The organism is Paenibacillus psychroresistens (assembly GCF_009728935.1).
Classification (GTDB): Bacteria; Bacillota; Bacilli; order Paenibacillales; family NBRC-103111; genus Paenibacillus_AC; species Paenibacillus_AC psychroresistens.
In genome coordinates this window covers 6,964,629-7,079,971 of sequence record NZ_CP034235.1, presented here as the reverse complement: position 1 = coordinate 7,079,971, position 115,343 = coordinate 6,964,629, and the positions used below count along the sequence as shown (strand labels likewise).

The following is a 115,343-nucleotide window of genomic DNA, read 5'->3' as shown; positions in this document are numbered from 1 at the left end:
TTGTGAATGTACCAATCATTTATGGTGACTATTTCTTTGCGGAAGCTATTACGAAGCTGCGTGGACGTACGGAGTTGTTCTGGTAATCAAAGGAAAATGTTTGAGCGCCAACAAAATTAATCTATGAATTTTGAAGGGGGAAGAATTCGATGAAACCGAATGTAAGTGCATTGGGAAACTGGTTGGCATCATGGTTACAAGAAGATGGGGCTATTCACGGCTTTCATAATCATTCGGTATGGGGCTCCAACCCATACCGGTGGGCTGATTTCACAAGTGGACACAGCACTTGGGCCAGTCCGTTAATGGCTGCTTTCTGCCGAATTGCTGCTGAACAAGGGGATCCAAGGCTTAAAGACCAAGTGCTGCAAATGATTCAGTTTCAAACGTCTCGGTTCCAAGAAGACGGGCAATACAAGCACATTGGTTTTCAGGTTGGTGAGATGTTAAATCAGGGATTAATACATAATATGATGCCAAACGTCGCTTTGGGGCTTACGGCGATAAACGGGCGTTCGTGGTTACCGGCTGAAGCGTTGGAAAGCATTCGAAAGGCAATGTTGCGCAATTTAAACGCTTGTGATGTGATTTATCCTTTCAAAGAAACGAGGAATATTAGCAATCAGGAGTACTGTCGTTTGTGGGGAAAGCTGCTATTTCAAGCGGCATTTCCAGATTCACCTTGGTCCGGCGACATCCAAAACAATTTGAACTTTATGATCGAGCATTATCATATCAGCGGAATTCCCGATCAAGATTGTGAAGCGACTTACCGATATTTGGGGGATGCAACGATTATTGAGCCTGCGGAATATTATGGGTTGATGATAGCCCCTTTGGTATTGGCTTACGAAATGTTTGGAGATCCCAAATACTTGCAGCATGCCGGTGCACTATGTCGTCATGTTGTTCGCTGTGCTTGGAACGATCATAGGGGGCAGAAACGATTTCATCGCATGTGGTTGCTCGCGGGGGCCGAGTGGAGAAAGATGAACGGTCCTATGCTTATCGCAGGAATGGGGATGTCGCTCTACGGCATTGAGTGCTATTTAGCACATTCAGAGGACGAGGAAATGGCTCGGTTTCTAGAAGAATGTGATGAGACCTATGCTTTTTATCAAACACCAAGAGGTTATTTCGCTTCAGCAACCGGCTGGCAGAATGAAGCGGATGTTGCCCCAAGCTCAGCTTGGCACACACATGATTTGTACTACTTATTACATCGTCATGGACTGGATGAGAACATGGCTGAAGGCCTTGAAAAGCCCAATCGTCGGATGTCCGTTCTGCTAGGTGATCAATGCATGTGGGTAGAGGATGACGAACATTGGGCAATTAATGATTATTATTGGCAAGATGTCTATAAGCTGATTGGCCGTAAGGATGAGGTTACTTTTGGACGCGATACTGGATGGGTGGGCGGAGAACGTAAGCTGCCAGAGCATTTTTTGTTTCCGACCCAGCCTGTATTCGTCAAAACGGATGAAGGCATTTATTTAAAAGCCGACTCTATCGTTGCTAGTAATATGGATGTTAGCAGTATCGCAACTGTGCCTTATCTGGGTTTGTGGGAATGAACCCAAGTGCAGATAAGTGGTTATAAATTCCGATTGCGATACAGCAAATAGATGAAGAAAGGTGCGCCGACTCCGGCGGTAAACACCCCGACCGGGATATCGTAAGGCAAGAAAGCCGTTCGCGCTACCGTGTCAGCGAGGATGACGATTAATCCGCCGATCAGAGCCGAAACAGGTAGAACACCGCCGAATGAAGGCCCTATGAGTTTCCGGGTCATATGAGGTGCGATAAGTCCGACGAACGAAATCGCCCCGCCAACGGATACGGCAGCTCCGGCCAAAGCAACACTGATCATGAGCAATGTGAACCGTTGTCGCTGGACGGCGCTTCCTGCGCCAGCTGCGATTTCGTCGCCGAGCTGAAGCACGTTCACGTTTCTGGCGAAGATGAAAGCGATTGGAATAAACACCGCTACCCAGGGTACAAGCATCCATACGATGCTCCAATCGGTGCCGTACACGGTGCCGGTAAGCCATACATAAGCTTGCGACGATGTATAAATCGGATTAGTAACAAGCATCACCTTGGTTAAAGATGCTAGCAGGAAGTTCATTCCGATCCCGATTAGCACGAGACGGATGGCTGTCACACCATTCTTCCAGGCAAGCATATAAATGACGATCGAAGTGATGCCAGCACCTACTATCGCGGCGACCGGCAGCCATACGATGCTTACCGTTCCTGATAAATAGCTGATGAAGGCGACCGCCGCGACGGAAGCGCCACTCGTGATGCCAATGATGTCCGGTGAAGCAAGCGGGTTGCGGATAATGCCCTGCAAGATGGCTCCGGCTACCGCGAGTGCGGCGCCAACGAGAAATGCAGCTATTATTCTCGGAAGGCGGATCGTCTGAACCACTAGCTTATGCTCTTCCGTACCACTCCCGAACATCGCCCTAATGACATCAAACGGATGAATCCGCATATCCCCGAGCCCAGCGCTCAGCAGAAATGCCGCAACACTGGCGATGATAAGCAAACATGTAATCATTAATGATTTCTTATGGAGCAAAAAAGAGATAGGGACTTTATCGAATCGAATTTGTGTGAGATTCTTCACTTATTAACGATCCCCTTTCTGGCGATCGCAATGAATGCCGGGATGCCGATGATCGCAGTCATGACGCCGACCGGAAGCTCAGATGGCCAAATGACAAAACGAGCAGCAACATCGGCTGCGAGAACGATAATGGCACCGATAATTGCGCTGTATGGAATGATCCAACGATAGTCATTGCCAGCAAACTGACGGGCGATTGTAGGTACGACCAATCCAATAAAACCTACAGGTCCTGCAACTGCAACAGAACTGCCAGCGAGTACGATAATAATTAGTCCGACAGCAAGCTTTACTAGCAGCGTCCGTTGCCCGAGCCCTTGCGCCGTATCTTCGCCTATCGTCAGTACATTCATATGCCTCGCGATCACAAACGCAGATAGCCAACCAGCCCCCATGATAGGCAATACGAATTTCAGCATCTCGAGCGATCTGCCCGCGACGGAACCGGTTAGCCAGAACATGACCTCCTCCAAGCCTTGCTCGTCCAGTACGAGCATCCCTTGCGTGAACGAAGAGAACAAGGCACTTATCGCGGCACCCGCTAGTATGATCTTCACTGGTGTCAAGCCGTCTCGCCCAAGGGATCCCAGCAAATAAACCGCAATCGCAGCGATTCCTGCACCAAAGAAAGAAACGCCTGTAAGAATCGGTAGTGAAGTTACAGACAGGGTAGTGACGAAGAGCACAACCATGAATGATGCGCCGAAGTTGATGCCGAGTATGTTGGGATCAGCAAGCGGGTTTCTCGTTAGCCCCTGGATCAACGATCCAGCAATGGCTAAGCTCGCTCCAATAACTGCTGCTGTTAACGCTCTCGGGAATCGCGATGTTTGCACGATAATGTGAGCGGTTGAAGTGCTGTCGTATTGTGTGAATGAATAGTAAACATCAGACCACTTGATAGAGGTGAAGCCGTAAGCCATACTGGCAAATATGCATGCAAGCATAACGATAATTCCAATAATAAGACCGACAGCCTTAGACAGGCTTCCGGTAAACAACCTTTCCATGATCGACGCTCCAGTCTCGTGACACATAAAAGAATGAGCCTGATAATACGGCCCATTCTAATATATCGCAATGTATACGAATTTTATAGATCGAAGTAGAAGTACAGGTCGTCAAGCACCATTTTTGCGGCTGTTGCCCCGCCGGATAAGTTCCATGTGATGTCGTTCACCTTATAATATTTACCGTTTTTGACGGCTTTGAGATTGGTCCATAGCGGACTCTTCTGCCATTCCTCTTGAGTCTTGAACTCGTCTCCACCTTGGTTGCTGGATGTAATGTCGAAGATGACATCGCCTTCAGCAAGCGGAATCTGCTCCTGTGAATCAAGATCGATGAAAACTTTTCCGGGAACTTGCTGTGCTGCCGGTCGGCTCAGACCAAGCTCAGCAAGAATGGAACCTGCGAAGCCAGTAATATAGATACGGGCTGAATTGTCGTCGAAGAAACGAACAAGCGATACTTCAGTATTGGCACGGCTGCCTATTTTGGCTTTAAAGTCAGCTACCCGTGTATTCCAATCGTTCATGAATGTTGTGGCTGTAGCTTCTTTATTGAATGCTTGCGCAGCTAAGTCCATATTCTGTTTCCATTCAAATAATTGTCCTACGAAGACAGTAGGGGCGATTGCGGAAAGCTGACTGTAAATTTTCTCGTGACGAGTTTTCGCTCCGATAATCAGATCCGGTTTCAAGGCAACGATCGCTTCGATGTTCGGCTGGAGCTCACTGCCAAGACTTTTAACACCGGCCATGTCCGCTCGAAGATAGTGATACCAAGGTGTTTGCACCCATGATTCTACAGCACCTACGGGTTTGACGCCTAAAGTCAACGTAATGTCGACCATGCCATTAACAAGGACAACGATGCGTTTCGGAACAGATGTGAGCGTCGTTACTCCCATGGCGTCGGTGATTGTGCGTTTTGTTTCAATACTGGCTGTTTTCGTGCTGTTGTTCCAGTTGACCCACAGGCCGAATGTTTCGCCTAGGAAGCGGAGTGGAACGAGAGTGCTGCCGTTTATCGCGACAACTTTGGTACCGAGAGTTACGGATTTACCATCTATAGTCGCTTGGTCGCTGCCCAGAGTCAATACTACATTCGTATTGCCCCTCTTCACAGTAACCTCTTTCGTTGTCGGTTCGTAGCTAACGGTGGCGTCAATTTTGGATGCTAACGCTTTGTAAGGAATCATCGTGAAGCCGTTGATTATTTGCGGTTGGACATCAAAACTGAGTTCTTGACCGTCTAGTACAACTTTGACAGGTGTTTCGGCTGCGATAGAAGCTATCGGAACGGAAACGACGGCTAGCAGGATAGATAGGGATAAGGCAATCGTGCGTATTTTTGACTTTAGCATGGGGAAATAAATCCACCTTTCAATTCTCTATTACAATAATGATTATCATTATCATTAAGAATGAATATAAAACGATTCTCTTACAGTTGTCAAGAATAATTTTCCAAAAAACCCTGCAAGTCCTTCATTAGCCGATTTTATCGGCCAGCTGGCGGAATGCTTGATATAGCTCGTAATCTAGCTGCAGCATCACCTTAGGGTCAATTATTTCACCGGATTGCAACTCGTTTAATAGAACTATTTTATCTTGCAGAAAGTCGACCATGTCCGGGTAGGAAGCTGCTACGTCAGCCTTCATCCCTTCCCAATTCTGCACGATTTGCAAGGAAACGCTTTTCATCTTCGTCGAATCGTTGGTTTCCGCAAGCTGCTTTAAGTCTTTAATAAGCGCTCGGATCTGTTCGATGGACTTTTTTAATTGATCGGCTTCCGGGGCTTTCTGAGTGGCTTGTTTCGTGCTTTTGTCCATAATCGAGCTTGTTACAGCTTTGCCTATGGATTCGTTACTCTTCTTAGCAGCCTGTATGGTTTGGGACTTGGTCGGTTTGATGGTTGGCGCACTCGTCTTCTCTGGTAATTTTTCCTCTATTTCCTTAATTTCCTCGATTTGTTGAGTTGGCGCTATACTCGCTGAATCAGCTTGAATATCCGTTTGCGGCTTTTCCGTTTGTAAGGGAGATTCATTTGGTATTTCACTTGGTTTAATCGTTTGTTCCTCTATCTTTGTATATCTAGTTGAAGACGGAGATGAGCTGCAGCCCGCCATTAGGCACAGTGCTACTGCGAATGCGATGATGAATAATCTTTTCATTGGGAGTCCTCCTCTATTTTTACTGCAAAAATACTTCTAAACGTGCTAGGCTATTCTATAGGAAAAGGAAATTATTATCAATCATTATTTTGATAATAAGAATCAGTCTCATTGACAATGTAGCTAAATTTAATTTAAAATGGCAATTAAAGGGGATGTTCGGTGTGAACGCATTGGAAACTCGTGACTTATCAATCGGCTACGGAAATCAATTTGTATTTCAAGATTTGCATCTGTCTATAGAGAAAGGCAAAGTCACAGCTTTTATCGGAAGCAACGGCTGTGGCAAATCGACGCTTCTGCGTACGATGGCGCGGTTACTTAAGCCACAGAAGGGTAACGTATTGCTAGAGGGACATAGTATTGCCTCGCTGCCTACTAAGGAAGTGGCGAAACGGATGGCGCTGCTGCCGCAAGGACCTACTGCACCAGAAGGATTGACTGTCCTTCAGCTTGTCAAACAAGGAAGGTATCCTTATCAAAGCTGGTTACAGCAATGGTCTAAAGAAGACGAACGCAATGTGCGTCAAGCCTTGGAGACGACAGGATTGACTGAGCTGTCGGAGCGGACAGTGGATTCGCTGTCTGGCGGGCAACGGCAGCGTGCATGGATTGCGATGGTATTGGCGCAAGGTACAGATATCGTACTGCTGGATGAACCTACAACTTATCTGGACCTGGCACACCAAATCGAGGCGCTCGATCTGTTATATTCCCTTAATGTAAGTGAGGGGCGCACGATTGTTATGGTCCTTCATGACATTAATCTCGCTTGTCGCTATGCACATCGTATTGTGGCTATCAAAGACCAAAAGGTTTATGCAGAAGGATCACCAGAGGAAGTTGTGACTGCTGATTTGATCGAAGCTGTTTTCAATATGAAATCGAATGTGATTAAGGATCCACTATACGGAACTCCGCTTTGTGTACCGCATGGCAAGGGAAGAATTATAACGTAAATAGGAAAAACGAGGGCATTTATGTTTAAACCACAAGAAATGGATCAATTAGTTAAAGATTATCGATTGACGCTAGAACCATCTCTAGAGCGAAGGTTCTCTATTTCTGCGATTGATTTATTGGACAAAGACAAGTGCCTGGATTATTTGGACAAGGTATCAAGCATATTCGAAGCATCAACAGAAGCTGCTACCGCATCGTTGTTTGCCAAAAGATACAGCTTTTTGACCATTGCTTCCAGCTTGTATGCGATGAGTTCGTTTAGCAAGGGGATGGATTATTCGATTGGGAATTGCCATATCGAATCCATTTATAAAGGCCAGGCTTGGCTACCGAAGGTACGTTTGAGCAATATGCAAGTCTCTCAGCCCGATGAAGGCAATCGGAATGAATGGCGAGATCAAGTCATTCGCAGTATCTTTGCCGAGAACATTGACAAGGCATGGCGATCCATTTCCAAGTCAGCCCATATATCAAAGGCTATTTTATGGGAAAATACGGCCATCTATGTGTATTGGCTGTATGAGAACACATTTAGAGAGGGAGCTAGCGACGATCAATTATTGCGTATTCAAAATGATTTTGAGTATCTAATTAATGATGCACCGGCTCATCTTTTTGGAGAAAAAACCAATCCGCTAGCCAAATTTAATACCCCAAAACAAGTAACCCTCGCCTCAGCTGAGCCAATCCGTATTCGTAAAACATGCTGCTATTACTACCAGGCATCAGATGAGCCTGAAGATTATTGCCCAACCTGCCCCAAAATAAAACATGAACCGGTTTCCATAGGATAGCTCATATGGATTTTAAAAAGCACTTTGTTTCCACTGGAAACGAAGTGCTTTTTTTCGATACACAATTATACAAAAATGAAAGTGTTTGACAGGATGCATCGCAATTTATTATGATATAACTCGTAATGATACTGAAAATCATTATCAATTAGACGGAAAGTGCAGATTATCCTGCTGTCGTCGGGAGGGGTGTTGTGAATTAGCATATGGTTAAAAATACGCATAATAAACTAATTCTAAACAAAGCGAGGGAAATGGGGATTGTTTGCAAACCGTTAATTCCAGGGTGTGAAGATTTTATAGAGCTATCGTATCAGGGTAAGAACATTATTATCAATAAGACAAGAACCCACAAAATGTCCTTAATGGCGGGTTTATTAGCCAAGAATAAAGATGCTTCCAATCTGCTGCTAAGAAGACGCGGATTGCCTGTGCCGGATTATATCGTGGTGTCCGAAACGAACGAAGAGGCGAAGCTTTTTTTAAAAGCATATGGGTTAGTGATTGTGAAGCCTTTGGATACAAGCCGCAGTCTTGGAGTTACCTTGGGCATCCGAAAAGAAGACGAATTAGTCCATGCCATTAAGACAGCGTGCCTTTATAGTGAAAAAGTAATGATTCAAAAATATGTCGAAGGCACTGACTATCGCGTGCTGGTAATAGCTGGAAAGGTAATAGGTGTCTTGGAATATCGACCGGCATTTATCGAAGGAGACGGACGCTCAACGATTGAGCAGCTGATTCACGAGCTGAATGTGGATCAATTGAGACGCAATAGCGTAGGAGAAACCGGATCATTCCAAACAATAAAGCTTGAGTCGCAGCATTTGCTCATGCACCTTAAGGGGCAAGGTAAAGCTGTTGCAGATATTCTGGAGCAAGGGAATCGGCTGGAGCTGTTCTCAACTGGTAATATTCTGGCGGACGAGATAAGTGAAATCGTGATGGATCAATCTGCCCTTATTTGTCGATTCAACGCGAATATTGCGATTGAAGCGGCAAACGCATTGAACATTGATGTTGCCGGTATCGATATACGTTGTAAAGATATAACTCTTCCGCTCGATGAGGCAAATGGGGCGATCCTTGAAGTAAACGCTTTGCCGGATATGATCGATCCGCACCTTTTCTTTCAAGGGTCTTCTCCTGATGTGTTCGAGATTTATTTGCAATACTTATTCGAAGAATAAAAAAGGAGTGTTCCACTATGATTTCCATAGAGACCGGGAATGAATATTTACAGCTGCAGAATGACTTGGAGTCCAATGCTAAATCTTATCCGGTTCGTTTCCCCCTTGTTATCCAGAAAGCAAAAGGCATGATCATAACGGATACAGAAGGAAAGCAGTATTATGATTGCCTGGCAGGTGCAGGTACATTAGCTCTCGGCCACAATCATGATGTCATCATTGCAGCAATAAGGGATGTTCTGGATAAGCAAATCCCGTTACATACATTGGACTTAGCAACACCACTAAAAATAGCTTTCATCCAGGAAATTTTCTCTATTTTACCTAAAGAGTTAAGAGGCCATGCCAAAATACAGTTTTGTGGACCGACTGGGGCGGATGGTGTGGAAGCAGCGATCAAGCTCGTTAAGAACGCAACCAAAGGCAAATCTATTCTGGCCTTTCATGGCGGCTACCACGGCTCGACGCAAGCAACAATGTCCATGAGCGGCAACCTGAGCAAGAAACAGCATCTGCAAAGCTTGCTGCCGGATGTTCACTTTTTGCCATTCCCCTATGAATATCGTTGCCCATTCGGTATAGGTGGAGGGATGACTGCCCAGATCAGTATTCAGTATATAGAGAATTTATTGGATGATTGTGAGAGCGGTATTGCGGCTCCTTGCGGTGTGATTATTGAAACTGTTCAAGGCGAAGGGGGAGCGATTCCGGCTGATATTGAATGGCTGCGAGAATTACGGCGCATCACGGCTGAGCGAGGAATTCCCTTAATTATAGACGAGGTCCAAACAGGCATCGGCAGAACTGGCAAAATGTTTTCCTTCGAGCATGCCGGGATCATTCCGGATGTGATTATTTGTTCGAAAGCGATTGGGGGCAGCTTGCCTATGTCGGTTATGATTTATAAAGAAGAATTGGATCTATGGAAACCAGGCGCACATACAGGTACATTCCGCGGTAATCAGCTGGGCATGGCGACAGGGCTTGCGACATTGAAATTTATTAAGGAAAACAATGTGCTGGATAATGTCAAAGAACGTTCTGATCAATTATTTGAAGTGCTTAATCGCTTGAAGGAGAAACACGAAGAGATCGGTGATGTTCGCGGAAGAGGCTTGATGATTGGAGTCGAAATTGTAGATCCGCAAGGCAACAAAGACCGCCTTGAGCATTATCCACCAAATGGAGAATTGGCAACGAAAATTCAGGATAGGTGCTTTCAGAACGGTCTCATTATCGAAGTCGGAGGGCGCCGCTCGGCCGTACTGCGTTTCTTGCCGCCATTGACGATTACAGCAGATGAAACAACGAAAGTTTTAGCTATTTTTGAGCAATCTGTTGTTGAAGCTATTGAAGCATTGCGATATAAATGGTAATCGTATCCGGCCTTAAGAAGCATTCTGTTTTACTTGCCGTCCTTCTCGGCGCATTTTCACTGGTTTTGACGAATAGCGCTTTTAATATTTTGCTGCCGAGCTTCGTTGAAATGTATGGGATACCCACTGCATTTAGCAGCTGGATTATCATCCTGTATATTCTGGCGATGACGATTACAATGCCGCTGACTTCGCTTGTGGTCGATCGTTTAGGCAGGAAAAAAACCTATATTGCTGGCATTGGTTTATATGGCTTGTTTTCAATATTAGGCGGCTTGTTCAGCCAGTATATCGAAATCGTGTTATTGGTGCGGGTGATGCATGGTATCGCGGCTGGATTGATGATTCCTTTGTCATTGGTGCTGCTGTTCGATTATTACGGCAAAGAAGTGCGGGGAAGAGTGGTTGGCGCATGGGGAATTCTGTTGATGATCGCTCCAGCTATCGGCCCAACACTCGGAGGCGCGATTATTCAGTTCGGAGAGCTGAAATATCTATTTTGGATCAATGTTCCTTTTGCACTTTTTTCATTCCTGTTATGCTGTACGCAAATTAAACAATACCCGCCGGTCCGCAGAAAAACTCTGCATCTGCAAGGAATTACTTTGATGGTTCTAGGCATTGCATCGCTAAGTTTGGGGATACAAATGTTCTCAAATCCAACTGTTCCCAGCTGGATACCTTATGTACTCCTTATATTGGGGGCAGCAACACTAGTTAGCTTTATTCGTAAAGAGAATGTCAAGGAAGAACCTTTAATTCGGTACAGCTTATTGAAGCGCAATCCCGTGTATACAGTAGCGCTGCTGATTTCTGCGATCCAGGATGCCGTGATGTTTGGCGTGATTTTCGTACTTCCGTTAATCTTTCAAGAGGTGCTTCATTTATCGCCTTCAATGACCGGTGCCATGTTTATTCCAACAGCTCTATTTACGAGTTTATTCGTTTGGGTTGGCGGCAGCTTGGTTGATTCAGGCAAGTCTCTGAAATTTATCGCTTATGGCATTGGGTGCATAGCGGTTTCGGTATTGGCATTTGCATTTGTCCCACAAGGAGTTTCATTCATTGTTCTGCTCCTTCTTATGTCATTGAGAGGAATCGGCAATGGTTTGTCCGATATGACGGTGACAGCAATTGGGCTAAATTCGTTGCAGGAAGAAGATTTACATGAGGGGTCGGCGTTATCGAATACGATACAACGGCTGACCTCGTCATTCGCCATCATGTTATTAGGCTTGTATTATGACGTTCGCTGGCAAATGGTCGTGCAATCGGGAGAGCTCGCCGAGCATGCGAAATGGACGATACTAAAAGAAGAATGCATCATTCTAGGAGTTTTAATGATACTTACCTTGCCGCTTGTGTCACTTCTAAACAGGAAGAGAGAGGATATCGTTGTTGCAAACGGAAAAAACACAGTGGCTTAAGAGTCAGTCGCAAGCCAATAGGCATACATGCAAGACCTTATTAAATTGTTATATCAGAGAGTTTTGTTGTGAGAATACTACTTTTTTTGCAACGAACCTTCAAGAAATGACTTATGTGTTTTACTTCCCGGCGAGTGAAGTCTCCCTCTCTGGCAAGCTTTCCTACTATTCAGCTATTAGTGAGCATGAATACGAATATTTTTCCGTAAATCACGGACAGGGGTTGGACTACGCTGATTTAGTAGAATGGATCGTGAAAGAAATCCGACAGCAGCATTCGTTCATTACGGATGAGAAGGCGAGCAATTTTTCCAATAAAATGGCTAACAGCTTTCGAAATATGGCCTTATTCTTAGAGAATTCGATCCATGAGCCGATTCGGGATTATCTGTCATCCGAACAATCCTTGCTATATGGGCATCCTTTGCATCCATTTCCTAAAAACACACTAGGTTTTTCCGAGGATGACGTGCGGAAGTTTTGTCCGGAGCTTCATGTTTCTTTTCAGCTTTGCTATTTGGCTGTAAGGAAGGATGTCTTTCGAGAAGAATGGGTATTGGGACAGAAACGAATGGAGCTGCACGAAAGTGTCTTAAACCATGCGCAACGCAAACTGCAAGAAAAAAGGGATGGATATGAAATTTTGCCGATTCACCCTTGGCAATATGAGCATGTTCAAACCATTAACGCCGTGAAGGACTATATTCAGGCGGGGAAAATCATTTTCCTTGGAAGCTGCGGTCCGTTGTCCTATCCGACATCTTCGGTACGAACTGTGTTTATTCCAGCAATGAGCTGCAACCTGAAGCTGTCGTTAAATATTCAGATCACCAATATGATGAGAAACAACAACAGGGAACAAATGCGAAGAACCCTGGATGCGGCCAATTACCTGTTGAAAAGCAATTGTTTCGACAAAGATCGGTCTACTCGAATTGCCTATGAAAAAGGCGTCTGCACCTGTCACTTTGAGAATGATGAATGGACGAAATTGTTTGCAGTCGCTTATCGTCCAATTGAGTTCGATGAAACCTCGACCTATGTACTGTCTAGTCTGGTTGAGGCTCCCATGCAAGGGGCATTGCCTCGCTTATTTTCGTTGATGGATTATCGCCAAATCGATCCATGGTTCCAGCAATATTTGGCGATATCCCTGCTGCCGATCGTCCGCATAGCGGAAGAGAAAGGGATTCATTTTGAAGCGCATTTGCAGAACACTTTATTAACCATTCAGAACGGCATGCCCCATACTTTTATTATTAGGGATTTGGAAGGCGTTAGTGTGAATAGGGAAAAGGTTGAAGCGAATTTGGATACAACGGGAGCTCTTTTCTATTCCAAGGAAGAAGCCTGGGCGCGCACGACATACTATTTTGTGGTGAATCATTTAGGCTCATTGATACATGCCATGGCTAGTGGAGTAGGAGTAGAAGAAGAACACTTTTGGAGAATTGTGCGCGAAGCTCTTGAGCAAGAATATGAAGAAAGCAGGAACGAATATGTCCTGCATTTACTAACGGCAAACGTTTTTTATGCAAAAAAGAATCTGATGAGCTGCCTTGCAGGGAATAGCGAGAAGCCATCTTATGTTCAGGTGGACAATATCATGAAGCGTATTGGGAGTGAAGCAAATGAAACAAGTAAGCTATCTAGATAAAGAACAGCGGACTGCCTTTGATGAGGTAACAGAGAGAATCATACGGCAGACGATGGAATCCCTTCTATTCGAAGAAATCATTAGCATTGTCCCAAATGAAAAAGAGTGGTCATTCACTGGGAAAACGGTAGATGGGAACATAGTTGAGTATTCATGCGAAGCCGCTGAAAAATGGTCTTTCGGCAGAGTGAAAATCGTCAAAAACTCGATCAAACGAAAAGCTGAGCCATGTACCAGCTTATATGTCTTCCTTGAAGAAGTGATTCAGAACCAATTGGCAGGGGCGCACACGACTTCTTTTATTCATGAATTGCTGGAAACCTTAGCGAAGGATACCCAGTCCAAGGAATTCCAGCCAGCCCGGATTCCAGATCAAGATCAGCATTATGAAGCCTTGGAAAGTCATATGGTCGACGGTCATCCGTATCATCCCAGCTACAAATCAAGACTCGGATTTTCGTTGAAAGACAACTATGCTTACGGTCCTGAGTTTAACCAGGAGGTTTCTTTACAGTGGATCGCGGTAAGTGAGATGTGGGCAGATGTTTCACTTTCTGATGAGGAATCATTGGATGAAATTTATAAGCAGCATCTAACGGAAGAAGATAGACTCAAATTCAATCTTGTAATAAAGGAGAAGGGCAGCAACGATAAAAAGTATGTATTCTTTCCCGTGCATCCTTGGCAATGGGAGCATCCCATGCAATCTATCTTCGTTCAGCATCTGCGGGATAAAGATATTTTGCATCTAGGCACATCGAGTAGTCCATATAGAGCACAACAGTCGATCCGAACATTGGCTCATCGGGGTAATGCGGCTGCCGCCTATATTAAGCTGGCGCTGAGTATAACGAATACTTCAACGAGTCGTATTCTCGCACATCACACCACGCAGAATGCACCACGGATAAGCGACTGGCTGAGCAAAATTATTCAGAACGACAGGCTGTTGCAGCAGGAAAGGGTTCATATTTTAAAAGAAGTCATGGGTATGTCCTTCCGATACGATCAGCTGTCCCCGATTCAGTATCGTTCAGCCTATGGAATGCTTGGGGCAATTTACAGGGAAAATGTGTCGACCTATCTGGATGAACAGGAGGAAGCATGGCCATTAAATGCACTGCTGCTTACTCAGAAAAATGGAGTGCCGTTTATTCAAGCGGCGATTGAGCAGTATGGGGTGGATAAATGGAGCGATGCGCTGATTAGGACGGTGACGCTTCCGATCATCCACTTGTTGTACGCTCATGGGATCGCGCTGGAATCTCACGCGCAAAATATCATTTTGGTTGTGGAGAATCATTTTCCGAAAAGCATCATTCTTAAAGATTTGCATGACAGTGTTCGCTATGTGCCTGACAAGCTTTTGCAGCCGGATTGGGCGCCTAAGTTAAACCCAGAGCCAGAAACACACCGGAAATTTAACCGATATTCCTTTATTCAGGCGGAAGCGGTATCGGAGGTTAGGGACTATACCTATGACGCATTCTTTTTCATTTGTATGACTGACATTTGTTTGACGTTTGAAAAATTTGGTTTGAGCGAAGCCGATTTCTGGCGCAAATGTACCGCAACAATTTTGAGTTATCAGCAGGATCATCCGGAATTTAAAGACAGGTTTGAAATGTTTGATCTATTTGGGGAGGATGCTTTAATTGAAGAAATGACGAAGCGGCGAATCTACGGAGATAGCGAATTGTACTTCCGCAAAGTGAAAAACCCTTTGCTGCGGGCAAGGGATGCCTTGGCATGAGAATAAATAAACTAAAGCGAAAAATAAACAATAATGAGCCTGTATTTGGTCTGTTTGTATCTATACCGCATCCGATTATGATTGAGCTGATTGGCTATGCCGAATATGATTTTGTCATTATTGATTATGAGCATGCAGCGACGAATATGGAAACGATTGAAAATATGATTCGCGCTGCAGAGCTATTAGACATTACGCCGCTTGTGCGAATATCGAAGGTGGATCGGATTGAGATCTTGAAAGTGTTGGATTGCGGCGCCCAAGGTATTGTAATTCCTAATGTGGAGTGTAGAGATCAAGTAGAAGAAGCCGTACTTCACACTTATTATCATCCAATCGGCATGAGGAGCTTAAATAGCGGCCGAGCGGGCGCTTATGCGAAATATTCACTAACCGATTATATCGCGGAAGTGAATGAGGAGCTGATGATCATCCCGATGATCGAAAGCGTAGAAGGTGTAAATCAGAGTGAGGCGATCTTGTCTGAGCCGTACGTCAGTTTTGTTCTGGAAGGAGCGGCAGACCTTTCGCAATCGCTTGCTGTACCTTGGGATACCGACCATCCCGAGGTACAAAGGAATTTAGAGCTATTATATGAAATGTCTCAGCGGTGCAAGGTGCCATATGCTGTCGTATCAAGAAGCTTGGAAAGCCATAGCAGGTGGGCGGAAAAGGGAGTGAATATTTTTGTGCTGGGGGATGATCGCAATACTGCATTCCGGGCTTATCGCCAAAAAAGGGATGACTATCTAAGCGTTATGGAGGGGAAATAATGAATAGCCATAGCCAAATCAAGCAATGGATTCACTGGTGGCATAATCAAAGCGAAAAACCAATATGTGCTTATGTGTATGATTTAGAGGGCATTAGAAGCCACGTCAAAAATATGCTTAGCACCATGCCTAAACAAACTAGCTTGTTTTATGCGATTAAAGCCAATCCAGACAAGAAAATTATTGAAGCACTATTGCCATTAGTGAAAGGATTTGAAGTGGCATCGATTGGTGAATTGTTGCTAGTCAGAAAAATTTCTGAAAGCGTGCCGATTTTATTCGGCGGACCAGGAAAGAAAGATGATGAGCTTGAGATGGCCATTAGAACAAACGTTGCTTATATTCATGTAGAAAGCCTGCTCGAGCTGCGGAAAATCATTCTTTTAGCCAAATCATGGAGTCGGCATATTCGAATATTGCTGCGGATTAATTTAAGAACAAACACATTGCCGCAAACTAAAATTTCGATGGGCGGCAAACCAAGCCAATTTGGGTTGGATGAAGCTTTTATTGAAGAGGCAATCGCGATTCTAAGAGAGTCTGATAATCAATACGTTCATTTCAGCGGGTTTCACTTCCATTCCTTATCCAACAATCTGCAGGCGGAGCTGCATGTGGAGATGATTCAGTTTTACTTGCAGAAGGTGGAGAAATGGAAACGGTCGTACGGGATAGATGTTCAGGTTGTTAATGCAGGCGGAGGTTTTGGCGTTTCTTATGATGATAAGCCGGGGTTTGATTGGCAGCTTTTTACCTCTTTGCTGGCTGAGAGTGAAGGATTGCGGGCTTTGGGAGAAACTCAGCTTTTCTTTGAGCCAGGAAGATTTATTGTCGCTGATTATGGTTTTTACGTTGCGGAAGTCGTCGATATCAAACAGTCGCAAGACGAGTTTTTTGCTGTATTAAGAGGAGGTACGCATCATAATCGGTTACCGGCATCCTGGGAGCATAATCATCCATTCTGCGTTGTGCCTACAACAAGGTGGCCATATCCTTTTCAACGCACAGAAATAAACAATGCCAAGGTCACGATTGTCGGAGAGCTGTGCACACCCAAAGATCGGCTTCATACAGATGCTGAATTGGAACAATTACGAGTGGGAGATGTTCTGCTATTCGAGAAATCAGGCGCCTATTGCTGGACCATTTCCCATCATGACTTTTTAGGTCACCCGCATCCCAAATTTTATTATATAACGGAGGGAAATTAGGATGATCCGATCGATAACGCAAATCCGGAACAGAACTGCCGAACAGCGGGTAAGAAAGGATTTAATGGATGCATGGATTGCCGAACAATTTTTCGTTTTCGACACTCAAACAACAATGAAGCTTTCAGATGTGCCTGAGCTTGCGCAGCAGCTTTATCCTGAATATGAACGAGCTTTGATTTATGTAGGTAAGATATGCTTTCTCATCGAGGATAGCTATCGGCAGGGCTATCAATGGATGACTGATTCGCCTATATATCTGAAAGTAAATGATAGCTGGAACGAAATTCAGTCCCCGATCGAGCTCAGTCAAGTCGTATTGCGTGAGGCATTATCTGAAGAAGCATATGCGCACCCAGGCGTGACAGATTTTCTGGACGGGTTGGCTATAACCATTCAGCAATTAGGCTTAAGTTTGGAGCGGGCATCGTATCCCAGCTCCTTCACTCCACTATCCGCATACGACTGGCATGTGAAGGGTGAAATGATATCATCCTTGCGTGACAGGCCTTTTCATCCGCTGTCCAAGGCCAAGATCGGTTTTACACCGCAGGACTATCAGAATTATATGGCCGAGTTTGGCAAAGAGACAAAGCTGCATTGGGTGGCAATAGCTAAGACAATGGTTGTAATAGGATGTCCGGAAGATGAAATGGAAGCTCTTGATGTGTTGAATGTTCAGCAAAAGAAGATCATTAACAATGAATTGACACAGAAGGCGATATCGAAACAACAATACACGATTATTCCTGTGCATCCATGGCAGCTGGCGCATAAAATTTTGCCAGATTTCCAAAAAGAATTAGCGGACAAAACTATTATCATTTTGGATTCGCAAGCAGGAGATTTCCTGGCGACTTCTTCGATGCGTTCTTTCACATTACCTTATGCATCAACCTATATGCTAAAGCTGCCGATTAGCGTGAAATCTTTAGGGGCTGCGCGATATTTGCCAGTCGTGAAATTGCTAAACGGGCTTGTTGGGGAGAAAATGTTTCGGCAGGCCGTAGCTTGCGATGAAACCCTTGCCCATAAAGTTTTCTTATGTGAAGAGAAGCATTGGTGGGGATATATGCCAACGGATATGGGGCTTTTTGATGACCATCCTCGACATTTGGCTGCACAGGTTAGAGTTTACCCGCAAGAAATTTTACAGGATGGTTATAAAATCATCCCAATGGCATCTTTAGGGGTGGCGTTGAATGAACATCATTTTCTAACGGAGATTCTTGGGGGAAACCTGTCCACAGAAGATGTAATCGACTTTTATACCGAAGCTGCCGCTATGTTCTATGATATTACGCTGAGATTGTTTAAAGTCGGGATTGTACCCGAAATACACGGTCAAAATTGCTGTCTGGTTTTGAAGAAAAACAAGGTCAGCGGTATGTTGTTTAGAGATCATGATTCCGTGCGCTTGCACCAGCCTTATTTAGATAAGCATCAGATTCAGGACCCTGGCTATCATATAAGGCCTGGTTATTCGAACAGTCTATATAACGAAACGCTGGAAAAATTAGTTTTCTATATTCAATCTTTGGGCACGCAAGTTAATTTGGCTTCAATCATGGAGGCATTATCAGAGTCTTATCATATTCCGGAGAAGCATTTTTGGGAGATTACAGAGGCGAAGCTAAGAGAAGCTTTACATAATATCGATATTCCCGAAGCTGATAAAAATGTATTGCGCCATGCGCTGTTCGAAAACGAAGCCTGGCCGGTGAAGTTAATTATCCGACCATTGCTGGAAGCAGATGGAGTGCCGGGAGCTATGCCTTCCGGAAAAGGAGTGGGGCACAACCCCTTCTATTCTAAGACACCTAAAGCTGAATAACAGTGATTTCAAGCAGGAGCCTTTAACAAAAAAGACGATTATCCATTCTAGAACCTGAATGGGCAATCGTCTTTTTGTGACCAGCTTTCATTCCATAACAATTGAATCAGAAAGATGCTAGAATAGAGCAGGTAGACTGTAAAGGAGTGAGTAATGTGGAAAATAATCAAAACTGGGCAGGTAACTACAAGTACAGCGCATTGGAGCTTCATGTCCCGGAAAGCGTTGGACAAGTGCAAGAATTAGTGGCACGCAGCAGTCGAATAAAGGTGCTTGGCACGCGCCACTCGTTTAATGGAATTGCAGATTCTACCGGAAGCCTTCTTTCGCTTCAGAAACTTAACCGAGTGATAGTATTAGATCAAACGAACAACAAGGTAACGGTCGAAGCTGGGATTCGGTATGGGGAGCTGTGCCAATATCTTCATAGCAACGGCTATGCACTGCACAATTTGGCGTCATTGCCGCATATTACCATAGCAGGTGCATGCGCAACAGCAACACATGGTTCCGGTAATCGGAACGGCAATTTGGCTACAGCGGTTCATTCCATGGAGGTTATAAAAGCAGATGGAGAAACGGTCGCGTTCTCCCGTGAACAAGAAAGTGGGGTAATCGACGGAGCAATCGTTGGACTTGGGGGATTGGGTGTAGTTACGAAAATCACGTTGGATGTGATCCCGACATTTCAGATGAGTCAGTACGTCTACGATAATTTATCTCTTTTGCAGCTTAAAGATCACTTTGAAGAAATTTTCTCCAGTGCTTACAGTGTCAGTCTATTCACGGACTGGAAGAAGGCTTCGTTCAATCAAGTTTGGCTAAAGCAGAAAATAACAGCACAAGCCTCAGCTCAGCTTGGGCCAGAGTTTTTCGGAGCGACACGGGCAAGCACGAATCGGCACCCCATTCCAGGACACGGATCAGAGAATTGCAGCGAACAGCTGGGCATAGCGGGACCGTGGTATGAACGGATGCCGCACTTTCGCATGGATTTCACCCCAAGTGCTGGAAATGAGCTGCAAAGTGAGTATTTTGTGCCTCGTCAAGATGCCTATCATGCATTGTGTGCGCTTGACCAGATACGGGAGCACATCTCGCCACTCCTCCTTGTTTCCGAGGTTCGCACGATTGCAGAAGATAATCTTTGGATGAGTCCTTGCTATAAGCAAGATTCGGTTGCGTTTCATTTTACCTGGAAAGCTGATTGGGATGCGGTCCAACTAGTGCTGCCGATTATCGAAAAGGTGCTTGAGCCATTCCATGTTCGTCCTCACTGGGCCAAGCTGTTTACTATGCCCTCTGCCAAACTGCAATCGCTCTATGAGAAACTGCCTGACTTTCAAGGGTTACTTCGTCAATTTGATCCTAAAGGAAAGTTCAGCAATGCCTTTTTGGAAGAATATATTATGAAGAAGAACATCACATGAGTGAGATTGCTAAAACGCCACAACCACCTTATTATGCCGTGATTTTTACATCTGAACGAACAGATGGGGATAACCGATATGCAGAAATGGCAGACGAAATGGTAAAGCTTGCATCGATTCAACCAGGATTTCTCGGTGTAGAAAGTGCTAGAGAAGGATTAGGTATTACTGTATCTTACTGGGAGTCTCTAGAAGCCATACAAAAATGGAAACAAAATGAACGACATTTGGCCGCACAAAGCCAAGGTATTTCGGAATGGTATCTCACCTATAAAACAAGAGTTTGTAAGGTCGAAAGAGATTATGGATTTGAAAAAGTCTAACCAAGTCTAGTAGAGGACAGGGAGGGAACCATGCTCCACTGTTCTTTTTCATTTATTAGCTTAATGGATAGAGTATTCATTCGCTGTTCAGCTAATTGAATTAACTGTTCTTCTAGGTTACTCCGTTCTTCAGCAGTAATTTCGTGATCCATATAATACTCGTAAATCAACATATATTCGTCTACAAATTCACTATCCTGCATAAATAAACACTTCCTTCCGAGACACTTCTCTATATTAATTAACTTGGACAAATTCTCGTAAATATATACAGATAAAAGGAAGTTTAGCGAAATCTTAATGAATTCGTTATCTTTTCTTAGTAGAAATTTAAAGCCTTTACTCTATGATAGGAAGACTACAAAATCTTCTGGAGGTACATAGAATGAAGAAAACAACGATAACCCTATTAACTCTATTAATAGTAGGGTCTATGCTTGCAGCATGTACGAATAAACCCGCGGCGAATACTACAGAGCATATATTACGGATTGCATCGGGTTATGGGATGGATGAAGAGTATTTCCGTGAGCAATATACAGAGCTTTTTGAGCTTGCTAATGAGAATATTAAAGTTGAAATCATTCCTACTATGGATTATAGCAATACCGGACGTTATAGCAACGGGACTTCGAATGATCCCAATGAGCCGCTGCCCAAAACCTCACTTGAAATCATGATGGACCTGATGGAGGGACCTAATCCACCGGATGTTGTTATTCTGGGAGCAGAGCAAATGAAAACAGTCATGGGCAAAAATTTACTGGCTCCACTAGATGCACAGATAAAAAGCAGTAAGTTTGATACTACGGATATTGTGCCAGTCGTCATGGATAGCTTGAAAAGCTTTAGTGAGGATGGTCAGCTATATGCCCTCTCACCTAATTTCGACTCACCGGCTTTAATCTACAATAAGCAAATGTTTATCGATGCTGGAGTAACAGATTTACCCCGCGATAAAATGACATGGGACGAGGTTTTTGCACTTGCTAAACGGCTAACTCACGATGAAGGAGTGAATCATAAATACGGCTTCTCCTTCTCCTCCCAAGCAAAAGGCGGTATGTTCTATAGCATGAAGACGTATACGGACGCATTTCCCTTGCAGATGTATGATGATTTAGGTGAGAAAATGACGGTAGATACGCCGGAATGGGAGAGTGTGCTTACTAAATTGAACCAGCTGCAAAAAGATAAAATTATCCCATCCGGCGAAGATTTGAAATCAATAAAAGAAGGTAATGTATCAAGTGATGGTGGAGGAGACAATCAGGAAGGACCCTTTTCTTATGATGATTTTATGTCGGGGCGAGTGGCTATGGCAATCGTGAATTATGGGCTATTGGCTCAGCTGAATAATGCTAATAAGAGTGCGGATACTATCAAAGGCTATACGAAAATTGAATGGGATGTAGTGACAGCGCCGAGCTTTCCAGATGCACCAGGTGTAGTCGCCAATATTGGGCTTAGCAATTTAATGGCCATTAATGCTAAATCAACAAATTTTGACGATGCCTGGAAGTATCTTGAGTTCATCAATGGCGAGAAATGGGCGCAGCTGAAATCCCATAGTACTTATCAAATGGTTTCGCTTAAGAAGTACATTCAACCACAGGATGGTATAGAGTTTAACATTAAAGCTTTCTATGAGAACATTAAACAAGCGCCAGTAGCAGATTATAATAAGCTGTATCGGGATAAACAAAATATTTGGACGATCGATCAAATTGGGCAGAATGTCTTAAGTGAAGTAATTACAGATAAGAAAACAGTTAAAGAAGCCTTGACGGAATGGCAAACTAAGGGAGATCTGGTGCTGCAGAAAATCAAAGAGAATCCCAATGCACCGATAGATCCATCCTTGTATCAGTCTAGCGGCACTAATAGTGGAGCACCAAAAGCTAATTATGGGGGATAGAGTGCAGATTGAATTAAATGCAATGGCTAAAATCTTAGAATTAGAAATCTACCTGCAAATATCCATTTAGATTGAACAAAATTAACGATTTGAAGAGAGGTACCTGCAAAAATCCATTTAGATTTTCCAGAAACTCTTGAAATAAGAGTTTTTGAGCTCTTTTTTAAAATCTGCCTGTAGATTTGCAGTTAGATTGTCTCAAAACCACGTTTTTATTAAATGAAAATGTATATTTGTTGTTTCATCTCAAAAAACTCCAATCTTTTGTAAGGAATTTCGGCAACCTCAAAATCTATCTTAGAGAGGCTCTTAGTAAATGAGACGGGTCAACCATATTCTTTGTGAAAAGAAATTAATAAAAGGGATTCACACATTGGAAGTTCCAATAGGTGAATCCCTTTATGAAGGTCATTTTATACTGTGAATATGAGTTTGTTAATGTGAAGCTGCATATTCTTCCATCTCAGCTGCCGGATCAAATTGTTCCTTGCTCATGGCTATTGCTGCCACAAGTGCGATCACAGACGGGATAATAGCCCAAGCGAAGGTTTGGACGAGTGACGAGGAGAGTGCCGCTGTAATCTTATCCAGAACATCAGTGGGAATTAAGTCCCGAGTTTCCGGAGTTAAGATTTTACGCGGATCGCTTAGATCCACACCATCCGGCACTGCAGCACCGCCGCCGAACACGGATCCTAATTTATTCATAAACACATGGCTTTGAATAATCCCGAAAACCGTAATACCAAGCGTCATTCCTAGTGACCGCATGAAGTTAAGCGTCGAGCTTGCGGAGCCGCGTTGTCTTGCGGTGAAGCCATGAATTGCTGCATTGCTTAACACAGAGAAAGAAGCGCCGATTCCAAGACCTACAAGAATCATGAAAATCGTAACCATGAATCGCGTGGAATCAGGTGTTAATGTAGTGAGTAGGGCAATTCCGACAACAAGCAACGCCAATGTTGGAATCATAATGGAGCGATACTTAAACTTAGCAAGCATGGAACCGCCACCTGCAGCAGTAACGACGGTTCCGAGCATCATCGGAAGCAGAACCAGCCCAGAATTTGTTGCAGATCCGCCAAGTACGCCTTGCATGAAAATTGGAATGTAGATGGAGGCTGTAATAAACGCTGCTCCACTAAAAATCGCCATGGCATTACTAGTTGCATAGAGGCGATTTTTGAACATGCCAAAGGTGATGATCGGTTCTTGTGCACGCAGTTCGATAAATATAAAACCAATGACAAGTACCGCAAAAGCTGTGAACAACCCTATAATCATACTGGAGTCCCAAGCATATTGCTTACCGCCAAGCTCGAGTGCGAACATCAGGCAAACGATGGATGCTACTAGCGTGAATGCGCCAAGGTAGTCGATTTTTTGCTTGGAATGCTCGACAGACTCTTTGTAAAAGAAAGCAATCATCACGAATGCAATAAGACCTAGCGGTAAGTTTATGTAGAAAATCCAAGACCAATGGATATAATCCGTCAGATAAGCCCCAAGAAGCGGGCCAAATATACTCGATATACCAAATACGGCACCGAATAACCCACCCATTTTGCCTCGTTTATCCGCAGGAACCACATCAAACATAATTGTGAATGCGATCGGCATTAAAGCACCGCCGCCAATACCTTGAATCGCACGATAAATACTCAGCTCTACGATGGAGTCTGCTGTACCACATAAGGCAGAACCGCCCATGAATACAATAATTCCGAAAATAAAGAAACGCTTGCGACCATACATATCAGATAATTTACCGAAAATCGGCATACCAGCCATCTCTGCTACCAAATAAGCGGAAGTCACCCATACTAATTTGTCAAAGCCGCCTAGATCACCAACAATCGTACCGATTGCGGTTGCTACGATAGTATTATCCATCGATGCCATAAGAATAGCCAGCAGCAAACCTGCAAGTATAATACCCATTTTATTACCCTTAACCATCTAATCTTGCTCCCTTCAAATTTCTTCTGCTTCTATAACAATACCAACTAAGCCCGCTTTAATCAAAGCTCTTTTAAACAAAATCCTTTGTTGCTTACCCCTTTGCAATTTAGCACTAATTCCGCTAAGATAAACTTAATTAATTGCACGTTAATCTAGTATCTTATTTATAAAAGTATCTAGATTTTAAAGATAACTATATTCTAAAAGGAGGGGTGTCTTTTGTCAAGCGATCGGCACGTTCAACCAAGAGATTTACAGGAACAATTCACTTTACGCATGCGAGGCCTGGGAGCCCGAACCGTCCTATACCAGCAAAATGTCGCTGCTTCTCTAGGGTTATACAATAATGATTTTTTATCTATAGATATCCTGCACGAAAAAGGCCCCATCACCGCCGGTGAGCTGTCCAAACTAACGGGGCTTGCTACAGGCAGCGTTACCACATTAATTGATCGGCTTGAAAAAAACGGTTTTGTTCGCAGGCAGAACGACCCGAACGATCGTCGAAAAGTGATTATTGTCCCATTGTATGAGAATAAAGAGGAGGTTAGCCGTACATACCTTCCGCTTCATTCAGCGATGGTTAAGCTGGCTTCCTCATATACAGTTGAAGAGCTTGAGCTCATTACGCAATTTCTTGGCAAAGCAAGCACGGTACTTGAAGATCAGATTCAACAACTCAGTTCGACGGCACGCAATTAACCTTATCCAGTAGATCTTTAATTAATCCGATCGATTCAAGAAATGATATAACCTATAATTAATTCATAACTGAATTCAGGTTTTATTAAAAAGGAGTTTATTTTCATGAACGATCATTTAGAACAATTTGCTCCTTCGACACAATGGATTTGGGCAAGCCCTGGAGAATTAGGCGCTTGGTGGATGTTCCGGAAAGCATTCTCCGTTGCGAAAGTGCAAAAAGCTGAATTAAATATGACGGCCAATTTTTATTATATTGTGTATATCAATGGTTCAATTGTGGCGAGGGGGCCGTAGCGCTCTTATCGTTTTGCCAAACTGTATGACGTTATTGATATCACACATTTGCTGCTGGCGAATCAGGAAAATGTAATTGCTGTCCTCACCGCAGAAATGAGAGAAAGCAATACTCCAGCTGAACCTGCTCCAAGCCAAGGCTTACTTCTACTAAAGGGTATACCGTTACAACAGGTATATTTCGCGCGATCGGGCAATACAGCACCAACTGGGAGGATATATTCTCCTTGGTTGTCATGGCCTCATTTCGGTATTGCTAATGTTCTTATTTATGCAAAAGTTCTTTATTGCTGGCTTGACTGAAGGATCGATTAAAGGTTAATAAATTAATAGGACGAGGTGAAGCAGTGGAAGATTTACGTGGGAAAATAGCGATAGTAACGGGCTCTACGAGTGGGATTGGAAGGGCAGCAGCTGTTGACCTCGCTCGAAATGGAGTAAAGGTGATTGTACATGGAATGAACGAAGAACGTGGCAAACAGGTTGTTGATGAGATTAGCTTATTTGGTGGCAGTGCGGTTTTCGTTAGACAGAATCTAGCACTTCCGGAAGCTCCAAGCGAGCTTGTTAAACAAGCCATTAGTCACTGGGGTGCACTCGATATACTAGTAAATAACGCGGCACTAATCTGCAATAAACCTTTGGAAGAAGTTCAGCATGAGGATTGGGATTCGCTATTTGCTGTAAATGTCAAAGCGCCTTTTTTCCTAACGCAGGCAGCACTGCCTTGGTTAAAACAAAGCGGAGATGGCGTTGTCATTAACGTCAGTTCGATTAACAGACTTGTAAATTCACCTAATAATCTGGTTTATGATGCCATGAAAGCTGCACTTAACCATATGACCCGAGGGCTGTCTCTAGATTTGCGCAAAGCAAATATCCGTGTAAATGCCATCATGCCAGGAGGTACAGCTACCCCAATGTTAAATGAATGGTTGAAAAAGGTAGACTATTCATCAGAAGAAATTGAACAAATTTATCGGCATGCACCTTACCTGGCAACTCCCGATCAGATATCCAAAGTGATTGTTTTTCTAGCAAGCAAACAATCAGATTGGATCAATGGCGCAGAGATACCGGTTGATGGAGGCTATTACATTGGAGAATAAAGAAAAGCCTATTCAAGTAAAGGCAACCGAGCAATTGACACCCCCTCAGTGGGCGTTGCAGCAGCAGCAATTGTTTCAAACGTTGAACAAAGCGGCAGAGGAATTCATTGCACGTTACACACATGCAGACGGCACCTTGATTTGGCGAAGTGATTGGCCTGGTATGGACGGCTCAGATGATCCCTATGAAGGTTTTATGAATTTGGCACTCTTGTATGTTTTAGGGGGAAGTACCGAATTACATGAGAAGTCACGCAAAATATGGGAAGGCATAACATGGCAATGGACAGAATATGGCCAAATCCATCGCGAGTTTGATGCTTACTATGATTGGATGCATCATGGTGAGGGTTATCTTTATTTGTATTTTCTCGGATTAGCAGGTCCTGCGACACCTAAAGATCGCCAGCGTGCTGTGCGTTTTGCCAATATGTATACAGGCGATGATCCGGAAGCTCCTAACTATGATAAGGAACGTTTGCTCATTCGCTCCCCTTTAACGGGCAGCTTAGGTCCGAGATTTGAGGTAACCGAGGAAGATTGGAGCACGCATCGCGGTATTTTAGATGATTACTTGGCTCCATATGAAGATATCCCAGGAGTTGATTTTGCCAGCCGAAAGTGCCCATGGTCGGATGATGAAACCTATAAACAACTGATACAGATGATGAATGAGCGAATGAACCGTGGAGATGTTCCGCTAAATTTGAATTCTACGAGCCTGCTAGCGCATGCTTTTCTGCATACAGGAGAAGAACGGTTTCGAGACCAGATCGTCGATTACTTAGGTGCTTGGGAAGAGCGAACGCGGCAAAATGGCGGTATTATCCCCGACAATATTGGCTTATCCGGTGAGATTGGCGAATATAATGATGGCAAATGGTGGGGCGGGTATTATGGCTGGCGTTGGCCACATGGTTTTATAACGATTATCGAGCCTTTGACGAATGCCTGTATAAATGCGGTCTTGCTTACCGGGGATATGGGGAAATTGCAGCTGGCGCGAGAGCAGTTGGATCGGAATTGGGAGCTGCGTACATTACAAGAGGGTAGATGGGTTGTTCCTTACAAACATTTCGATAGCGGATGGGGAGATTTCCGTGAAGCAACACCACAATATCCCGTTTATCTGTGGATGATTTCCATGGCAGCAGAAGATCTTGAACGAGTTGAACGGATTCCGAAGAATCATGATTGGAACGAAGTTATCGTACCAACCATGTCTGGGACCGACAAGAAAACCGGACGGAATACAAAGCATTACATTGGCAATACACAGCCCTGGTATCAATACATTCGTGGACTGAATCCGGATTATCCGCAACAGATCTTAGCAGCGAATTATCAGCTAATAGCTAGCCAACTGGTTAAAATGCGTTCAGCTGATGGCGACCCGCATAACTGGTCGCAGAAGTACAATGAAGGTGACTATTCCAGCATCCATGCATGGCAGGAAATGTGCCCACTCTATTTTGAAGGACTTGCCCAGCTGACCTTAGGGGCGCCGATGCACATTTCACATGGCGGGCTGCAGCATGGACGTGTTAGGTATTATGATGTTGAAGCGAAACGTCCTGGATTACCTGCAGGCATTTCCGCTTTGGTGGAAAAGCTGACTGCGGATTCTGTTACGCTTCATCTGGTCAATACGAGCTTATTCGACGATCGGTTGTTGATAGTTCAAGCAGGAATGTTCGGGGAGCATCGGTTTCTGCAGGTTGAGCTCATTAATCAACAAGGCAATATAACGGATACAGTAACCGTGAATGGAAGATGGCTTCAGGTCTCTATTCCAGCTGGGACAGGTATAACTTTGCATGCATCAATGGAACGATATGTGCATTCACCTACTTATGATATGCCTTGGGAGACGAGTGATAAGCCTTTGTTGATTAGTGGACGTGTAAAAGCTAATTAAAAGCAATGCATCCGAAGTACTTCAAAAAGGTCGCATTGCTTATGGCTAGACATCACCATCACACTCATTAAAACAATAAGCTCTAACCTTCCTAATAGGAGGTTAGAGCTTATTGTTTAATCAATTAGAGATTATACATTCTACAGCCCCAATGAATTTACGCTTGAAGCTTCGCAAGCAGCTCCTCAAAACGGTCCATGAGCTCAATCGCACCTTCTGCCATACCTGATTGAATAACCCCATCACGAATCTCTATAGAGGGAAACAAGGATACTTCTGTCAGCTTCGTCTTGCCTCCAGGTTCCTCTTCGAATGTTACCGTTACAAGCCCAACTGCAGGCAAGCCTTCGAATTCATACGTATTAACAATCCGCTCGGGGGAAGCGATTTCGTGATAAACCCCATTGAACGCGTACTCATTCCCGTTGCTGTCGTGCGAAACGTATCTCCAGACACCGCCTTTTCTTACTTCCATTTTGTCCACTGATGTTGTGTGGCTACGAGGTCCCCACCATTCAGAGATAGAATCAGGGTTAGTGAAAGCTTTGAATACAAGCTCGCGTGCCGCGTCGAAGCTTCGAGTTATGACGATTTCTTGTTTTCCCGGTTCAGCAATAATGGTCGTTTTTGTCATTATAATTTCTCCTTTTAGTTATTATTAATTACTTGTCGTCTTGATTCTGATCCATTGCTTTTAGTTTGTTCAGGTAAGCGTCAAACCGCTCAAATTGTTCTTCTTTTACGCTGATAAAGGTCTTTAGCCAGCTGTCTAACTCGGTGAACTGCTCCGTTCGCAGCATGTAGATCCGCCGATTGGCAATAGCCTGAACCTGGACAAGCCCTGCATCTGTCAGAACACGGAGATGCTTAGAGGATTGCGGCAGTCTGAGTCCAAGCTGCTGGGCGATCTCCCCCACAGTATGTGCACCAGCATCACGCAACAGTTCAATGATATTCACCCGATTAGGTTCAGCAAGAGCGCTCAGGGTTGCTGTGTTCATGGCTTAATCTCCCTTCGAATGGATGTTTACAATATACCATATAAGGAATGTTCATGTAAATGAAATTTCATGTAGAGGAAACTTCGTTCCGCCATTCAACAGCATTCTATCTTTCCCGGCATAAACATCAATTGAAGGTAGGTAAATCAGCAGGAATTTCAGAAAAAAACACTAATAAATGGTAGGATCTGCTTATATTAAGCCGATACGAAGATTAATATACTTATATTTAATTCGAAGAAATGTTATGGAGGGATGAATGTGAAGTTGTTCAAAAGGATAAGCTTGGGTTTTATAGTGTTCTGTTTATCTATTGTCGTGTTTTTACCTTTGTCCCCAGCTCATGCAGATGTAAGTCTTACAGGCTTCTTTATTGAAAGCGGCGAGAAACCTTATTTGGCAGCGGGGCAAACGATCTCTTTCAGCTTTGGGGATGATCGGGCAATCGGAACTTCACTTGATTATGCACGTGTTTTCTATTCGATTGACAATGGATTGAATTGGATTCCCGTTCTTGAGCTTCACAAGGAGGAATATCAGGGCTTCGGAGAATACGGAACCTTCAAGCTTCCGATTGATGCTGCAGTTACGTCGGCTCGGCTGCGTTTGAGCACCAGCTTTACCCCTTTTATTGGAGGTGTAAGTTATCCCAAGGTAGATGTAGGACCGTTTAAGATTATGCAGCCCGGTGGTGCAAGCGATGCAGTCGCCACAGCTAATGCCGACGGATCGGTTACCTTAACGTGGAACGATAACTCCAATATGGAGTCTTATTATCAAATTAATCGGACTGGAGGCACTGGAGGTGATAAAACCTTCTATGTCAAAAATACAATGGATCACATTGGACCTCTCACCTACGAAGATAAAGGGACGAATAATCAGGAAACTAATCTCTATTTCTATACCTTATTTCCAGTGATTGATCAGTTTGCATTGCAGGAAGATATCAAGCCGGAAGCCCAAACCGCGATTGTGCTGATCAAGGCCCGGCCTGGCATTCTGATAATCAAAGATATTATTAAGAAATCCGATGTCATAGACAGCATTGCAACTAAACTGCCTAAAAACTACGTTAAAGTCGATAAAGGCACAATTTTAAAGACAATGCCCGATATAATCGACTCGGATAAAATTTCTGCTGAGATCAAACTTCCAGGATTGCCTGGCAGTGGGGATGGTGATGGAAAGAAACCTGTCGATCCAGCTGGAAGTAAACCAGATGATACGAAGAGTGGAAGCGGGACAATGAGTGGAACAACTGCACTAACAGATGAGAAACTGGAGGAGCTTGTGAAGGGCTCTAGTGGCTGGGCGAAGGCGGAACTGAAACAGGCCATTACACTGAACCTCTATATAGATGCAGTTATCGGAAACTACCAGCAGCCCATTACACGGGAGCATTTTGCGGGGCTTGCGGTAAAGCTTTATGAATTATTAAGCGGAATTATAGCAGAGGAGATTTCACCAAATCCGTTTACAGATACGACGAGCTCAGATGTATTAAAAGCGAATAAGGCAGGTATTGTGACCGGTATATCTGCGGGTATCTTTGCTCCCAATGCAACAATTACCCGGCAGGAAATTGCCGTGATGCTAATGCGCACAGTAAAGGCGGCAAAGCCAATGCTGGTGCTCGATACGAGCAAAAAATTTGAAGCAGCAGATGAAGCAAAAATAGCCTCTTGGGCAGTCGAGGCCGTAAATTGGGCTTTAAATTCTAATATCATGAGTGGTATAGGTGAGAATCGAATCGACCCAACAGGCAATACCACGCGAGAGCAGGCTATAGTGCTGGTGAAACGTGCCTATGTGAAGCTGTTGCAATAGACTAAGTAGATCTAGATCTTTATCCCACCCAAGCTGGCTCCGCTGACGAATAATCGCTCGATCTTCTTCTCCACGGTTGGATCTGGGATTAATGGCGGGGCTTGATGAGGCTTGATGCGTGCATCAATAATCAGATTATCACAGGCCCAATGCTTATGCGCATAGTAGCTATTCACACCATAGATATCATTGGCAGGGTTGCTGCGTGTAAAGGTAGCCCAGAAGAAATTCGGAATTGTTGCACTCATGAATGAGCTGTCATCACACAAAATAATCATTGGACAGGCTGTAAGCACCCCTTTGGTATGAATAGCTTCAGATAAACCTTGTAATTCCTCTTGAGCTTCCGTGTAACTTGTAAATGCAGCTCCTTGGATTGCTACTACTCCGGGCATAACCAAGCGAGCATTTTCGAATCCGCGCAGCTCATTCAAACCCTCAGGTACTTCCGTGCATAATTCTCTTAATACATCTCCATAAGCAGCAAAAACGACTTTACTGCCTTGATTTAAACCAGTACCTGAATAGTCAAGGGTATCTATGGTTGTATTCGTCTGAAAATGAATGTCTCGCTGCAAATCAATCCGCGCTAGAATATAGGTTAGAAAACCCACTTCATCATGCGTATCTAAAGGCTGTTTGTCTTCGGCTGTGATGAATAAATATTTCGCTAGGCTCAGCTGTCCCGTACCCAATATGCGATTGGCAATTGTGAGTATTTCGGTTGGTTGTTTGACTGGTTGATAGGGGGTATAGCGCTCACTGCCGATTGCAAATAGCAAGGGATGCACACCTGCAGCATCTACAGCGTGGACTTCCTTAACACCAGGAATTTCCTTCTTAAGCGAATCGCCTGTCAGCTCATGGATAAGCTCGCCGAAGGAGGTATCCTCCTGCGGTGGACGGCCAACAACGGTAAATGGCCAAATTGCATTAGGCTTGGCATAGACTTTATGTACCTTCATTACAGGGAATGGATGGGTCAAGCTATAATAGCCCAAATGATCGCCAAATGGACCCTCAGGCTTAGTTTCGCCAGGATGAATTTCTCCCGTTATCACAAAATCAGCATCATTGCTGATACAGAAGCCATCCATATAGCTATGCCGGAAACGACGTCCGCCAAGTAAGCCGGCGAAGGTAAGCTCACTCATTCCTTCAGGTAAAGGCATTACGGCTGACAAAGTATGTGCAGGAGGTCCGCCGACAAAACAACTGACTTTTAGCGGCTTGCCTTGTTTGATCGCTTTGTCCTGATGGACTCCAATACCGCGGTGAATCTGATAATGCAAGCCAATCTCTTGATTCATTTCATAGTCATTACCGCTTAGCTGAATACGGTACATGCCCAGATTCGAATTCATAATTCCTGGTTTTTCGGGATCCTCCGAATACACCTGAGGCAACGTAATAAAAGCACCACCGTCCATTGGCCAATGCTGGATGAGTGGCAGATCGGCAATGCTGATTTCCTGTGCTGCAGCGGGTAGACTTCCGGATTTTTTCATTGGCAGGGCTTTCCAAGCCGCGAGTCCAGTACTGATATGTTTAAAGGGATTTTTCAAGGCTTTTGTCGGATCATTACGTAATGCCATTACGTTCTGCACGGCATCCAAGGTAGAACGAAAAATAAACTTGCTGCGCTCTAAGGTGCCGAAGAGATTAGATACCGCACGGAATTTTGAGCCCTTTACGTTTTCGAATAATAAGGCAGGTCCGCCGGCAGCATAAACCTTCATATGAATGGCCGCCATTTCCAGATAAGGATCAACTTCCTCATTAATCCGGATCAAGTGGCCATGCTTCTCTAAATCAATGATGCAATCTTCTAAATGGCGATACATATCGGCTTACTCCAATCTCTATGTGTGTTCCTGGATTTATATTGTCGTTCTAGTAGACATTTTACCATTCCTGTTGGGCATTTACTATCCGCAGAATTGGGAAGATTCCTCTAAGACAACGCTATTTACAAGGGGACACTGCTGAAGAGACAGTGCAGCATTATAGGTGATAGGCTATCTGGCATTTCTTCTTTCCCCGACAAGCCACTTAAATCGATTGTGATCGATGTAATCACTGTGTGTTGATTTAAAACCGTTATCCTGCCACATCTGGAATAAGTAAATAATTAAAGCTACGCTAATCATGAGCGCATAGGTAGGTAGAGGAGCTAGTGTAGTTTGCGAGGAAGCCAAGCCTAGCTTCTGTTGGACAGGATACCATAGGAACATGTAACCCCCATCTAGAAGGAGATTGACGAGTATGTATAACCAAAAGCGCTTGTATGTGTATCTAAAAATCCAAAGCGTTGCAATGAAATAAGCGCTATATATCCACGGTACAGGGATCACATTATCCCAACCAAATAAACCGGGCTCCCTCCACCATTTATAGTAATAGGCTGCTTGATACAATAACGTATTTATGACCGTGACAAACAAGCCGACGGACATGAACCTTCGTAAATTTTCACTTCCAATGAAGAACAACGATAACCAAGGCAGTATTAAGAGAGACCATTGGATAATTTCTTTCATGAGAATCCTCCTTTTTAATTATACTTCTTAGTATTTACCTGAAGAGTAAAGTTATACAAGCTACGATACAGCCATGCCTATTATCGGAACAATCGACCTCGAACGATGCATTTCCAGAGCCGGAATGTGGCGGGTTTAGCTTGACTACGGAAATTTATTTCATGAAGTCTTTTTGGGCAATGTCGTGTAGGGGTAGGAAGAAACAGGCTACTATATAAGTGGTCCTATTGGCAGCAGGGTTTATTTCCTACTTCTATCTAGGGGGTTTGGGATGGAGTATAATGAACTAGGGCTTTCTTGACTTAGATGGTGTGCAAGTGGAACAGATACCTCCAGCAATAGAGGGTAAGCACTTAATAGAATTCTTGGCTATGGAGAAAAAGGCGGTGGGTTTGTGATGGATGCGGTAGCAGTCGGCGAGCTTTTAATTGATTTTGTGCCAAATGGCATATCGGATAACGGTAATGTGCTATTCGAACGAAACCCAGGCGGAGCACCTGCGAATGTGCTTGCTATGCTGGCAAAGCTAGGTTTGCATACAGCTTTTATCGGTAAGATAGGTAACGACCCGTTTGGTCGTTTTCTGGAGGAAACTTTGCAGCTAAGTAAGATTAATACAAGTGGCTTGGTTTTTGATAATGATGTGAATACTACCCTCGCATTTGTACACTTACAAGAAAATGGGGAACGTTCATTTAGCTTTTATCGCAAACCAGGAGCAGATCTGATGCTGACTGTTGAGGAGATTAATGTTCAGCTTATCGAGAGTGCAAGACTGTTTCATTTTGGCTCGGTTTCTATGACAGGTGAGCCTGCTAGATCAGCAACTCTATATGCGGCTAAGCATGCCAAGCAGCAAGGGAAGCTGGTTTCCTACGATCCCAATTTAAGAGAATCATTATGGAGTTCGTTAGAAGAAGCTAAAGAAATTATGCTGCAAGGCTTAGTCTATACAGATATTCTCAAAGTTTCGCAAGAGGAATTGCAATTTCTGACAGGGGAAGCCGATCTGGGAATAGCTTCTGGATGGATCGCTGAAACCTATGGAATAGAGCTGATATTTGTGACCCAAGGAAGCGAGGGTTGCTACTACCGTTTTCATCAACAAGTGGGACATGTGCCTGCATTTCAGGTTAATGCGGTGGATACAACTGGGGCTGGTGACGCTTTTTTTGGATCGATTTTATACAGAATATTAGCAGCCTCAACTGAAACTTCCCTATGGACTGTTGCTGAAATTGAAGCTGCGATCCGCTTTTCCAATGCGGCAGGTGCCCTAACAACCTTGAAAAAAGGTGCGATACCGGCACTTCCTATACTGGAGAACATTGTGGAAAAGCTTAGCGAAGTGGTTTTGTAGTCACGAGGAATAAATTAATACGTATGAAAGCTGCCGGTACCTCCATTGGGGTTGCCGGTTTTTTTATGCTATCATTAAAGAGGTAAATGTTTACATTTAATTCGATTTACGGACACTTTATTAAACCAAAAAACTGGAAGAAGTATGGTAAAATAGTGAGATAGTTTTCATCCGAGACTCTGGATTCAGCGTCGGAGAATTAAATACTTTTATGCACAGGGTGGGAAATATGACAAAATATAAAGTATTGATCGTGGATGATTCAAATGTACTTAGAAAAATGATTAAAGATATTTTTCAATTTATTATTTGATAATGCGAAGGATCGAATATATGTTGAAGATTTCTTATTAAGATGCAAGCTAGTATTGCGGAATAAAATGAACCTGAGCTTTGAGAGAACCATACAATCCAATGAACAAACGAATCGTTTGATTATGGAATCCTTCTCGCAATTTCTGAAAATGGAAGAGGACTTGGCGATTGTGTTTGAAGAGCTGCAGAAAACGATTCGCCAGCATAATAGCATGATCTTAAAATACAAAAAAGTCGATGATCAGTTTATTTACACTTTTTGTGAAGGGATACTGCTGCAAAGATACTGGATTGAAACTACGGATATTCCGGGTAAGAGTCTAGATGAATTATTTCCTGAAGAGCTAGCTAACTATATGCTTCCTTATTATGAACACGCTTGGAAACTTCCTGGACTAATTAGCTTTGAGATGAAATGGCGCGGTATTCAGCTGTTAACACTTCTAAGGCCTATTTTTCGTGACGGGCAGATTACAGGGGTCATTTCGGTAAGCTTTGATAACACTTTACAAGTGAATATGAAAGAAAAAATGAGCTACTTGACTGATTATGATCACCTCACAAGACTGCCAAATCGTACTTTTCTTAATAAACGCCTACAGGAATTTATAGAGCAAAAAAGTCCAGCTCAGTTTGCCGTTTTTGCAATGAATATCGATCATTTTAGACAAATTAATGATACCTTAGGTCATGATATTGGCGATCGCTTACTTCAGGTAGTGGCCAGAAGGCTCAAAACCTGCGTTAAGGATGAACAATATTTTGTATCGCGGATTGGCGGTAACGAATTTATTTGTTTAATCCCCAAAATCAACGACATGGAAATGAATTCCTCAGTCGAACAAATCATTAATTCCATTAAGCAGCCTATCCGCATGTCGGGGCAGGACCTTTTTATTAAAGTAAGCGTTGGGATAAGTGAATATCCAGAAAGCGGCAATGATTCGGAGAAGCTCTTTAAATATGCGGATACAGCTATGTTTGCAGCAAAGGTAAATGGCAGGAATCAATTTAAGTATTGGGATGCCCAATTAAATGATCAGTTTCATAGACGAATACTGATTGAGAAGCATCTTAAAAAAGCGATTGAGAACAACGAGTTTACACTGTATTACCAGCCGCAAATTAATCAATTAACCTCGAAAATTATCGGCTTAGAAAGCTTGATTCGTTGGGAGAATCCTGAGCTTGGTTTTGTGATGCCAGGTGAGTTTATCCCAATCGCAGAGGAATCAGACTTAATTATCGATATCGGGAATTGGGTGTTAAGAGAGGCTTGCCACTTCAACAAGCAGCTCCAATTAGATGGGGTACCGCCTCTAAGAATAGCGGTAAACCTCTCGACTAAACAATTCCTTGATCCAGCTTTGAAGGATAATATTAAAATGATTCTGGAAGAGTCGCAGCTGGATCCACAATATTTGGAGCTTGAAATTACGGAGAGTATGACAATCGAGGTTGAGATTTCGATTCGAACCTTAAGAAGCCTAAAAAAGCTTGGGCTTTCCATCGCCATGGATGATTTTGGGACGGGATATAGTTCTTTAAGTAATCTCAAGGAGTTTCCGATAGATATCTTGAAAATTGATCAATCTTTTGTTAATGGCATGACGTCTAGCCTAGTAAATTCCTCGATTGTTAAGACCATTATTGCGATGTCGAAAAGCCTGGATTTGGATGTTATTGCCGAAGGTGTCGAAGATAAAGAGACATTGAAGATGCTAAATGAATATGGCTGCAGCATTGTGCAAGGATATTATTTCAGTAGACCTATTGCAGCCAACAAGGTAAGAGAGGCCTATTACGAAATTATGTCCAAGCATTTCAGTGAGGGGTTACAAGGATGAAAATTGGAATTGATGCGGGCGGCACTTTAATCAAAGTCGCATATACGAATGGGGATTTACCTGAATTCATTAAGTTTCCAATTTCCCGGCTGCAATATGTAGCCTCTTGGATTAGTGAGTTTAGTAACGCTAAGATTTGTATTACCGGCGGTAAAGCTGCTTTATTAAAAACTTATATGAATCAAAAAGCTGTAGATATTGTTGAATTCGAGGCAACTTCATCTGGGGTAAGTTATCTGCTTGCAAGGAACGATATTCCAGTGAAAGCATTTATTCTAACTAATGTTGGCACCGGCACTTCCATTCACTATATCAATAAAGGTGAGCATCAGCGGGTTGGTGGAACTGGGGTTGGAGGCGGAACTATTATGGGGCTGTCTAAGCTGCTTACGGGAATTACAGATTATGAAACTATTGTGACAACAGCATCTAAGGGCGCGCGCGATCGTATCGATTTAAAAGTAAGTCATATTTATGAAGGATCGGAACCTCCAATTCCAGGAGATTTAACAGCTAGTAACTTTGGGAATATTGCCATATTGGCATCTGAAGGTCAATTGACCAAGGAAGAGCTCCTGGCTTCTGTTGTTGGTCTAGTGGGTGAAACGGTGGCAACTGTCAGTGTTCTTGCTGCTGGTCAAAGTGGACTAACCTCCATTGTTTTTGTGGGTTCCTCTTTCATTGGGAATGATCTTCTTAAGGAAGTCGTGCAAAGATATACAGTGCTTAGAGGAGCGTTACCTATGTTTATTGAAAATGGAGAGTATAGTGGAGCAATTGGATGTTTATTGTATCTAGGTTAGAAATGAAATTGAGATGCATGGCTTTCCGTGGACAGGACCTAGATGTGCTATAATAAAGAACGGATGTTCTTAAGATAGGGGTCTTGATCGCCATGCTTGAACCAATCGCCATTGCAGTATCTGTAAGGAGCCTTGTTGAGTATGTATTTAGGAGTGGAAGCTTGGATTCTGGCTTTCGCACAATGAGTACGCTTGCAGAAGGTACGAAGGCTCATCAGAAGGTTCAGAAGCAATATGGAGAGCTGGATCAGAAAGAAGTAAGCTTAAAAGCGGAGATTTCTCATGGGGATCTCTTATTTGTCATTGATGGAAGATGCGATGGGCTGCTAATCGATGAGAACAGTGGAGTTACGATTGATGAGATCAAGTCTACTGCGAGGGATGTTGAGCGGATAACGGAGGACATGCATCCCGTTCACTGGGCGCAAGCCAAATTGTATGCCTATATGTATGCTATAGAAAATGGAAATCAGCGGATAAAAGTTCAATTAACCTATGTACAAGTGGATACGGAACACCAGAAGAAATTCGAGCAAGAATTAAGATTAGCTGAGCTCGTTATTTTTGTTGCGGAGCTTGTTGAGAGCTATGCGCCTTATGCCAGAATGGTGCAACACAATAAGCGTTTGCGGGATGAAAGCATCCGTGAATTGGCATTTCCCTTTCCTGCTTTTCGAGAAGGACAGAGGAAGCTTGCAGGCTCGGTTTTCAAAGCCATAGATGAGGGGCGAAAGCTATTCGCGAAAGCACCCACTGGGATTGGTAAAACTGTATCGACGCTGTATCCTGCTATTAAAGCGATCGGGGCTGGAAAAGCTCAGCATCTTTTCTATCTTACAGCGAGAACTATTACGAGAACTGCAGCGGAGGAAGCTTTAGCGCTTATGAAAGCCCAAGGACTGCAGATGAGCTCGGTAACCATAACCGCCAAGGATAAAATATGCTTTCAAGAGAACGTCGATTGCCGCAAGGAGGCATGTGTTTATGCCGATGGTTACTATGACCGCGTTAATGCTGCGATTCTGGATCTGATGTCCAACGAAACCTTAATTACTCGCCCCTTAATTGAACAATATGCTCGTAAACATACAGTTTGCCCTTTTGAATTTTCCCTGGATATGGCCTATTCAGCGGATGCTGTGATCTGTGATTATAATTATGTATTTGATCCGAGAATCTCCTTGAAACGTCTATTTGGGGAGCGTAAGCAGCAAACGGTTTTGTTGGTAGATGAAGCACATAATCTTGTCGATCGGGCTAGGGAAATGTTCTCTGCAGAGCTAGTGAAGAAGGACTTTTTAGAGCTGGAGCGGGAAATGAAGGGGGTTCATCCAGAAGTCCAACTAGCAGCTAAGGTGCTCAATAAATGGTTTATCCAATTCAGAAAAGAGTCTACCGAGCAATCCGTTGTCACTAAGGATAAACCTACAGCACTTATTGAGCTTGTTGATGCTTTCATTGTCCAAGCAGAAAAAGTGCTTGCTGGAGGCGGAACTAACGAGGGCAGCCCCAGACTACTGGAAGTGTATTTCTCTGCGCTAGGCTTCCAAAGAATTGGTAAGCTATATGATGGGAATTACATTAACTATGCGGAAATTGCGCGTAATGAGGTTCAGCTTAAGCTATTCTGCTTGAATCCTTCTGACTTACTCCGACAGATTGGTAAAAGCTACAGAGCACATGTTTATTTCTCGGCAACACTTTCACCTCTAGGTTATTACATGGACATATTAGGTGCGGAACAAGAGGATTATTCGATTACATTGCCAACCCCATTCGCCAAAGAACAGTGGGAGGTTTCCATTGTACCAATCTCTACGAAGTATATAGATCGAGAGCATACAAAAGCTCCGTTAGTTAATTTGCTTCAGGCACATGTGATGGAGAAGCTGGCTAATTATCTGATCTTCTTCCCGTCTTATGAATATATGAATAGTGTTTATGAAGCTTTTATGATTGATCTAGATCATGATCGAGTTCACACTTTACTGCAAAGATCAGAGATGCCAGAAGAGGAGAGGGAGAGCTTTCTCGCGGCTTTCAGTCAGAGCAATGATCATGCTTTGGTTGGGTTTGCGGTCTTAGGCGGTATTTTCTCGGAGAGCATTGATTTGGTTGGAGATCGGCTGCAGGGTGTTGTCGTTGTTGGTGTTGGCATGCCGCAGATTAGCTTGGAGCGTAATCTTATTAAAGCTTATTATGATAGGGAACAACGTAGTGGCTTTGATTATGCCTATGTGTACCCTGGGATCAATAAAGTGCTGCAAGCCGGAGGAAGACTCATCCGTTCGGAGCATGATCGGGGAACACTTTTGTTAGTTGATGATCGGTATAAGGAGTCACGATATCGCAAGCTGCTTCCCGCGGAATGGCTGGATTAAATGATGGTGTTCGTTAACTTCTCTGATATAATAATAGGGAATATTTAACTTTAATAGGTTGAATTATCACTGTAATCTACGAGGAACGATTCCAACATTAGGAGAGGTTTCAATGGATCATGCTAGGAAGACAGCAATCATAACAGGCGCCAGTCGAGGCATTGGCAGAGGGATAGCTTTTGCTTTAGCGGAGAAGGGTTACGATTTATTCATTACGCATTTGGATGAAGAGGAAGAAGCGAATGAAGTCTCAAGGCAGTTATTAGCTGATTATGGAACACAGTGCAAGGTCTTAAAGGTTGATTTATCACAAGTCGATGCGCCAGAATTGGTTATAAATACAGCGATTGAGGCTTTTGGAAGTGTACATGTGCTTGTGAATAATGCGGGAATAAGTCGCTTTAAAAGCATCACTATACATGAGGCTGCCGCTATGGACTATATTTATCAATTAAATTTTCGCGCACCTATGCTTACTACTAAATTTATCGCAAACCATATGATTTCTAAAGGGATTCATGGCTCTATCGTAAACATAACTTCATCCCGAGCAGAAAGAGCCTATCCCTTAGATGCTGTTTATGGAGGCATGAAGGCAGGTCTTCTACGAGCAACTCAATCTAATGCAATTGAATTGGCTCCTTATGGAATCAGGGTAAATTCAATCGGACCTGGGGCTATACAGGTTAGAGCTGAGTATCAGGAGTCCTATGATATACTGGGTCCACAAATTCCACTTGGTCGTGTTGGAAAGCCAAGTGATATTGGACAAACGACAGCATGGCTTGTATCAGATGAAGCTTCCTATATCACCGGGATTAATCTTAGAGTAGATGGTGGGTTGATTCTGCCTGGAATGCCTGAAAATATTGGTAAAGGTTTATAAAATAGCTTCAAAAAATACGCAAGAGGAGATGAGTAACCATGTTGAACGTAACCATTCGTGATGTGAAAACGATATTAACGGCTCCAGGTGGGATTAATCTTGTTGTAGTAAAAATTGAAACTTCAGAGCCAGGTCTTTACGGACTCGGTTGTGCGACATTCACACAACGACATCTTGCTGTTAAGTCTGCCATTGATGATTATATTAAACCTTTCTTAATTGGTAAGGATCCAGCTCGAATAGAAGATTTATGGCAGAGTGCGATGGTGAGTGGATACTGGAGAAATGGACCTATTATGAACAATGCCATTTCAGGTATGGAAATGGCACTTTGGGATATTAAGGGTAAAATGGCTGGAATGCCGGTTTATCAGCTGTTAGGCGGGAAATGTCGAGAAGGCGTTTCTGTATACCGTCATGCGGATGGTCGAGATGTGCAGGAGGTTGAAGATAACGTTCGCAAGTTTATGGATGAGGGCTATCGGTATATCCGTTGTCAAATGGGTCTATATGGTGGAAGACATGAGATCATGCATAAACCAGAAGGTGCCCTTCCTGGCGCATATTTCGATCCTGCTGCATATGCACGAAGTATTCCCAAGTTATTTAACCATCTTCGTTCTACATTAGGTTCAGAGATTGAGTTGATCCATGATGTTCATGAACGGCTTCAGCCTATTGAAGCTTTGCGCCTTGCGAAAGCATTAGAGCCTTATGATATGTTTTTCTTAGAGGATGCGCTTGCTCCCGAGCATATAGACTGGTTCAGAGTTATTCGCAACCAAACCAGTGTGCCTTTGGCAATGGGAGAGCTATTCGTCCACCCGCAAGAATGGCTGCCTTTAATTTCGGAGCGATTAATTGATTTTATACGTGTCCATATTAGTGCAATTGGAGGCATAACTCCAGCGAAGAAGCTGGCTGTCCTCTGTGAAGCTTTTGGAGTGCGAACCGCTTGGCATGGACCTGGTGATGTATCTCCTGTAGGACATGCGGCTAATTTACATCTTGATATAAGCAGCATTAATCTGGGTGTTCAGGAATGGTATGCATTTACTGATGCTGAGCGAGAGGTATTTCCTGGTTGTCCGGAGGTTAGACAAGGCTATGCCTACATCTTGGATAAACCTGGCTTAGGAATTGAGATTGATGAAGTGAAGGCAGCCCAATACCCTCCTCGTACGAATCTCCCGACTTGGACGTTGGCTAGAAAACCAGATGGAACAGCTTCAAGACCCTGAATTAGTAAAGAGCTAAGCCATCCATCCAAGGGTGGCTTTATATCTATATTCACCCATGGTATAGTTGGGTAGGTGCTCACTCATAAATAAAAGTGACATTAGAACTTAATTATAGTACATATTGTGAGGGATAAATAAATGGAATTACGTGAAAGAATAATTGAAGCAGCCAAACAAGTCATCCGAATCAATGGGCTTTCGAAAACGACAACTAAGGAAATTGCGAGAATTGCTGGTTGTTCTGAAGGCTCTATATATAACCACTTTGAAAGTAAAGAGGATCTTTTTCTCCAAGTAATGATGGGGCATTTGCCCGCGTTCCTGTCCGTATTAATGAAACTACCAAGCCGTAAAGGAAGCGGAACAGTGAAAGGAAATCTGGAAGACGTGGTGCGTGCTGCGCTTGACTTTTTTGATGTTTCCATTGCCATGACAGCATCAATGTTTACTGAACCTGATTTCTTAGAACGTCATCGCCAAGGCTTCCAACAACGTAACCAAGGTCCTCATCGTGCCAACGAGATCGTAGCGGTTTACTTGCTTGCAGAGCAGGGGCTTGGTCGAGTGAGCTCTGGAATAAACCCACGTTCAGCCGCTGATTTGCTGCTTGGAGCTTGCTTTCAGCATTCCTTTCACCTGCAATTCTTAGGTGAAGTTGAGCCTGTTGAAGTAAGGCAGGAGTTTATTGGAAATGTGCTGCAGACACTTATTCAAGGATTATTACCTGCCTAAACGGGCAGGTACATTGACAACATTATAATATCTTACTATAATAATGAGTGAGTGCACACTCAATATATACTGTAGAAATAATTGAAATAATCAATCAGCTACCTGAATTATGAGTGAGTGCGCACTCATGTATTTTTTGAAAGCAAATCTAACCAAGAGGTGAAGAAGATGAATTTAATTACAGGTTCAAAAAGCACTCGAAAGGCAATGATAGTCTTAAAGTGGATGGCATGGGTTTTTGCTGCTGGCATTATATTGCAGGTGTTTCTGGCTGGTCTTGCCTTGTTTGTAGATACTGACAACTGGGCGGCTCATGCCAGCTTTCCGCGATATTTTGCATTTCTGCCGATATTTATGATCCTATTGTCATTCATCATGCGGCTGCCGCTTACCTATCGTGTACAAAGCATTCGTTTATTCATTATGGTAGCAGCCACATTTGCCACTGCTATTCTATCTTCAAAAATTGGGTATTTGTCAGCTCTTCACCCAGTCATTGCCGTTGCACTATTTATGAGTGCGATGTCCCTTGCGAGAAATGCCAATCTGTTGCTTAAGCAAGAGAAGGTATAATTTAAAAAGGTAATTTTGGAATGAATGCTCTAATTGCTTGACACATTACTTATGCGATAGTAAAGTGGGAATTAATGAGGTGTGAATAATGAGTAAACGTGAGGATATTATGATTGCTACGCTCGATCTGATTGATGAAGAAGGCTTGCAATCGGTCACCTTTTCGAAGATTCTAAAGAAAGCTAATGTGGGTTCAGGTACAATATTTAACTATTTCAGCAGCAAGGAAGAATTGGTCAACGAGGTTTATAAAGAAGCGCGAGTACATATGGGACATTGCCTGCTGGCTGGGTACAATTCAGAGTTAAGCTTATATGAGCGGTTTAAATGTCTTCAGCTGAACAGACTACAGTTTGGAATTGCCTTCCCCAAGGAATTTTTGTTTATTGATAGCTATTCGTATTCTCCCTACATTTCACCTGAAATTCGCAATTTGGACGATGCTGGTTCAACTCTAGAAGTTTTAAATGTCATTATCGAAGGGCAGAAGCATGGGATAATCAAAGAAATGGACTCCCACTTGTGCCATCAGCTTATTCACGGTATTATTTCCTCTATTCTCAAAGGTTATTTCGTCCGAAAATACCCATTATCTGATCTTCAGGTGCAACAAACATTAGAGGCATCTTGGAAAGCGATTCTGGTATAGTCCATAAATATCATAGCCCTTGAGATCAGCTTCATTCGATCTCAAGGGCTATTACATTAGCTGTTAATTAATTTCATCGTAAAGTTCAGCGATGCTGCTATCCAATGCTTTGGCTTCATAATCTGTGGAGCGGCTGAGCTTCTCCCAACGTTCTGTTTCAGCAAGTTTTGCTTGATCAACTGCAAGAGCAATCGTTACTGCATCACTGCCTAGCAATAGTCTTAACGGGGGATTCTCCTCGTTCACTACAGCGTTGATTGCAAGTGCTGCTTTGGCTGGATCGCCATTTTCCTTGCCAGTCGTATCACGGATATGCTTCAGTAATTGGCCTACCGTAGCTTTATATTCCTCGCGTGGCTCGACATGGCTCATTGATGATCCCGCCCAGTCCGTACGAAATCCTCCTGGTTCAATTATTGTTACCTTCAAGCCTAACGGTTTCACTTCTTTTGCTAGAACTTCAGAGAATCCCTCAACAGCCCATTTAGCTGTCTGGTATGCGGCCAATCCTGGTGCACCTGTACGCCCGCCAATGGATGAAAACTGCAAGATATGCCCGAAGCCTTGCTCCCGCATAATAGGTATAGCTGCTTTAGTGACATTAATGACGCCCCATAGGTTGGTCTCTATCTGAGCCCGGAAGTCTTCGAAGTGCGTTTCCTCAATGGATGAAATGTTACCATATCCAGCATTGTTAACTAGAATATCAAGCCGTCCGAATGATTCAACGGCAGAGTTAATGGCGGAGATTGCTTGCTCAGGGTCGGTTACATCAAGTTTAACAGCGCGAACTTGATCGCCATATTGTTGAACTAAATCGGCAAGCTGTTCGGGCATGCGTGCGGTGGCAATTAGTTGATCCCCATTTGCCAAAACGGCTTCTGCGAGACTGCGACCGAAGCCGCGTGAACTGCCAGTGATAAGCCATACTTTTGCCATTCTAATTCATCTTCCTTTCGTTTTTGGATCTTTGGAATGTTTGTTCCAACCTAAATATATAGCATCCCACATCCAGTGTCAACTGGTATTTGGAATATATGTTCCAACGCGATTAGCAAAAAAGCACGGCTCAAGGCCCTGCTTTTTGCTGAATTATAAGCGTACTAGGCAATTTACTGTTCCTGAATGTTTAATGGTAGAGGTTCTAAAGCCTGATCTTGTATGGCGGGTTCTGTTAAATTGTGTAAAGGTTTAGTTGACCCATTTGAGGAAATCTTCAACTCATTTTCAAGCAATCGAATTTTCTTTTGCAGCTGATATTGGCGAACGATCCCGAATATACCCACAATAATCCCACCTAATAGAGTTGATCCTACGATGACAAGTATCAAAGGAATATTAGTCGTGCTGAACAAAAAATTAACTTGTACGGAATCTACATTGATGACAGCAAAAACCGCGGTAACAAGGGCAAATACCAGAGCTAAGATTAGCAACCATTGTGTTTTCATAATTCCAACTCCCTTCTATAATCATGCATCGGCCAACTAGCTTCTATTTAACTTACATACCGCATTAAAGTATAATTGAAACATTATCATATCCAGTATATGTAAAGTGCATGCTTTCAATACTTACTAAAGAATTAGAGGGGAGAAGTAACTGTGGCTAACGGAAAAACACCTATTTTTAGAGCAGCAAAAGGGTATCGAATAGCAAGTCGTGGAAATAAACAATGGATTTTGGTCCGAGGAGAAGACATTCTTAGAATATTCGAGGGCCGATCGCTTGAAAATGATCAAAGGAAATCTAAAATCACACACTTATTTATGGGATCAGATGCTGGAGATTAATTTCCCGGCTACTTTAACCCGTTTTACAATACCGATGTATTATTGCGCTGGAAGATATGATTACAATACACCATCTGAATTAGTGGCAAAATATTATGAAGTCATAGAAGCACCGAGGAAGCAGTTATTCTGGTTTGAGGAATCGGCTCATGGAATAAATTTTGAGGAACCAATGAAGTTCTTAACTATATGTTTAGCGATTCAGGCTGAATGTGAAATGGCAGGGCGTGACGATAGCCAAAAGCTGAATAGTCATAGCGAACGAATTAAGGAATATTAGGAATTCCTGATTTTAAACGGTCAAACTCATAAATAGCTTCCAAGGTAAAGGGGCTATTGGCATCCGGTCTCTTGAATACTCCCATATAGCCGACCTCGCGAAAAATAACATATTGCCTGTCATTTAATTGATTAGGCCGATTGGCTGACCAATAGAAATGCAATTCATAGGGAGCTTTGGACCATAACCAGTCTATATCCGGTATAGAAATGTTTCTATGAGCTAGAGCCCAAATGCGAAATAAAATCTTAGGGTCCTCAATACTCGTTTGAGTGGTAGGGCTCTTTTCTTTGATCAATTCAGCTGCTTTTTTATTGAGAGCATTGATCTCTGAGTTGTCATTAAAATGGTAAATGGCATTCACGTTATTAAATTCGGCAGAATATTTAGCATCCAGTTGGTACTGTTTGACTTCATTTAACCCAAAATTCGGCATATAGAAGTTAGTAATCACGCAAATCAAACCAAAGATAAGCGCTTTAGCCAGATAGAATCTTCTTTTTTTATTCATATAGATCAGTCCGATGATAAAACCTGCAGGAATCAGCAGCCCAAATAAATTCACATAAAAATTGCATAGCATAAAAAGGAGAAAGATTTGAAGCCACTCATTAAAATCAAGGGTTTTCCACTGGTCCCAATAAGAGAATAATAAAAGCATAAAAAAGCTAACCCAAATAATCCATCCCATAAATCCTCCGTCAAAATTACCAATTTTAAACAAGTATAGCACAAGTATTGGGAATAGTCGGTTGATAGGGGCAATTATTAAGGCACTTCAATTATAAAAGGAATTGTATATAGCTGATCATGCTGTTGAAATTGTGCCCAAATTTTATATATCCCTTTTGTCGGGAAGTTCGTTTGAAACTTGGCGGTAGGACCTGAACCACTGTTATCCGTAGGGTGAAAATGCAAGAATTGTTTAGTGTCCGCACGAATCGCGACAACATGTCCAATTGCTCCTAGGTATGGCTGTAAATGGGTGATTGGTTTTTTAGTTTTGGCGTCATTAATTGTAAAGGTCATCGCTAAATCCATGCCAGCCATTAAATGATCGAAGCTTAAACTAACTTCAATGTCATCGACAATTCGGAATAATTGCTTATCTGGCACAAGTACTATAGGCCTTGCTGAAGTATCAGCAACGGTTACCCAATGGGCTTGGACGATTTCAGGTATTCCTGTAGGCATGTAATCTGCATAAAGCTTATATTCGCCGTCAGCTGGAAATTGGGTAGTAATCTCAAACAAACCAGCACCTTTGTATTCGGGATGAATGTGGTTGAAATAAGCTAAATCCTTGCTGACTACGATAAGGTGCAGCAGTTTTTCATGAAGCCGATCGAAGGAGACGATCGGCTGGCTGCGTTTATTTTGAATAAGAATTTTAATCGTGGCATCTTGGTTCGCTAGAAGGCTTTTGGATGAAGCTTGAACAGAAAAATGGGCTATAGCATTATCGGTATCGTGGTTGTGTGCTGTGTTCATCGGCATACTCATCATCATGGTGGAATCACTCTTCATCGGCTGCATCGCAGAGTTAGAGCTGCAAGCCGTTAATAATGTAGTACATAGCACAAGTATGATACATAGGAACGCTCTGCTCATCGCTCGGCCTCAAGCGGAGGAACGACGAGAATGCTCATCCCTAAGGAGCATAAACCACAGAGGAAAATGGTTCCCCCCCATAACTCAGGAGGCCAGTCCATCGCATAATAGATACGTTCATTGATAAAATACAAGCTCCAAACGATGATAGGATTAAAGAATGCGAATAGCCGGATTAAGAGCAGGCTTGAGTTGGTTTTATGAATGCCTCGCAGCATGAAATCTCCATGAATTCCGGCAATAATCGCTATTAGTATGGAAGCAGTAGAACGACCTGAGAAGCCGAATGGGACAGCCATGAGGATTGTCGCGAATACGAATAAAAAAGTAACGGAGCCCAAAGGAAGCTTCCAACGTTTCAATAAGAGGAATACGGGTACAACGAGCAGCTGAGTAGTAATGAGGAAATCAACGAAGGCGCGCTCCTGCGCATCCTGCTCTTCGAGCATGAATATATTCAAATTGAATCCCCAAGCATACATTAGGAAGAATGAAATGATCGCCATGACCAACGCAATGGAGAGCAAGGTGGGTAAAAACTCAATGAATTTGGGAGATGGGTTCTTTTTGGTCATCCAAGCCGTTCGAAAAGGACTGGAAATAATCAGCAGAGCACCTGAGAATAGCATTAAGTGGGTTGGGCTTAATAATGCTTCGATTCCAATTTCAATCCCAAACACAATATGCCAAATCATATCGCAAATGCCGCCAACTAAGAAAATAAAAACCCCAATAACTCCTAGCCCATAACCTAGTGGTATGGCCTGAACCCAGCTGCTGGATGGCAGCTTTATTTTATTGCGATAAGTTATCCAGAATATCCAAACAGCAGAAGCGAGAAATCCAGAGTAAAGCACGGCATGCCACGGGGTGAAGAAGGTTTCGACATTCCCGTGATTGTGTGCAAACCCATCGATGAATATCCCGATAATAAGCCAGCTTCCCATAAACATAGTGATTAAATGATTCTTCCAGCTCAATGCCTTCACATCCCTGCTCATTTTAGATTATTGGCCACTAACAGCAAATCTTCCTTAGTTACATTTAAAGAGGGAGAGGAGACGGTAATTTGGATGGTTGTTCCATGCTGCTGCTCCGTCCATTGAATATCTTGCGTAGTGCCGGTTTCACTTAAATAATTATGTTTATTGACGAAGTAATAGCCTTCTATGTCGGCAACCTGAACCTTATCTGCAGAATTGAGCTTACGTTCTACTTTAACGGATAAAGGGAGAATTAAATACATAATATCGATTTGATCCTGGTTGCTGTTGCTGTAAGTTAAAGATGGCATATCCATATTAGTTATATTCTTATCATTATCTTCTGATTCTGCTTTTTGCCAGGCCATGTTTGATTTTGCAGCTACGGCTTTGTTCTTAAGCATTGTGTAATATTTATTAGAATTGGCTGGGTTTATGTTGCCCATGGAATATTCCAAAGCTCCACTTTTAAATGTGTAGCCGTTAGGCAATCTCGTCGGAGTTTTAAACTCTACGAAATTCTCTTTGGTCAGCTCTTTCCACATCTTAAGATCTGTATATGGTTTTGGAGCATTAACACGAGCTAAACCGAGACCCTGATCCATGCCTTTGAGTTTGATTTTATCCAACTCGGCCAAATATATGAAGGCGGCTTCATCTGGAGATAGCTGATTCCGAACCTCGTTAATGGCATTATGGACTTCTTTGATTTGTAATTGTGTAAGCTCAAGTGGCTTCGAACTATTCCCTTGCTTGGATTGAAGTGAGTTAACCCCATAAGCAATCCCAGCTAATACAAACAAACAGAGAGCAATAATGACTATACGTTTAAACATGGATATCGGCCTCCCCGACCTCTATATAATAGTTGTACCTTTAAAAGCATGACAAAAAAAGGTGTGAAAGCAACCTAGTTTTCATTAACTTTTAATGGACTATACGATAAAGCGGGAGTTGTATTTAACAGGAAAGAGGAGGCAGGCAAGCTTAAGAATGGGAATGAAGGAGCGAATGTGTTGGATAAACTTAAATTGTAGAGGAATGGAAAGGAGGAATACGAATATAAAGCTGGGGATCGCAGGGAAAAAGGATTGGCTGGTTTTTCTTCAAGCTGGGTTATTTCAGTAGTGATTTTCTGATCTTCTAGTACGGATGTTTGGTTCATGTGGTCCACTAAATGCAAGGGGGTTTGAATTGGAATTAAACAGAACAAGATGAAGACGATAAATACGAATAATAAGCTTAGTATTTTTCTCATCTTAACGCCTCCTCTCTTAAATACTTGCCTAAGTTTACCACATCATGAAATGGTTGACTATGAAAATTCTTACAATCTTTTAGTCTAGTTTATGATCACATGTAGTTACCTAAAAGTAACTAGCTTTAATAATAGATATTATGTTATAAAATTTTCACTACTTTTAATTTGGTATTAACTATGCCTATAATAGTATGGGCGAACAAAGCTGAGAATCATAAATTAGGAGGATGAACCAAGATGAAATATCGTAAACTAGGGAATTCTGGATTAAAAGTAAGTGAAATTAGCTTAGGCAGCTGGCTGACATACGGTGGTTATGTTGAACGTGAGAATGCGGTCAATTCAATTCATAAAGCATATGAGTTAGGGATTAATTTTTTTGATACGGCAAATGTGTATGAGCGTGGTGAAGCGGAAAAGGTCGTTGGTGAGGTATTGAAAGGTTATCCGCGTGAGTCTTATGTATTAGCTACCAAGGTATTTGGTGCCATGGGTGATGGGCCGAATGATAAGGGGCTATCTCGCAAGCACATTACGGAGCAGCTTCATGCAAGCTTAAAGCGGCTTGGCACCGATTATGTAGATGTATATTATTGCCATCGTTATGATACGGAGACTCCATTAGAAGAAACCTTGCGAGCGCTGGATGATCTCGTGACTCAAGGTAAAGTGTTATATGTTGGCGTAAGTGAATGGACAGCAACGCAAATGGCGCAAGCATTAGCCGTAGCGGATAAATATCTGCTGGATCGAATCATTGTGAATCAACCGATTTATAACCTGTTCAATCGTTATATTGAAAAAGAGGTTATTCCATTAGGTGAGCAGCAGGGAATTGGCCAGGTTGTATTCTCACCTTTGGCGCAGGGTTTGTTAACGGGTAAATATAAATCGATTAATGATATTCCTCAAGATAGTAGAGCAGCAAAGCTGGATAATTTCCGGACTAACGGCCTCACTGAAGAGAAAATTGCCAAGGTACAGCAGCTTGAGATTGTTGCCAATGAGTTAGATGTTTCAATCGGACATTTAGCGCTTGCTTGGATTCTCCGTCAATCCAATGTTTCTAGCGCCTTGGTAGGTGCAAGCCGTCCGGATCAAGTGGCCGACAATGTGAAGGCTTTGGATATTACTTTATCTGCTGAGACTTTAGAACGTATTGAAGCGATAGTTAAATAAGTTATAAACGGAGAGTGTTGATCATAGAAAAGCGCCTTTATGGTAATACAGGAATGAATGTTAGTGTGTTAGGCTTTGGTGGTGCAGAAATTGGCTTTTCGGCTGCAACGGTTGAGAATGTAGACAAGCTATTAGGGAGTGCTTTGGATGCAGGATTAAACGTTATTGATACCGCCGAATGCTATAAAATCAGTGAAGAATTGATTGGTAAAACGGTATCACATCGCCGAGATGACTATTATTTATTCACCAAGTGTGGTCATGCATCAGGCTTTGAGCATGCAGATTGGGATCCGGAGCTGCTGGAGCTAAGCATAAACCGCAGCTTAGAGCGTTTGCAAACGGATTATGTAGATGTCATTCATTTGCATAGCTGCTCGGAGGAAATATTGCGACGCGGAGAAGTTATTGAAGTATTGCAGCGTGCGAAGCAACAAGGGAAAACCCGGTTTATTGGTTATAGCGGGGATCATAAGGCTGCTTTATATGCCGTTCAGTCCGGGTTATTCGATTCTTTGGAGACCTCGATCAATATTGCAGATCAAGAGGCGATTGAACTAACAATTCCTGAAGCGCTTCGAAGAAATATGGGAGTAGTGGTTAAGCGCCCGATTGCAAATGCAGCTTGGAGATCCGGCCAAAAGCCAACAGATTCCTACCAGCATACTTACTGGGATCGCTTGCAGCAGTTGAAATATGAATTCTTAGAGGCAGAGCAGCTGAATGAGTCGGTGGGAACTGCGCTTCGTTTTACACTGTCCATCCCAGGCGTGCATACGGCCATAGTCGGTACAGCAAATCCAGACCGTTGGCTGGAAAATGCCAAGCTGGCTAATCAAGGCAAGCTGCCGCAAGCAGCTTTTGATGCTATTCGTAAGAAATGGTTAGAAGTAGCTAAAGCAGATTGGGTCGGACAAGGTTAAAAAAATTCTAATTTAAGCAAATAACTAAACAGTTTAATAGCGAAACAGCCAAATGACTAACAGTCTTTGGCTTTTTTTTTCATTCACTGAGCTGAAAACCAAATGTTAGAAAAATATTAGAAGTTCTAATATAGAACAATACACTTTGATTATAATAAGTATTTCCTATTGTAAAATAATAGCAATAACCCTATACTAATTTGAAATTGCTAAAAATGGATTATTTAGTAGGGGGAAGGACCGTCACATGCTGCTGGCTTATTGGTATATTGCAAAAATGCGTATATTGACTACGCTTGCCTATCGGTTCGAGGTTTTTGCTGCGGTGGGCAGTCAATTGATTTTAATGCTTGCCGCCGTATTTTTATGGAAATCGGCCTATTCTGGAGATGCTCCGTCGACTTCAGTGGAATTGGACCAAATTGTCACGTATTCCGTTCTTTCTATTCTGCTGGGCTCGGTATTCATTTGTAATGTGCAGGACACGATTTATAGCAAAATAAGAGAGGGTCAAATTGTCGTAGATTTTTATCGACCTATCACATTGCTGGGATGTTATCTCGCTGATGATCTTGGCACGATGATGAGCTCGGTCGTCAATAAAGTGCTGCCGCTTTTTCTGCTGGCTTCGATCTTTTTTGAAATGCCTCTGCCCGTTTCATTTACTAGCTTTCTATTGTTTGTACCTTGCTGCGTGTTAAGCTATGCGATCCTTTGGTTGCTTAGTGCGATTGTTGGATTAATAGCCTTTTGGGTGATCGAGCTTGGCAATATGGGTATGGTCAAAGATAGTATCGTGCGGATCTTATCGGGAAGCATCGTACCACTTTGGTTTTTTCCGAGCAGTGTTCAGACGATTTCTAAGTTTCTGCCTTTTCAATATACCTATCAAACACCGCTTGCCATTTATATTGGTGAAATCAGCCCAATAGATGCCATGAAGGCGATGGGCATTCAATTCGTATGGATTGCTCTACTCTATATACTGCTCTATGTTGTCTGGAACAAAGCAAAGAAAAAAACGCTCATTCAGGGGGGATAACAATTGGTTTCAACAGTACGGCACTATTATTCCGTTGCGGCCTGCTTTGCTAGATTAGCTGTACAACGGCAGTTGGAATACCCGATGTTTCTCGTGAGCTGGCTATTGATGATTCCGATCCAATATTTTTCTGGCGCGTGGATGTTGAAAATCATCATTGAACGATTCCATTCTTTGAATGGATGGGAATTTCCTCAGCTTGCTTTCATCTATGGGTTAGGATTACTCAGTCATGGTCTTATGGTTGTCTTTTTTATCAATACGTGGCATATCGATAATATGGTGATTCAAGGTACCTTCGATAGGCTGCTGCTGCGGCCAATGAACGTTTTTTTTCAATTGGTTGCCAGCTATATAAACTTTATCGGACTGATTGACCTGATACCGGGTACGATCATTTTTATCTATGCGAGTCATCTGGTTGGTCTGGATTGGACTTTTCTCAATATCCTTAAACTAATTCTAATTATCATCGGCGGTATGTTCATTCGCGCAGCTTTATTCATCTGTTTAGGCTCTGTTTCCTTTTGGACCAAACGCAGTGCTTCTTTAGTTGGCTTCACACTTACCTTGCTTGAGCGAACAACGATGTATCCCTTGAACATTTATCCATTAGCTTTGCAGATGATCTTCACGTTCCTTATACCCATTGGTTTCATTAGCTTCTATCCAGCCAGCGAATTTTTGGGACAAGCAAGTGGGTTTCACATTCCTCTTAGCATGGCTTTATGGACACCGTTAGTTGGAATCATCTGTTTTATGGTTTCACAATTTATTTTTAGAATTGGAATGAAAAAATACGAGAGCGCTGGATCGTGAGGGAAAACCAATGGCTGTAATTGAAGTAGTGGATTTAGTCAAAGAATATGTGATTACGAAGAAGGAAAAAGGGTTGCGCGGCTCACTCAAGGGTTTATTTTTCCCTGAAAAGACAACGATTTGCGGTGTAGACAGCATTAGCTTCTCCATAGAACGAGGGGAGATAGTTGGGTATATTGGACCAAATGGCGCTGGGAAAAGCACAACGATTAAGATGCTTACAGGAATCCTCCATCCTACATCAGGGTCTATTCGGGTTTGCGGTATTTCTCCACAAGAGGATCGCAAGGCTGTAGTTAAAAAGCTAGGTGTTGTCTTTGGGCAGCGAACGCAATTATATTGGGATTTACGCTTAGGCGAATCATTTGAGCTGTTAAGAAGAATTTATCAAATCGAGCAAACGGCATATGAAGAAACCCTGCGTGTGCTAAGTGAAGTTCTGCAATTGAGTGACTTTATTGACACGCCAGTACGCCAGCTTTCGCTCGGTCAAAGGATGCGCGGGGATTTAGCCGCAGCGATGCTTCATTCTCCGGATATCCTATTTCTCGATGAGCCTACAATTGGATTGGATACAGAAGCTAAGCATGCCATTCGGAATTTCATCATCGATATCAACCGGAGCCGTGGTGTAACGGTGATTCTCACAACGCATGATCTCGATGATGTCGAGCAGCTTTGCAGCCGTCTTATTGTGGTAAACCATGGTAAAATTGTTGAGGATGGTCCTATTCAATCGATTATTGGAAAATTGACACCCAAACGTCTACTAGTAATCGAACTACAGCACCACTCTGATGATTTAACTCATCCATCTGCAGAAATCGTCAAACAAGAGGGACTCACCATATGGTATCAATTTGAGAAAACGAAAATTACAGCGTCAGAGCTCATTTCCGACTTATCAAGAAAGCTGGCCATTCAAGATTTAAGCGTTAAGGAGCCTGATATTGAGGATGCCATCCGTGAGGTATATAAGACGACAGCTAAGGTTTGACCGTCTCAAGCTCGGAAAGGGATTTACTTTGTGCCAACAAAAAACAGCGGAAGTCTAGGATTGTATTCTCACAATCCTTAGCTGATGCTGTTTTTTTACTATGAGGCATATAATAAATCCGCAGGAATAAAGTGTAATATGAAATTGAATCCGAGAGGAGTGAAAACGATGACTTCTTTCATATATCCGTATATCGGTTGGAAGCAGCAAAGCACCAATGTCCCTGTCGTCTTTCCGCCGCAGCTTCGTAAATGGAGGCTCAATCGTTACCTGATAATGGTCTGAAAGGACAAGCCTGAAGGACGTTAAAGTTGCCAACGATACCGCTCAAACTTTCGTGAGCATACGAGAAGTGGCTTCCTAGAACAGAATCATCATAGTGGCTTATTAGTATGTTTCTAAAAATTAATAAGCCTAATATTTGTGCTAAAAATAGAGCTAGCACCGAAAAATACTAGTTACGCACAATATTTATGCGTATTCTCGGGAATTTCTTGAAATATCAAGGTTGTTCCTCGAAATTAGCATCATTATTGTGCTTAACACCTAAAATGCCGGTTGAGTAGACTCTATACGCATAATTTTTGTGCTTACAGATAAATTTGTATGGTTGTGGAAAACGCCAGCATGAAAACACTAAAATAGTTACTTTTCATCCACGAGATAACTTTCCCAATAGTCTGTGGCTGCCAAATGGCAGCCTTTTTCTCAACTCTGTGGAGTGACAGAAAATAAGAAATATTAAACGAGAAAATTTCTCTTTTTATATAGGGATCTCGCCTTTATTGTTGAACCGTACGATTAAATGGGCGTGAGGAGGAGATAAGCTTAATTGAAATCAATCATTCAACTACTGCATTTTGGCTATCATCAGATGATGAGCTGCCTATTTCCTGTTGCGATCTTTGGAACTTTAGCTCTCTCTAACGTAATAGCGGTACCTTTCATTCATCGTTATGATGCCATTTTACTTATATTGCTTGGAGTGCAAGTCTTCATGTACCTTAGTGGACTAGAGACACGTGATGAAATCAAAGTAATCTGTATCTTTCACTTTATTGGATTGCTGTTGGAGTTATATAAGGTACGGATGGGATCATGGTCATATCCTGAGCCTGGATATACGAAGTTGCTCGGTGTCCCGCTCTATAGCGGATTTATGTATGCAAGTGTAGCAAGCTTTATGTGTCAGGTGTGGCGGAGATTGCGGATGGATATGACAGGCTGGCCTGGGCTTAGGCCTTCGGTGCTGCTAGGAGGAGCAATCTATTTCAATTTTTTCACACATCATTTTATTCCCGATTTTCGTTGGTTGTTGACTGCACTTGTGTTTATTATCTTCTGGAAAACACGGATCATTTATCGGGTACGGACTATAACTTATCGAATGCCCTTAACTCTCGCTTTTTTCATTGTAGGTTTTTTCATCTGGTTAGCAGAAAATATAGCCACATTTTTTGATGCATGGAAATACCCTGATCAGCACGAAACCTGGCAACTGGTTAGTTCCAGCAAGATCAGCTCATGGTTCCTTCTAATAATCATTAGTGTTATCATCGTTGCCCAACTTAAGAATGTTAAAGCTACTCGAGCAAGGAACGGTCCAAGATCCTGGTAAGATTGCAGATACGATAGTGGAATTATTTGTTGTTGAGCAAATACTCTAAGTATGGAATAATAATGCATTATAAGGCAGAAGAAATAGTATTAAGACTATGAAAGACAAGACAGGCTTTGATTCGAATGCATTTTCAAAAGATAATAAAATTATAATTAGTTATAAAGATACAAGTGAAAAATAGGGATACTGATGTGGGGGCTGCGACATGTTGAAACTATTCGAGTATAACTGGCAAGTTCGCAAAGATTGGTTTGACTGGTGCGATACGGTAAGCGAGGAAGAGTTGCTGAAAAAACGGACTGGTGGTATAGGATACATCCTTCCCACGCTATATCATATTGTGTCAGTCGAATATGGCTGGATATGCGGTGGAATACAAGAAAAAGCGATTGAAATCCCTCCGTTCGAGGAAGTAGCCAGCTTGCAGCAAATAAAAGATTTTTCCGCCCGTTGCCATGTGGAACTCGCTCCATTTGTCTATGATTGGAATGACAGCCTGGAAGACCGAATTATGATTGATATCACGGATGAAGGGGAACGGGAAGCCCATAAATACGGCGAAGTGATACGGCATGTGATCGTTCACGAGATCCACCATGTCGGTCAATTGTCTATATGGTCACGAGAAATCGGAAAGAAGCCGATTACTGCAAATTTGATTGGCAGAGGGTTATTCGATATATAACGTTTATATATCCTATTCACAGCTTACTTTTCAAGATAATTATGTGTACATAGGAAGGGTCTCCGTTTTACCTTCTCACCGTGGAAAAGGAATTGGGAAAATGATGGTAAGGTACATTGAAAGTCTTGCAAAGGATAATGGTCTAAGTGAGGCTAGATTAGAAGTTCGGTTTTCTGTACCGAGTAATGCAGTATTTTATAGGGAGACGATAAAAGGATATGGAAGGTTCGAATCAATGGGATGCAGAATGGGAAGTATCCGAAGAATTGGCTCAAAAATTAATAAGTAGTCAGTTTCCGCAGTTAGCAACAAAAGGCGTAAAAAAACTAGGATATGGCTGGGATAACACTGTTTTTCTTGTCGGGACCGAATATGTATTTCGCTTTCCAAGAAGAGAAATTGCAATTAATCCTTTAAGGATGGAAGGAAAGATACTACCTGAGCTTAAAGATTATTTATCCATTGCTTATTCGATACCGCTATTTTTTGGGGAAGGGGATTTTAATTATCCTGCACCCTTCCTAGGCTACAACTATTTACCTGGAGAGTTTCCAATCGGATTATCTGACAAGCAACGTGCGTTATCAGCAACAACGCTGGCGCAATTTTTAAAAAGCTTACACGCATTCCCTTTGCAAATTGCCCAAGAAATTGGAGTTCAACTTGACCATAGGAATCTGACTGATATTGCAATGCGTAAGGAAAAGCTGCAACAATTCATTTCCAACCTTGCCCTTCATCTTAGTGAAGATGAGTATCATGCTATATCGAATTATTTGGAACAGCTCAGAACGGAAAGAGTGAAACAAAAGCACGTATTCCTTCATGGTGACCTTCATTTTAAAAATATGCTGGTAGACGAGAATGGAAGAGTTTCAGGGATTATCGACTGGGGAGATATCAATATAGGACATCCTGCTTGTGATTTGAATATTGTGTATAGCTTTTTACCTCCAGAAACGCGTTCTGACTTTTTCAAAGAATATGGGGACGTAGATGAAGAAACGAAGATATTAGCTCGATTCATTGCAATATTTATTCCCGTATTGATAATGATGCAGGCAATTGATGATAAAGATGAAAAGGTGGTTAATGAAGCAAAAGTGAACATAAAACGTGCGCTCGCAGATTAATGATCATCTATAGCCATTACAAACGGGGCATCGCGAATGCCTCCTTTTACTGTTCTCGGAGAAAAATTAACATTTGGAGGAATTAGAATGAACGAGCAGCTAGGGTTTAAAGCAACAGATCGCCTTGTAATTATCAACGCGGATGACTTTGGCATGTCTACCTCATCCAATAAAGCCATAATAAATATGCATTTAAACGCTGCTATTACATCCTCCTCCGTTATGATGCCATGTAGTGCTGCAATCGAAGCAGTAAGCTTCTGCAAAGACAATGACCAAGCTCATGTGGGCATTCACTTAACGCTTACGTGCTCTGAGAATTATCGCTATAAACCAGTATTCCAGCATCACTCTTTAGATAGCTTAATTATGGAAGATGGCTGTTTCCCTAAGGATTTAGTAACACTTGAAACAAGCGCGGACAGTAGCGATATCGAATTAGAGCTGAATGCCCAGATAGAGTTAGCCTATTCTTTAGGAATTAAGCCCACACATCTCGATAGTCATGATGGAAGCTTATTAGGGCTGGCAACAGGGCGTGATTTTCTCGAAATTGCTTTTGATTTATGCGAAAGGTACGAGCTCCCTTTTTTGCTGCCAAGAAAAATTACAGAACAAAGCTTTTTCACACAGAATCAAAAGGATTTATTTATTAAGAGAATCGAATCTGCTGATAAGCGTGGAATTCTATTGATTGATGACATCTGTGCGCTTCCGTATCATTTGGAGGGGAATGAAACCTATGAAAGTTTCAAAGCAAAAATGATCCATAAGATCAAGCAGATTACAGCAGCTACGACACAAATAACCATGCATCCAGCATTAATAACCGATGAGCTAAAAGCAATTACGGAGCATTATGAGAAGCGGGAAATGGAATATAGTCTATTTAACGATCCAGATATTAAAGAGCTGTTTGAACAGGATGATATTAAATTGATCTCTTGGAAACAAATTCGGAATTTACAAAGATCAACCAAAAGCGGAAATTAAAACGTATTAGAGGATTTTACCCCTGTATGATTGAAATGTTAACCTGTTGGCTGTGGTGAAACGAATTTATACTAAGAATAGGTTAAACCGCTCAAAAGAGACCAGGGGGTTCTTAAAATATGAAAAACTTGCTAAACATGAAGAAGAATCTAGTGGGGGTTATCACTGCAATCATATTGACAACAACCGTGTTGGCGGGCTGCGGCACGGAGAAGAAGGAGGAAACAGGGGGTACGAAAACGACAGCTCCGGTTGCAACGAATGCACCAAAAGCAAAAAAAGTTAAGGATGGGATTAAACCTTTTACCGTTAGCCTTCGCCATATTAATGTGAGGGATACTCAGAAGAAGACATTAGCGATGCTGCAGGATGTTGTCGACAAAACATTAAAGGATGTACCTGGATTAAAAATCGAAATGGATGGTGTGGAAGATACCGTTAACCGTGACACTAAGCTTAAAGCTGAAATGGCTGCTGGCAACCAACCGAATATTTTCAACTTATTTGGTGGAGATGATACGATAAACTATGCCAAGGCAGGACGGCTATTGCCGCTTAATGATATTCTTGCCAAGCTTAATCTAAGCGATCAATTCTTTGACTTAAGAGAATTTACGGTAGATGGCAAGATTTATGGATTGCCGGAAGCGGGTTATGTAGAAGGCTTCTATTACAATAAAAAATTATTCGCCAACGCTGGAATTACAGCGCCTCCAACAACTTGGGATGGGTTTCTCGCTGATTGTGCAGCACTTAAAGCAAAAGGCATAACACCTATCGCAATGGGCGGCGGTGCTGGAGATGCTTGGGTCATTAATATGCTATTCAATAGCTTGTTCGTTGGCTTAGGTGGACCTGAGCTTCAAGAAGGCTTCGCTAAAGGAACAGGACAATGGACAGATCCGAAGATTGTCGATGCTTTTGCTAAATTAAAGGACTTGAAAGACAAAGGCTTCATTGATACCAATGTCCTTGGCTTGAAATATGCAGAAGGCCAAGCTAAATTCTATACTGCCCAGGCGGCTATGTTGTTTGATGGATCATGGGCAACATCCGCTATCGTGGATCCAACGAAATCTACAATGGCAGCAGACGCTGGATTCTTTCGCTTCCCGAATATCAGTGGGGCTGGCGATGGGCTTATCAACGGCGGCTGGTCTAATGGATATGGTTTCTCCAGTGTTCAAACGCCAGATCAACTAGCTGCAATCGAAGCTTTTATCAATAATTTCTATAATCCAGCTATGCAAACTAGACAATTGATCGATGACAATCGAATTCCTTCTATGAAAGGTGTCTCAGATATTACGGGTGCACAGCCGTTGGTTGCAGAAATTGGCAAGCAGCAGGCATCCGCAACCAAAGCCTATCCAGCTTTTGATGCCTTAGTGCAAGCGAAGGTAAAAGCAGTTGTAGAAAGCACGGTACAAGAATTGCTAGGCGGGAAATTAACACCGGATAAAGCAGCAGAAACCATTCAAAAGGTACAGGATTTAGCAAATAAAGCTCAAAAATGATTTTTACATCATAGAAGGTAGGAGCAAGTATGAACAGAGTATTGCGAAATCCGCGGGCCTATGTTTTGTTTGTTGTGCCTGCCTTGGCTTTATACATTATCTTTTATCTTGCGCCGTTATTCAGCTCTCTAAGATACTCCGTGACAAGCTGGAATGGGATTAATGAAGCTACCTTTAATGGAATAGACAATTTTGTGAGAGCGTTTGATGACCCTAAGTTTTGGATTGCGCTGAAAAATAACCTATATTTTGTGCTGTTCTCTTTATTTGTTCAGATCCCGATTATCATTTCTCTTGCTCTTCTAGTGAGTGGCGTTAAACGAGGATTGAATTTCTACAAGGTTGCTGTGTTTCTTCCAAGTATTCTTTCGACAGCAGCAGTCGCGATCATTTGGCAATTCGTTTATCAGCCCGATGCTGGGTTGTTCAATCAGATTCTTCATTCTCTAAACTTGGATTCCTTAAAAACAGTCTGGTTAGGCAATGAACATACGGCTTTTTGGGCGATCATATTGACCAATGCATGGCAGTGGACGGGATTCTATATTGTTCTGCTGCTGGCCGCTATATTTGCTGTACCTAAAAAAATCTTAGAAGCAGCAACCATCGATGGTGCCGCTGGATTACGTAAAGCTTGGCTAATCACGATTCCATTGATTCGTCCCGTCATTGTGGTTATTATGCTCCTCTCGATTACAGGAGCTATGAAAGCACTGGATATCGTCCTAATCATGACGAATGGTGGACCATTTGGTACAACCGAGGTTATGGGAACCTATATGTATAAACAAGCCTACCGAGGTGCTGATTTTGGTTATGCGAATACGATTGCAATCCTTATATTTTTCTTTACTGCGTTACTCTCCTTAATCTTTCATTTGATTTCACGGCAAACAAAGGAGGAAATGTAGGTATGGGCAGATTGTTTCCTAAATGCATTCCTCATATTATCCTAATGACTTATGTGATCGTTGTGATTTATCCTTTATTTTTCATCCTAACAGCATCTTTTAAGATAAATTCAAACATCATCCTGCATCCTTGGGGATTGCCTAAACCATTGATTATTCAAAACTACATCGATGCTTTATCCAACAATCTTATAGGCCGTTATTTCTGGAACAGTCTATCAGTTGCAACTATCGCGACGGCACTTTCCATTTTGCTGGCTGTGACAATTGCTTACGCACTCACCCGTATGAAATTTCCATTATTCAGTAAGATTGTTTATGGTATTCTATTGTTAGCTCTATTAATTCCGCCAGCTTCCTTATTAATCCCACTCTATATAATGGTGAAGGATTTAGGGCTTTACAATTCACATTTAGCCTTGATTTTGCCGTATAGCTCCTTTGGAATCCCGTTAACAGTCTTTGTCATAGCAGCATTTCTAAAGTCGATTCCGACAGAGCTGGAAGAAGCGGGTATTATGGATGGATTGTCTGCTTACGGTCTCCTAGGCAGAATTATTATTCCATTGACTCTACCAACCTTGGTTACCGTATTTATTCTGAATTTCCTCTCCAATTGGAACGAGTACATTATGGCAAGCTTGTTTCTATCTAATCAGCTTCTACGAACACTCCCAGTGGCGATTGTTTCATTTTCCGATAAATTCAATATGAACTACGGTGCTTTGTGCGCTTCGGTTATGGTTAGTGTTATTCCAGTGATTCTGATTTTTATATTTTTGCAGAAGCAAATTATTGAAGGTGTTACGTCAGGCAGTATAAAAGGGTAGAGGGGGACGGCGAGTTGGGCTTAAACAAGAAAATCCTCTTGGCTTTTGTTATGCTAATTATTCTGCCTCTCCTTGGAGTTGGATGGTTAACTTATTCGACTTCACAAACTCTAATTGAAACCAAATACGGTGAACAAACGGAAATAACACTTAAAGCAATCAGTAAAAATATCTATTATGTGCTTAAGGAAGTTAATTACTTTTCAGATAATTATGCGATTCTCAATAGTGATATTCAGGAAACCTATCGAGTTCTCAATACATACGAGGATAGCCAAATCGATTTACGTTATGAAAATGGTTTTGAAGCTAAGCTGCGCCGCAGTTTTCTTTCTTATTCGCCCATTCAGTCGGTAGCCTTATATGCAAACAGTGGAGCGACGATCACAGCTAGTAATATCTATAATTCTCTGATTACCTATGCACAATTGCGACTAAATCCCGTTTTCAAGGAAGTGCAGCAGCTAAAAGGTATTCCTCTTTGGATTGCGCCAGGAGAACATACAGAACTGTTCGGCAAAGATGCCTATTTCTATCAGCTTCGTATCGTCAAGGATTTCTATAATACCTCGGATATAGGCACTTTATTATTGCAAATTCGCTTAAACGAGCTCGAAAAAATATTTCATTTATATAACTCAGATAATGTGCAAACGACTCGGTTTATGCTGGTCAATAAGGCTGGGTTGGTGCTATTTGACAATAACGAGGAATTACAGGGAACGAATATATTAGAGAATATTGAAGAACCATTTGTATTAAATACTTCGAAGATCAGTCAAAAGATTCATTTTCAGAATACCAAAAGCATTATTACTAGCCACGAAGCAGAACTAGGCGAATTAGGAGCTAAGGACTGGATTATCGTCTCGATTACCCCGTTGCAATATGTCACTGGGCAGATCAACTTGGTAATTCAATCCGTTGGGGTAATCTTAGCGTTATTCCTGATTTCTGCTTTAATTTTCAACTTCGCTTTCGTTAACAGCATCATCCGCTTCATTCTAAGAGTAGCACAAGCCATGAAGCGAGTGGAGCGCGGCGACCTAACTACTCGTGTCGACAGGATCGGCAAAGATGAAACAGCTGTATTGTCTAAAGGCTTCAATAGCTTTGTTGCCCGAATTGGCGAGCTGCTGGAAGAAGTCAAGCTAGAGCAAACACGGAAGAATAAAGCGGAAATGATGCTGCTTCAAGCCCAAATTAAGCCGCACTTCTTATTTAATACGCTAGAGTCGATCAATATATTAGCCGTTCGCAACGAGGGGGCTAAGGTCAGCCAGATGGTGCATCGTTTAGGCAATATTCTGCGCATCAGCTTTCATGGAAAAGAAGAAATCACGCTCAAGCAGGAATTTGAACATTTATGCAGTTACCTGGAGATTCAGAAATATCGCTTTGAAGATCTGTTTGATTACCAGATCGAAGCGGATGAAGAGGTAATGGAGTGCGGTATTCTTAAATTAACGCTGCAGCCTTTGGTAGAAAATTGTATCCAACATGGGTTTGAAGGTATTGAGTATAGAGGATTGATTCTAATTCATGTTTATATCGAGGGGGAGCGGCTCATGATTCGAGTTCAAGATAATGGTATCGGCATGAGCAACGTGATTTTAGCTGGTTTTCAGTACAAAATGTTTGAGGATATGGCTGAAACGGATTCGGCGGAGCATGTGGAACAACGGGGATTAGGTGTCCGAAATGTTGCAGACCGCTTAAGAATTCACTATGGCAAAGAGTATGGCCTGTTTATTTGCAGCGGAGAAAATCAAGGAACGACCATACAATGTGTATTGCCAAACACGAAGCTAGGTGACGATTATGAAGCTTAAAGCCCTATTGGTTGATGATGAGATTAATATTATTAAGAACCTCAAAGAGATTATTCCATGGGAGCAAATGGGCATTGAAGTGATTGGGCTGGCGAAGAATGGTGTGGAAGCCTTGCAGTATATTCATGCAGAATGTCCGGACATTCTACTCACCGATATTAGGATGCCGTTGATGGATGGTTTAACTCTGCTGCAACGAGTCCGAGAGTTGAATCAGGATTGCGAAATTATGATATTAACCGGCTATCAGGATTTTGAATATGCACGGTCAGCGCTGCAATATGGTGCCAAGGATTATATTCTTAAGCCGATTCATTATGGAGAATTGGAAGCTAAGATTCAATGTGTGGCTTTGGAAATAAACACACGCAAATTACAAAAGAGTCGGCAGGCGGAGAAATGGCGTAGTGTCATTCATTTAGCAAACGAAAAGGTGTTGTTCGATGTTCTAATGGATTATACTTCATCGGATAACGCGCACTTTCTGCTAACCGGTGAAGAAATTGATTTGGAGGATCCGGATTATATTCTATTCTTAATTGATGTGGACAGCTATTCGTTGATGTCGCGGATTTGGAACCAGCAGGAGCGCAAGCTCTGGAATTTTGCTGTTCGCAATGTGCTGCAATATGCCTTGCATGAATATGGTTTATATTACGCTGTTCTACAGATGAGAGAAGGGGAATGGTGCGTGCTGGTCGAACAGCACAAGGCACATCCTTTCAGCGATGTAGAAGCTTTCAAGCGTTGGGCAACGATTCTCCAGCAGGCTGTAAGTGAATTTGTCCACCTGGATTTAAGTGTTGGCATATATCTGGAGCCTCTTGCTCTATCCATGTTAGCGGATGCCTATAAGAAGGTGCAAAGAAGCTTGAATTTATCACCTAACGCTAATCAGATTATAGTCGTCTCAGCGGATGCCTCTGAGATCTCCAAGCCTAATAATTCCTTATGGATGTCCATTGAAGCTATGGTCTCGGGACTCAAGCAAGGCAATCGTCAGAAGGTTGAAGAGGGGATGCGCGAGCTCAATGCTAACCTGCAGGCGATTTCGGGTCAATCCTTCAAGCAGGTGGAACGCATTTTGCATTTTCTTGTCTTGCATCTATTGCGTGAGATGCGGGAAATGGATCGCATCGGCAAATTAGAAGAAGAAGCTATATGGATCAAGCTCGAAAGCAGCTATGGCGCCAAGGATTTACTTGTCGCGGTTAATCAGCTGGTGGATGATTGCTTGAGTCGAATGTTAGGTCAGAAGACTAGCAAGGTGTTGATGTTATCCGCAGAGGACTATATCCGGCGGCATCTAGTCAAAGATCTGGGGATCGAGGAAGTAGCCGATTATCTGGGTATCAGCAGCAGTTATTTCAGCTTGTTATTCAAGCTGCATGCGGGAGAAACCTTCGTTGAATACATTACCCGCCATCGAATGGAAATGGCTAAATCCATGCTGATAACCAGTGATAAAAGCATTGCCAAGATCGGAATTCTTATCGGGATCGCCGATCGCCGTTACTTCACCAAGGTCTTTCAGAGGTATACGGGCTTCAAACCCTCGGAATATCGCGATCACACTTCTTATATGCAACATTTACCAGAATCTCCTCGTCTGTAAAAATAAAGGAGATGATTTGGAAATGAAGCTTAATCTACAAAGTAGAATTTTTGTTGGTTTTACGGCCGTGTTATTAGTGTTGGTTGTCGTTTTTTCGGTTTCGTATTTATCAACACCTCGTCCTGTACTTGCTGCCGAGGAAATGAAAGCCCCTGATGCCAAGGCCCTTGAAACCCACACGATTAATGTGGTCGGTGAAGGGAAAATATCAGTAACACCGGATGTGGCTTATCTTTCAATTGGATTGTCTACGAAAGCAGCGACCGCCAAAGAAGCACAAAGCAAGAATGCTGAGGGCTTCATTAACGTGCAAAAAGTTTTGTTCGATACTTACAAATTGGACAAAAAGGATGTCGTAACCTCTGGTTTTCAGGTTCAGCCTAACTATACCTATACTAAAAATGATGAACCGAAGATTACCAGCTATTCAGCTAATCAGACCATTCAGATTACCTATCGAGATCTTGCCAAAATTGGTATACTTCTTGATGATTTATCAGCAGCAGGAGTTAACCAAATGAATGGGATCCAATTCGATACCGAGAAACGCCAAGAGTATGAAATACAAGCGATAGATAATGCGATGAGCAATGCTGCTTTAAAAGCTAAGGCGATTGCCAAGAACGCAGGCAAAGAATTAAAGGGTGTGATTAATGTTGTACAAGGTGGTGCAAGTGCCATGCCGATCAATATTAACCGTGGGATGATGGACACGATGAAGCTAGCATCGTCAGAAAGCATAGCTACATCCATTTCAGCTGGTGAATTAAAAATCATTACAACGATCACCGTTCAATACGAATTCTAATCGTTTCAACTTCCAGACAACAATAGCTTGCGCAGATAGGCTGTAATCTCAGGCGATTTGCCGCGGCGAATCATTCCTTCGACTTCCTCCGTATTCATATTATCAACCAGTCGAACGAAATTCTCCATGGCATTAACACCTTCGCGTACAGCCTCTAAGCTATCTTCACGGTAAGGATACTGGTCAATCGACAGCCAACCGTCATAGTTGGTCTTTTTTAGCCAGTAGAAGAATTCCAAGGTTTCAATTGTATGGACGCTGCCGACAATCATATCATCGTCCCAGAGGCGGAAGTTATCGTTCATATGGACATGGAACAGCTTGTTTCCGTATTTTTTCAGTAAAGCGACGGATTCAGCAGGGGTTTCATAAGCATTCAAGGCATGGCCAAAATCAATCGTTACGCCAACATTGCTCGTGCCCACCTCTTGAGCGATTAATAATGAAGTCGCGACCGTGCTTAGATAGCTATGGGTACGCGGCTCTTTTATTTTGTATTCCAAGCTTATTTTTACATCGGACCGATACTCGCATACCTCTTTAACCCCTTCAGCAAACCAATCGCGTTCTTGAATATAATCCCCTTGAAAAAGATAATCATAGCCATCCTGGCCAGGCCAAAGACTAATCAAATTACCTCCAAGCTCGAGCCCTGCATCAATCATTTCTTTAGTATGAGCGACGGCTTCAGCACGTATCGCAGGATCCTTGGCTGCGAAGCTGCCGTATTTCCACTTCATTTGCCCAAAATGATCAGGTATAATCGAAACTAGCTGTAATTGATGCTCATCGAGATACTTTTTGATTTCCTTAACATTCTTATCCGTCACATGCCAAGTCCCAATAAGCTCTACTCCGGTAACCTGGGGGATTTGCTTGACCCGCTCGAATAATTGCTTGATATCAAAAGGAGCGCTGTACCCGGTTGTTAGAAAACGATCCGCACACGAACCTACATTAGATAAGATCACTGAATATTGTGCCATTATGGATTCCTCCTGTTATAAAATGTTCTCGCATTTCAATTGTATGCTTTGCAGGAGCCACTGTCTTTGCAGAGAATATTGAGGATAAGCGTTTAAATAAAGCGCTTTCTACCAAATCAACCGCCGCATGTTAGCATCGATTTGTACTAGGTTGACTTTACTTCAATTCGTTAGGGGGCGAGCAAGCTGCGAATCCGAAATTATAACTATAATCAATCGCCATCTGTGCAGGAATTCGAAGCAGGCGGTATTCATCCTTATCATGAATTACTATACATTCAAACGGGCAAAGTTCAGCTTACTTGGCTTCATCAAACTTACGAGGTTTCAGCGCCAGCTTTGTTCATACTATCGGCAAATACCCCACATCGGATGGTTCAGAAATCTGTGCAATATGCTTATTATTACTTGGAATTGGAATCAGCAGAAGAGAGTTTGTTTCCAGCGATTGCAGAGGCGAGAATTTGGAATGCCTTGCAGGGGAATTTGGAGATGACCTCAGCTGTGGTAAGGTTAATCATAGATTCGGCTGAGCTGCTAGGAAGCCTGATCAAGCAAAAACAAGCTTTCCCTGTGAAAGCTTTCGAAACCATCGCAAGCCATGATATTAATAAAATAATCATCCTAATCAAGCATCTGCTGCAAACCATGGTTAATCCAAATTCACAGCAGATGCTTGCAGACGAAAAGCATTCGTTTAAGCAGGCTATTATCGAAACGTTGATGCGGTACATGGAAACCTTCTACTTGGAGGACGTTACACTAAAAACACTCGTCGACCAAGTCCATTTAAACCCCTCTTATCTAATTCGGTTATTCCGTGAAGTGCATGACATGACACCTTTTCAGTATTTGAATACGCTGCGAATGAACGCGGCAGTCAGCTATTTGCAAGAAAGCAAGCTAACCATTCAGGAAATTTCCAGCTTATCCGGCTACGGCAGCATTCATTATTTCAGCAGACTCTTCAAGAAAAAATATGGGATTAGTCCTTCTTTATGGCGGGAGAAAAACTAGGATAACTACCAAGAAATAAATGGAAGAAATGAGGTATACTTAGTTGGATGGAGTTATCTTGGAGGCGAGTATATTTTGAAGAGAGTCATTATTTGCAGCTTGTTGCTTGTACTTGTTGGATGCCAATCAGAGAATCCAATAACATTTAAGTCGAACGGAGAGAACAGATAGTAGATACGAAAACCAATTTAACGACTGACCTTGAGAGGTGAAAACTTGACGCATGTTAGAATAAGATGTACAGGATTAATAGTAGAAAATAATTCTATACTCTTGGTTGAATATGATGATAATGGTATTCATTATAATTTGCCGGGTGGGGGACTAGAGCTTGGTGAAACAATATTAGAGGGGGTTGCCAGAGAAGTATTTGAAGAAACCACAGCAGAAGTTGAGGTTGGACCGCTGGCACTAATTTATGAGCTTGCTCCGCATAAACAATCTGGCGACTATAACCCCATTGAGAAACACTCATTGCACCTCATTTTCGAATGTTCATTGAAGAATAATTCCAAACCACAATTACCTCAGAATCCAGATCTTAATCAATCAGATGTCAAATGGATACCTCTTGAAGAGTTGAACTCCATTTTATTAATCCCAAATATCAATCAGCAAATAATTAACTATATTAAAAATAAAAGAAATATCGATTTCATTGAGGATTATCAGCTAGATAGACTTCGTTTAGAGCAGAAGTAATTATAAATTTGTTCTTAGTTTATTTGTTCTGAAGCATAGTAATAAATGGCTCTAACTCATGTTATAAGCCAATCTTACTTTTAGTTTAGCAACTTTCCCTGCTAGCATACGTCTATTAATGTAAATAAATGGATTGAGGTGTTAGTGTGAAAAAGTTTATTTTGGGTTTAACAATTGGAATCATTGTGTCTATATCATCTGTAGCTTATGCGGCAGATTCAGTATCAGTCAACCCAAAGGATCATGGATATGAAGTGTTAAATAACTTTAACATTATCGCTGATGCACAATTCACTGCAAAAGCAGGACATCTCAACGTAGTAAAAGAAGGCGATCACACTAAAATCGAAATTCAAATATATACAGCAAAGACTGATATGGGAGACGAGCATACGGGAGAAATTGTTTTCTGGGATGATCAAGGTAAAGTTATGGAGAAGATTCCCTACTCATTTGATTTACCAAATGGAACGAATATTATTAAGCAGCAATTAGTTAGCGGAACGAACCAAGATGAATTTGCTGATATTGAAGCCAAAATAACGCCAATAGCTAAACCAAGCGAGATTCAATAATGTTGAAAAGACAACGGAAAATAGTCCTCATCGGATGTCTAGCAGGATTAATCTTATTGTTAGGAGCCGCTTGTCAGTCGGAAAGCAAGCCATTGCAAAATAGCATAATACCTGAAATAAAAGATTCAAAACCAACCATTGTTGCTGAAGGAACTGTGGTTATTAACGGGATAAAGCAATCGATAAGCATACGAATGAAAGATGGCAAGGAAATTTATGATTCAGATCCTGGAGCTTTTCAAGGAACCTTTTTGTTTGGAAGCTTTGAAGTGGTTGCCACTGATCCAGCAGGTAAGGAGCTTGCTAAATTAGGCTTGAATGATGTTTTTGATGGTGGAGAAATGAATTTTCGGAAAGAGCTGCCTTTTGAAATTCAATTTGATGATTACAATGAAGATGGGGAATCCGATTTTACGGTTGGGCAATGGGGAGGCAGCAATGGGAATTTCTATTCTATGCTCACCATCAGTTCAAGTGGTTTTGAGGTGCTGGAAGAAAACATATACTCTGCTGATCATCGCCCATCCATCCGCTATCGCAAAATTGCAGGAAAAGCGTTTCTCAATAAATATTATGATCAAATAATAGGTGCTGATATGGATGTCATCCATCGCTGGAAAGACGGAGCTTTTCACAGGGATATTCCTACAAAATCAATTGAAGGGGGTGCTGCCGGTGTTGAAGGGGAATCATGATGCAGATAAATGGACGGTAACTTTATCGGCTCATAGTACTCGCTAAGCATAGTAAAAAGTAATAGATAGTAAATATAGGGGTGATTTTCTCTGAAAAGAAGATTTGTATATATGATTATAATATTCGCAGCTGTGCTAATTCAAATTCCTCTACATTTTGGATATGCAGTGGGGGACTTTCTTTTTAGAATATTCGGATTTTCACCATGGACTAAAGGAGATCAAGGTCTACACTTACCATTTATTCTAAGTTCGATACTTCTCATTTGGGGGATTAAAGGTGTTCTGGAATCTTCTCAGCCTGAGCGCCGAAAGTTATTAAAGCGTACAGTGATAGGCTGTATTGCTCTGATTTTACTTTTACCAATGATCGTGGAGAAAGCTACGTTTATGATTAGACATAATACTACGGGGTTGGCATCCATCGATTACTCCAAGAAAAAAAGTAAATGCAGCTATCTATCAGAAGAAAAGCAGATTAAGGCTAATTGTTCATTTACTTTATATAATTACGGTAATTTGACTACAATTACATTGAACCCAATTATGAAAAATAGCTTATCTGCTTTTCAATTCGAACCTATAGAAATCTCGATTTCACCTCATAGCAAGGTAACACTAGGAATGCCATTCTTGGCAAAACAAAGTAATGGAAATAGCCTTTACGGAGGGGTGTCGAATAATATAGATTTGGTCATAGCTTTACCGTAAATCCATCATCTAGGAGCTGAGTGTATGAATGAAAGATTTCCAAAGAAAATTTCGAGAAGGTCATTCTTGAGTACATCGGGTAAATTAGCTTTGGGGGCAACGGGGATTATGGCTGGGAGTGCCGGTTTGTTCTATTATGGGCAAGTCACGCGAAAACAGAAGCCTCAACAGGAACGTCCGGGTAATATTGTCGAGCTAGGCCAGTTTAGCCAATTAAAAGCTATTAAAGATGTAGAAAAAGCAAATTACGAAGGAACTATTCAAGACGCGTGGGTCACTAAAGCAGTTAATGGCTTTGTTTATGTGAGAAATGACGCTAATGGAGATTTACTCATTATGTCACCTGCATGTACTCATTTGGGCTGTAGTATAAATCCGGTACCTGAAGCGCAACGTGGTGGGGGAAAGGGGCTTTTCTTCCTATGCCCTTGCCATGCTGCCGAATTTGATCCTAGCGGGAATTCAGTTAAAGGGGTACTTCTGGGGTTAGATACCTATAAACCGATTATTTCTGATAACAAGGTATACATTGATATTTTAGCGTCAATTAAAGGCCAGCTCCGGAAGCTGTGAATAACTGATCCTCGCTCACATCAAATGGTTCATTTTTTGCCTCCTTTGTAAGCTGAGTTGGGGTGAAATGAAAATGGACTTTTTTTGTCTGCGCATTGTAGTCGCTAATTATTTCCATGTATTCTACCTCTCTTAACATAATGCTGACACATTCTTATATTAAACTAACCCTAGAAACAACATTCGAGAGGAGAAATAAATCATGAAAACCAAACAAATTATCATTACCCTAGGTATCCTGTTGGTTGTTAGCGCAACTATTGGACAGCTGACTTTAGCTGCAAAACCAGTAGCAGATGTAAGGGGACAAGCCCAATCAGCAATAAAAGGAGATCCACAAGGAGATGGTCATAAGCAAGGCTCTAAAAAGCCGAAAAAAGCTGGGTCTGGATCTAAAGAAGGTAAACCACCTGTTGGAAATGGGGATGTAAGTGCAGCCGTATATGGCGATAATTCAGTAGTAATCTCAGGTGGGTTTGTTACAGATCCGCAGGATCATGGCAGACCGGTAGTTCTGATTGCCGCAGCTCTTGGAGTTCCAACTGAAGTTTTTAGAGATGCTTTTAGCGGGGTAACTCCAGCAGGGCAGGGAAGCGGGGGGCCAACTTCGGAAGAGGCTCAGAAAAACAAAGCTGCACTATTGAAGGTACTTGCTCCCTACGGGATCACAAATGAGCGTTTGGACGAGGTCTCCAACTATTATCGCTATAACGGCAGCAAGGGAGAAACGTGGAAAGTGACTAAAGCTACGGCAACCGCAATAGTTACTAACGGCGTCGTGACAGGTATTAAAATCACCAATCCAGGCTCGGGTTATTCTTCTAACGCAACTATAACTGTAAATGGTCCTAATGGTAAAATCACAGCAACAGCAACTGTTGTGTACACGAAAGATTTTAAAACAAACGGAAGCATCTCAGCCATTACAATTAAATAACCAAACAATTTTGCCGTCCACTTGGGCGGTTTTTTGTTATTATGATAATAGGACTAATTAGCCTTTCTAAACAAAATCATAAATTATTTTAAAATAAATTGTCTAAAATTCTTACTTGCTTGGCATCTAAGAAGTGAGGGGCATAAGAGAGGAGGTGAAACAGTTGTCTATAGAAGTAGATTTGGAGATTTATAATGCAGCACAGGAGCTGACGGATGAGGCTTTAACTATTTGCGCAAGGGGCGGGAATAGCGAAGCATTTGGCGAGCTGGTCAGGAGGCATCGTGCTCAAGCTTACGGTGTTGCTTCCGGCATATCTCAAGATCCTCATTTGGCAGAAGATATCGTTCAGGATGCACTAATACGAGCATTTCTGAAATTAGGTACACTTTTGGATGCATCCAGCTTTATTCCTTGGTTCCATCGTATTGTGCGCAATCAGGCCAATTCGCGCATGCGACGGGGCGGACCTCATGCTAAGGAAAAGCCGCTGACTCATTTAATAAGTAAAGGTGCCGGAGATGAGAATATGCAATGGGATCATTTTGACAATCTCTTTGAATTTATCCAAGCTCGTAATGGCGCAAAAGCTCAAGATGATCATTATGACATCAATCCAGTGGATCAATTTATTCATAAGGAGACATTGGGACAGCTGCTTTCACTTATCTCTGCCATGCAGCCTCGTGAACGGGCTATGATGGAAGCTTACTTTTATCAAGAGCTCACACCAAATGAAATTGCAGCCTTATTCAATGCATCCTCAGCAAGTGTTTATAAAACGATCTCGCGTGGCAAGCAAAAGCTGCAAAAAGAAACCATACGACTCACAATTAATGAATATGTACGGGAACGCCGGTCAGAGGGAAAGCCAATTAGCAAGGTGATTGATAATAAAACGATTTTAATCTAAAAAATGGAGGCTTGGAAATATGAGTATAGAAGTGAATAATGATCCATGTGCAGCAACCCCATCCGATTATAAAATGACTTGGACCAGTGCGGCACAGGCAATGTGGGCAGCGGTAAAGCTAGCGGGTAAAGCGGAGCTGGAGCTATATGAAGTTATGGGTTTAACCGGACACGCGTTCCGGATTAATATTAATCCAGAGAATGTCGATATTGCAGGACCAACCGCATATCCTTGGGAGACATTCTTCGCTAAAGGCTTGAAGAATATTGGCTTTAACACTGCTTATGTCCGAACAGCAGATTTCACACCACCGACCCCAGATCAATTAACTCGCGCCTTAAAGCTTGTTCAGAAGAGTATTGATCGTGGCGTTCCTGCGATTTCATGGGATCTATTCGTTCCGGAATTTGGAGTGTTATATGGGTATAATGACGAGAAACAAGAGCTTCAAGGCAAGGATCCTAATGAGGATGGAACGCTGCTTTATGAGAAATTAGGGCGAGGCCAGATTCATGAATTATTCGTGATGATTCTTGAAGAAGAAATCCAAACAACAGCGCTATCGCTGATTCGCGGAGCGCTAGAGATAGCGATTGATCATGCGCATCGGCGTGAACACTCCAATGAGACCCCACCCTTTCAGAATGGACTTGCCGGATATGATGGATGGATCGAAGCTTTTGAAGCTGGAAAGGTCAGCGAAATTGGAAATGCCTATAATTTAGCAGTTGTAGCTGATGCTCGGGCGCATGCGGCAAAATTTCTACAGGAGATGGCTGATCGCTGGGAATCCGACGGGAATTGGGGCGAAGCTGTTGTTCTTATTACACGAGGAGCGGCAGGGCATTATGCGAGAACGACGGATGCATTGAATACTTTGCTGGCAGTATTTCCTTTTCCACAAGGGGGGGAGCCGAATGATGCTGAGACGGCAAAAAAGGCAATTGCAGTCTTGCAGACTGCGAAAGCAGCTGAAGCTAGTGGAGTTGAGGCTTTAGAGCGTTTATTGGCAGAGCTGCCTGAGTAAATAACAAAAGGGACAGCGAGAAGCGGCTGTCCCTTTTGTACGTATAGATTAATTCAGATCTATTAGTTTGATTTAGCTACCGTTGTGATCATCCAACTAACTCCGTATTTATCCACGGCTATTCCGAATAAGCTGCCCCAGAATTCCAGCTTCAAGGGTGCCTTTATTTGACCGCCTGCTGCTAGATTATCAAAGGCAGAGTGGGCTTCATATTCGGTCTCAAACTCTAGATTAAGATTTATGCTGCTCCCGTAATCAATGGCTTCATTCAAGTTATCGGACATGAAGAATGCTACTCCTGCTACACGAACACATAAATGGATGACCTTGTCTTTGTTTTCTTCAGGCGCATTGGGAAGATCGCCATAAGTCATAATGGATAAAATTTCGCCGCCAAGTGCTTGTATGTAATATTCAGCTTGTGCTTTTGCTTCATGAGAGAAAATATAAGTCGTGTGTTTTGCCATTTGTTTAACAACCTTTCATTATTGGATTTTACTCTTGCTCATAATATAGCTTAATCAGAATATTCTCGTCAAGGTATATGAATGGTTTTATATGTCAAATAATCTGCCGCCCGTTGATTCGAACAAGCGAGAATATATTTTTAAGGCATAGGTATCCGTCATCCCCGCAATGTAATCGCATACGATTCTAGCATTGACTTTATCTGAGCCCTTAATCCAAGCCGCTCGGTCCAATTCAGGAAGGAGCCTTTTATCCTCGATCATCGCCTCAAACAATCTATCTATAATGATGCCGCCACGCCATTCACTCGTTTGAACACGCTGCGAGAATATAACATGTTCCACAACTAGGTTCTTAAGATCCTCCAATAAACTGTGGTTGCCCTCGGAGAGTTCAGCGCAATATTTCAGCCGATTTGATAGAAAATCATTTCGTTTTGTTATTCGTATATCCGTAATAAAGGCAGAGATTAGGTCAGCAAACAGCTCATTTATGCGAGATTTGGGATCAGCAGGCAGTATAAAAGCATCGATCGCTTCGATAATTCTATCCGAGCAATTGGCTTTACGATTCTGCAGAGTTGTGACCAGCAGCTCTAGATCAATCAGCTTTAATTTCAATGCATCCTGGAGATCATGTGTGCCATAGGCGATATCGTCTGCCAGCTCGATGATCGTGCACTCCAGTGTTTTGGTCATTGTTTTAATATGTTTATTTGTATTCGGCTTGGATACCTGCATGAAAAATGCTTTCTCAGCTTCAGTGAAATCGGCAATTAACCACTCAAAGGCGGCTAAATCCTCATCAAAAAAACTGCTTTTCGGGGGTTCATCCTTAATGCTGGGATGGACTAATGAGCTAATTACTGCGGGATATTTTAGAATGGATAGAAGGGTTGCTCTCGTTAAGTCGAGTCCAGTACCCTCGCTGCCTTCAAGGTTAGTTAGCAGCCTGAAAGTATGGGCATTTCCTTCAAAACCGAGTCCGAATGCTTGCATATGCTTATGTAGGGAACGTTCACCTTTATGGCCAAAAGGGGGATGACCTAAATCGTGAGCCAAAGCGGCTGTTTCGATAAGTGAGGTATCCAGTTTATTGTTATTCTGCAATTCGGGAGCTTGTACATTTAAGGTGGTTGCAATTCCTCTAGCTATCTGAGAGACTTCTAGAGAGTGGGTCAGTCTTGTTCGATGAAAGTCACCTTCGCCTATTCCAATAACCTGGGTTTTGGATTGCAGCCTGCGAAAGGTCGAAGAGTGAATGATTCTGCCAAAATCCCGCTCGAAACCGTCGCGAACAGATAGTCGTTGTCTAGCTTTCTCAGAGTCAGCTTTTCGCTGTTTGTCGCTATCGGAGTAAAATGTATTTTCCAAGTTCATTAGGATCAAAGGGGCACCTTCTCTATAGTTGTTTAACTACAGTATACCGAAATCGATCCACGGTTTATAGTTCATTGGGAAAAGGATGAGATGAAATTGGGTAAAATTTTTGTTTTCTATGGCCCGTCTGCTGCGGGAAAGTCGAAAATCCAAAAAGCGCTAACGACAGAAGCCTTTCCGCGAATAATTACTTCCACGACCCGAGCTCAAAGAGTGGGTGAGGCCGATAGGGTTGATTATATTTTTATGACTGCTGACTTATTTCAGGAGCATTTGCGCAATGGGGATTTTGTGGAGTGGACCCTCTATCATGGCGAGCATTATGGTACATTAAAAGCGGAAATAAGTAAGATGCATGCAAGTGATAAACAGGCACACATCATTCTGGATTTAGCAGGGGTGGTTTCGCTCAAGCAGCTGTTTACTAACACAGTCGCAATTTATATAGGTGCTGATATAGACAGTATTAAACGCAGATTAGTAGAGAGAGAAAGCTCATCTGAAGAAGTAGACTGGAGATTGAATAAAGCCATAACGGAAGAATTAACCGCCACCTACACTCAACATGCTGATTTGATTTTCTGGAATAATGATGATATGGCTTTCAATGAAACGGTTCGTCGTGTGCAAGAAGCTATTGGTATTAAAGGAACTTTTGAAACACATGCCGAATGACATCGCCACGACTTATAATACCCACTAAAACACCTCTGCGTTCAACAGGTACTTTCTTAATTTTCTTCTCGCCGAGGATGGTCGCAATCTCTTCAATAGGTGTGTCCCATTGAACCTTGATGACTTTCTTCTTGGCAATTCCCATTACATTCAGATTGAGAATGCTTTTGGACCGCTGCGCAAAATACTCCTTATCCAGCTCATAAACCTCTGCGAAATTATAAAAATCCATAGTCATGTGCTTTTTGCCAATATACCGCATAATATCCCCGTCACTGATATAAGCTAAGATTTCATTGCGTTCGTTGACGATGGGGAGTCCGCTAATCCGATGATCGCTAAACTTTTCAATCACGGTTTTTACTTTATCGGCTTCTTTGACTTTGTACACTTGACTGATCATAATATCGTGAGCTTGCATACGCTGCTCCTTCTTTCTTTTTTCATTATGTCCATGCAGCTATCTGTTGGGAAGTCTGATCTTCCATCATATTCAAAACAGTCTGTACTGTGCCAAGTACCATTATTATACCAGATGCTTCCAGGTTATACTGGATTCGATTCATGTCTTAAAAGTGTAAGTATTCTTCGGGATAATAGCAATATATTGTCTGCTTAATCTAATTACATAACAAGAATTACCTTGTACACTTAGACTGTGAGACGTAATACAATAAAAAACAAAAAATATTGAGAAGTTAAAATGTAAGCGCTGTATCAGTTGTTGATTAAGGGAATACAAGATTTACAAGGCTTTCAAAATACTTGCTTGATCATCAGAAGGAGGAATAGTTATGTTATTAAGGTTGAAATCAAACAAATATTTGATCTGGTTTATAATTTTTTCCACGGTGTTAATAAGTGTAAATGTAATGAAACCGATTGTTGGCTTTGCTGCAACTCAGGCAACCTATTATGTGAATCCATCAGGAGGGAGCGACAGCAATAACGGGACGTCGACAGGAACTGCTTTTGCTACAATTGCCAAAGCACGGGATGTTGTTCGTACGATAAACAGCAGTATGACTGGCGATATTATCGTGAATTTAATGAATGGAATGCATACATTAAGCAGTACTTTGACATTGGGAACAGCTGATTCAGGCACGAATGGCTATAAAGTAATTTATCAGGCTTATGCGGGAGCGACCCCTGTAATTAGCGGCGGTGTTGACATTACAACAGGCTGGACGTTGTTTGACAGCGGCAAGAACATTTATAAGAAAACAGGGGTGAATTGGAGCTTTCGCCAGCTATATGTAAATGATACACGTGGAGTTAGGGCCCGGACGCCAAATTTGACCGATGAAATTACAGGAGCTCCATACTTGAGTGCTACCAACAGCTCGTATCCGTATACAGTGAACACGGCTGATATCGGCACTTGGGCTAACAGCGGTACAGCTGAAATGGTTATCGTCAATCATTGGAGCCAATATCGCGGACGCATATCCGGTTATTTAGGTAACACAGTTAGCTTCAAGTCTCCGGAAAACGGTTTTGCCTTTAATCATCATGGTCAGGGATCATCAGCACCTTATTTCTTCGAAAATGCTTATGAGCTATTGGATGCTGCAGGGGAATGGTTCTTGGATTCAGCTAATACGACATTGTATTACAAGCCGCGTGCTGGTGAAACGATGAATACGACTTCGATTGTTGCACCGAAGCTGGAAACGTTGGTTGATATTACTGGAACTAGTGCTGGAAGCAAAGCACACCATATCCAGTTCAATGGTATAACCTTCAAGCATAGCAATTGGCTTGCACCTAACAGTTACGGTTATGTCGATAATCAAGCTGGATTCCGCTATCAGACAACAGGAGGCGGCAGCAATGCAGAGATCCGAAATACAGCGCGATATACGGCTCCTGTGTCAATGCTTCAATTAAAGAATACAAGTAACATTACATTAGACCACAATACCTTCAAGTTCGCAGGCAGCTGGGGGGTAATGGGGTATGAGGCTACCGACAATACCTCTATTACGTGGAACTCGTTCACAAAGAATGCAGGCGGTGCTGTAGCATTGGGAATTGCGGGAGATCAATGGGATGAGCAGTCAAGCATGGATGGACAAAGCATCAACGACACAATAACCAATAATACAGTTGATTCTACAGGGTTGGATTATGCGGATATGGTCGGAATTGGTGCTATGTTGCCTCAGAATATGACTATTTCTAAAAATGAAGTAAAAAACCTTGCTTATACCGGCATTACAATCGGCTGGAATTGGACAGATAACGAGCATGGCATGACGAACAACCAAATCTTTGGCAATCATATTCATCATGTCAGCAAGCTGTTGGATGACGGCGGTGGAATCTATACATTAGGTAAAATGACTGGCAGTACAAAATTTTATCAAAACTATATCCATGATTTGGCGGGATCGGCATATAACGGCGGGTATCCGATTGCTGCTATATATTTTGATAATGGAAGCGCGTATAAGACGGCAGAATATAATGTGCTGAACAATACCAGCTGGACGTGGTTTGCCAACAATCCGCCTAATCATGACAACTACTTTCAGAATAATTACAGCAACGTTTATTGGGGATCTTATTCAGGCTCGAATACGTTTCAGAACAATACAGTCGTATCTGGTCAGAGCTGGCCGCAAGCAGCATTGGATGTAATGAATGGAGCTGGTCCTGGTGGAACACTCCCTGCAACACCAACGCCAACTCCTACGCCAGTGCCAAGTATAGCGTCCAGCGCCACATTCACGGCGTCCTCAGAATTCAGTGCAGCGTATGCAAAAACTAAAGCAGCTGATGGCATTATCGGTGTGCATGATAGCGGCGAATGGGCTTCAGCAGGTGAAACAACACCTTGGATTACGCTAACCTGGTCATCCAGCAAGACCATAAACAACATCAAGCTGTATGATCGCCCGAATTCTACAGACACGATAAATGCAGGCACATTATCTTTCAGCGATGGTTCAGCTATTGCTGTGGGTGCTCTTGATAATGCTGGGGCGATGAAGGACGTTTCCTTCTCTAATAAAACAGTAACATGGGTGAAATTTACAGTCACTTCAGGAGCTGGAACTAATGTTGGTTTGTCCGAGATACAGGTTTATTCTGGATCAGGCGCAACTCCGACGCCGACACCTACTCCCACACCAGGACCGGGATTGATATCACAAGGCAAAACAGCGACAGCGTCCTCCCAATATTCTTCCTCATACATTCCAGGCTATGCTGTAGATGGCAGCAATACAACCCGCTGGGCGCAAGGCTTTAGCCTGCCAGATCCATCTTGGTTACAGGTAGATTTAGGCGCCAATTATAATATTACGAGCACCAACACCATGTTAGAAATGCCTAGCGGATATAAATATAAAATTGAGTATGCCGCTGCAGCTGCTCCTACAACTTGGATACTTTATGCAGATCGGACAGCAAGCGTATCCACTCAGCAATCGTATACGGATACTAATGCAGTTACCGGTAGATATGTCAGAGTAACAGTTACTTATTCAAGCGGATATGGTGGAAGTATTTTCGAATTCAAGGTATATGGGACTTAGTGAGTCAAGATTATTAGACAACAATTGGGAGCACTCGCGCTTATACAGGCGGTCTGCTCCTTTTTTCTAATCAATCCTGATGACTAGAATCTAGTGATCGTTTACAATAAAAGCATACGAGGTGGTTTATTTGTTCACATCCAAGCTGAGCCAAGATATTGAAATCTATTTAAGCCATTATTTAGCCACTATATCCGGTGAACAAGTTAGCTTTAGCGTACATTATTGGGGGTTGTATCCTAAGCATTTGGACAATCCGGTTCATAAACATTCCTGTTATGAGGTTTGTTATGTTATTTCGGGTGAAGGCAGCTATATAGAGGAAGAAATAGAATACCCGTTATCAACAGGGACGCTTTTTCTATCCCGTCCACATCTTTGGCATCAAATCCGCAGCGAACAAGGACTTGCTCTTGCTTTTGTAGCTTTTGAAGTCATGGCGGCTTCAACGGTCACAAAGGCGGTAAAAGCCTTTCATCAGCTGACAACTACAACTAATTTCATAATAAGGAACGCTGAGAATCTGCCTTCCGTTTTGTTATGGCGCGCCTTGCTTGAACAAACAAGTAGAATGAGACTGATCTCGGATGACTATCTGAAAAACATGGCGCATTGTTTATTGGTTTCCTTCTTAGAGGCATTTGTGGAGAATAACGTTCAAGAAATTAATTTGGACATGCATTCCATTATTCAAGTAAACCAAATAAAGCTGATGATTCGCGATAATTTAGAAAGATTACCTTTGATCAGCGACTTAGCTAAGCATGTATATATATCGGAACGTCACTTATCCCGGTTATTCCTTGAGCATACAGGTCAGAACATTACCGAATACATTCGTGCAGAAAGGATGAAATTAGCAATTGGTTTACTGAAGGCGACTAAAGAATCCATGAAAGGGATAGCAGAAAAATGTGGCTTTACAACTGTACAATATTTTACCAAGGTTTTTTCAGCCGTAACCGGAGTATCTCCAGCGCGATATAGAGACAATTTTGTGGAAAATGAAGCGAAAATGAAGAATAAAGAAAAGTGAAAAGAATTCTGTATTAGAGCTATTTAAATAAGATAGATGGGGTGGTTAATTATGGTACTTGAAACAGCAATTGAATTACGGAAGCTAGGCAGCTCGAATTTAATGCTCTCCCCACTAGGACTCGGTTGCTGGCAATTCAGTAATGGGAAAGGGATGGTCGGCAAATTCTGGCCCGTATTACCGCGAGAAGATGTGCTTAAAATTGTTCAGATTAGCTTACAGGGTGGAATTAACTGGTTCGATACGGCTGAAGTATATGGTGGCGGGCAATCTGAAGAAATGCTGGCATATGCTTTAAAAGCAGCAGGCGGGAAAGCGGCAGAGGAGGCGTATATTGCGACAAAATGGTGGCCCATATTCCGCACGGCTCGGAGTATCACATCTACAATTGATGAACGCATCCGCTTGCTGGATAATCGGACGATTCAGCTCTACCAGGTGCATCAGCCTTATTCTTTCTCTTCCGTGGCTAGCGAAATGAAAGCGATGGCTAAGCTAGTTGAACTAGGGAAGATAAAGAATGTAGGTGTTAGCAATTTTTCAGCAGTGAAAATGCGCGAAGCAGACCGCGTGCTGCGCGAGCATGGCCTTCGCCTAGCATCGAATCAAGTCAAATACAGCTTATTGGATCGCAGAATAGAACAGAATGGAATTCTCGATACAGCCAAAGAACTGGGGATTGCGATAATTGCTTATTCACCATTGGAACAAGGAATACTAAGCGGGAAATTTCATAAAAACCCTGAACTTGTGAAGGCCATTAAAGGTCCGCGTAAATGGGCATCAGGCTTCCGTACTTCTGGTTTACTGAAATCAAAGCCACTGATTGATGCACTCGAAGAGCTGGCACTGCAATACAAGGCATCTCCCTCACAAATTGCGCTTAACTGGCTGATCCATGCAAATGGAGGTACAGTATTCGCTATTCCTGGTGCATCGAAGGTCCATCATGCGGAAGAAAATATCAAAGCAATGAGATTTAAACTGACTAATAGTGAAGTCAAAGGGCTTAGTAGTATTTCATAAATAGCAACAAATCCCATTTTTAGTCGTCTAATATAGTATACAAGACTAAAATACTAAAAATGTGAAGGAGAAAATGATGAAATTTAAATCGATCATCTTATCTTTTATGGCTATATGTTTAATGATTCCTAACGTAATTACACCTGTATCCGCAGCAACTTCTGAAGTGAAGGTATCCATCCCTAAATTCGCTGTTGAAGTAAACGGCAAGAAGATTGATAATCTGCATGCGTTATATCCAATCCTTACTTATAAAGAAATCACATACTTCCCGATGACTTTGAACTATGCTAAATCGCTGGGTCTTTCGGTGCAATGGAATAATAAGAACGGATTATCAATCCAGTCACTTGCTTCAAGGACGCCGATGAAGGCAGACAAGCTAGGCAATAATAGCTTAACCAAGACATATAAGGCTCAAATTGCAGCTTTTCCAGTTCAAGTGAACGGTCAGAAGATCAACAATACAACTGAAAAATATCCACTTCTGGTGTTTCACGATATCACTTATTTTCCGATGACATGGCACTTTACTAATGACTTATTTGGTTGGAGTACAGAGTGGAATTCTATATCAGGCTATCATATTAGAGGTACTCAGAATCCGGTGTTATCTGATATTTTCTATGATGATGCTAGCTTTTTATATGTGAGATCTGGTACGGAAAGCATTTATAAAATCAGTAAAGCATTAGATGGAAAATATACACTTCTTAGCGAGCAAGAAAATGACACGATTATGGAAAAAGTCCAAGTAAACGACGAAAAGAATGCAGCGCCTCAAGCTGTTTCAACCGATGGGACAGTAAGCTTAAAAGGTGATAATATCTATTACAAGGAGCAAGCAATTATCCCGCTAGAGTCATACTTGAAAAAAATTGAAGAGTCCAAGAAGACCGACTCAGAGACGGTGTCAGGAATAGACTACAATGCTAACTTTACAAAGCTGGATGATGCGAATTCTCTCCTGAGCGTAACCGTTTTATATCTAAATCATATTCCAGCTCCATATACACCACATGAAAAGTTTGAGTTTGTGATTCATAATGATAAAGCTAGTAAAGTTGAAGGTTATACCCAGTGGGTGGAGAAGTTGATTAAGAATCAGGATGGAAGCTTTTGGATTTCTAGCTCTGCACCTCTTAAACATGATTTGGATACCAGTAATTTTGATAGAATAGCCCAGCTTGCGCTCATAGATAAGGATGGATTATCTTACAATATCAATCAACAGCTTAAAGTGCAGGATATTGATGTACTGTATGCGGATAATCAATCTTTACTTATTAAAGCCTATAATGATCGATTAGCTCCAACAAGGCCAATTAAAATAGATGGATTCTATTCCATAGACACTCAACTGAAGGCAACCAAAATGGCAGATTCCATACCAGGTATCGGCTACGTAGATATCAACAAACAAATTTTCGTGCTAAATCCAGACAACAACACCATCACAAATGTAACTACGAAAAAAAGCCACAAATGGTGGGATTATGAGCTGAGAACTGATTTATAATTAAATATTCGAAGGGGGTTAGCGGCAATGGGAGTAACATTCAAGACTAGTTTAATGCAGGCTGAAGGGAAAAATGCCACGGGTATTCAGGTGCCAGAGGAGGTTATGGCCTCGCTTGGCGGAGGTAAAAAGCCGAGTGTCACAGTTAACCTAAACGGATACAGCTATCGTAGCACAATGGCTGTTATGGGTGGAAAGTACCTTATTCCTGTCAGTTCAGAGCACAGAAAAGCGGCGGGTTTAAGCGCAGGTGACCCTATTGAAGTTACCCTCGAATTAGATCTGGAGATAAGAACGGTTGAGGTTCCAGATGACTTAAGATCGGCCTTATCTGCAAAAGCTGGTGCGATCGAAGTATTCGAAGCTTTAGCATTCTCCAAACGCAAGGAATTTGTTCGTCAGGTAAACGATGCCAAAACTCAAGAAACCCGTGAGCGACGCATCTCAGGAATCGTTGCCAATCTAGGAGTTTAAGTTTCGTGTACTAGAAATATAGGGTTATTGCTATAAAATGGGAATAATGCTATATTTCTAATTAGTTTAGATGAGCAGAGCTGAGTTAGAAGAGTTAGATGAGACGAGTCGAGTGAGGTTTATTAGTTTATTTGTTAATGACTTTTTTCAAATTTCATTTTTACCCTCTGTTCCTCTGAGAAAAAAGGAGGAATTCCATTGAGCATTTCATCAAACCTTTTGTTAAACCCCGAAAAGAAAGTTTATCTCTCCTCAGGAAATATCGAAATCACACGTTATTTAGAGCCATTGTTGGTAGAAACAGCACTGAATGAAATTTTAGAAGCGATAGATTTCAGTAAAGGTGCCTTGTTTACAAGTAAATATGAATATCCAGGCCGCTATTCTCGTTGGGATATAGGTTTTATTAATCCGCCTATTGAGATTTGTTCCTACGGGCATAAGTTTACAATTAGCGCTTTGAATGATCGAGGTCATATTCTTCTTGCTGCCATTGAAGAAAAGCTTAATTCGCTAAAAGAATTGAAGGTTAGTAAAGTAGATGGGATTATCGAAGGTGAAATTATTGCCGCCGCCGTTATTTATGAAGAGGACCGCACCTTGCAGCCCTCCATTTTTACTCTAATGCGTGCGATTAAAGAGTTGTTTTATTCGACTGAGGATGCTCAATTAGGATTGTATGGCGCTTTCGCCTATGATCTTATTTTCCAATTTGAGCCTATGGAATTAAACAACGCTAGAGCTGAGAATCGGCCTGATTTAGTATTATATATCCCTGATGAATTGGTAATCATTGACCATCAAAAATCTATTGCCTATAAGCTTTCTTACGAATTTAGCTATGGCCAACAAACTACCGAAGCTTTACCACGAACTGGAAAGCCGACTAAACGGATTCTACAATCAAACAAAGATCAGATTAAACCCTATAAAGCAGGGAAATATGCGAATTTAGTTAAAGAAGCTATTAAAGCTTTTAAAGTCGGTGATCTATTCGAGGTCGTTCCTACACAAACACTCTATGAGAGCTGTACAGAACAGGCCTCTGAGGTTTTTGCAAAGCTGATGAAAATTAATCCCAGCCCATATGGCTTCATTATTAATTTAGGCAGAGAATACTTAGTCGGATCATCCCCTGAGATGTATGTAAGGGTTGAAGGCAATCGAGTAGAAACCTGTCCAATCTCTGGAACAATCAAACGTGGTGCCTCGGCAATCGAAGATGCGGAACAAATAAGAACGCTGCTGAATTCTCCTAAAGAGGAAGCCGAGTTGACGATGTGTACAGATGTGGATCGGAATGATAAATCGCGGATTTGTGTGCCAGGCACTGTGAAAGTAATAGGCAGAAGACAAATTGAATTGTATTCTCATTTGATCCATACGGTTGACCATGTTGAGGGGCGTTTAAGTCCACAATACGATGCATTGGATGCTTTCATCACACATATGTGGGCAGTAACTGTTACGGGCGCACCGAAAAGAGCGGCTGTTCGTTGGATTGAGCAGCATGAGGAGTCCCCGCGAAGCTGGTATGGCGGAGCTGTTGGGTATTATGCGTTTAATGGGAATCTGAATACAGGACTTACCTTACGTACCATTAAAATTAAAGATGGCATAGCTGAGATTACAGCCGGAGCCACCTTGCTCTATGATTCTGTCCCTGAAGAGGAGGAACAAGAAACGCTTACCAAAGCAGCTGCTCTTGTTCAAGCTATTCGAGCACGAGCTGATGCGATGCGAGACCCTGCTGCCAAAAGCAAAGCCTCCAATGAATTGGGGCTTGGTAAAAGCATCCTTCTGGTCGATCATGAAGACTCCTTCGTGCATACTCTTGCTAATTATTTCAAACAAACGGGGGCTGAGGTTAGAACTCTAAGGTCCACCGCAGCACGTGAGCTTCTTAGATCAGATGAGCTATTTGATCTGGTTGTGCTTTCCCCTGGACCAGGCCGACCCGAAGAATTTAATTTAAATGAAACAATAGAGTTATGCTTAAAGCGTGAAGTGCCAGTTTTTGGCGTATGTCTGGGACTTCAAGGACTTGTTGAGCATTTTGGAGGTGAATTAGGTGTTTTGGAATATCCCCAGCATGGCAAAGCCGCGATCATTGAGGTGCTTCATGCAAGCTATTTATGGGAGGGGATGCCAAACCATTTTAAGGTGGGCCGTTATCATTCCCTCTATGCTTCCAAGGTTCCAGATTGTCAGACTATTACTGCCGTCTCGCAGGAAGATCAGGTAGTAATGGCTGTCGAACATAAGACGCTGCCCATTTCTGCTGTGCAATTTCATCCGGAATCGATTCTTGCGCTTGGCAATAAAGCAGGCATGTCTATCATCGAAAATGTAATTAAAGCTATTTTAGGGAAAAAGAATCATCGCATAGTAGATAACCGCCGTTAAAGTTACACTACTGAATAGAGTTGAGATCAAGACGGTTTGAGCAGCAAATTCAGGTTCGTTTCCGTATTCTAAAGCAAGAGAAGCGCTATTGCGTGAGGTTGGAATTGCACTAGCAATCCATAAAGCTTGCGCAACCGTCCCATGTAAATCAAGGATATATATGATGCCATAAGCAATAAGTGGTGAAATAATCAGACGAATAAAACTGCTGAGCAGCACAGTTCCTGTGTTGCTATTAAGCTTTAATGTGGCAATTTGGGCTCCGATCGATACAAGGGCTAAAGAAAGCATGCCGTTAGCTACCGTATTCAGCGGAATCCAAACAAAGTCAGGCAGCTTAATCTGAAACAAATTAAATAACAAACCTAGAATCAGACAATAAAGCACGGGCATTTTAATAAATTGGATTACTGTTCGCATTAAACCCATAGTTGCAGAGCTTGCGTTGATAAGACCATAAGTAAAAGTAAGGAATAGCTCAAACAGCACAACCATCATCTGAATGGACAAGGCCAATGGATTATGATGAAAAGCCAGATCATTGACAGGAATGCCAACGTTGCCATTATTGGTTAAGACAATACTATTGGAGAAGCTGGATTCCATTGGTTTGGGATGTTTACCAAGCTTGCTAACGAGCTTGCCAATTAAGAACAAGACTAAAAACTGCAGCAATAGAAAACCAAATACATTCCAGAGCAACGTAGTCGTTGCTTTGGCCTCATATATTTTCACAAAGGTTAGTGCAGGGATATAGTAATAGAGGATCAGCTTGGAGAAAGTCTTCATATCCAAATGAAAAGCCCGCTGTAGGATCATCCCTACACCAATTAACAGAATAATCGGCATAATAATTTGCTGAATGATAGCTAAAATCATCATGAGGAGCACCTACATTCGTTTTGACCTAGTATATTTTAAACAACCTTATAATTCTAATATATAAAAACTATTTTGATCATAGGTAATAGCTATTAGGATTAGTCTAATACCAAATTTTCCTTAATGAGGTATATTATTTTTGATGTTTAATATAATTGCGATAGATTTTAAATATTGCATTTATAATATTATTAATGTATACTTTTTTCAGCGAAGGGGGTATGCAGATGCTAAAAGATAAAAAGAAACCGTTGTATCAAACAATCATCGATGATTTGAAGAAAAGAATACAAGCGGGGGAGTTTGAACCGACGCTGCCTTTCCCTTCACAAAGTGAATTGACCCAAATGTACAATACCTCAGAGATAACAACAAGAAGGGCATTGTTGGAGCTGGCAAACGAGGGGATTATTTATAGAACGCAGAAGAAAGGTACATTTTTGCGATTGGATGACAACAAACAGATAGTTAAATCCAACCTCCAACCTAATATAAAGAAGATATTTTTTGTTTACCACACAGATAGCTTGATTATTTTTGAGCGACGCTTTTATGGTGACTTGCTGGAAGGGTTAAAAAAAGGTAGTGAAGAAAACGGAATTGAGATTCAAATGTGGGATATGGGAAATAAATTTGAATTGCCAGAAGAAGATGACATAGGGTTCATTTTGCTTCCCAGTCTACCTTTAGCAACTGAAATACCTATGGAAATATTGAAAAAGTGGAAAGATGAAGATCGAAAGCTGGTCACCATCCAATATTATTACCCTCACTTGCAAATTCCTTATGTCATTGTTGATAACTTGACTGGCGGCTATTTAGCTACTGAGCATTTGTTAATCCATGGACATACAAGAATCGGTATTATATTAACGGGGAAATCTTTTTTTGAGATCAATCAAGAGTTTTCATTTAGACTTCAAGGCTACAAATTAGCCTTAAATCAGCACAATATTGAATTTGATATCGATCTAGTTTGTGTAATGAGTGGAAATGAAGAAAGTGAAGCCATGGGTTATCAAGCGTTTCAGCAGCTGGCAGATTTGCCGAATCCACCAACAGCGATCTTCGCAACGAGTGACTACAAAGCAATTGGTGTACTTAAAGCTGCGAAGGAGCGGGGCATATCCGTACCAGAAGATCTTAGTGTGGTAGGCTATGATGATATTATGATCAGCCAGTTTGCATCACCTTCCTTAACTACTATTAGACAGAATACCGATCTTCTTGGTAAGAAGGCAGTGGAGATGTTAAATTTCGAATATCCTCGCGGGAATATGCGGGATGAGATTGTTCCTGAATTAATTGTTCGCAATAGTACTGGACCCAAAAGATAGAAACTATTTAATATAAATCAGACCGTCCGATACCAAGGATAGTCTTTTTTTTATGTTATTATTTTAATAATATATACATATATTAATTATTAATGTAATTAATTATAATATTAATTTATATGTATATTTATATTGCGTGGTTCATAGATATATAATATACTACAGGGACAATGATATGAAAGCGCAAACAAAAAATACGGTGTAATAATTAGTATGTTTTACCTAGTTTTAATATGAAAGGGATGATTTAGATGAACAAGCATTTGAAGCCGATTTCTATTTTTATGGTCATTATGATTTTAATGTTATCATTGGCAGCCTGTACTAAGAGCAGTTCTACACCTTCACCGACCCCTGAAGTATCTGTTGCACCTGCGACAAGTGCTCCAGAAACAGTGGCTCCGGCAACACCTGCCCCAGAAACACCTGCTCCAGAAACAGCTACGCCAGTTCCTGAAGTGGAATTATCAGGTGAAATAAACATTAATCTTGGCTCCACTAACAATGCCGGTTGGAATGCGATCGCCAAAGCTTATACGGCATTGCATCCAAAAGTCAAAGTTAACGTTGAATTAAAACCGGCTGAGGGTTATGCAGATTGGCTTCGCGCTCAATTATCCTCTGACCAACCGGCAGCAGATATAGTAAACAATAATGTTGTAGCTGATTTAATAAAAACCAGGTTTGTTGATCTTAAACCGTATTATGATCAACCAAATGCCTATCATAACAATGAAATATGGAAAGATGCCTTCAAAGATTTCTCTACACAGTCCGTTGATAGTATTACGGGTGGAATCTACAATATCAATTTAGAAACCGTTCAAGTAGCTTGGTTTTATAATAAATCTGCTTTCGTAAAAGCTGGCATTGCAACACCGCCAACAACCTGGGACGAACTGGTGGAAGCTTGTAAGAAATTGAAAGCCGCCGGATATATTCCTATCGGTATTGGTGGAGATTTTGACAGCTTCTGGGCGGGAAGTATGGGCTGGTTAGCACGTATTTATGCGGATTCAGCTACCCGAACAGATCTGGAGAAAGTACGCTGCCAACCTAATGATTATTGTTACGATCCAGAAGTAGATGGTGTTTGGAAAATGGATTTAGCTGATCCGCACAATGATGATGATGCCAAGGTGAATAAGAATCCATTACGTCAAGCATTAGCTGTCAAGACAGGAGATTTAAACGTTACTAATGATGGATACAAAACACTTTATACCAATTACAAAAAAATAATACCGGAATTTGTGGAGCCTGGTTTTTTCGGTACTAAGGATCCATCGGCTTACACCTTATTCTTGACTCAAAAAGCAGCTATTCGTGTTGATGGTGCTTGGTTGCTTACTTCTTTTGATAAGGATCTCAAGGATTCTACGAAAAATGGGGGAAGCAAAGATGCATTGCCGGCATTTGAATATGGAGTTTTCCCAATGCCTAACATGTCGGGTGCTGGCATTCAAGCACCGGTTCGTACGATTGAAGTGCCTATTGGCTTCATAGGAGCAATTAAAAAAGATCAGGCACATAACGATTTAGTAGTAGACTTTCTGAAATACTATGCAAGCTCCATTGGATATAGCGTTTATCTGGATGCTACATTGAAGGATGGCCAAGGCATTGCAGGCCCGCCAATTATTAAAGGAATAACATTGGAGCCTCAGCTGCAAGAGAAATTTGATGCTTTAAAGCTGTTGGGTAACTCGGAGAAAGGCAATGCAATGGGCGTATTATCGCGCGGTATTTATGATTATCAGCCATTATTGCGTGAATGGGTCAGCTTAGCCCAGGAATATTTCTCTGGCAAAAAGCCGTTGGATACATTCTTGACTGCTTACCAGAAATCGATAGATAAGAATTTTGAAAAAGCGATTCAATCACAAAAAATGGAACTGGTTGATCTGGATACTCCCGAGAAGAAGCAGCCTGAACGCAAATGATTCAAAAAAACTTAATGTAGCTAAAGGAATGAGATGTCTTCTGACCTCTCATTCCTTTTCATGAAGGGAGTGCATTGATGAATCCTTACATTACTCCAAAAACTAAGGTCATCCATTTGCGGAGATGGACTGTTGCTACGCTTGCTTTAATGGGTATTACGTTTATTCTGCTGATTTTTATTTGGTATATTGGACGGGATTTAGCAACACCAGTTGCATGGACTAAGGACATTGGATCCTTGGAGAGTGCAGTCTCCCTGCAGAAGGACACAGGATTTATTATTGGAAGCAAGAATAACGAGCTGGTGAAATTAGATAAATCAGGAGATGTTGTCTGGACAGTAAAAACAACAGGCACTGTCAAAGATATCACTTTATCCAAAGACGAAATGGAGCTTGCAGCCGTCACAGAAGATCGGTTCTTATATATAATGGATACGGCTAACGGGAAAATGAAGAAGAGTCTGCCTATTCCGTATCCAGCAATTGCTGTGGCGTGGAATTCAGAAGGACAAATTTCCGTATCTGCCGGAACAATTATCGCTGGTAAATACCGAATCTACACATTTAATTCTGCGGGCACCCAGGTTTGGAAATATGAAAGCAACGTAGATTTGCGAACGTTGGCATACTCTCCTGATGGCCAAATTTTATTCGTAGGAACGAATTCATCTCGTGTTATTGCACTCAATAATCAAGGTAAGCCCATCTGGCAGGCTCTTGCCAAGGCTCCGATTTATGGCATTTCTGTTGTAGGCGATCGTGTAGTCTATGCGGATAATTTAGGTGCTGTAGGTGCGTTGGATTTTCAAGGGAAAGCCATTTGGACTGAATCCTACAATGAAAGCTTTATAGATGTGACAGCCTCTCCATCAGGTACAAGTTTAATGCTGCTGGACGAGAAGGGGAACCTAAACCTGATTTCAGCCGAAACCGGTAAAGAAATCACCCAGCTGCCTTTGAACAATGGGGCTAAACATATTCATCTCGATCTCAGCGGTAAAAATTTAATAGCGGTTGGCGACCACATTTCCCTAGTCCATGTAGCTGCTATGCAATCCTTTGATTCCTCATCCTCTCTGCACAGTATTTTTATAATTTTAGCCATTATTATTGGATTTATCGCCATTTGTATCCTTACATTACGTCTAATGTTTTCTTCTCCCAAGATGCAGCAAAGCATCCTCTTAACGGTCAAGCTTACCTTGAAGAATAAGATCGCCTATCTATTAATTCTGCCAACTCTGTTTATGTTGGCTTTGTTTAATTATTATCCTGCTTACTCTGCCTTCTATCATTCTTTTACGGACTGGAAGCCTGGGCTGCATACTATCTTTGTTGGTTTCGATCAATTCATCAAAGTATTTAACAGCCATTATTTTTGGATTGGCATTAACAATTTGTTTTTTCTACTGGTTTCACGGTTTTTACAGCTTGCTGCTCCGCTGTTAGTTGCACTGATGATCTTTCATTTACGCTCAGAGCGAGCCAAATATTTTATGCGTAATCTGTTTGTGTATCCGCTTGTGGTCCCTAGCATTGTTGGGATCTTACTGTGGTTGTTTATTTACGACCGTAATTTCGGTGTGCTCAATCAAGTATTGGCTGTTTTTGGGCTGGAAAACCTGCAGCATGCCTGGCTTGGAGAATCGGCAACCGCTATGCCTGCATTAGCCTTTATCGGATTTCCCTGGATTGGTGCTTTCGCTTTGTTGATCTTCTATGGCGGGTTAATCAGTATTTCAAGTGAAGTATTCGAAGCGGGGATCATGGATGGTATTGGCAAGTTCAGGCGTTTTTGGAATATTGAGCTCCCTTTATTAATGGGGCAGATGCGTTTGCTATTAATCTTAACCTTCATTGGAACCATGCAGGACTTCTCTCTCGTATACGTCACTACACAAGGCGGTCCGTTTGACAGCACCTATCTGCCAGCTTTGGAGTTGTTCTTTGCTGCGACACGCTTTAACGATTATGGTTATGCTTCTGCTATGGGAATTGTACTTTTTATGTTTATTCTTGTAGGGACGATCTTTCAAATTCGCATAAAAACGTCAGATCAATGAACTTTGACCTATTCGAAAAAGACAGGAGGTAAAATTCATGCATAAATCTTCTAAATCAGCCAGGGCAGCAGTTTGGATTGCGTTAATCGTATTGACGGCACTTACTTATGTTCCTATAATCGTCATGCTTTCCATGTCGGTACGCAATAACGGGCAGATTTTTTCTGACTTTTGGGGATTGCCTAGTCCGTGGGTTTGGGAGAATTACAATGTTGCCTTTAAAGGGATTGGCCGGAATTTAGCAAACAGTGTATTCGTTGGAGGAACAGCGACGGTTGGTGTGGTTTTCTTATCTGCACTTAGCGGTTATGTATTCGCACGGCTCCGGTTTCCTGGGAAGGAATTTTTCTACTATCTTATCCTATCCCTTTTAATGATACCTGGTGTTTTAACCTTGATTCCTTTGTATGTTCAGATGTCCAATTATCATTTATTAGATACATGGTGGGCTTTATTCTTACCTTGGGTTGCTGGGGGCCAAGTCTTTGGAATTATTCTTTGCCGAACTTTTTTAGAAGCATTGCCCAATGAGTTATTTGAGTGCTCTCGTATTGACGGTGCATCAGAGTTTACCAATTTCCTGCGTATTGCAGTTCCGCTTTCTTATCCAATTTTGATCACGTTGGCCGTTTTGAATTTGGTCGGAAATTATAATGATTTTATATGGCCGTTACTTGCTATTAATGGTGAAGCGAATCAAATGGTCACGGTTCAGCTCCAAAAGGTTGGTATGACAACGAGTGGTCTTCAATATGGTCCGCGTATGGCTGCATATGTACTATCCTGTTTGCCGTTGCTAGTTATCTTCAGCTTTGGAATGAAATATTACATTTCTGGGATTACCTCAGGCGCGGTTAAAGGGTAATTAAATACAGGTAGGAGGCATCGATGAACGGTAAATTATCCGGTAAAGTCGCAATAGTCACCGGTGGTAGTCGTGGAATTGGCAGGGGCATATGTAAGGAATTGGCCTTGGCGGGAGCAAGAGTTGCCTTGAATTATACAAGCAATGAAGCTGAGGCACTCAAGGCTGCAGCGGAGATTGAAGCATTCGGTGGCGAAGTGCGTATCTATCAAACGGATGTAGCCATTAAAGCTCAAGTAGATGAGATGGTGGCAAATGTAAGAACGGATTTTGGAGCGATCGATGTTCTGGTCAACAATGCAGGCATTTGTCCTTTTCTGGACTTTTTTGATATTACAGAAGAAGCGTGGAATCGCACTATTCAGGTCAATTTATCGGGCATGTTTTTTACATCACAAGCTGTTGGTTTGCATATGAGGAGTCAAGGTGGCGGATCTATCATTAATATAAGCACGGTTACTGCAGCTCGCGGCGGCTATAAACAGGTTCATTATGCAGCGAGCAAAGGTGGGGTTAACTCATTGACGAGTTCAATGTCTAATGCATTGAGAAAGTATGGGATTCGTGTGAATGCAATTCTTTGCGGAGGTGTGCCTACAGATATTAATGTAGAGCAAATGGCAGAGCTAAAGGCTATACAAAGCCAATCTCCAGCTGCGTCGAGAGACCCTTTTGAGCTAAGAGACCATGGAACTCCTGAGGATTTAGGTAAAGCAGTGGTTTATCTGGCAGCAGATGACAGTATATGGGTGACAGGGGCATTGATGGCGGTGGATGGTGGAGCATTGGTAAGATAACGTAATGCGAAAGGAGAATTTCTAATATGGCAATCGAATTTAGAATGAATCTATCCCAGTATCAGCTGACAGAGGAACAGAAATTTTTATTTGATCTTAAAGGGTATATTGTATTTCCTAATGTGTTTACGGATGAACAGGTTGCTGCAATGAAGGAGCAGGTTGAACAAATCAATCAAGCGAAGCAGAATCGAAGCGCAGCAGAACAAAGGGCTGGCATAGTCCAGGGCTCAACGATTCCTGGAGGTCCCACGGAAGTCATACTAAGCAATCCGATTGTTAAAGGAACCCTCCATCATTTAATCGGACCGGATGTCAGACTGGATCAAGTATTCTCTGTTGTGAGAGAGCAAGGGCAAGGGGATATACAAGGGCCGCATCAAGGAGGGCCAATGCGCAATCCGCATTTCCATTATCATTTTACTCAAGGGCAGAGCTATTCCGGATTAACGAGAATGGTAGTGGAATTGAATGCTGTTGGTAAGGATGATGGCGGAACTGTTTTTCTACCTGGCAGCCATAAAGCTAATTTAGCCGTTCCTGCTTCGCTTCAGGAAAAGAAGATAAGCTATCCCTTTCCTTTTGAGGGTTATGAGGCTCCTGCTGGATCAGTAGTTTTTTTTAGTGAAAATACTTGCCATGCAGGACCAGTATGGACTAACCCCAATCATCCGAGAGTGGCAATTCTGTTTGCTTTCTGCAATATTGGCATGCGTTGGCATCGTTACAGCAATGTAACCCAAGCGGTGATTGATAAGCTTGGTCCTGAAGCGCGCTGGTATTTTCGTGATGTGTGGCCGTGGGATAACTCAGGTGCTAATGAGGGTCGGAATCAATTATTAGTCAATGAGGATGGGACGTATATTGCATCACCCTAATGATTGCTGAGATAGCTCGTTGTAAGAAATATTGGGAGGGATTAGCTTGAAAATTACCCATGTTAATGTATTTGTTACCGGAAAAAGCAAAGTCGAGACAGAAGCGCATGCCAAGGCTGGGCAGGACTCATCCGCAGAAAAGCCGCTGCCGAAAAAAGGATCATGGTTATCAGAAACGGTTATTGCTAATCCGATGTCCATACATCCTGAATACTTTGATCGCCGATCCTTATGGTTAGGGATGGGAGGTAGAGTTATTGTGCAGATTGAAACAGATGCGGGCGTTACCGGATATGGTGAAAGCACTGGTGGGCGTGGCACTGCGGCCATTATTAAGGATCATTTAAGTCAGTTTTTGCTGGGCAAGGATCCCTTCCAAATCGAGAAGCATTGGGATATTATGTTCCGCTCCTCCATAACCTACGGCCGCAAAGGTTCACCCATTATGGCAATCTCGGCTGTGGATTTAGCACTTTGGGATTTGATAGCGAAAGCAAGAAACGAGCCTTTATATCAAACGCTTGGCGGGGCTGTTAAAGATAAGGTTCAGGCTTATGTAACAGGCAATGATTTCGAGAAAACCAAGGAACGCGGCTTTATGGGACAGAAGCTTGCCATGCCTTATGGGCCTGCATCTGGTAAGGAAGGAATGGACAAGAATGTTGAGCTGGTGCGCCAAGCCAGAGAGGCATTGGGTCCTGATAAAGAAATTATGCTCGATTGTTTTATGGCATGGAATGTGGAGTATACGGTGCGGATGGCTGAATTGGTTGCTCCATTTCGTGTGAAATGGATTGAGGAGTCACTCCCGCCAGACGATTATGCAGGTTATGGTGTTATTAATCGCAGAGTCACATCAGCTGCAATTGCAACGGGTGAACATGAATATACCCGTTATGGTTTTCAACAGCTGTTGGATGCGCGGGCTGCTGAAATTCTCCAGCCGGATATTTGCTGGTGCGGCGGCATTTCAGAGGTTCGCAAAATTTGTGCGATGGCTTCCGCTCAACATATACCAGTTATTCCGCATGCAGGTGGACTGCAGCCTTGGGCATTGCATTATATTTTTGCGGAGATTAATATCCCTTATGCAGAATTCGCTTATATCAATGGAGCAGATGTCGATAATTATGACCCAATCTTTACAGGGATTACGTCGCCCGAGAATGGCTGGTTTTCACTTCCAACAGGAATAGGAGCAGGTATTGAGCTAAGAGAATCTGCTTTTGATTATCTTTATGACGTGTAAGCTGGAGGGTTAGCCATGACTCATAACTATCACATACAATGCTTGAAAACGGCAACGCATACTGCACCGGAGCCGATCTTTCTTTATATGAAAGGCTTTGATCGGACGAGGGATGTCAATTGTTACTTCTGGTTAATTCAAGGGGAAGGAAAGAAGCTCCTTGTTGATACGGGCATGGGCGGAGAGTATCCCAAGCAGTTTGTAGAAAGGGCCAAGAATAGTCAAATCGCTTTCCCAGTTGGACCTGGCGAGGATACGGTTAGTTTATTGGCGAGCCATGGGCTTCAGGCAGATGACATTGATATGGTCATTCTAACTCATCTTCATTATGACCATATTGCGAATATTCCACTGTTTACCCGTGCTGTCATTGTGGTTAACGGAGCAGGCTGGGAGGTGGCAAGAAATCCAATTCATCCCGTATTCGATCAATTTCCGCTGGATTTATTGGCTTATATGGCTAATGAAATGAAAAGCCAGCTGCGTTTTGTCGGAAAAGAGGAAGAGGTATTGCCAGGGATTCGTGTCATCTGGACTGGAGGTCATACGGCATGCTCGCAAGCAGTACAAATCTCAACGAAAGTGGGAAGTGTTGTTTTAACAGGGGATGTTGCGTATCTCTTCGATAACCTAGAAATGGATTATCCGATTGGGTTGGGAGTTAGTCTTTATGAATCCGTAGATGCCTTGAAACGCTTGAAGCTTGCTGGAGATCTCTTGCTGCCGGGACATGATAAGGAGATTCTAACACGATATCCAGATGGAGTTATAACATGAATGGATGGAGCTTGAATAAAAAAGGCTATTGGATCATTTCCTCCAATAGCCTCTTTTCACGTTTTACTGCTGATCCTTGGCTTTCCCGATTTCTTCTTGAATGGTGCCTTTTATTTTATCGAGCTTGCCTTCTGCTTGAAGCGAGTAATTGTCGGTTGCGTTGCCAATCTGATCCTTGACTTCACCTTTTATTTTGGAAACTGCACCTTTAATCTTATCGCTCGTTCCGTTATGTTCTGTCATAGTTAACATCTCCTTTTATTTGATAAAGACTTTTACCCGTATAGATGGAAATTTAAACAGGTTATTTATTGTAGAGTTTTAATGCTACACTGAAGTAAGCTTAATACAAATATAAATTAAGGTAGGGATATCCAATGAATTCATTCGGTTGGTGTACCGATTTAAAAGATGCTGAGCTGCTTGCCAAACTTGGATTTGATTACATTGAACTTGCCTTGGCTCCAATGCAGCTTGAGAACCAGGAAGAATATCGCCGCCAGCTTAAGCTTGTTCAGCAATCGCCACTACCAGTAAAAGCGTTCAACGTTTTTTTTCCACAGGATATCAAAATTGTTGGGCCAGCTGCTGATGTCGAACGTATTCGACGATACATAGCGACTGCGGTTGAAGTTTTTGTCAAAGCAGGGGCAAGGATTGCCGTATTGGGAAGCGGTGGAGCTCGTACCATTCCCGAGGGCTGGGAGACTGCCCGCGCAGAGGAACAACTGTTGCAGGTGCTAAATTGGTGCGCAGCTGAAATGAAGGATACCGGTGTGATACTTGCGATTGAACCGCTCAACCGCAAAGAATCAAACGTCATCAACAGCGTTGCGGATGGCGTGTATTATGCGAAGCAAATTAACGATCCGGCGGTGCGGGTTTTAGCGGATTTCTATCATATGGATGAGGAGAATGAGCCGCTTAGCACATTGCGGGAGCATAAGGATTGGTTAGCACATATCCATCTGGCGGATACCGGGAGACGGAACCCTGGCTCGGGGCAATACGATTATGATACCTTTTCTGCGATTCTTAGAGAAATCGGCTACTCCGGCATGATTTCCGCAGAATGCAAGGTCGAGCAACAGGAGAGCGAAATGGTCGATAGCCTTCGCTTCATGAAGAGCAAGTGGCGATAAGTAATAATAAGTAAAAGGAAACAATCCTCTAGGCTCATTTCATATTGCCTCAAAACCTTATATTATTAGAAGAAGCGCATTAAAAAGAATTTAATACTAAGGGTGATCTATAGTGGATAGTAAAAAAGCTGCTGGTGAAAAAGCTGCAGAATATGTTAAGAATGGGATGAAGATTGGATTAGGTACGGGCTCAACTGTATATTGGACGATTGTTAAGCTTGGCGAAATGGTGAAGGAAGGTCTGCGAATCGAAGCCATACCAACATCAGAGCAAACAGAGAAGCTCGCAATTGAATTAGGCATTCCGTTATTTAAGCCGTATCCAAGCATGAAAAAATTAGATTTGACGATAGATGGCGCAGATGAAGTTAGCTCAGACGTAAATCTCATTAAAGGTGGGGGAGGTGCGCTGCTAAGAGAGAAGATGCTTGCTAGCTACTCTTCGGTATTCATAACCGTAGTGGACCATTCCAAATGCGTTTCTGAGCTTGGCCATTTTCCATTGCCTGTTGAGGTTGCGAAGTTTGGTTGGGAGCTTACAAGCATCCAAATTGCACGATTGGGCTGTGCACCGACTTTGCGAATGGCCAATGGAGCTCCTTTTATTACGGATAATGGCAATTACTTATTAGATTGCCCATTTGATACGATCACTAATCCTGCCGAAATGACAGTGAAGCTAAATCGCATTCCTGGTGTAGCCGAGAACGGTTTATTCGTTAACATGACCAATATACTAATTGTAGGACGAGCCGATGGAATGGTGCGAATTCACGAGAACTAGAATTCTTAAAGATCTTCTTGACAGAAGTCTTTAAATATTATATCTTTAATTTAAGACATTTAATCTAAAGATATATACGGGAGGTGAACATTCATTGTCCATTCCATTAGATGATGCAGCAGCAAGCTCACTTAAATTATTCGTAGTTCTATCTAAAGCCTATAAGACGCTTATGGACCAAGCCATTAAAGATATGAAGCAATATGGTTTGTCACCGTCCGAATTCATGGTGCTCGAGGTGTTGTATACGAAGGGAAGAATTCCTTTACAGCAAATAGGCGAGAAGGTCCTGATAACCAGTGGAAGCATTACGTATAATATCGACAAGCTAGAGAAGAAAGAGTATCTCAAGCGAGTACCTTGCAAGGAAGACCGCCGAGTTATTTTTGCAGAGCTTACGGAAGCCGGTAATGAATTTTTCAGCCGAATCTTTCCAGAGCATGCCGCCTTGATTCATTCCATTTCTAATGGAGTTAACACAGATGAGAAGAAAACTGTGATTGACTTGCTGAAGAAACTGGGTAGAGGTGCGGAACAAGCTTAATATTAATAGACTTTAACAAGGAGGTGTGTTTTTATGCAAGCATTGGTTTATACACCGGCTATGCAGGGAATTGGCGAATTTGATGGCGGGAAAATCAAGGAACAGAAACCAATTGGTTTTCCAGGTGAGGGAGCCGTTGTTAAAAGAGTAGGTCCCTTATTTTATTGGGCATGGGCATTCTCCAGTCAAGAAGCGATGATTGGTTTACATCCCCATCAAGGCTTTGAAATAATGACTTATGTGGTTGAAGGCACTGCTTTTCATGGTGATACGCTGGGAACCCAGAGCACAGTTGGCGCAGGCGGAGCACAGGTTATGCAGACGGGCTCAGGAGTGAGTCATCAAGAGAAGCTTGGAGCAAATGCGGAGTTATTCCAAATTTGGTTTGAGCCAGAGCTATCGCAAGCCGTTAAAAGACAGCCGACCTATCGACAACATGAGCATGAGGATTTCCCGCAAATCAGCAATGATGCTGGATATTCGGTTAAAACAGTGATTGGCTCAGGCGCTCCAGTTGAATTAGTGGCAGATGTGAAAATGTGGGATGTAGAAGTGAACACTGGATCGCTATACCATCAAAAAGTAGCTGCCGGATATACATTGACTGCTTTAGCAATCCGCGGTCAAGGAACCTGGGCAGAGTCGGGTGAAGCTAAGCATTCGCTTGATTTTCATCACAAAGACTTTATTATTGGGGCCGCTACTGTCGATACAGAGTTCGAGATCACAAACACAGGAGATGACAGCCTAAGGCTGATCCTGATTGAAGTTCCCGCTACAGTGGAATATCCACTTTATCATAAAAGGTAAGATCCCTCGATAATTCGAGGCTAGGTTTTGCCATATATCTTTAAATTAAGACTTTTAAAATAAAACTAATTGGAGTGTGATTGTAATGGTAGCATTGGGATTATTATTAATTCGTGTAGTTGTTGGGGTTTTATTCATCGGGCATGGTTCACAAAAGTTATTTGGTTGGTTCGGCGGGTATGGACCCAAAGGGACTGGAGGTTGGATGGAATCAATCGGTATTAAACCAGGTGTGCTAATGGCTGTATTTGCTGGATTACTGGAATTGGTTGGTGGAACACTACTTACGGTAGGTTTGTTTACACCTCTAGCTGGAATATTAATTGCTTTGGCTATGCTTGGTGCGATAATAAAGGTACATTATAAGAATGGCGTTTGGAACACTGCTAATGGTTATGAATACACACTTGTGCTTTTTGCAGTGGCTATTGGTATTGCATTGATTGGCTCTGGCGACTACTCACTTGATAACCTGATTAAATAATTGATTTGTGATTTGAGGAAAATATAGGCTAATATTAATAATAAAAAGGAGTGTTTACTATGACATTACAAACAGCTGGTATTCATCACGTGACGGCATTTGCGAGCGATCCACAAGGCATTGTTGATTTTTATGCAGGTATTCTTGGGCTTCGGATGGTTAAGAAAACAATTAATTTTGATGCACCTGAGGTCTATCACTTATATTTTGCTGATGAGGCAGGGAGCCCAGGCTCGATTATTACTTTCTTCCCATCTCCAGGATCTCGCAAAGGCAGAATCGGTGGCGGCCAAGTAGGCATTACGTCATATGCTGTGCCTCAAGGCTCTCTTGGCTTCTGGGAAAATCGCTTGGCAAGCTTTGGAGTTGCAACTACTAAAATTAGTCGGTTCTCTGAGCAATATCTTCAATTCACAGATAAAGAAGGATTAGGTCTTGAGATCGTCGAACGTGCAGAGGGTGCTAAGAGCACTTGGTCCTTTGGTGGAATTACACCAGAAGAAGCGATTAAAGGCTTCGGAGGCGCGGTATTATTCAGCACTAACCCGGCTAAAACAATAGATGCCGTTGAAAACCTGCTCGGCTTTAAAAAGGTCGGAGAAGATGGAACTTATGCAAGGCTTCAGTCCAATGGCGAAATTGGCAATGTGATCGATATTCCACTTGCAGCAGTAGAACGCGGCAGTGACGGAGCAGGAGCGGTTCATCATATCGCTTGGCGTGCTTCAGATTTTGAACAGCATTTGGAATGGAGAAGTGCAGCAGAAGCGTACGGTTATCATCCGACCCCTGTTATTGACCGCCAATATTTTAATGCGATCTACTTCCGTGAAGCTGGAGGGATACTCTTTGAAATTGCAACAGATCCACCAGGATTTGCGAATGATGAGCCTGCAGATTCATTAGGTGAAAAACTGATGCTGCCTGAATGGTATGAACCGCATCGTGCCCAAATTGAAGGCAATCTTCAGCCTATAAAAGTAAGAGTAGTGGAGGCGAATCAAGCATGAGCATGAAGCATATCTTCCAGCAGGGAACTCGCCAAGAAGCTCCGACTTTAGTTCTTTTTCATGGAACGGGCGGAACGGAACGAGATTTATTGCCGCTAGCTAAACAAATTTCTCCAGATTCCTCGATCATTAGTGTGAGAGGGAATGTGTTGGAGAATGGGATGCCGCGCTTTTTTAGGAGATTGGCAGAAGGCGTGTTTGATGAAGCTGATCTGATCTTCCGCACTAAGGAGCTCAGTGAGTTTCTAGATGAGGCAGCCATCGAGAACGGGTTTGATCGTGATAACCTCGTTGCGGTTGGTTACTCCAATGGTGCCAATATTGCAGGCAGTCTGCTGTTTCATTATAAGCATGCGTTTAAAGCTGCAATTCTTCATCATCCGATGGTTCCGTTAAGAGGACTTACACTTCCAGATTTATCTGGCATTCCGATCTTTATCGGCGCAGGGAGCAATGATCCGATCTGTACGCCGCAGGAAACGGAAGAGCTGCAAGAGCTGCTTAGTGGAGCGGGTGCAGCGGTCGAAGTACATTGGGAACGCTACGGACATCAACTAACTTCTACCGAAGTAGCTGCGGCTGCAGCTTGGTTTCAGAAGCAGTGGAAGGACTAAATCGTTTCTAAATAGGAGCTAATTATGATATCCATTGATCCGACCACTCAAACCGATAGAGAGAATTATAAGCTGTTGATTGGCAGTATTATTCCGAGACCCATTGCTTTGGTTACAACACTTTCTCAAACTGGAGTTTTGAACGCAGCTCCTTTCAGCTACTTTTCCATTGTTTCAAGCCAGCCTCCGTTAATTTCCATAGCTGTTCAGCGGAAGTCGGGTGTAATGAAAGATACGGCTAGGAATGCCATCGAACAAGGTTCGTTCGTTGTTCATATAACGGATGAATCAATCATTCATCAGGTTAATGAAACAGCAGCTAATCTGCCTTCAGAGGAAAGTGAAGTAGAGCGAGCTGGTTTTACGCCAATTGCCAGTGAAGTGATAGATGTACCGGGTATAAAAGAAGCAAAAATTCGAATGGAATGCTTGCTGGAGCAATCGATTCCATTAGGTGGTTCGGGTAAAGAAGGCGATGAGCCAGCTTGTGATTTATTGATTGGACGAGTCGTACGTTTTCACTTCGATGAAGCTGTTTATGAGGATGGGCACATCAATCCAGATAAGCTGAATCCAATGAGCCGGCTGGCTGGGAATGATTATGCTAGTCTAGGAACACGGCTTACATTGAAGAGGCCTTAATAAAATATGCAGGAAAGCCGGAGGCAATGCTTCCGGCTTTTTTGGCGTGGATCGATTCGGTCAAGCATGAGCTAAGCAACTCTTCAATCGAAGAATGATTTTTCACTAATAGGTGAACATTACTGATATGTCCTATTGGACTAGAAGGGTATTAGGTGAGCTAGCTTGAAGGAAAGAAAAAAATGGGATTTGGCTGCTCTTGCATCAATTCCACTAATTATGACGCTTGCCAATTCAATGCTAATTCCCGTGCTGCCGCTAATGCAAAAAGAATTACATATATCGTCGTTACAAGCTAGCCTAATTATAACGGTGTATGCTGCTGTTTCTATTGTTTTCATTCCGGTTGCAGGTTATTTATCAGATCGTTGGGGACGAAAAAAAATAATCATTATCGGTCTGTCAATTGCCACGATTGGCGGATGTATTTCTGGGTTCGTTGCGTGGTTTGGGAATGATCACGTTTATTTGATTATTTTGCTCGGACGATTTATTCAGGGAATTGGAGCAGCCGGAGCCTTCCCAATAGTCCTACCCTTGGTAGGCGATATGCTTGAAAGTGAAGAGGAAGTGAGCAAGGGGCTTGGCATGATTGAGACCTCGAATACATTTGGCAAAGTAATAAGTCCAATTCTGGGTTCAGTGTTAGCCTTAATTGTTTGGTATTTTCCCTTGGCGGTAATTCCTTTTATCTGTTTGATCAGCATCGCAGCCGTTCTAATCTTAGTTAAAGTGCCTAAGAAGGATAATAAGGAGCAGTCCAATAGCTCGGTTAAAGAGTTCATAACTTCGATTAAAAAGCTGCTTTTGGAGAAGGGGCTCTGGGTTTATACTGTTTTTGCAATTGGCTGCATCTCGATGTTTATATTGTTCGGCTTTCTCTATTACCTCTCCACGATACTTGAGGATACTTACCGTATTTATGGGGTATGGAAGGGTACGCTGCTTGCGATACCATTAAGTGCAATTTGTCTGGCTTCCTTTTTGACTGGAAAATTTGTCGGTAAGAGCAGACCAAGAATGAAGTGGTGTACATTTGTGGGTGCCGTCTTGTTGCTTGCATCTATGCTATTGATCGCATTGCTTTCCACTAAGAGCTTATTTATTCTGATCACATTATTATTTATCAGCTCTGCTGGAATAGGTATCATGCTTCCTTGTCTCGACGCTTTTATTACGGAAGGAATTGAAAAGAAACAGCGAGGTACCATTTCATCGCTTTATAGCAGTATGCGATTTATTGGGGTTGCTCTGGGTCCGTTAATAACAGCTTTGTTCTTGAATAAGAGCATGCTGTTATTCTATTCCTTCGCATTATTAGCATTGATTTGCGGCATCCTGACACTTGTCGGAATTAAACCTGCTCCTGAAAATTCAGCTAATTAGCGTCTGGAGAAGGGATTCTAAAGCTAACCGTTGTACCGACACCTTTCTTACTCTGAATAACAAGTCCAGTACCATAAATTTGCTTCAAGCGGCGATCTGTATTGAACAAGCCAATGCCTTTTCTTTTATTAGCAACAGAATGAAAAAGCTGACTTTGTTTCTCTTCACTCATTCCCACACCAGTATCTGTAACTAAAACCTCTGTGTACTCTGCGTATTGGGCAATTTTAATGGTAATGCTGCCTCCATCAGGAAGCTTCAATATACCGTGCCGTACAGCATTCTCAACAAGCGGCTGGATAGAAAGCGGAGGGATTAATAGCGGTATGCCCTCATCGATCTCCCAGATTACCTGCAGCTTGTCTTCAAAACGTACTTTCTCGATAAATAGATAAGAGCGGACGAGATCAAGCTCATGGTTAAGTGGCACAATACGCTCCAAATTTCTAAAATCAAAGCTTGCCCGCAAATAATCGCCAAACACGCTAAGTAATTCACGCATTTCATCGGTATCAATCTCACTGAGTGCTGCAATGGAGTTTAAGGTGTTGAATAAGAAATGCGGTTGGATTTGTGCTTGCAGCCACGCTCCCTCCATACGAAGCCGTTCAGCCATCGATTGTTTAACATTGGTCAGAGCGCGTACACGAGCTTTTAATTCTAGGGCATCCATAGGCTTTGTTACATAATCATTTGCTCCTGATAAAAACCCTGTGTATATATCTTCAGGTCGGCTGCGTGCAGTCAATAATAGGATGGGAAGCTCGGCGATGGAGAAACGTTCACGAATAAGCGCAGATAATTCATAGCCAGACATATGTGGCATCATGACGTCGGCAATAATTAAATCCCATTCCCGGGAATCTAATTTGGCTAAAGCATCCTTTCCGTTTCTTGCCAATACTACGTCATATTGTTCAGCAGATAGGATATTGTTTAATATTTTTAAATTAAGCGGGTCATCGTCAACGGCGAGAATTCTTGGGCGATCTCCAACAGCAGTAGCGTTCAAGTCATAAGGTGCTTCTGGAAGGATAGTGGATAAGGAGGCAGCAGTTTCTGAATAAACCATAGCTTCCGTATAAATAGTATTATCCTTTTGGCTAGACGAATTGGACAGAGGGAGTATAACAGTGAAAGTTGAACCGGCTCCAGGAGTCGAGCTGACTTTTAAGCTTCCATTAAGCAATTCAATCAGCTGTTTACAAATACTAAGCCCGAGCCCAAGTCCACCGCCCATAGAAGTTACGGAGGAATCCCCTTGCTCATAAGGCTGAAAAATCCTTTGCAGCAGCTCAGTATTCATTCCAATTCCAGTGTCTTCAATTATAATATGCGCTTTTCCATCTATAACTTCTGCGGAAATAGTAATAAAGCCTTCGTTGGTGAACTTCACAGCGTTATGGAGTAAATTGAATAAAATTTGAATGAGACGGTTTTCATCAGCTTGTACTTTTGGAAAAGAATCTCGGATGCTTTGAACGAAGCTTATGGGCTTGTCCTCTGTCATGAACCGGAGCATATCCAGAACGCCAACCACGAGAGATTGCAGCTGAACATTGGTAAATTGGATCGAGAGCCCTTTTTCGCGAAGGCGGTTAAGATCAAGTAGATCGTTGAGCATAAAAGACATTCGACGTCCTACACTAATTAGAAGCTCCATATTTTTAGTGTTTTCAGCATTTAAGGAGTTTTTTTCGCTGTCTAAGACATTCTGGGCTATATTAATTATCCCGTGAAGCGGATTACGCAATTCATGAGATGTGTTCATCAGAAAATCATTCTTTTGTTTATCAGCAATTTGCAGCCTTTCGGCAAGTCTTGCAGTCTGCGCCGTGTTTTTGAAAAAAAGCTTAAACCAATAAGAAGCAAATCCTAGAAAAGCAATGGTAATATCAAACGGATAATAGATTAAATCCAAGGCACCAAAATTCTTAGCAATCCCCCAGCTAAGATTAATTGTAATACCGACTGAGCCAAGCAATAAAAAGATAGCGTCTGAATTCCCTCTTCGAATAGCAAGTATCATAAGAAGTGGGATCGTGAAGATGGGCAGCAAACTAATCAAGAAAAAAAGAAATTGGAATTCTGGAATGAAATTCATTGGTTTTACAACATCAATGATGGCAGCGATAATGCATGCAATCGAGAACCAGCGTAAAGCTCGAATACGTTTATATTCAGGGAACATTTCTAGGGTGAATTGGATAATGAAGTAGGAAAGGCAAATATAGGCTAGAAACCACAGCTTGGTTGCCCATTCGAAATTGATTGGTAGACCGACCAGCAATAGGCGATCATCGTCCAGCAGAATCGAAAATATTGTACAGATGATCAATAGTGAAAAAGAAACCAATGCCCATTGTCGTGTTCCTAAATAATAAAGTAAACCAGCATATAAAAAATGCAAAGCTAGTACCACACATAATAATAGCTGCATGTCTCTAGAAAAGAATCTCTCATTCGTTATAGCTGTATCATAGCCAAATTTAATGGATTGGACGATTCCACCCGGATTACTCATGGTGCGATCATTAGAAACAAGTATGACAAGATCAATTTCGGACGTTTTTGCTATAAAGGAAGCTGAGTAAGGAACGGTCCGTGAGATATGCTGATCATATTGCTCAGAGGGAGTTCCTGAGTCTGCTATCAATTCGCCATTTACGAAAACCTTAGAGGCTGTTTGAATGAGCGGAATTCGGATCCCGTAGGCATGTTGATTCAAAGTATCTAACTGGATTTTTAAGCGATATGTGCCATAGTCAAAAGATGAATCTGTTGTTCTTGGGAAAGCGGCATCCCAATAGCCAGGTACCTTAAGAAAGCTTTTGTTTTGAGAGAGTGAGGGTGAACCTTTAACGGCTGGGTCAATGAATACATAAGGGTAGAATTCCCAATCACCTTTTAAAGTTATGGTTCGGTCATCTGGCAGCGCCCAATTTCTCAGATCTAATATACCTTTAACGGCTTTGGGATGCTCCGGTACAGCATGGTAATTGATCCATATCAGACGAAAGCTGGTCAATGCTAGCGCAAACAAACCGACAATAATGAATATTTTACTCCAGGACATGGGACGATTCGATTCTATGTGAAAAACCTCTTTTCAAAAAGTATATACAGGGTTGTATCGGTTAAATGGGTTTGTTTAGTGATATTAAGTTTGGAAAAATCGCTTTTGAACGCAGTAATAACCATTAGCTTAAGCTAATGGTCTCCACTGTGAGCTGGAATCTGAAGGAGTGCGGCTGTAAATTGCTAGTCGTTTATTTTTTAAACTCATCCGTGCTCGCAATATGGTGCTCTTTAGAAAGCCTGGCAAATGGCTCAGTCGGAATAACTCCCGGTGGATTATAGTTGAATTCATCAGCACCACGGACAAGATAAGCTTTAAACTGCGGTGCTTTAGTAAGATCACATTTCACATTAGTGCCTGAATAGCGTACCGTCAAACCATTCCTCCAACGATCGGACTGATTGGCTGGAGAGCCATGAACAATCGCATCATCATGTAGTGATATCTGACCTGCATGGAGGATTAATGACTTCGCATCCGCTTCGTTAAAGGTACCTTGCTCCAGCTCCAAGGTTAATACCGAATCTCCCGAGTTGCTTGTATGTGTAATTAAACCCGCTTTATGGCTTTTGGGGATGATTTGCATGGCTCCATTATCTTCATTTACATCGGTAAAAGCCAGCCAAATCGTCACGGAGTTGTGCGGATGAAGCGGCCAGTAGTAAGCATCCTGATGCCAAGCTACTGTTTCTTTAGAATTAGGAGATTTGGCAAAAAATTGTGATCCCCACATATAAAAGTTTGGCCCTAGAATCCCTTCAACGTAATCAAGAATCTGCGGACGTGTACACACATCATATAACCAACGGCTCGAGATATGCCATTCACGAATAGCCATCATTTTCTCGCCTGGTTCCAATAACGCTTCCAGGTTTTTAAGCTCAGCATTAAGCTGTGCCATCTCAGCAGGACTGAATACCGAAGGCAAATTAATTAAATACCCCTGTCCATGATAAAAAGCTTTTTGTTCCTCCGACAATGAGTAATGAGCCACTTGAAATCCTCCTTTAAAAGTTTTATATTATTGCGTAATACAAAATTATATTACTGCCCGTATACATGGAAGTCAACAAAAAAGCTCTCTCATTATGTGAGATGAGCTTTTTTGTTGTATAGTCTATTTAAAGACAGACAAACACATTATTTATGGAGAGTGACAAATATGAGCAAGCCATTGCGATTAGATCCACTTTTTAATGATCATATGGTTATTCAGAGGAATAAAGCTTTTGTAGTTTGGGGAACAGGGCCAGATGGAGAGAGGGTGACCGTTTCCTGCCGCGGCGAAAGTGCTTCTGATGAGGTTCAGCAAGGCCAATGGAGAGTAACACTTCCGGCTATGGGAGTAGGGGAATCCTGTGAGCTGATTGTGCAAGCGGCAGATAGTACAATCACGTTAGTGGATGTTGTTTTTGGAGACGTCTGGTTAGCGGGTGGGCAATCCAATATGGAATGGTCTTTGAATAAAAGCAAGGATGCCAACTCTGCGATTGAATCAGCTAATTTAGCTTTGTTGCGTTATTATGAGGTGCCGAGGGTTGCTTTTGAAGTTGAGGGGATTAAATTTAAAAGCAAATGGAAAACGTGTACTCCCGACAATGCCGGTGATTTTTCAGCAGTTGCTTATTATTTTGCACGTGATCTTATTGCATCGGAGCAAGTACCGATCGGGATTATCGGCTGCAATTGGGGGGGGACCTCCGCTTCCTGCTGGGTCGAAGAGGAAGTGTTGCAGGCAGATCCAGAGCTTTCCATTTATCCAAAAGAATTTTCGGAGCAGATGCAGGGCTTTGATTGGCAAGAATTCAAGCTGGTAAATAAGGCATACAATGATGCGGTTAACCAACACAATCGAAATTTCGAGGCAGGGCATACAGGAGATGAGCTTGGGTTGTATCCATGGCCGCCTCCAATGAGTCCGCAAAGCTTCATGCGCCCAAGTGGTTTATATGAAACGATGCTGCGAAAAGTATTTTCTTTTGTAATTAAAGGTGTGATTTATTATCAAGGTGAAAGTGACGCACATCGTCCGGAAATGTATAGTCATTTAATGGAGGTTCTTATCTTAGATTGGCGTAGACAGTGGAAGGATGAAGAGCTTCCGTTTCTATTCGTGCAGCTGCCGATTTATGCATGCAACAACAATCCAACTGGTGAGGAATGGCCTTTAATTAGAGAGGCGCAGCAGCAAGCAGCAGACCGGTTGTCTAATACGGGAATGGCTGTATTACTGGATTGCGGTGAACCCGCGGATATTCATCCGATTGATAAAAAGCCGGTTGGTGAGCGCTTAGCTTTACTGGCATTAGATAAAGTTTATGGCAGAGCGATTAAAAGTTCGGGCCCAGTTTATAAGGAGTTAATTATGGAGGATGAGCAGGTTGTGGTTCATTTTGATTACGTAGAAGCGGGTTTGTTGATTCGAGGCGGAGGTCGTTTGGCGGGATTTGAAATAGCTGCTGAGGATGGAGAGTTTCATTTAGCAGATGCTGAGATTGATGGTAAAACAGTAAGGGTTAGTAGTGAGCAAGTTACTTTGCCGCGTTTCGTTCGTTATGGCTGGGCCAATGTCACGGATGCAAATTTGATAGGCGTGGATAGGCTGCCGGCTGCGCCGTTTCGGACAATCAACTGAGAATTATGAATAAAGAAAAGAAACACCGGTTTAGAAGGGAACAGCAGATATGGAAGCAAGTGAAGAATTTTTTGATCGTAAAAAACAAGAATTAAACGTTACTTTAAATGAAGTGCAGAAGCAGGCAGTGCTTCATGGCACTGGACCACTGCTCCTGTTAGCTTCTCCTGGATCAGGTAAAACGACAACAATTATTATGCGAATTGGCTATCTTATAGAGGTTTCAGGTGTTGATCCAGCAAGAATTAAGGCGGTCACGTTCAGTAAGGCATCGGCTCTTGATATGAAGGAGCGTTTCAGTCGTTTCTTTCCTAGACTCCCGACAATTGATTTTTCAACTATTCATAGCTTGGCTTTTGAGGTAGTTCGAGAGTATTATCGCAGTACTAGAACGAATTTCAAAATGATCGAGGGCAGCCTTGATGTAACCGAAGAATCCAATTGGAATGCGGATCATCAGCCCTTGCACAAGAAATTCATTCTCCGGAGATTGTTTAGCACGCTTGCGGGCGAGCCTATTACCGATGATCAGATGGAAGAGCTGAGTACTTACATTAGCTACATTAAGAATAAACTTATTCCCGTTGAAAAATGGGCTTTGGTTAAATGTGATGTGCCTAAAGCCGAGCAAATTCTACTAGAATATGAAGCTTTCAAACGATCAGGTACAAGCCAGCTGCTAGTAGATTTTGATGATATGCTGACGATCGGCAACGAGGCTTTTGAGAAGGATGCCAAGCTATTAAGCAAATACCAGCAAAAATATGACTTCGTGCTTACGGATGAAAGTCAGGATACTTCCTTGGTGCAGCATGCAATTATTGAAAAGCTAGTGAGCAAGCATGGGAATCTCAGTGTTGTGGCAGATGATGATCAATCGATTTATAGCTGGCGTGGAGCGGAACCGGCGTATTTACTTAATTTTAAAGATGTTTATCCGCAGGCAGTTACCTTATTCATGGAACAGAACTATCGATCCTCCCCGGATATAGTTAATGTGGCAAATCAATTTATAAAGCGCAATAAGAACCGTTATGAGAAAAATATGTTTACAGTGAATGCTCCTAAGGAACCCATTCAAATTCAAAGCTTTGCCGACTATCAGCATCAGGTCAAATATCTAGCAGAAGCGATTCGCGAGGTCGGGGAGCTGGGCGAGGTAGCTGTGCTTTTTCGCAATAATTCTTCTTCGATTACATTGATGAACGAGTTTGAACGTGTGGGTATCCCTTTCTATATTAAAGATGCGGACAATCGGTTTTTCTCTCATTGGGTTGTTGAAGATATACTTAACTTTATGCGGATGACTTTTACCGATAAGCGTTCCGATCTATTGGAGAAAATTCACAATAAACTAAGCGGGTATGTGACCAAGCAACAAATTCAGCAGCTCAAGGAAATTGACAACAATGAGTCTGTTTTCGATAACCTGTTAAACCACGTACAGCTGCAGGACTATCAGCGCAAGATTCTCCAAGAGTGCAAAGAAACCTTTCAGCAAATGAAAGGCATGCCTCCGGTTGAAGCGATTCGAGTGATTCGTACTAGATTAGGCTACGAGAAAGCGATTGAAAAACTCTGCGAGCGGTTTGGCTTTCGTAAGGATTATTTGATCGGTATCCTTAATACACTGGAAGAAATTGCGGATACACTGCCTACGATGGAGTCTTTTGCCAAGCGGTTGAAGCATTTAGAGCAGGTGATGAAAAATGCGAAATCCAGCAAGCATCAGAATGTAGTGACCTTATCCACTTTTCATAGCTCGAAGGGATTGGAGTTTAAGCGTGTCTATATGATTGATTTAATTGAAGGCGTGATGCCCTCGGAGGATGATAAAAAGAAAAATGCCGAAGGTCAAATGCCGTTGATGGAAGAAGCTGTTCGCTTATTCTATGTGGGAATGACACGGGCGAAGATTAAGCTCGAGCTGCTATCCTATACGAAAAAAGATGGAGAAAAGGTCGAGGAATCTACTTTTATTAATGGAGTTAGGCAAATTATCGACCCTCCTAAACTAGTAACGGCTGAGAAAATAACCAAAAAGGAATATCATCTTAAAAATATAAATGCCATTACAGCGATTTCGGAGATAGCAGAAGGCATCTGGGTTCGACACGCGACTTTTGGACTGGGTATGGTGATCAAGCTTGCAGGTAAAGTGCTTGAAATCAAGTTTGCAGATGTAGGAATGAAGTCTTTTTCTAGTGAAATCTGTATTGAAAATGGACTTCTGGAGCTTGCTCAAGCAAAGAAAGTTTAATAGGAATAGTCATAAAGTGAGAGTGTTGAGAGCAGTTTTGGTAATTAACCCCATGCTGTTTCAACGCTTCTTTTTTGTGTTAAAATTAGAATAGAATGTTGTAGAAAGGATAAGATGCTAGATTAGTACATAGTTAGGCTCCTATTCAAACTCAAACTTACAACTAGAAGGAGTAAAAGATGAAGAAATTCTACCTATTGTCTGTGTTGGCAATGCTGTTGTCGCTTAATTTTGGATCCATTGGTAATGCAGAAGATTTAATGCTTACTCAGGATTCGATAAGCGCCGCCGCACCTTGTACCAGCTATTCAACAGACCGAGATAAGCTTACAGCTAGTAATTCTAGTATCGTCGATAATGGCAATGGAACAGCCACTGTAGCTTTCAGCACGACTATCAATTGTATGCAGGTAAGCTTTTCCTCATACGCATATCCGGCTGGAGTAATACCAGCGATCACAGGTGCACCTTATGCAACACAAATCCATTTTGATGGAGAATCTATTAAGTATTCTACAGCAGGCTCTTATTCTATTACTATAGATATTCCAGTTTGCGCGCCATATCAACTGGATTTATATACAGGGCAGCTGCAGACACACTTGCAAGCTAATGGACATATTATAGGTACCAACAAAGCTTCAAAATTGAAGCGTACGAGTACAGAAGCGGATAGCTCACTTTGCTCGGTTGTGACACCGCCGCCAACGGCCACGCCAACGGCAACGCCGACAGCAACGCCAACGGCTACGCCGACAGCAACGCCAACGGCAACGCCAACGGCAACGCCGACAGCAACGCCAACGGCAACGCCATCGGAAGCGCCGACGGCAACGCCATCGGAAGCGCCGACAGCAACGCCGACGGCAACGCCATCGGAAGCGCCGACAGCCACGCCGACGGCAACGCCATCGGAAGCGCCGACAGCCACGCCGACGGCAACGCCATCGGAAGCGCCGACAGCCACACCGACGGCAACGCCATCGGAAGCGCCGACAGCCACGCCGACGGCAACGCCATCGGAAGCGCCGACAGCCACACCGACGGCAA

At 42.3% G+C, this 115,343-nt stretch carries 108 protein-coding genes (2 of these 108 cut by a window edge); 82 read left to right on the top strand and 26 right to left on the bottom strand.

The features are described 5' to 3' along the window. A protein-coding gene (locus EHS13_RS31855) for a glycoside hydrolase family 88 protein (RefSeq protein WP_155704229.1) crosses the window boundary here: on the top strand, positions 1 to 86 show its final stretch. It extends 1,033 nt beyond the left edge of the window; the window shows 86 of its 1,119 coding nt (coding positions 1,034-1,119); its start codon lies beyond the left edge, outside the window; the stop codon is at positions 84 to 86. Positions 87 to 149: 63 nt separating this feature from the next. Further along, positions 150 to 1,577: a hypothetical protein gene (locus EHS13_RS31850; protein ID WP_155704228.1), complete on the top strand. Its 1,428-nt coding sequence runs from the start codon at positions 150 to 152 to the stop codon at positions 1,575 to 1,577. 20 nt (positions 1,578 to 1,597) lie between these two features. Here EHS13_RS31850 and EHS13_RS31845 read toward each other — a convergent pair whose 3' ends face one another. The 4 genes from EHS13_RS31845 to EHS13_RS31830 all read right to left on the bottom strand — a co-directional run bounded on the left by EHS13_RS31845 (position 1,598) and on the right by EHS13_RS31830 (position 5,817). Next, on the bottom strand, positions 1,598 to 2,638 hold the full coding sequence (locus EHS13_RS31845) for a FecCD family ABC transporter permease (protein ID WP_227013631.1): 1,041 nt from the start codon (positions 2,636 to 2,638) through the stop codon (positions 1,598 to 1,600). Further along, complete coding sequence (locus EHS13_RS31840; protein WP_193571460.1) at positions 2,635 to 3,648, bottom strand: FecCD family ABC transporter permease; 1,014 nt, start codon at positions 3,646 to 3,648, stop codon at positions 2,635 to 2,637. The genes EHS13_RS31845 and EHS13_RS31840 overlap by 4 nt, the downstream gene beginning before the upstream one ends. An 83-nt stretch (positions 3,649 to 3,731) precedes the next feature. Next, positions 3,732 to 5,006: a stalk domain-containing protein gene (locus EHS13_RS31835; protein ID WP_155704227.1), complete on the bottom strand. Its 1,275-nt coding sequence runs from the start codon at positions 5,004 to 5,006 to the stop codon at positions 3,732 to 3,734. A gap of 127 nt (positions 5,007 to 5,133) precedes the next feature. After that, positions 5,134 to 5,817: a hypothetical protein gene (locus EHS13_RS31830; RefSeq protein ID WP_155704226.1), complete on the bottom strand. Its 684-nt coding sequence runs from the start codon at positions 5,815 to 5,817 to the stop codon at positions 5,134 to 5,136. A gap of 155 nt (positions 5,818 to 5,972) precedes the next feature. Between EHS13_RS31830 and EHS13_RS31825 the strand changes: the two genes are divergently transcribed. From EHS13_RS31825 to EHS13_RS31770, 12 genes are all read left to right on the top strand, one after another. Continuing rightward, positions 5,973 to 6,776 (top strand): ABC transporter ATP-binding protein, encoded by an 804-nt coding sequence (locus EHS13_RS31825; RefSeq protein ID WP_155705594.1) that lies wholly within the window; start codon positions 5,973 to 5,975, stop codon positions 6,774 to 6,776. Positions 6,777 to 6,797: 21 nt separating this feature from the next. Next, the gene (locus EHS13_RS31820) at positions 6,798 to 7,574 is read left to right on the top strand and encodes a (2Fe-2S)-binding protein (protein WP_155704225.1); all 777 of its coding nucleotides are present in this window, start codon (positions 6,798 to 6,800) and stop codon (positions 7,572 to 7,574) included. 206 nt (positions 7,575 to 7,780) lie between these two features. Beyond that, complete coding sequence (locus EHS13_RS31815) at positions 7,781 to 8,764, top strand: ATP-grasp domain-containing protein (RefSeq protein WP_155704224.1); 984 nt, start codon at positions 7,781 to 7,783, stop codon at positions 8,762 to 8,764. Between the two features lie 17 nt (positions 8,765 to 8,781). Further along, positions 8,782 to 10,140 (top strand): diaminobutyrate--2-oxoglutarate transaminase, encoded by a 1,359-nt coding sequence (locus tag EHS13_RS31810; protein WP_405083532.1) that lies wholly within the window; start codon positions 8,782 to 8,784, stop codon positions 10,138 to 10,140. Then, a complete protein-coding gene (locus EHS13_RS31805) occupies positions 10,134 to 11,567 on the top strand; it encodes an MFS transporter (RefSeq protein ID WP_155704223.1) in 1,434 nt (477 codons plus the stop codon). The genes EHS13_RS31810 and EHS13_RS31805 overlap by 7 nt, the downstream gene beginning before the upstream one ends. Before the next feature lie 106 nt (positions 11,568 to 11,673). Further along, positions 11,674 to 13,224, top strand: coding sequence for an IucA/IucC family protein (locus EHS13_RS31800; RefSeq protein WP_227013627.1), 1,551 nt, complete (start codon positions 11,674 to 11,676; stop codon positions 13,222 to 13,224). Then, a complete protein-coding gene (locus EHS13_RS31795; protein WP_155704221.1) occupies positions 13,199 to 14,977 on the top strand; it encodes an IucA/IucC family protein in 1,779 nt (592 codons plus the stop codon). Before EHS13_RS31800 ends, EHS13_RS31795 begins: the two co-directional genes overlap by 26 nt. Next, positions 14,974 to 15,750 (top strand): HpcH/HpaI aldolase family protein, encoded by a 777-nt coding sequence (locus tag EHS13_RS31790; RefSeq protein ID WP_155704220.1) that lies wholly within the window; start codon positions 14,974 to 14,976, stop codon positions 15,748 to 15,750. The genes EHS13_RS31795 and EHS13_RS31790 overlap by 4 nt, the downstream gene beginning before the upstream one ends. Beyond that, a complete protein-coding gene (locus EHS13_RS31785) occupies positions 15,750 to 16,961 on the top strand; it encodes a type III PLP-dependent enzyme (protein WP_155704219.1) in 1,212 nt (403 codons plus the stop codon). Before EHS13_RS31790 ends, EHS13_RS31785 begins: the two co-directional genes overlap by 1 nt. A 1-nt stretch (position 16,962) precedes the next feature. Further along, on the top strand, positions 16,963 to 18,795 hold the full coding sequence (locus EHS13_RS31780) for an IucA/IucC family protein (protein WP_155704218.1): 1,833 nt from the start codon (positions 16,963 to 16,965) through the stop codon (positions 18,793 to 18,795). Positions 18,796 to 18,950: 155 nt separating this feature from the next. Continuing rightward, positions 18,951 to 20,225 carry an FAD-binding protein gene (locus EHS13_RS31775; protein WP_155704217.1) on the top strand — a complete coding sequence of 425 codons (1,275 nt, stop codon included), beginning with the start codon at positions 18,951 to 18,953 and terminating at the stop codon, positions 20,223 to 20,225. Then, complete coding sequence (locus tag EHS13_RS31770; RefSeq protein ID WP_155704216.1) at positions 20,222 to 20,548, top strand: antibiotic biosynthesis monooxygenase family protein; 327 nt, start codon at positions 20,222 to 20,224, stop codon at positions 20,546 to 20,548. The genes EHS13_RS31775 and EHS13_RS31770 overlap by 4 nt, the downstream gene beginning before the upstream one ends. On the opposite strand, the gene EHS13_RS31765 is transcribed toward EHS13_RS31770, so the two are convergent. Further along, complete coding sequence (locus tag EHS13_RS31765) at positions 20,545 to 20,751, bottom strand: hypothetical protein (protein ID WP_155704215.1); 207 nt, start codon at positions 20,749 to 20,751, stop codon at positions 20,545 to 20,547. The genes EHS13_RS31770 and EHS13_RS31765 overlap by 4 nt on opposite strands. Positions 20,752 to 20,933: 182 nt before the next feature. Between EHS13_RS31765 and EHS13_RS31760 the strand changes: the two genes are divergently transcribed. After that, the gene (locus EHS13_RS31760; protein ID WP_162463349.1) at positions 20,934 to 22,466 is read left to right on the top strand and encodes an ABC transporter substrate-binding protein; all 1,533 of its coding nucleotides are present in this window, start codon (positions 20,934 to 20,936) and stop codon (positions 22,464 to 22,466) included. A 435-nt stretch (positions 22,467 to 22,901) separates the two neighbouring features. Here EHS13_RS31760 and EHS13_RS31755 read toward each other — a convergent pair whose 3' ends face one another. Then, entirely contained in the window at positions 22,902 to 24,425 is a 1,524-nt protein-coding gene (locus tag EHS13_RS31755; RefSeq protein WP_155704213.1) for an MDR family MFS transporter, read from the bottom strand. Positions 24,426 to 24,704: 279 nt separating this feature from the next. Between EHS13_RS31755 and EHS13_RS31750 the strand changes: the two genes are divergently transcribed. Together EHS13_RS31750 and EHS13_RS31745 are read left to right on the top strand one after the other, a co-directional pair. After that, positions 24,705 to 25,130 carry a MarR family transcriptional regulator gene (locus EHS13_RS31750; RefSeq protein WP_227014076.1) on the top strand — a complete coding sequence of 142 codons (426 nt, stop codon included), beginning with the start codon at positions 24,705 to 24,707 and terminating at the stop codon, positions 25,128 to 25,130. Between the two features lie 105 nt (positions 25,131 to 25,235). Then, complete coding sequence (locus EHS13_RS31745; RefSeq protein WP_155704211.1) at positions 25,236 to 25,427, top strand: hypothetical protein; 192 nt, start codon at positions 25,236 to 25,238, stop codon at positions 25,425 to 25,427. A gap of 85 nt (positions 25,428 to 25,512) precedes the next feature. Here the strand turns inward: EHS13_RS31745 and EHS13_RS37025 are convergent, their stop codons facing one another. Then, positions 25,513 to 25,665, bottom strand: a complete 153-nt coding sequence (locus EHS13_RS37025; protein WP_155704210.1) for a hypothetical protein — start codon at positions 25,663 to 25,665, stop codon at positions 25,513 to 25,515. Between the two features lie 109 nt (positions 25,666 to 25,774). Here EHS13_RS37025 and EHS13_RS31735 point away from each other — a divergent pair, with 109 nt between their 5' ends. Next, entirely contained in the window at positions 25,775 to 26,536 is a 762-nt protein-coding gene (locus EHS13_RS31735; RefSeq protein ID WP_162463348.1) for an SDR family NAD(P)-dependent oxidoreductase, read from the top strand. Beyond that, on the top strand, positions 26,490 to 28,454 hold the full coding sequence (locus tag EHS13_RS31730) for a DUF8034 domain-containing protein (protein ID WP_227013626.1): 1,965 nt from the start codon (positions 26,490 to 26,492) through the stop codon (positions 28,452 to 28,454). Before EHS13_RS31735 ends, EHS13_RS31730 begins: the two co-directional genes overlap by 47 nt. Before the next feature lie 157 nt (positions 28,455 to 28,611). On the opposite strand, the gene EHS13_RS31725 is transcribed toward EHS13_RS31730, so the two are convergent. Together EHS13_RS31725 and EHS13_RS31720 are read right to left on the bottom strand one after the other, a co-directional pair. Continuing rightward, a complete protein-coding gene (locus EHS13_RS31725) occupies positions 28,612 to 29,088 on the bottom strand; it encodes an SRPBCC family protein (protein WP_155704207.1) in 477 nt (158 codons plus the stop codon). 28 nt (positions 29,089 to 29,116) lie between these two features. Then, on the bottom strand, positions 29,117 to 29,455 hold the full coding sequence (locus EHS13_RS31720; RefSeq protein WP_155704206.1) for an ArsR/SmtB family transcription factor: 339 nt from the start codon (positions 29,453 to 29,455) through the stop codon (positions 29,117 to 29,119). 261 nt (positions 29,456 to 29,716) lie between these two features. Between EHS13_RS31720 and EHS13_RS31715 the strand changes: the two genes are divergently transcribed. Then, positions 29,717 to 31,285 (top strand): S-layer homology domain-containing protein, encoded by a 1,569-nt coding sequence (locus tag EHS13_RS31715; RefSeq protein ID WP_162463347.1) that lies wholly within the window; start codon positions 29,717 to 29,719, stop codon positions 31,283 to 31,285. An 11-nt stretch (positions 31,286 to 31,296) separates the two neighbouring features. Here EHS13_RS31715 and EHS13_RS31710 read toward each other — a convergent pair whose 3' ends face one another. Beyond that, on the bottom strand, positions 31,297 to 33,129 hold the full coding sequence (locus EHS13_RS31710) for a UbiD family decarboxylase (protein ID WP_155704204.1): 1,833 nt from the start codon (positions 33,127 to 33,129) through the stop codon (positions 31,297 to 31,299). Positions 33,130 to 33,303: 174 nt separating this feature from the next. Then, a complete protein-coding gene (locus EHS13_RS31705; protein WP_193571459.1) occupies positions 33,304 to 33,825 on the bottom strand; it encodes a hypothetical protein in 522 nt (173 codons plus the stop codon). 397 nt (positions 33,826 to 34,222) lie between these two features. Here EHS13_RS31705 and EHS13_RS31700 point away from each other — a divergent pair, with 397 nt between their 5' ends. The 9 genes from EHS13_RS31700 (at position 34,223) to EHS13_RS31660 (ending at position 44,612) form a co-directional block, all read left to right on the top strand. Continuing rightward, positions 34,223 to 35,185, top strand: a complete 963-nt coding sequence (locus EHS13_RS31700) for a carbohydrate kinase family protein (RefSeq protein WP_319633401.1) — start codon at positions 34,223 to 34,225, stop codon at positions 35,183 to 35,185. Positions 35,186 to 35,553: 368 nt separating this feature from the next. Continuing rightward, on the top strand, positions 35,554 to 37,347 hold the full coding sequence (locus tag EHS13_RS31695) for a putative bifunctional diguanylate cyclase/phosphodiesterase (RefSeq protein WP_162463346.1): 1,794 nt from the start codon (positions 35,554 to 35,556) through the stop codon (positions 37,345 to 37,347). After that, on the top strand, positions 37,344 to 38,150 hold the full coding sequence (coaW, locus tag EHS13_RS31690) for a type II pantothenate kinase (RefSeq protein WP_155704201.1): 807 nt from the start codon (positions 37,344 to 37,346) through the stop codon (positions 38,148 to 38,150). Before EHS13_RS31695 ends, coaW begins: the two co-directional genes overlap by 4 nt. A 92-nt stretch (positions 38,151 to 38,242) precedes the next feature. Continuing rightward, positions 38,243 to 40,531: an ATP-dependent DNA helicase gene (locus tag EHS13_RS31685; RefSeq protein ID WP_155704200.1), complete on the top strand. Its 2,289-nt coding sequence runs from the start codon at positions 38,243 to 38,245 to the stop codon at positions 40,529 to 40,531. A 112-nt stretch (positions 40,532 to 40,643) separates the two neighbouring features. Beyond that, positions 40,644 to 41,417, top strand: coding sequence for an SDR family NAD(P)-dependent oxidoreductase (locus EHS13_RS31680; RefSeq protein WP_155704199.1), 774 nt, complete (start codon positions 40,644 to 40,646; stop codon positions 41,415 to 41,417). 38 nt (positions 41,418 to 41,455) lie between these two features. Then, positions 41,456 to 42,658, top strand: coding sequence for an enolase C-terminal domain-like protein (locus EHS13_RS31675; protein WP_155704198.1), 1,203 nt, complete (start codon positions 41,456 to 41,458; stop codon positions 42,656 to 42,658). 138 nt (positions 42,659 to 42,796) lie between these two features. Then, positions 42,797 to 43,390, top strand: a complete 594-nt coding sequence (locus tag EHS13_RS31670; RefSeq protein ID WP_155704197.1) for a TetR/AcrR family transcriptional regulator — start codon at positions 42,797 to 42,799, stop codon at positions 43,388 to 43,390. A 168-nt stretch (positions 43,391 to 43,558) separates the two neighbouring features. Then, positions 43,559 to 43,963, top strand: a complete 405-nt coding sequence (locus EHS13_RS31665) for a DUF6220 domain-containing protein (protein WP_155704196.1) — start codon at positions 43,559 to 43,561, stop codon at positions 43,961 to 43,963. An 88-nt stretch (positions 43,964 to 44,051) separates the two neighbouring features. Then, complete coding sequence (locus tag EHS13_RS31660; RefSeq protein WP_155704195.1) at positions 44,052 to 44,612, top strand: TetR/AcrR family transcriptional regulator; 561 nt, start codon at positions 44,052 to 44,054, stop codon at positions 44,610 to 44,612. Positions 44,613 to 44,675: 63 nt separating this feature from the next. Here EHS13_RS31660 and EHS13_RS31655 read toward each other — a convergent pair whose 3' ends face one another. Together EHS13_RS31655 and EHS13_RS31650 are read right to left on the bottom strand one after the other, a co-directional pair. Then, complete coding sequence (locus tag EHS13_RS31655) at positions 44,676 to 45,551, bottom strand: oxidoreductase (protein ID WP_155704194.1); 876 nt, start codon at positions 45,549 to 45,551, stop codon at positions 44,676 to 44,678. 173 nt (positions 45,552 to 45,724) lie between these two features. Then, entirely contained in the window at positions 45,725 to 46,063 is a 339-nt protein-coding gene (locus EHS13_RS31650; protein WP_155704193.1) for a LapA family protein, read from the bottom strand. Between the two features lie 277 nt (positions 46,064 to 46,340). Here EHS13_RS31650 and EHS13_RS31645 point away from each other — a divergent pair, with 277 nt between their 5' ends. Then, the gene (locus tag EHS13_RS31645) at positions 46,341 to 46,685 is read left to right on the top strand and encodes an alpha/beta fold hydrolase (protein ID WP_155704192.1); all 345 of its coding nucleotides are present in this window, start codon (positions 46,341 to 46,343) and stop codon (positions 46,683 to 46,685) included. Here EHS13_RS31645 and EHS13_RS31640 read toward each other — a convergent pair. The 5 genes from EHS13_RS31640 to EHS13_RS31620 form a co-directional block, all read right to left on the bottom strand. Then, on the bottom strand, positions 46,672 to 47,376 hold the full coding sequence (locus EHS13_RS31640; protein WP_155704191.1) for a hypothetical protein: 705 nt from the start codon (positions 47,374 to 47,376) through the stop codon (positions 46,672 to 46,674). The genes EHS13_RS31645 and EHS13_RS31640 overlap by 14 nt on opposite strands. Before the next feature lie 77 nt (positions 47,377 to 47,453). After that, a complete protein-coding gene (locus EHS13_RS31635) occupies positions 47,454 to 48,296 on the bottom strand; it encodes a DUF8832 domain-containing protein (RefSeq protein ID WP_155704190.1) in 843 nt (280 codons plus the stop codon). Further along, positions 48,293 to 49,297 carry a hypothetical protein gene (locus EHS13_RS31630; protein WP_155704189.1) on the bottom strand — a complete coding sequence of 335 codons (1,005 nt, stop codon included), beginning with the start codon at positions 49,295 to 49,297 and terminating at the stop codon, positions 48,293 to 48,295. The genes EHS13_RS31635 and EHS13_RS31630 overlap by 4 nt, the downstream gene beginning before the upstream one ends. Further along, the gene (locus EHS13_RS31625) at positions 49,294 to 50,115 is read right to left on the bottom strand and encodes a hypothetical protein (protein ID WP_155704188.1); all 822 of its coding nucleotides are present in this window, start codon (positions 50,113 to 50,115) and stop codon (positions 49,294 to 49,296) included. Before EHS13_RS31625 ends, EHS13_RS31630 begins: the two co-directional genes overlap by 4 nt. 74 nt (positions 50,116 to 50,189) lie before the next feature. Beyond that, complete coding sequence (locus EHS13_RS31620; RefSeq protein ID WP_155704187.1) at positions 50,190 to 50,537, bottom strand: hypothetical protein; 348 nt, start codon at positions 50,535 to 50,537, stop codon at positions 50,190 to 50,192. A 240-nt stretch (positions 50,538 to 50,777) separates the two neighbouring features. Here EHS13_RS31620 and EHS13_RS31615 point away from each other — a divergent pair, with 240 nt between their 5' ends. From EHS13_RS31615 to EHS13_RS31540, 16 genes are all read left to right on the top strand, one after another. Next, on the top strand, positions 50,778 to 51,719 hold the full coding sequence (locus tag EHS13_RS31615) for an aldo/keto reductase family protein (protein WP_155704186.1): 942 nt from the start codon (positions 50,778 to 50,780) through the stop codon (positions 51,717 to 51,719). Positions 51,720 to 51,742: 23 nt separating this feature from the next. Then, positions 51,743 to 52,642 (top strand): aldo/keto reductase, encoded by a 900-nt coding sequence (locus EHS13_RS31610; protein ID WP_155705592.1) that lies wholly within the window; start codon positions 51,743 to 51,745, stop codon positions 52,640 to 52,642. Positions 52,643 to 52,889: 247 nt separating this feature from the next. Continuing rightward, the gene (locus EHS13_RS31605) at positions 52,890 to 53,684 is read left to right on the top strand and encodes an ABC transporter permease (protein ID WP_155704185.1); all 795 of its coding nucleotides are present in this window, start codon (positions 52,890 to 52,892) and stop codon (positions 53,682 to 53,684) included. A gap of 3 nt (positions 53,685 to 53,687) precedes the next feature. Next, positions 53,688 to 54,503, top strand: a complete 816-nt coding sequence (locus tag EHS13_RS31600; protein WP_155704184.1) for an ABC transporter permease — start codon at positions 53,688 to 53,690, stop codon at positions 54,501 to 54,503. Positions 54,504 to 54,513: 10 nt separating this feature from the next. Next, positions 54,514 to 55,500 carry an ABC transporter ATP-binding protein gene (locus tag EHS13_RS31595; protein WP_155704183.1) on the top strand — a complete coding sequence of 329 codons (987 nt, stop codon included), beginning with the start codon at positions 54,514 to 54,516 and terminating at the stop codon, positions 55,498 to 55,500. A gap of 832 nt (positions 55,501 to 56,332) precedes the next feature. Beyond that, positions 56,333 to 57,118 carry a DUF817 domain-containing protein gene (locus tag EHS13_RS31590; RefSeq protein WP_155704182.1) on the top strand — a complete coding sequence of 262 codons (786 nt, stop codon included), beginning with the start codon at positions 56,333 to 56,335 and terminating at the stop codon, positions 57,116 to 57,118. A gap of 208 nt (positions 57,119 to 57,326) precedes the next feature. Beyond that, a complete protein-coding gene (locus EHS13_RS31585; RefSeq protein ID WP_155704181.1) occupies positions 57,327 to 57,806 on the top strand; it encodes a DinB family protein in 480 nt (159 codons plus the stop codon). Further along, complete coding sequence (locus EHS13_RS31580) at positions 57,781 to 58,095, top strand: GNAT family N-acetyltransferase (protein ID WP_155704180.1); 315 nt, start codon at positions 57,781 to 57,783, stop codon at positions 58,093 to 58,095. Before EHS13_RS31585 ends, EHS13_RS31580 begins: the two co-directional genes overlap by 26 nt. After that, on the top strand, positions 58,025 to 58,939 hold the full coding sequence (locus tag EHS13_RS31575; RefSeq protein ID WP_155704179.1) for a phosphotransferase: 915 nt from the start codon (positions 58,025 to 58,027) through the stop codon (positions 58,937 to 58,939). The genes EHS13_RS31580 and EHS13_RS31575 overlap by 71 nt, the downstream gene beginning before the upstream one ends. A gap of 87 nt (positions 58,940 to 59,026) precedes the next feature. Then, positions 59,027 to 59,932 carry a polysaccharide deacetylase family protein gene (locus EHS13_RS31570; protein ID WP_162463344.1) on the top strand — a complete coding sequence of 302 codons (906 nt, stop codon included), beginning with the start codon at positions 59,027 to 59,029 and terminating at the stop codon, positions 59,930 to 59,932. 119 nt (positions 59,933 to 60,051) lie between these two features. Further along, complete coding sequence (locus tag EHS13_RS31565) at positions 60,052 to 61,449, top strand: extracellular solute-binding protein (protein ID WP_227013625.1); 1,398 nt, start codon at positions 60,052 to 60,054, stop codon at positions 61,447 to 61,449. Between the two features lie 29 nt (positions 61,450 to 61,478). Continuing rightward, positions 61,479 to 62,360: a carbohydrate ABC transporter permease gene (locus tag EHS13_RS31560; protein ID WP_155704177.1), complete on the top strand. Its 882-nt coding sequence runs from the start codon at positions 61,479 to 61,481 to the stop codon at positions 62,358 to 62,360. Positions 62,361 to 62,362: 2 nt separating this feature from the next. Then, positions 62,363 to 63,190 carry a carbohydrate ABC transporter permease gene (locus EHS13_RS31555; RefSeq protein WP_155704176.1) on the top strand — a complete coding sequence of 276 codons (828 nt, stop codon included), beginning with the start codon at positions 62,363 to 62,365 and terminating at the stop codon, positions 63,188 to 63,190. A gap of 14 nt (positions 63,191 to 63,204) precedes the next feature. Beyond that, positions 63,205 to 65,022: a cache domain-containing sensor histidine kinase gene (locus EHS13_RS31550; protein ID WP_155704175.1), complete on the top strand. Its 1,818-nt coding sequence runs from the start codon at positions 63,205 to 63,207 to the stop codon at positions 65,020 to 65,022. Beyond that, positions 65,012 to 66,637 (top strand): response regulator transcription factor, encoded by a 1,626-nt coding sequence (locus EHS13_RS31545; protein ID WP_155704174.1) that lies wholly within the window; start codon positions 65,012 to 65,014, stop codon positions 66,635 to 66,637. Before EHS13_RS31550 ends, EHS13_RS31545 begins: the two co-directional genes overlap by 11 nt. 22 nt (positions 66,638 to 66,659) lie before the next feature. Further along, a complete protein-coding gene (locus EHS13_RS31540) occupies positions 66,660 to 67,445 on the top strand; it encodes an SIMPL domain-containing protein (protein WP_155704173.1) in 786 nt (261 codons plus the stop codon). A gap of 5 nt (positions 67,446 to 67,450) precedes the next feature. On the opposite strand, the gene EHS13_RS31535 is transcribed toward EHS13_RS31540, so the two are convergent. Then, positions 67,451 to 68,431, bottom strand: coding sequence for a sugar phosphate isomerase/epimerase family protein (locus EHS13_RS31535; protein WP_155704172.1), 981 nt, complete (start codon positions 68,429 to 68,431; stop codon positions 67,451 to 67,453). A gap of 225 nt (positions 68,432 to 68,656) precedes the next feature. Between EHS13_RS31535 and EHS13_RS31530 the strand changes: the two genes are divergently transcribed. The 9 genes from EHS13_RS31530 (at position 68,657) to EHS13_RS31490 (ending at position 75,581) form a co-directional block, all read left to right on the top strand. After that, entirely contained in the window at positions 68,657 to 69,448 is a 792-nt protein-coding gene (locus EHS13_RS31530) for an AraC family transcriptional regulator (RefSeq protein WP_155704171.1), read from the top strand. A gap of 216 nt (positions 69,449 to 69,664) precedes the next feature. Beyond that, positions 69,665 to 70,150 carry an NUDIX domain-containing protein gene (locus EHS13_RS31525; RefSeq protein WP_155704170.1) on the top strand — a complete coding sequence of 162 codons (486 nt, stop codon included), beginning with the start codon at positions 69,665 to 69,667 and terminating at the stop codon, positions 70,148 to 70,150. A 146-nt stretch (positions 70,151 to 70,296) separates the two neighbouring features. Further along, positions 70,297 to 70,725, top strand: a complete 429-nt coding sequence (locus EHS13_RS31520; RefSeq protein ID WP_155704169.1) for a hypothetical protein — start codon at positions 70,297 to 70,299, stop codon at positions 70,723 to 70,725. Continuing rightward, positions 70,725 to 71,420 carry a hypothetical protein gene (locus EHS13_RS31515; protein WP_155704168.1) on the top strand — a complete coding sequence of 232 codons (696 nt, stop codon included), beginning with the start codon at positions 70,725 to 70,727 and terminating at the stop codon, positions 71,418 to 71,420. Before EHS13_RS31520 ends, EHS13_RS31515 begins: the two co-directional genes overlap by 1 nt. A 111-nt stretch (positions 71,421 to 71,531) precedes the next feature. Beyond that, positions 71,532 to 72,131 (top strand): hypothetical protein, encoded by a 600-nt coding sequence (locus EHS13_RS31510; protein WP_155704167.1) that lies wholly within the window; start codon positions 71,532 to 71,534, stop codon positions 72,129 to 72,131. Positions 72,132 to 72,155: 24 nt separating this feature from the next. Further along, a complete protein-coding gene (locus EHS13_RS31505; protein ID WP_155704166.1) occupies positions 72,156 to 72,704 on the top strand; it encodes a QcrA and Rieske domain-containing protein in 549 nt (182 codons plus the stop codon). Between the two features lie 202 nt (positions 72,705 to 72,906). Further along, the gene (locus tag EHS13_RS31500) at positions 72,907 to 73,641 is read left to right on the top strand and encodes a hypothetical protein (RefSeq protein ID WP_155704165.1); all 735 of its coding nucleotides are present in this window, start codon (positions 72,907 to 72,909) and stop codon (positions 73,639 to 73,641) included. 163 nt (positions 73,642 to 73,804) lie between these two features. Further along, positions 73,805 to 74,554: an RNA polymerase sigma factor gene (locus tag EHS13_RS31495; RefSeq protein WP_162463343.1), complete on the top strand. Its 750-nt coding sequence runs from the start codon at positions 73,805 to 73,807 to the stop codon at positions 74,552 to 74,554. 19 nt (positions 74,555 to 74,573) lie between these two features. Then, on the top strand, positions 74,574 to 75,581 hold the full coding sequence (locus EHS13_RS31490; protein ID WP_155704163.1) for a hypothetical protein: 1,008 nt from the start codon (positions 74,574 to 74,576) through the stop codon (positions 75,579 to 75,581). Positions 75,582 to 75,643: 62 nt separating this feature from the next. Here the strand turns inward: EHS13_RS31490 and EHS13_RS31485 are convergent, their stop codons facing one another. After that, positions 75,644 to 76,048, bottom strand: coding sequence for a VOC family protein (locus tag EHS13_RS31485; protein ID WP_155704162.1), 405 nt, complete (start codon positions 76,046 to 76,048; stop codon positions 75,644 to 75,646). A gap of 87 nt (positions 76,049 to 76,135) precedes the next feature. Beyond that, positions 76,136 to 77,422: an anti-phage deoxyguanosine triphosphatase gene (locus EHS13_RS31480; RefSeq protein WP_227013624.1), complete on the bottom strand. Its 1,287-nt coding sequence runs from the start codon at positions 77,420 to 77,422 to the stop codon at positions 76,136 to 76,138. A 102-nt stretch (positions 77,423 to 77,524) separates the two neighbouring features. On the opposite strand from EHS13_RS31480, the gene EHS13_RS31475 reads away from it, so the two are divergent. Then, positions 77,525 to 78,103 carry a guanylate kinase gene (locus EHS13_RS31475; protein ID WP_162463341.1) on the top strand — a complete coding sequence of 193 codons (579 nt, stop codon included), beginning with the start codon at positions 77,525 to 77,527 and terminating at the stop codon, positions 78,101 to 78,103. Here EHS13_RS31475 and EHS13_RS31470 read toward each other — a convergent pair. After that, the gene (locus tag EHS13_RS31470; RefSeq protein WP_155704159.1) at positions 78,072 to 78,524 is read right to left on the bottom strand and encodes a CBS domain-containing protein; all 453 of its coding nucleotides are present in this window, start codon (positions 78,522 to 78,524) and stop codon (positions 78,072 to 78,074) included. The genes EHS13_RS31475 and EHS13_RS31470 overlap by 32 nt on opposite strands. 373 nt (positions 78,525 to 78,897) lie before the next feature. Here EHS13_RS31470 and EHS13_RS31465 point away from each other — a divergent pair, with 373 nt between their 5' ends. The 6 genes from EHS13_RS31465 (at position 78,898) to EHS13_RS31440 (ending at position 88,109) form a co-directional block, all read left to right on the top strand. Beyond that, positions 78,898 to 81,648: a DUF7402 domain-containing protein gene (locus EHS13_RS31465; RefSeq protein ID WP_155704158.1), complete on the top strand. Its 2,751-nt coding sequence runs from the start codon at positions 78,898 to 78,900 to the stop codon at positions 81,646 to 81,648. Positions 81,649 to 81,778: 130 nt separating this feature from the next. Further along, a complete protein-coding gene (locus EHS13_RS31460) occupies positions 81,779 to 82,684 on the top strand; it encodes an AraC family transcriptional regulator (RefSeq protein WP_155704157.1) in 906 nt (301 codons plus the stop codon). 51 nt (positions 82,685 to 82,735) lie between these two features. Further along, positions 82,736 to 83,710: an aldo/keto reductase gene (locus EHS13_RS31455; protein WP_227013623.1), complete on the top strand. Its 975-nt coding sequence runs from the start codon at positions 82,736 to 82,738 to the stop codon at positions 83,708 to 83,710. 73 nt (positions 83,711 to 83,783) lie between these two features. Next, the gene (locus EHS13_RS31450; RefSeq protein ID WP_155704156.1) at positions 83,784 to 85,229 is read left to right on the top strand and encodes a hypothetical protein; all 1,446 of its coding nucleotides are present in this window, start codon (positions 83,784 to 83,786) and stop codon (positions 85,227 to 85,229) included. A 27-nt stretch (positions 85,230 to 85,256) separates the two neighbouring features. After that, positions 85,257 to 85,703: a YdeI/OmpD-associated family protein gene (locus EHS13_RS31445; RefSeq protein WP_155704155.1), complete on the top strand. Its 447-nt coding sequence runs from the start codon at positions 85,257 to 85,259 to the stop codon at positions 85,701 to 85,703. A 198-nt stretch (positions 85,704 to 85,901) separates the two neighbouring features. Beyond that, the gene (locus tag EHS13_RS31440; protein ID WP_155704154.1) at positions 85,902 to 88,109 is read left to right on the top strand and encodes an anthranilate synthase component I; all 2,208 of its coding nucleotides are present in this window, start codon (positions 85,902 to 85,904) and stop codon (positions 88,107 to 88,109) included. On the opposite strand, the gene EHS13_RS31435 is transcribed toward EHS13_RS31440, so the two are convergent. After that, a complete protein-coding gene (locus tag EHS13_RS31435; RefSeq protein ID WP_155704153.1) occupies positions 88,068 to 88,991 on the bottom strand; it encodes an AEC family transporter in 924 nt (307 codons plus the stop codon). The genes EHS13_RS31440 and EHS13_RS31435 overlap by 42 nt on opposite strands. A gap of 227 nt (positions 88,992 to 89,218) precedes the next feature. Between EHS13_RS31435 and EHS13_RS31430 the strand changes: the two genes are divergently transcribed. From EHS13_RS31430 to EHS13_RS31395, 8 genes are all read left to right on the top strand, one after another. Further along, positions 89,219 to 90,328: a substrate-binding domain-containing protein gene (locus tag EHS13_RS31430; protein ID WP_155704152.1), complete on the top strand. Its 1,110-nt coding sequence runs from the start codon at positions 89,219 to 89,221 to the stop codon at positions 90,326 to 90,328. Between the two features lie 251 nt (positions 90,329 to 90,579). Next, complete coding sequence (locus EHS13_RS31425) at positions 90,580 to 92,271, top strand: ABC transporter substrate-binding protein (protein ID WP_155704151.1); 1,692 nt, start codon at positions 90,580 to 90,582, stop codon at positions 92,269 to 92,271. A gap of 77 nt (positions 92,272 to 92,348) precedes the next feature. Beyond that, the gene (locus tag EHS13_RS31420; RefSeq protein ID WP_155704150.1) at positions 92,349 to 94,337 is read left to right on the top strand and encodes an outer membrane protein assembly factor BamB family protein; all 1,989 of its coding nucleotides are present in this window, start codon (positions 92,349 to 92,351) and stop codon (positions 94,335 to 94,337) included. Positions 94,338 to 94,374: 37 nt separating this feature from the next. Next, positions 94,375 to 95,202: a carbohydrate ABC transporter permease gene (locus EHS13_RS31415; RefSeq protein ID WP_155704149.1), complete on the top strand. Its 828-nt coding sequence runs from the start codon at positions 94,375 to 94,377 to the stop codon at positions 95,200 to 95,202. A 23-nt stretch (positions 95,203 to 95,225) separates the two neighbouring features. Further along, the gene (locus tag EHS13_RS31410) at positions 95,226 to 95,999 is read left to right on the top strand and encodes an SDR family NAD(P)-dependent oxidoreductase (protein WP_155704148.1); all 774 of its coding nucleotides are present in this window, start codon (positions 95,226 to 95,228) and stop codon (positions 95,997 to 95,999) included. A gap of 26 nt (positions 96,000 to 96,025) precedes the next feature. Beyond that, complete coding sequence (locus EHS13_RS31405; RefSeq protein WP_155704147.1) at positions 96,026 to 96,877, top strand: phytanoyl-CoA dioxygenase family protein; 852 nt, start codon at positions 96,026 to 96,028, stop codon at positions 96,875 to 96,877. Positions 96,878 to 96,923: 46 nt separating this feature from the next. Then, positions 96,924 to 98,126, top strand: coding sequence for an enolase C-terminal domain-like protein (locus tag EHS13_RS31400; RefSeq protein ID WP_155704146.1), 1,203 nt, complete (start codon positions 96,924 to 96,926; stop codon positions 98,124 to 98,126). A 15-nt stretch (positions 98,127 to 98,141) separates the two neighbouring features. Continuing rightward, positions 98,142 to 98,903, top strand: coding sequence for an N-acyl homoserine lactonase family protein (locus EHS13_RS31395; protein ID WP_155704145.1), 762 nt, complete (start codon positions 98,142 to 98,144; stop codon positions 98,901 to 98,903). Positions 98,904 to 98,966: 63 nt separating this feature from the next. Here the strand turns inward: EHS13_RS31395 and EHS13_RS31390 are convergent, their stop codons facing one another. Beyond that, positions 98,967 to 99,146 (bottom strand): CsbD family protein, encoded by a 180-nt coding sequence (locus EHS13_RS31390; protein WP_155704144.1) that lies wholly within the window; start codon positions 99,144 to 99,146, stop codon positions 98,967 to 98,969. Between the two features lie 134 nt (positions 99,147 to 99,280). Here EHS13_RS31390 and EHS13_RS31385 point away from each other — a divergent pair, with 134 nt between their 5' ends. The 9 genes from EHS13_RS31385 to EHS13_RS31345 all read left to right on the top strand — a co-directional run bounded on the left by EHS13_RS31385 (position 99,281) and on the right by EHS13_RS31345 (position 106,319). After that, complete coding sequence (locus EHS13_RS31385; protein WP_155704143.1) at positions 99,281 to 100,045, top strand: sugar phosphate isomerase/epimerase family protein; 765 nt, start codon at positions 99,281 to 99,283, stop codon at positions 100,043 to 100,045. Between the two features lie 112 nt (positions 100,046 to 100,157). Then, positions 100,158 to 100,829 (top strand): ribose-5-phosphate isomerase RpiA, encoded by a 672-nt coding sequence (gene rpiA / locus EHS13_RS31380; RefSeq protein WP_155704142.1) that lies wholly within the window; start codon positions 100,158 to 100,160, stop codon positions 100,827 to 100,829. Positions 100,830 to 100,923: 94 nt separating this feature from the next. Then, positions 100,924 to 101,373 (top strand): MarR family winged helix-turn-helix transcriptional regulator, encoded by a 450-nt coding sequence (locus EHS13_RS31375; RefSeq protein ID WP_227013622.1) that lies wholly within the window; start codon positions 100,924 to 100,926, stop codon positions 101,371 to 101,373. Between the two features lie 33 nt (positions 101,374 to 101,406). After that, positions 101,407 to 102,183: a pirin family protein gene (locus EHS13_RS31370; protein WP_155704141.1), complete on the top strand. Its 777-nt coding sequence runs from the start codon at positions 101,407 to 101,409 to the stop codon at positions 102,181 to 102,183. Between the two features lie 85 nt (positions 102,184 to 102,268). Beyond that, on the top strand, positions 102,269 to 102,667 hold the full coding sequence (locus tag EHS13_RS31365) for a DoxX family protein (RefSeq protein WP_155704140.1): 399 nt from the start codon (positions 102,269 to 102,271) through the stop codon (positions 102,665 to 102,667). A 59-nt stretch (positions 102,668 to 102,726) separates the two neighbouring features. After that, positions 102,727 to 103,677, top strand: coding sequence for a ring-cleaving dioxygenase (locus EHS13_RS31360; protein WP_155704139.1), 951 nt, complete (start codon positions 102,727 to 102,729; stop codon positions 103,675 to 103,677). A 2-nt stretch (positions 103,678 to 103,679) separates the two neighbouring features. Beyond that, positions 103,680 to 104,291: an alpha/beta hydrolase gene (locus EHS13_RS31355; protein WP_193571565.1), complete on the top strand. Its 612-nt coding sequence runs from the start codon at positions 103,680 to 103,682 to the stop codon at positions 104,289 to 104,291. A 24-nt stretch (positions 104,292 to 104,315) separates the two neighbouring features. After that, entirely contained in the window at positions 104,316 to 104,933 is a 618-nt protein-coding gene (locus tag EHS13_RS31350; RefSeq protein WP_155704137.1) for a flavin reductase family protein, read from the top strand. 165 nt (positions 104,934 to 105,098) lie between these two features. Further along, the gene (locus tag EHS13_RS31345; protein ID WP_155704136.1) at positions 105,099 to 106,319 is read left to right on the top strand and encodes an MFS transporter; all 1,221 of its coding nucleotides are present in this window, start codon (positions 105,099 to 105,101) and stop codon (positions 106,317 to 106,319) included. Here the strand turns inward: EHS13_RS31345 and EHS13_RS31340 are convergent. Both EHS13_RS31340 and EHS13_RS31335 read right to left on the bottom strand, forming a co-directional pair. Then, positions 106,312 to 109,395 carry a hybrid sensor histidine kinase/response regulator gene (locus EHS13_RS31340; protein WP_155704135.1) on the bottom strand — a complete coding sequence of 1,028 codons (3,084 nt, stop codon included), beginning with the start codon at positions 109,393 to 109,395 and terminating at the stop codon, positions 106,312 to 106,314. The genes EHS13_RS31345 and EHS13_RS31340 overlap by 8 nt on opposite strands. A 193-nt stretch (positions 109,396 to 109,588) precedes the next feature. After that, positions 109,589 to 110,392 carry a phytanoyl-CoA dioxygenase family protein gene (locus EHS13_RS31335; protein WP_155704134.1) on the bottom strand — a complete coding sequence of 268 codons (804 nt, stop codon included), beginning with the start codon at positions 110,390 to 110,392 and terminating at the stop codon, positions 109,589 to 109,591. 168 nt (positions 110,393 to 110,560) lie between these two features. On the opposite strand from EHS13_RS31335, the gene EHS13_RS31330 reads away from it, so the two are divergent. The 3 genes from EHS13_RS31330 to EHS13_RS31320 all read left to right on the top strand — a co-directional run. Then, on the top strand, positions 110,561 to 112,033 hold the full coding sequence (locus tag EHS13_RS31330) for a sialate O-acetylesterase (protein WP_155704133.1): 1,473 nt from the start codon (positions 110,561 to 110,563) through the stop codon (positions 112,031 to 112,033). Between the two features lie 49 nt (positions 112,034 to 112,082). Further along, positions 112,083 to 114,293, top strand: coding sequence for an ATP-dependent helicase (locus EHS13_RS31325; protein WP_155704132.1), 2,211 nt, complete (start codon positions 112,083 to 112,085; stop codon positions 114,291 to 114,293). A 179-nt stretch (positions 114,294 to 114,472) separates the two neighbouring features. Then, positions 114,473 to 115,343 carry the 5' portion of an LPXTG cell wall anchor domain-containing protein gene (locus tag EHS13_RS31320; protein ID WP_155704131.1) on the top strand. It continues 305 nt past the right edge of the window, so the window shows 871 of its 1,176 coding nt (coding positions 1-871); it begins with the start codon at positions 114,473 to 114,475; the stop codon falls past the right edge of the window.

Excerpts from the sequence above, each read along its gene's own strand:
- EHS13_RS31850 (WP_155704228.1), top strand. The coding sequence starts at position 150 with ATGAAACCGAATGTAAGTGCATTGGGAAACTGGTTGGCATCATGGTTA.
- EHS13_RS31840 (WP_193571460.1), bottom strand. The coding sequence starts at position 3,648 with ATGGAAAGGTTGTTTACCGGAAGCCTGTCTAAGGCTGTCGGTCTTATT.
- EHS13_RS31835 (WP_155704227.1), bottom strand. The coding sequence starts at position 5,006 with ATGCTAAAGTCAAAAATACGCACGATTGCCTTATCCCTATCTATCCTG.
- EHS13_RS31830 (WP_155704226.1), bottom strand. The coding sequence starts at position 5,817 with ATGAAAAGATTATTCATCATCGCATTCGCAGTAGCACTGTGCCTAATG.
- EHS13_RS31825 (WP_155705594.1), top strand. The coding sequence starts at position 5,973 with ATGTTCGGTGTGAACGCATTGGAAACTCGTGACTTATCAATCGGCTAC.
- EHS13_RS31820 (WP_155704225.1), top strand. The coding sequence starts at position 6,798 with ATGTTTAAACCACAAGAAATGGATCAATTAGTTAAAGATTATCGATTG.
- EHS13_RS31815 (WP_155704224.1), top strand. The coding sequence starts at position 7,781 with ATGGTTAAAAATACGCATAATAAACTAATTCTAAACAAAGCGAGGGAA.
- EHS13_RS31810 (WP_405083532.1), top strand. The coding sequence starts at position 8,782 with ATGATTTCCATAGAGACCGGGAATGAATATTTACAGCTGCAGAATGAC.
- EHS13_RS31805 (WP_155704223.1), top strand. The coding sequence starts at position 10,134 with ATGGTAATCGTATCCGGCCTTAAGAAGCATTCTGTTTTACTTGCCGTC.
- EHS13_RS31800 (WP_227013627.1), top strand. The coding sequence starts at position 11,674 with ATGACTTATGTGTTTTACTTCCCGGCGAGTGAAGTCTCCCTCTCTGGC.
- EHS13_RS31795 (WP_155704221.1), top strand. The coding sequence starts at position 13,199 with ATGAAACAAGTAAGCTATCTAGATAAAGAACAGCGGACTGCCTTTGAT.
- EHS13_RS31790 (WP_155704220.1), top strand. The coding sequence starts at position 14,974 with ATGAGAATAAATAAACTAAAGCGAAAAATAAACAATAATGAGCCTGTA.
- EHS13_RS31785 (WP_155704219.1), top strand. The coding sequence starts at position 15,750 with ATGAATAGCCATAGCCAAATCAAGCAATGGATTCACTGGTGGCATAAT.
- EHS13_RS31780 (WP_155704218.1), top strand. The coding sequence starts at position 16,963 with ATGATCCGATCGATAACGCAAATCCGGAACAGAACTGCCGAACAGCGG.
- EHS13_RS31770 (WP_155704216.1), top strand. The coding sequence starts at position 20,222 with ATGAGTGAGATTGCTAAAACGCCACAACCACCTTATTATGCCGTGATT.
- EHS13_RS31765 (WP_155704215.1), bottom strand. The coding sequence starts at position 20,751 with ATGCAGGATAGTGAATTTGTAGACGAATATATGTTGATTTACGAGTAT.
- EHS13_RS31760 (WP_162463349.1), top strand. The coding sequence starts at position 20,934 with ATGAAGAAAACAACGATAACCCTATTAACTCTATTAATAGTAGGGTCT.
- EHS13_RS31755 (WP_155704213.1), bottom strand. The coding sequence starts at position 24,425 with ATGGTTAAGGGTAATAAAATGGGTATTATACTTGCAGGTTTGCTGCTG.
- EHS13_RS31750 (WP_227014076.1), top strand. The coding sequence starts at position 24,705 with ATGCGAGGCCTGGGAGCCCGAACCGTCCTATACCAGCAAAATGTCGCT.
- EHS13_RS31745 (WP_155704211.1), top strand. The coding sequence starts at position 25,236 with ATGAACGATCATTTAGAACAATTTGCTCCTTCGACACAATGGATTTGG.
- EHS13_RS37025 (WP_155704210.1), bottom strand. The coding sequence starts at position 25,665 with ATGACAACCAAGGAGAATATATCCTCCCAGTTGGTGCTGTATTGCCCG.
- EHS13_RS31730 (WP_227013626.1), top strand. The coding sequence starts at position 26,490 with ATGGCGCAGAGATACCGGTTGATGGAGGCTATTACATTGGAGAATAAA.
- EHS13_RS31725 (WP_155704207.1), bottom strand. The coding sequence starts at position 29,088 with ATGACAAAAACGACCATTATTGCTGAACCGGGAAAACAAGAAATCGTC.
- EHS13_RS31720 (WP_155704206.1), bottom strand. The coding sequence starts at position 29,455 with ATGAACACAGCAACCCTGAGCGCTCTTGCTGAACCTAATCGGGTGAAT.
- EHS13_RS31710 (WP_155704204.1), bottom strand. The coding sequence starts at position 33,129 with ATGTATCGCCATTTAGAAGATTGCATCATTGATTTAGAGAAGCATGGC.
- EHS13_RS31705 (WP_193571459.1), bottom strand. The coding sequence starts at position 33,825 with ATGAAAGAAATTATCCAATGGTCTCTCTTAATACTGCCTTGGTTATCG.
- EHS13_RS31700 (WP_319633401.1), top strand. The coding sequence starts at position 34,223 with ATGGATGCGGTAGCAGTCGGCGAGCTTTTAATTGATTTTGTGCCAAAT.
- coaW (WP_155704201.1), top strand. The coding sequence starts at position 37,344 with ATGAAAATTGGAATTGATGCGGGCGGCACTTTAATCAAAGTCGCATAT.
- EHS13_RS31685 (WP_155704200.1), top strand. The coding sequence starts at position 38,243 with ATGCTTGAACCAATCGCCATTGCAGTATCTGTAAGGAGCCTTGTTGAG.
- EHS13_RS31680 (WP_155704199.1), top strand. The coding sequence starts at position 40,644 with ATGGATCATGCTAGGAAGACAGCAATCATAACAGGCGCCAGTCGAGGC.
- EHS13_RS31675 (WP_155704198.1), top strand. The coding sequence starts at position 41,456 with ATGTTGAACGTAACCATTCGTGATGTGAAAACGATATTAACGGCTCCA.
- EHS13_RS31670 (WP_155704197.1), top strand. The coding sequence starts at position 42,797 with ATGGAATTACGTGAAAGAATAATTGAAGCAGCCAAACAAGTCATCCGA.
- EHS13_RS31665 (WP_155704196.1), top strand. The coding sequence starts at position 43,559 with ATGAATTTAATTACAGGTTCAAAAAGCACTCGAAAGGCAATGATAGTC.
- EHS13_RS31660 (WP_155704195.1), top strand. The coding sequence starts at position 44,052 with ATGAGTAAACGTGAGGATATTATGATTGCTACGCTCGATCTGATTGAT.
- EHS13_RS31655 (WP_155704194.1), bottom strand. The coding sequence starts at position 45,551 with ATGGCAAAAGTATGGCTTATCACTGGCAGTTCACGCGGCTTCGGTCGC.
- EHS13_RS31650 (WP_155704193.1), bottom strand. The coding sequence starts at position 46,063 with ATGAAAACACAATGGTTGCTAATCTTAGCTCTGGTATTTGCCCTTGTT.
- EHS13_RS31640 (WP_155704191.1), bottom strand. The coding sequence starts at position 47,376 with ATGGGATGGATTATTTGGGTTAGCTTTTTTATGCTTTTATTATTCTCT.
- EHS13_RS31635 (WP_155704190.1), bottom strand. The coding sequence starts at position 48,296 with ATGAGCAGAGCGTTCCTATGTATCATACTTGTGCTATGTACTACATTA.
- EHS13_RS31630 (WP_155704189.1), bottom strand. The coding sequence starts at position 49,297 with ATGAGCAGGGATGTGAAGGCATTGAGCTGGAAGAATCATTTAATCACT.
- EHS13_RS31625 (WP_155704188.1), bottom strand. The coding sequence starts at position 50,115 with ATGTTTAAACGTATAGTCATTATTGCTCTCTGTTTGTTTGTATTAGCT.
- EHS13_RS31620 (WP_155704187.1), bottom strand. The coding sequence starts at position 50,537 with ATGAGAAAAATACTAAGCTTATTATTCGTATTTATCGTCTTCATCTTG.
- EHS13_RS31615 (WP_155704186.1), top strand. The coding sequence starts at position 50,778 with ATGAAATATCGTAAACTAGGGAATTCTGGATTAAAAGTAAGTGAAATT.
- EHS13_RS31605 (WP_155704185.1), top strand. The coding sequence starts at position 52,890 with ATGCTGCTGGCTTATTGGTATATTGCAAAAATGCGTATATTGACTACG.
- EHS13_RS31595 (WP_155704183.1), top strand. The coding sequence starts at position 54,514 with ATGGCTGTAATTGAAGTAGTGGATTTAGTCAAAGAATATGTGATTACG.
- EHS13_RS31585 (WP_155704181.1), top strand. The coding sequence starts at position 57,327 with ATGTTGAAACTATTCGAGTATAACTGGCAAGTTCGCAAAGATTGGTTT.
- EHS13_RS31575 (WP_155704179.1), top strand. The coding sequence starts at position 58,025 with ATGGAAGGTTCGAATCAATGGGATGCAGAATGGGAAGTATCCGAAGAA.
- EHS13_RS31570 (WP_162463344.1), top strand. The coding sequence starts at position 59,027 with ATGAACGAGCAGCTAGGGTTTAAAGCAACAGATCGCCTTGTAATTATC.
- EHS13_RS31565 (WP_227013625.1), top strand. The coding sequence starts at position 60,052 with ATGAAAAACTTGCTAAACATGAAGAAGAATCTAGTGGGGGTTATCACT.
- EHS13_RS31560 (WP_155704177.1), top strand. The coding sequence starts at position 61,479 with ATGAACAGAGTATTGCGAAATCCGCGGGCCTATGTTTTGTTTGTTGTG.
- EHS13_RS31555 (WP_155704176.1), top strand. The coding sequence starts at position 62,363 with ATGGGCAGATTGTTTCCTAAATGCATTCCTCATATTATCCTAATGACT.
- EHS13_RS31545 (WP_155704174.1), top strand. The coding sequence starts at position 65,012 with ATGAAGCTTAAAGCCCTATTGGTTGATGATGAGATTAATATTATTAAG.
- EHS13_RS31540 (WP_155704173.1), top strand. The coding sequence starts at position 66,660 with ATGAAGCTTAATCTACAAAGTAGAATTTTTGTTGGTTTTACGGCCGTG.
- EHS13_RS31535 (WP_155704172.1), bottom strand. The coding sequence starts at position 68,431 with ATGGCACAATATTCAGTGATCTTATCTAATGTAGGTTCGTGTGCGGAT.
- EHS13_RS31515 (WP_155704168.1), top strand. The coding sequence starts at position 70,725 with ATGTTGAAAAGACAACGGAAAATAGTCCTCATCGGATGTCTAGCAGGA.
- EHS13_RS31510 (WP_155704167.1), top strand. The coding sequence starts at position 71,532 with ATGATTATAATATTCGCAGCTGTGCTAATTCAAATTCCTCTACATTTT.
- EHS13_RS31505 (WP_155704166.1), top strand. The coding sequence starts at position 72,156 with ATGAATGAAAGATTTCCAAAGAAAATTTCGAGAAGGTCATTCTTGAGT.
- EHS13_RS31500 (WP_155704165.1), top strand. The coding sequence starts at position 72,907 with ATGAAAACCAAACAAATTATCATTACCCTAGGTATCCTGTTGGTTGTT.
- EHS13_RS31490 (WP_155704163.1), top strand. The coding sequence starts at position 74,574 with ATGAGTATAGAAGTGAATAATGATCCATGTGCAGCAACCCCATCCGAT.
- EHS13_RS31485 (WP_155704162.1), bottom strand. The coding sequence starts at position 76,048 with ATGGCAAAACACACGACTTATATTTTCTCTCATGAAGCAAAAGCACAA.
- EHS13_RS31470 (WP_155704159.1), bottom strand. The coding sequence starts at position 78,524 with ATGCAAGCTCACGATATTATGATCAGTCAAGTGTACAAAGTCAAAGAA.
- EHS13_RS31465 (WP_155704158.1), top strand. The coding sequence starts at position 78,898 with ATGTTATTAAGGTTGAAATCAAACAAATATTTGATCTGGTTTATAATT.
- EHS13_RS31455 (WP_227013623.1), top strand. The coding sequence starts at position 82,736 with ATGGTACTTGAAACAGCAATTGAATTACGGAAGCTAGGCAGCTCGAAT.
- EHS13_RS31450 (WP_155704156.1), top strand. The coding sequence starts at position 83,784 with ATGATGAAATTTAAATCGATCATCTTATCTTTTATGGCTATATGTTTA.
- EHS13_RS31445 (WP_155704155.1), top strand. The coding sequence starts at position 85,257 with ATGGGAGTAACATTCAAGACTAGTTTAATGCAGGCTGAAGGGAAAAAT.
- EHS13_RS31435 (WP_155704153.1), bottom strand. The coding sequence starts at position 88,991 with ATGATGATTTTAGCTATCATTCAGCAAATTATTATGCCGATTATTCTG.
- EHS13_RS31430 (WP_155704152.1), top strand. The coding sequence starts at position 89,219 with ATGCTAAAAGATAAAAAGAAACCGTTGTATCAAACAATCATCGATGAT.
- EHS13_RS31425 (WP_155704151.1), top strand. The coding sequence starts at position 90,580 with ATGAACAAGCATTTGAAGCCGATTTCTATTTTTATGGTCATTATGATT.
- EHS13_RS31420 (WP_155704150.1), top strand. The coding sequence starts at position 92,349 with ATGAATCCTTACATTACTCCAAAAACTAAGGTCATCCATTTGCGGAGA.
- EHS13_RS31415 (WP_155704149.1), top strand. The coding sequence starts at position 94,375 with ATGCATAAATCTTCTAAATCAGCCAGGGCAGCAGTTTGGATTGCGTTA.
- EHS13_RS31410 (WP_155704148.1), top strand. The coding sequence starts at position 95,226 with ATGAACGGTAAATTATCCGGTAAAGTCGCAATAGTCACCGGTGGTAGT.
- EHS13_RS31405 (WP_155704147.1), top strand. The coding sequence starts at position 96,026 with ATGGCAATCGAATTTAGAATGAATCTATCCCAGTATCAGCTGACAGAG.
- EHS13_RS31395 (WP_155704145.1), top strand. The coding sequence starts at position 98,142 with ATGACTCATAACTATCACATACAATGCTTGAAAACGGCAACGCATACT.
- EHS13_RS31390 (WP_155704144.1), bottom strand. The coding sequence starts at position 99,146 with ATGACAGAACATAACGGAACGAGCGATAAGATTAAAGGTGCAGTTTCC.
- EHS13_RS31385 (WP_155704143.1), top strand. The coding sequence starts at position 99,281 with ATGAATTCATTCGGTTGGTGTACCGATTTAAAAGATGCTGAGCTGCTT.
- EHS13_RS31370 (WP_155704141.1), top strand. The coding sequence starts at position 101,407 with ATGCAAGCATTGGTTTATACACCGGCTATGCAGGGAATTGGCGAATTT.
- EHS13_RS31365 (WP_155704140.1), top strand. The coding sequence starts at position 102,269 with ATGGTAGCATTGGGATTATTATTAATTCGTGTAGTTGTTGGGGTTTTA.
- EHS13_RS31360 (WP_155704139.1), top strand. The coding sequence starts at position 102,727 with ATGACATTACAAACAGCTGGTATTCATCACGTGACGGCATTTGCGAGC.
- EHS13_RS31355 (WP_193571565.1), top strand. The coding sequence starts at position 103,680 with ATGAAGCATATCTTCCAGCAGGGAACTCGCCAAGAAGCTCCGACTTTA.
- EHS13_RS31350 (WP_155704137.1), top strand. The coding sequence starts at position 104,316 with ATGATATCCATTGATCCGACCACTCAAACCGATAGAGAGAATTATAAG.
- EHS13_RS31340 (WP_155704135.1), bottom strand. The coding sequence starts at position 109,395 with ATGTCCTGGAGTAAAATATTCATTATTGTCGGTTTGTTTGCGCTAGCA.
- EHS13_RS31330 (WP_155704133.1), top strand. The coding sequence starts at position 110,561 with ATGAGCAAGCCATTGCGATTAGATCCACTTTTTAATGATCATATGGTT.
- EHS13_RS31325 (WP_155704132.1), top strand. The coding sequence starts at position 112,083 with ATGGAAGCAAGTGAAGAATTTTTTGATCGTAAAAAACAAGAATTAAAC.